Source organism: Rhodobacter sp. CZR27 (assembly GCF_002407205.1).
GTDB lineage: Bacteria > Pseudomonadota > Alphaproteobacteria > Rhodobacterales > Rhodobacteraceae > Cereibacter_A.
In genome coordinates this window covers 2,787,227-2,899,311 of sequence record NZ_CP023548.1, presented here as the reverse complement: position 1 = coordinate 2,899,311, position 112,085 = coordinate 2,787,227, and the positions used below count along the sequence as shown (strand labels likewise).

Annotated in this window: 106 protein-coding genes and 1 tRNA gene (1 of these 107 cut by a window edge); 49 read left to right on the top strand and 58 right to left on the bottom strand. The window is 69.1% G+C overall.

Annotated features, from left to right (window positions below):
- Window positions 1–1,358: the 3' portion of a DUF5928 domain-containing protein gene (locus CK951_RS14105; RefSeq protein ID WP_096786753.1), read on the top strand. Its footprint begins 220 nt before the window's first position; the window shows 1,358 of its 1,578 coding nt (coding positions 221–1,578); the start codon falls outside the window, past its left edge; its stop codon occupies window positions 1,356–1,358.
- A 4-nt stretch (window positions 1,359–1,362) separates the two neighbouring features.
- Entirely contained in the window at window positions 1,363–1,746 is a 384-nt protein-coding gene (locus CK951_RS14100; RefSeq protein WP_096786752.1) for an HIT domain-containing protein, read from the top strand.
- Between the two features lie 69 nt (window positions 1,747–1,815).
- Here CK951_RS14100 and polA read toward each other — a convergent pair whose 3' ends face one another.
- The 4 genes from polA to CK951_RS14080 form a co-directional block, all read right to left on the bottom strand.
- A complete protein-coding gene (gene polA / locus CK951_RS14095) occupies window positions 1,816–4,629 on the bottom strand; it encodes a DNA polymerase I (protein ID WP_096786751.1) in 2,814 nt (937 codons plus the stop codon).
- 46 nt (window positions 4,630–4,675) lie between these two features.
- On the bottom strand, window positions 4,676–4,858 hold the full coding sequence (locus tag CK951_RS14090; RefSeq protein WP_096786750.1) for a zinc-finger domain-containing protein: 183 nt from the start codon (window positions 4,856–4,858) through the stop codon (window positions 4,676–4,678).
- Between the two features lie 74 nt (window positions 4,859–4,932).
- On the bottom strand, window positions 4,933–5,157 hold the full coding sequence (locus tag CK951_RS14085; RefSeq protein WP_096786749.1) for a DUF2798 domain-containing protein: 225 nt from the start codon (window positions 5,155–5,157) through the stop codon (window positions 4,933–4,935).
- A complete protein-coding gene (locus CK951_RS14080; protein WP_096786748.1) occupies window positions 5,154–5,717 on the bottom strand; it encodes a DUF1285 domain-containing protein in 564 nt (187 codons plus the stop codon). The genes CK951_RS14085 and CK951_RS14080 overlap by 4 nt, the downstream gene beginning before the upstream one ends.
- A gap of 82 nt (window positions 5,718–5,799) precedes the next feature.
- Between CK951_RS14080 and CK951_RS14075 the strand changes: the two genes are divergently transcribed.
- Genes CK951_RS14075 through CK951_RS14060 form a run of 4 tightly spaced genes read left to right on the top strand, consistent with a single transcriptional unit; the run spans window position 5,800 to window position 12,501 of the window.
- Window positions 5,800–6,816, top strand: coding sequence for a MoxR family ATPase (locus tag CK951_RS14075; RefSeq protein WP_096786747.1), 1,017 nt, complete (start codon window positions 5,800–5,802; stop codon window positions 6,814–6,816).
- Window positions 6,813–7,685 (top strand): DUF58 domain-containing protein, encoded by an 873-nt coding sequence (locus tag CK951_RS14070; protein WP_096786746.1) that lies wholly within the window; start codon window positions 6,813–6,815, stop codon window positions 7,683–7,685. The genes CK951_RS14075 and CK951_RS14070 overlap by 4 nt, the downstream gene beginning before the upstream one ends.
- Window positions 7,685–10,438 (top strand): DUF4159 domain-containing protein, encoded by a 2,754-nt coding sequence (locus CK951_RS14065; protein ID WP_096786745.1) that lies wholly within the window; start codon window positions 7,685–7,687, stop codon window positions 10,436–10,438. Before CK951_RS14070 ends, CK951_RS14065 begins: the two co-directional genes overlap by 1 nt.
- Window positions 10,435–12,501 (top strand): hypothetical protein, encoded by a 2,067-nt coding sequence (locus tag CK951_RS14060; protein WP_096786744.1) that lies wholly within the window; start codon window positions 10,435–10,437, stop codon window positions 12,499–12,501. The genes CK951_RS14065 and CK951_RS14060 overlap by 4 nt, the downstream gene beginning before the upstream one ends.
- Here CK951_RS14060 and CK951_RS14055 read toward each other — a convergent pair.
- On the bottom strand, window positions 12,498–13,193 hold the full coding sequence (locus tag CK951_RS14055; RefSeq protein WP_096786743.1) for a DUF599 domain-containing protein: 696 nt from the start codon (window positions 13,191–13,193) through the stop codon (window positions 12,498–12,500). The genes CK951_RS14060 and CK951_RS14055 overlap by 4 nt on opposite strands.
- Window positions 13,194–13,274: 81 nt before the next feature.
- Here CK951_RS14055 and CK951_RS14050 point away from each other — a divergent pair, with 81 nt between their 5' ends.
- The 5 genes from CK951_RS14050 (at window position 13,275) to CK951_RS14030 (ending at window position 18,677) form a co-directional block, all read left to right on the top strand.
- On the top strand, window positions 13,275–14,708 hold the full coding sequence (locus CK951_RS14050; protein WP_096786742.1) for an FAD-linked oxidase C-terminal domain-containing protein: 1,434 nt from the start codon (window positions 13,275–13,277) through the stop codon (window positions 14,706–14,708).
- A 102-nt stretch (window positions 14,709–14,810) separates the two neighbouring features.
- Window positions 14,811–15,896, top strand: coding sequence for an FAD-binding protein (locus CK951_RS14045; protein ID WP_096787273.1), 1,086 nt, complete (start codon window positions 14,811–14,813; stop codon window positions 15,894–15,896).
- Window positions 15,897–15,908: 12 nt separating this feature from the next.
- Window positions 15,909–17,210, top strand: coding sequence for a glycolate oxidase subunit GlcF (gene glcF, locus CK951_RS14040; protein WP_096786741.1), 1,302 nt, complete (start codon window positions 15,909–15,911; stop codon window positions 17,208–17,210).
- Between the two features lie 51 nt (window positions 17,211–17,261).
- Window positions 17,262–18,074, top strand: coding sequence for a serine protease (locus CK951_RS14035; RefSeq protein ID WP_096786740.1), 813 nt, complete (start codon window positions 17,262–17,264; stop codon window positions 18,072–18,074).
- Window positions 18,075–18,200: 126 nt separating this feature from the next.
- Complete coding sequence (locus tag CK951_RS14030; RefSeq protein WP_096786739.1) at window positions 18,201–18,677, top strand: Hsp20 family protein; 477 nt, start codon at window positions 18,201–18,203, stop codon at window positions 18,675–18,677.
- Window positions 18,678–18,752: 75 nt separating this feature from the next.
- On the opposite strand, the gene CK951_RS14025 is transcribed toward CK951_RS14030, so the two are convergent.
- From CK951_RS14025 to CK951_RS14010, 4 genes are all read right to left on the bottom strand, one after another.
- Window positions 18,753–20,660, bottom strand: coding sequence for a VWA domain-containing protein (locus CK951_RS14025; protein WP_096786738.1), 1,908 nt, complete (start codon window positions 20,658–20,660; stop codon window positions 18,753–18,755).
- The gene (locus tag CK951_RS14020) at window positions 20,657–21,196 is read right to left on the bottom strand and encodes an RNA polymerase sigma factor (RefSeq protein ID WP_096786737.1); all 540 of its coding nucleotides are present in this window, start codon (window positions 21,194–21,196) and stop codon (window positions 20,657–20,659) included. Before CK951_RS14020 ends, CK951_RS14025 begins: the two co-directional genes overlap by 4 nt.
- A gap of 47 nt (window positions 21,197–21,243) precedes the next feature.
- Window positions 21,244–22,518 carry a hemolysin family protein gene (locus CK951_RS14015; protein ID WP_096787272.1) on the bottom strand — a complete coding sequence of 425 codons (1,275 nt, stop codon included), beginning with the start codon at window positions 22,516–22,518 and terminating at the stop codon, window positions 21,244–21,246.
- Window positions 22,519–22,585: 67 nt separating this feature from the next.
- Window positions 22,586–24,064 (bottom strand): NAD-dependent succinate-semialdehyde dehydrogenase, encoded by a 1,479-nt coding sequence (locus CK951_RS14010; protein WP_096786736.1) that lies wholly within the window; start codon window positions 24,062–24,064, stop codon window positions 22,586–22,588.
- Between the two features lie 85 nt (window positions 24,065–24,149).
- Between CK951_RS14010 and CK951_RS14005 the strand changes: the two genes are divergently transcribed.
- A complete protein-coding gene (locus CK951_RS14005) occupies window positions 24,150–24,971 on the top strand; it encodes an alpha/beta hydrolase (RefSeq protein WP_096786735.1) in 822 nt (273 codons plus the stop codon).
- Window positions 24,972–25,072: 101 nt separating this feature from the next.
- Here the strand turns inward: CK951_RS14005 and CK951_RS14000 are convergent, their stop codons facing one another.
- The 3 genes from CK951_RS14000 to ubiA form a co-directional block, all read right to left on the bottom strand.
- The gene (locus CK951_RS14000; RefSeq protein WP_096786734.1) at window positions 25,073–25,396 is read right to left on the bottom strand and encodes a hypothetical protein; all 324 of its coding nucleotides are present in this window, start codon (window positions 25,394–25,396) and stop codon (window positions 25,073–25,075) included.
- A 7-nt stretch (window positions 25,397–25,403) separates the two neighbouring features.
- Complete coding sequence (locus CK951_RS13995; protein ID WP_096787271.1) at window positions 25,404–27,335, bottom strand: OmpA family protein; 1,932 nt, start codon at window positions 27,333–27,335, stop codon at window positions 25,404–25,406.
- A 65-nt stretch (window positions 27,336–27,400) separates the two neighbouring features.
- Window positions 27,401–28,378: a 4-hydroxybenzoate octaprenyltransferase gene (gene ubiA / locus CK951_RS13990; protein WP_096786733.1), complete on the bottom strand. Its 978-nt coding sequence runs from the start codon at window positions 28,376–28,378 to the stop codon at window positions 27,401–27,403.
- 11 nt (window positions 28,379–28,389) lie between these two features.
- On the opposite strand from ubiA, the gene CK951_RS13985 reads away from it, so the two are divergent.
- The 4 genes from CK951_RS13985 (at window position 28,390) to CK951_RS13970 (ending at window position 31,457) form a co-directional block, all read left to right on the top strand.
- Window positions 28,390–29,163: a 16S rRNA (uracil(1498)-N(3))-methyltransferase gene (locus tag CK951_RS13985; protein ID WP_096786732.1), complete on the top strand. Its 774-nt coding sequence runs from the start codon at window positions 28,390–28,392 to the stop codon at window positions 29,161–29,163.
- Window positions 29,160–29,717, top strand: coding sequence for a hypothetical protein (locus tag CK951_RS13980; protein ID WP_096786731.1), 558 nt, complete (start codon window positions 29,160–29,162; stop codon window positions 29,715–29,717). Before CK951_RS13985 ends, CK951_RS13980 begins: the two co-directional genes overlap by 4 nt.
- A 61-nt stretch (window positions 29,718–29,778) precedes the next feature.
- Window positions 29,779–31,143: a glutamate--cysteine ligase gene (locus CK951_RS13975; protein ID WP_096786730.1), complete on the top strand. Its 1,365-nt coding sequence runs from the start codon at window positions 29,779–29,781 to the stop codon at window positions 31,141–31,143.
- Window positions 31,144–31,217: 74 nt separating this feature from the next.
- Window positions 31,218–31,457 (top strand): hypothetical protein, encoded by a 240-nt coding sequence (locus tag CK951_RS13970; RefSeq protein WP_096786729.1) that lies wholly within the window; start codon window positions 31,218–31,220, stop codon window positions 31,455–31,457.
- A gap of 2 nt (window positions 31,458–31,459) precedes the next feature.
- Here CK951_RS13970 and plsY read toward each other — a convergent pair whose 3' ends face one another.
- Genes plsY through CK951_RS13955 form a run of 3 tightly spaced genes read right to left on the bottom strand, consistent with a single transcriptional unit; the run spans window position 31,460 to window position 34,315 of the window.
- Window positions 31,460–32,077 carry a glycerol-3-phosphate 1-O-acyltransferase PlsY gene (gene plsY / locus CK951_RS13965; protein ID WP_096786728.1) on the bottom strand — a complete coding sequence of 206 codons (618 nt, stop codon included), beginning with the start codon at window positions 32,075–32,077 and terminating at the stop codon, window positions 31,460–31,462.
- Window position 32,078: 1 nt separating this feature from the next.
- On the bottom strand, window positions 32,079–33,356 hold the full coding sequence (gene pyrC, locus CK951_RS13960) for a dihydroorotase (protein WP_096786727.1): 1,278 nt from the start codon (window positions 33,354–33,356) through the stop codon (window positions 32,079–32,081).
- On the bottom strand, window positions 33,353–34,315 hold the full coding sequence (locus tag CK951_RS13955) for an aspartate carbamoyltransferase catalytic subunit (RefSeq protein ID WP_096786726.1): 963 nt from the start codon (window positions 34,313–34,315) through the stop codon (window positions 33,353–33,355). Before CK951_RS13955 ends, pyrC begins: the two co-directional genes overlap by 4 nt.
- A gap of 112 nt (window positions 34,316–34,427) precedes the next feature.
- Between CK951_RS13955 and CK951_RS13950 the strand changes: the two genes are divergently transcribed.
- Complete coding sequence (locus CK951_RS13950) at window positions 34,428–35,216, top strand: uracil-DNA glycosylase family protein (RefSeq protein WP_096786725.1); 789 nt, start codon at window positions 34,428–34,430, stop codon at window positions 35,214–35,216.
- 100 nt (window positions 35,217–35,316) lie between these two features.
- Here CK951_RS13950 and CK951_RS13945 read toward each other — a convergent pair whose 3' ends face one another.
- Window positions 35,317–36,114, bottom strand: coding sequence for a protein-disulfide reductase DsbD domain-containing protein (locus CK951_RS13945; protein WP_096786724.1), 798 nt, complete (start codon window positions 36,112–36,114; stop codon window positions 35,317–35,319).
- Window positions 36,115–36,253: 139 nt separating this feature from the next.
- Here CK951_RS13945 and CK951_RS13940 point away from each other — a divergent pair, with 139 nt between their 5' ends.
- Window positions 36,254–36,808 carry a YqgE/AlgH family protein gene (locus CK951_RS13940; protein ID WP_096786723.1) on the top strand — a complete coding sequence of 185 codons (555 nt, stop codon included), beginning with the start codon at window positions 36,254–36,256 and terminating at the stop codon, window positions 36,806–36,808.
- 9 nt (window positions 36,809–36,817) lie between these two features.
- Here CK951_RS13940 and CK951_RS13935 read toward each other — a convergent pair whose 3' ends face one another.
- The 10 genes from CK951_RS13935 to CK951_RS13890 form a co-directional block, all read right to left on the bottom strand.
- Window positions 36,818–39,148 (bottom strand): aldehyde dehydrogenase family protein, encoded by a 2,331-nt coding sequence (locus tag CK951_RS13935; RefSeq protein WP_096786722.1) that lies wholly within the window; start codon window positions 39,146–39,148, stop codon window positions 36,818–36,820.
- Between the two features lie 4 nt (window positions 39,149–39,152).
- Window positions 39,153–40,145: a deoxyribose-phosphate aldolase gene (deoC, locus tag CK951_RS13930; RefSeq protein ID WP_198402357.1), complete on the bottom strand. Its 993-nt coding sequence runs from the start codon at window positions 40,143–40,145 to the stop codon at window positions 39,153–39,155.
- A gap of 79 nt (window positions 40,146–40,224) precedes the next feature.
- Complete coding sequence (nhaD, locus tag CK951_RS13925) at window positions 40,225–41,523, bottom strand: sodium:proton antiporter NhaD (protein WP_096787269.1); 1,299 nt, start codon at window positions 41,521–41,523, stop codon at window positions 40,225–40,227.
- 193 nt (window positions 41,524–41,716) lie between these two features.
- Window positions 41,717–42,094 carry a Na+/H+ antiporter subunit G gene (locus tag CK951_RS13920; protein ID WP_096786721.1) on the bottom strand — a complete coding sequence of 126 codons (378 nt, stop codon included), beginning with the start codon at window positions 42,092–42,094 and terminating at the stop codon, window positions 41,717–41,719.
- 5 nt (window positions 42,095–42,099) lie between these two features.
- Window positions 42,100–42,369 (bottom strand): K+/H+ antiporter subunit F, encoded by a 270-nt coding sequence (locus tag CK951_RS13915; protein WP_096786720.1) that lies wholly within the window; start codon window positions 42,367–42,369, stop codon window positions 42,100–42,102.
- Complete coding sequence (locus tag CK951_RS13910) at window positions 42,366–42,857, bottom strand: Na+/H+ antiporter subunit E (protein ID WP_096786719.1); 492 nt, start codon at window positions 42,855–42,857, stop codon at window positions 42,366–42,368. The genes CK951_RS13915 and CK951_RS13910 overlap by 4 nt, the downstream gene beginning before the upstream one ends.
- Window positions 42,854–44,365, bottom strand: coding sequence for a monovalent cation/H+ antiporter subunit D (locus tag CK951_RS13905; RefSeq protein WP_096786718.1), 1,512 nt, complete (start codon window positions 44,363–44,365; stop codon window positions 42,854–42,856). Before CK951_RS13905 ends, CK951_RS13910 begins: the two co-directional genes overlap by 4 nt.
- 52 nt (window positions 44,366–44,417) lie before the next feature.
- A complete protein-coding gene (locus tag CK951_RS13900) occupies window positions 44,418–44,753 on the bottom strand; it encodes a Na+/H+ antiporter subunit C (protein ID WP_096786717.1) in 336 nt (111 codons plus the stop codon).
- Window positions 44,753–47,602: a monovalent cation/H+ antiporter subunit A gene (locus tag CK951_RS13895; protein ID WP_096786716.1), complete on the bottom strand. Its 2,850-nt coding sequence runs from the start codon at window positions 47,600–47,602 to the stop codon at window positions 44,753–44,755. The genes CK951_RS13900 and CK951_RS13895 overlap by 1 nt, the downstream gene beginning before the upstream one ends.
- Window positions 47,603–47,728: 126 nt before the next feature.
- Complete coding sequence (locus CK951_RS13890) at window positions 47,729–48,952, bottom strand: ROK family transcriptional regulator (protein WP_096787268.1); 1,224 nt, start codon at window positions 48,950–48,952, stop codon at window positions 47,729–47,731.
- Between the two features lie 197 nt (window positions 48,953–49,149).
- On the opposite strand from CK951_RS13890, the gene CK951_RS13885 reads away from it, so the two are divergent.
- The 4 genes from CK951_RS13885 to CK951_RS13870 all read left to right on the top strand — a co-directional run bounded on the left by CK951_RS13885 (window position 49,150) and on the right by CK951_RS13870 (window position 52,758).
- On the top strand, window positions 49,150–50,172 hold the full coding sequence (locus CK951_RS13885; RefSeq protein ID WP_096786715.1) for a sugar ABC transporter substrate-binding protein: 1,023 nt from the start codon (window positions 49,150–49,152) through the stop codon (window positions 50,170–50,172).
- A gap of 113 nt (window positions 50,173–50,285) precedes the next feature.
- Window positions 50,286–51,377: an ABC transporter permease gene (locus CK951_RS13880; protein ID WP_096786714.1), complete on the top strand. Its 1,092-nt coding sequence runs from the start codon at window positions 50,286–50,288 to the stop codon at window positions 51,375–51,377.
- Window positions 51,377–52,153, top strand: coding sequence for an ATP-binding cassette domain-containing protein (locus CK951_RS13875; RefSeq protein ID WP_096786713.1), 777 nt, complete (start codon window positions 51,377–51,379; stop codon window positions 52,151–52,153). The genes CK951_RS13880 and CK951_RS13875 overlap by 1 nt, the downstream gene beginning before the upstream one ends.
- Window positions 52,150–52,758, top strand: coding sequence for a nucleoside/nucleotide kinase family protein (locus tag CK951_RS13870; protein ID WP_096786712.1), 609 nt, complete (start codon window positions 52,150–52,152; stop codon window positions 52,756–52,758). The genes CK951_RS13875 and CK951_RS13870 overlap by 4 nt, the downstream gene beginning before the upstream one ends.
- Here the strand turns inward: CK951_RS13870 and CK951_RS13865 are convergent, their stop codons facing one another.
- A complete protein-coding gene (locus tag CK951_RS13865) occupies window positions 52,759–53,679 on the bottom strand; it encodes a DMT family transporter (protein WP_096786711.1) in 921 nt (306 codons plus the stop codon).
- 135 nt (window positions 53,680–53,814) lie between these two features.
- Between CK951_RS13865 and ade the strand changes: the two genes are divergently transcribed.
- On the top strand, window positions 53,815–55,512 hold the full coding sequence (gene ade / locus CK951_RS13860) for an adenine deaminase (protein ID WP_096786710.1): 1,698 nt from the start codon (window positions 53,815–53,817) through the stop codon (window positions 55,510–55,512).
- Window positions 55,513–55,563: 51 nt separating this feature from the next.
- Here the strand turns inward: ade and CK951_RS13855 are convergent, their stop codons facing one another.
- The 3 genes from CK951_RS13855 to CK951_RS13845 form a co-directional block, all read right to left on the bottom strand.
- Window positions 55,564–55,818 carry a glycine zipper 2TM domain-containing protein gene (locus CK951_RS13855; protein WP_096786709.1) on the bottom strand — a complete coding sequence of 85 codons (255 nt, stop codon included), beginning with the start codon at window positions 55,816–55,818 and terminating at the stop codon, window positions 55,564–55,566.
- A 451-nt stretch (window positions 55,819–56,269) separates the two neighbouring features.
- A tRNA-Ala gene (locus CK951_RS13850) sits at window positions 56,270–56,345 on the bottom strand.
- A gap of 120 nt (window positions 56,346–56,465) precedes the next feature.
- Window positions 56,466–56,801, bottom strand: a complete 336-nt coding sequence (locus tag CK951_RS13845; RefSeq protein WP_096786708.1) for a TIGR02300 family protein — start codon at window positions 56,799–56,801, stop codon at window positions 56,466–56,468.
- Window positions 56,802–56,958: 157 nt separating this feature from the next.
- Between CK951_RS13845 and CK951_RS13840 the strand changes: the two genes are divergently transcribed.
- The 3 genes from CK951_RS13840 (at window position 56,959) to CK951_RS13830 (ending at window position 58,785) form a co-directional block, all read left to right on the top strand.
- Window positions 56,959–57,645, top strand: coding sequence for a M48 family metallopeptidase (locus CK951_RS13840; RefSeq protein WP_096786707.1), 687 nt, complete (start codon window positions 56,959–56,961; stop codon window positions 57,643–57,645).
- Between the two features lie 32 nt (window positions 57,646–57,677).
- Window positions 57,678–58,328 (top strand): GntR family transcriptional regulator, encoded by a 651-nt coding sequence (locus tag CK951_RS13835; protein ID WP_096786706.1) that lies wholly within the window; start codon window positions 57,678–57,680, stop codon window positions 58,326–58,328.
- Between the two features lie 94 nt (window positions 58,329–58,422).
- Window positions 58,423–58,785 (top strand): DUF6455 family protein, encoded by a 363-nt coding sequence (locus CK951_RS13830; RefSeq protein WP_096786705.1) that lies wholly within the window; start codon window positions 58,423–58,425, stop codon window positions 58,783–58,785.
- A gap of 93 nt (window positions 58,786–58,878) precedes the next feature.
- On the opposite strand, the gene CK951_RS13825 is transcribed toward CK951_RS13830, so the two are convergent.
- The 11 genes from CK951_RS13825 to CK951_RS13775 all read right to left on the bottom strand — a co-directional run bounded on the left by CK951_RS13825 (window position 58,879) and on the right by CK951_RS13775 (window position 66,549).
- Window positions 58,879–59,658, bottom strand: coding sequence for a succinate dehydrogenase iron-sulfur subunit (locus CK951_RS13825; protein ID WP_096786704.1), 780 nt, complete (start codon window positions 59,656–59,658; stop codon window positions 58,879–58,881).
- Window positions 59,659–59,661: 3 nt separating this feature from the next.
- Window positions 59,662–59,949, bottom strand: a complete 288-nt coding sequence (locus tag CK951_RS13820) for a hypothetical protein (protein ID WP_096786703.1) — start codon at window positions 59,947–59,949, stop codon at window positions 59,662–59,664.
- Between the two features lie 3 nt (window positions 59,950–59,952).
- A complete protein-coding gene (locus CK951_RS13815) occupies window positions 59,953–60,273 on the bottom strand; it encodes a hypothetical protein (protein WP_096786702.1) in 321 nt (106 codons plus the stop codon).
- Window positions 60,273–62,075 (bottom strand): succinate dehydrogenase flavoprotein subunit, encoded by a 1,803-nt coding sequence (sdhA, locus tag CK951_RS13810; protein ID WP_096786701.1) that lies wholly within the window; start codon window positions 62,073–62,075, stop codon window positions 60,273–60,275. The genes CK951_RS13815 and sdhA overlap by 1 nt, the downstream gene beginning before the upstream one ends.
- Window positions 62,076–62,087: 12 nt before the next feature.
- Window positions 62,088–62,459: a succinate dehydrogenase, hydrophobic membrane anchor protein gene (gene sdhD, locus CK951_RS13805; RefSeq protein ID WP_096786700.1), complete on the bottom strand. Its 372-nt coding sequence runs from the start codon at window positions 62,457–62,459 to the stop codon at window positions 62,088–62,090.
- An 11-nt stretch (window positions 62,460–62,470) separates the two neighbouring features.
- Entirely contained in the window at window positions 62,471–62,854 is a 384-nt protein-coding gene (gene sdhC / locus CK951_RS13800; RefSeq protein ID WP_096786699.1) for a succinate dehydrogenase, cytochrome b556 subunit, read from the bottom strand.
- A gap of 214 nt (window positions 62,855–63,068) precedes the next feature.
- Window positions 63,069–64,100: a MaoC family dehydratase gene (locus CK951_RS13795; protein ID WP_096786698.1), complete on the bottom strand. Its 1,032-nt coding sequence runs from the start codon at window positions 64,098–64,100 to the stop codon at window positions 63,069–63,071.
- A 1-nt stretch (window position 64,101) separates the two neighbouring features.
- Window positions 64,102–64,305, bottom strand: a complete 204-nt coding sequence (locus tag CK951_RS13790) for a DUF1737 domain-containing protein (protein ID WP_096786697.1) — start codon at window positions 64,303–64,305, stop codon at window positions 64,102–64,104.
- The gene (locus CK951_RS13785; RefSeq protein WP_096786696.1) at window positions 64,302–64,856 is read right to left on the bottom strand and encodes an NnrU family protein; all 555 of its coding nucleotides are present in this window, start codon (window positions 64,854–64,856) and stop codon (window positions 64,302–64,304) included. Before CK951_RS13785 ends, CK951_RS13790 begins: the two co-directional genes overlap by 4 nt.
- An 8-nt stretch (window positions 64,857–64,864) precedes the next feature.
- Window positions 64,865–65,722, bottom strand: coding sequence for a (3S)-malyl-CoA thioesterase (locus CK951_RS13780; protein ID WP_096786695.1), 858 nt, complete (start codon window positions 65,720–65,722; stop codon window positions 64,865–64,867).
- Between the two features lie 89 nt (window positions 65,723–65,811).
- Window positions 65,812–66,549, bottom strand: a complete 738-nt coding sequence (locus CK951_RS13775; protein ID WP_096786694.1) for a sulfite exporter TauE/SafE family protein — start codon at window positions 66,547–66,549, stop codon at window positions 65,812–65,814.
- Between the two features lie 207 nt (window positions 66,550–66,756).
- Between CK951_RS13775 and mdh the strand changes: the two genes are divergently transcribed.
- The 8 genes from mdh to lpdA all read left to right on the top strand — a co-directional run bounded on the left by mdh (window position 66,757) and on the right by lpdA (window position 77,535).
- Entirely contained in the window at window positions 66,757–67,719 is a 963-nt protein-coding gene (gene mdh, locus CK951_RS13770; RefSeq protein WP_096786693.1) for a malate dehydrogenase, read from the top strand.
- Window positions 67,720–67,948: 229 nt separating this feature from the next.
- Window positions 67,949–69,142, top strand: coding sequence for an ADP-forming succinate--CoA ligase subunit beta (gene sucC, locus CK951_RS13765; RefSeq protein ID WP_096786692.1), 1,194 nt, complete (start codon window positions 67,949–67,951; stop codon window positions 69,140–69,142).
- A gap of 34 nt (window positions 69,143–69,176) precedes the next feature.
- Complete coding sequence (locus tag CK951_RS13760; RefSeq protein WP_096786691.1) at window positions 69,177–70,205, top strand: hypothetical protein; 1,029 nt, start codon at window positions 69,177–69,179, stop codon at window positions 70,203–70,205.
- Window positions 70,206–70,227: 22 nt separating this feature from the next.
- A complete protein-coding gene (gene sucD / locus CK951_RS13755) occupies window positions 70,228–71,112 on the top strand; it encodes a succinate--CoA ligase subunit alpha (RefSeq protein ID WP_096786690.1) in 885 nt (294 codons plus the stop codon).
- 54 nt (window positions 71,113–71,166) lie between these two features.
- Entirely contained in the window at window positions 71,167–74,133 is a 2,967-nt protein-coding gene (locus CK951_RS13750) for a 2-oxoglutarate dehydrogenase E1 component (RefSeq protein ID WP_198402355.1), read from the top strand.
- Window positions 74,134–74,137: 4 nt separating this feature from the next.
- Window positions 74,138–75,649 (top strand): 2-oxoglutarate dehydrogenase complex dihydrolipoyllysine-residue succinyltransferase, encoded by a 1,512-nt coding sequence (odhB, locus tag CK951_RS13745; RefSeq protein ID WP_096786689.1) that lies wholly within the window; start codon window positions 74,138–74,140, stop codon window positions 75,647–75,649.
- Between the two features lie 52 nt (window positions 75,650–75,701).
- The gene (locus tag CK951_RS13740; RefSeq protein ID WP_096786688.1) at window positions 75,702–76,097 is read left to right on the top strand and encodes an MAPEG family protein; all 396 of its coding nucleotides are present in this window, start codon (window positions 75,702–75,704) and stop codon (window positions 76,095–76,097) included.
- Between the two features lie 52 nt (window positions 76,098–76,149).
- The gene (lpdA, locus tag CK951_RS13735; RefSeq protein WP_096786687.1) at window positions 76,150–77,535 is read left to right on the top strand and encodes a dihydrolipoyl dehydrogenase; all 1,386 of its coding nucleotides are present in this window, start codon (window positions 76,150–76,152) and stop codon (window positions 77,533–77,535) included.
- A gap of 150 nt (window positions 77,536–77,685) precedes the next feature.
- Here the strand turns inward: lpdA and CK951_RS13730 are convergent, their stop codons facing one another.
- Entirely contained in the window at window positions 77,686–79,644 is a 1,959-nt protein-coding gene (locus tag CK951_RS13730; protein ID WP_096786686.1) for a protein meaA, read from the bottom strand.
- Window positions 79,645–79,841: 197 nt separating this feature from the next.
- Between CK951_RS13730 and CK951_RS13725 the strand changes: the two genes are divergently transcribed.
- From CK951_RS13725 to CK951_RS13705, 5 genes are all read left to right on the top strand, one after another.
- Complete coding sequence (locus CK951_RS13725) at window positions 79,842–80,171, top strand: hypothetical protein (RefSeq protein ID WP_096786685.1); 330 nt, start codon at window positions 79,842–79,844, stop codon at window positions 80,169–80,171.
- Between the two features lie 159 nt (window positions 80,172–80,330).
- Entirely contained in the window at window positions 80,331–81,623 is a 1,293-nt protein-coding gene (gene ccrA, locus CK951_RS13720) for a crotonyl-CoA carboxylase/reductase (RefSeq protein WP_096786684.1), read from the top strand.
- 159 nt (window positions 81,624–81,782) lie between these two features.
- On the top strand, window positions 81,783–81,962 hold the full coding sequence (locus CK951_RS13715) for a hypothetical protein (protein WP_096786683.1): 180 nt from the start codon (window positions 81,783–81,785) through the stop codon (window positions 81,960–81,962).
- Between the two features lie 45 nt (window positions 81,963–82,007).
- A complete protein-coding gene (locus tag CK951_RS13710; RefSeq protein ID WP_096786682.1) occupies window positions 82,008–83,525 on the top strand; it encodes an ATP-dependent RecD-like DNA helicase in 1,518 nt (505 codons plus the stop codon).
- Window positions 83,526–83,577: 52 nt separating this feature from the next.
- Entirely contained in the window at window positions 83,578–83,814 is a 237-nt protein-coding gene (locus tag CK951_RS13705; protein ID WP_096786681.1) for an Lrp/AsnC ligand binding domain-containing protein, read from the top strand.
- Window positions 83,815–83,848: 34 nt separating this feature from the next.
- On the opposite strand, the gene CK951_RS13700 is transcribed toward CK951_RS13705, so the two are convergent.
- Together CK951_RS13700 and CK951_RS13695 are read right to left on the bottom strand one after the other, a co-directional pair.
- Entirely contained in the window at window positions 83,849–84,910 is a 1,062-nt protein-coding gene (locus CK951_RS13700; RefSeq protein ID WP_096786680.1) for a quinone-dependent dihydroorotate dehydrogenase, read from the bottom strand.
- Window positions 84,907–85,245, bottom strand: a complete 339-nt coding sequence (locus CK951_RS13695) for a DUF952 domain-containing protein (protein ID WP_096786679.1) — start codon at window positions 85,243–85,245, stop codon at window positions 84,907–84,909. Before CK951_RS13695 ends, CK951_RS13700 begins: the two co-directional genes overlap by 4 nt.
- A 151-nt stretch (window positions 85,246–85,396) precedes the next feature.
- Between CK951_RS13695 and CK951_RS13690 the strand changes: the two genes are divergently transcribed.
- The 5 genes from CK951_RS13690 (at window position 85,397) to CK951_RS13670 (ending at window position 94,841) form a co-directional block, all read left to right on the top strand.
- Complete coding sequence (locus CK951_RS13690) at window positions 85,397–86,968, top strand: bifunctional UDP-sugar hydrolase/5'-nucleotidase (protein WP_096786678.1); 1,572 nt, start codon at window positions 85,397–85,399, stop codon at window positions 86,966–86,968.
- Window positions 86,969–87,223: 255 nt separating this feature from the next.
- Window positions 87,224–88,141, top strand: a complete 918-nt coding sequence (locus CK951_RS13685; protein WP_096786677.1) for a response regulator — start codon at window positions 87,224–87,226, stop codon at window positions 88,139–88,141.
- A gap of 132 nt (window positions 88,142–88,273) precedes the next feature.
- Window positions 88,274–91,582: a DUF2126 domain-containing protein gene (locus tag CK951_RS13680; protein WP_096786676.1), complete on the top strand. Its 3,309-nt coding sequence runs from the start codon at window positions 88,274–88,276 to the stop codon at window positions 91,580–91,582.
- Complete coding sequence (locus CK951_RS13675) at window positions 91,582–93,966, top strand: circularly permuted type 2 ATP-grasp protein (RefSeq protein WP_096786675.1); 2,385 nt, start codon at window positions 91,582–91,584, stop codon at window positions 93,964–93,966. Before CK951_RS13680 ends, CK951_RS13675 begins: the two co-directional genes overlap by 1 nt.
- Window positions 93,966–94,841: a transglutaminase family protein gene (locus CK951_RS13670; protein WP_096786674.1), complete on the top strand. Its 876-nt coding sequence runs from the start codon at window positions 93,966–93,968 to the stop codon at window positions 94,839–94,841. Before CK951_RS13675 ends, CK951_RS13670 begins: the two co-directional genes overlap by 1 nt.
- Before the next feature lie 64 nt (window positions 94,842–94,905).
- Here the strand turns inward: CK951_RS13670 and CK951_RS13665 are convergent, their stop codons facing one another.
- The 10 genes from CK951_RS13665 to hemP form a co-directional block, all read right to left on the bottom strand.
- Window positions 94,906–95,955 (bottom strand): lipocalin-like domain-containing protein, encoded by a 1,050-nt coding sequence (locus CK951_RS13665; RefSeq protein WP_096786673.1) that lies wholly within the window; start codon window positions 95,953–95,955, stop codon window positions 94,906–94,908.
- Window positions 95,945–98,341: an FtsX-like permease family protein gene (locus tag CK951_RS13660; RefSeq protein WP_096787266.1), complete on the bottom strand. Its 2,397-nt coding sequence runs from the start codon at window positions 98,339–98,341 to the stop codon at window positions 95,945–95,947. Before CK951_RS13660 ends, CK951_RS13665 begins: the two co-directional genes overlap by 11 nt.
- Window positions 98,341–99,015 carry an ABC transporter ATP-binding protein gene (locus tag CK951_RS13655; protein WP_096786672.1) on the bottom strand — a complete coding sequence of 225 codons (675 nt, stop codon included), beginning with the start codon at window positions 99,013–99,015 and terminating at the stop codon, window positions 98,341–98,343. The genes CK951_RS13660 and CK951_RS13655 overlap by 1 nt, the downstream gene beginning before the upstream one ends.
- 94 nt (window positions 99,016–99,109) lie before the next feature.
- Window positions 99,110–100,168: a DUF1513 domain-containing protein gene (locus tag CK951_RS13650; protein WP_096786671.1), complete on the bottom strand. Its 1,059-nt coding sequence runs from the start codon at window positions 100,166–100,168 to the stop codon at window positions 99,110–99,112.
- Window position 100,169: 1 nt separating this feature from the next.
- Complete coding sequence (locus CK951_RS13645) at window positions 100,170–101,141, bottom strand: imelysin family protein (protein WP_096786670.1); 972 nt, start codon at window positions 101,139–101,141, stop codon at window positions 100,170–100,172.
- Window positions 101,141–102,649, bottom strand: coding sequence for a di-heme oxidoredictase family protein (locus CK951_RS13640; RefSeq protein WP_096786669.1), 1,509 nt, complete (start codon window positions 102,647–102,649; stop codon window positions 101,141–101,143). The genes CK951_RS13645 and CK951_RS13640 overlap by 1 nt, the downstream gene beginning before the upstream one ends.
- 94 nt (window positions 102,650–102,743) lie before the next feature.
- Window positions 102,744–103,229, bottom strand: a complete 486-nt coding sequence (gene bfr / locus CK951_RS13635; RefSeq protein ID WP_096786668.1) for a bacterioferritin — start codon at window positions 103,227–103,229, stop codon at window positions 102,744–102,746.
- Window positions 103,219–103,473, bottom strand: a complete 255-nt coding sequence (locus CK951_RS13630) for a bacterioferritin-associated ferredoxin (RefSeq protein ID WP_096786667.1) — start codon at window positions 103,471–103,473, stop codon at window positions 103,219–103,221. Before CK951_RS13630 ends, bfr begins: the two co-directional genes overlap by 11 nt.
- A 79-nt stretch (window positions 103,474–103,552) precedes the next feature.
- On the bottom strand, window positions 103,553–104,824 hold the full coding sequence (locus CK951_RS13625) for an imelysin family protein (RefSeq protein ID WP_096786666.1): 1,272 nt from the start codon (window positions 104,822–104,824) through the stop codon (window positions 103,553–103,555).
- Between the two features lie 52 nt (window positions 104,825–104,876).
- The gene (hemP, locus tag CK951_RS13620; protein WP_096786665.1) at window positions 104,877–105,038 is read right to left on the bottom strand and encodes a hemin uptake protein HemP; all 162 of its coding nucleotides are present in this window, start codon (window positions 105,036–105,038) and stop codon (window positions 104,877–104,879) included.
- Between the two features lie 417 nt (window positions 105,039–105,455).
- Here hemP and CK951_RS13610 point away from each other — a divergent pair, with 417 nt between their 5' ends.
- Window positions 105,456–106,001 carry a DUF533 domain-containing protein gene (locus CK951_RS13610; RefSeq protein WP_232520631.1) on the top strand — a complete coding sequence of 182 codons (546 nt, stop codon included), beginning with the start codon at window positions 105,456–105,458 and terminating at the stop codon, window positions 105,999–106,001.
- Between the two features lie 36 nt (window positions 106,002–106,037).
- On the opposite strand, the gene bhcR is transcribed toward CK951_RS13610, so the two are convergent.
- Window positions 106,038–106,868: an HTH-type transcriptional regulator BhcR gene (gene bhcR / locus CK951_RS13605; protein ID WP_096786662.1), complete on the bottom strand. Its 831-nt coding sequence runs from the start codon at window positions 106,866–106,868 to the stop codon at window positions 106,038–106,040.
- A gap of 351 nt (window positions 106,869–107,219) precedes the next feature.
- On the opposite strand from bhcR, the gene CK951_RS13600 reads away from it, so the two are divergent.
- The gene (locus CK951_RS13600; RefSeq protein ID WP_096786661.1) at window positions 107,220–107,621 is read left to right on the top strand and encodes a VOC family protein; all 402 of its coding nucleotides are present in this window, start codon (window positions 107,220–107,222) and stop codon (window positions 107,619–107,621) included.
- Here CK951_RS13600 and CK951_RS13595 read toward each other — a convergent pair whose 3' ends face one another.
- The 3 genes from CK951_RS13595 to puuE are packed head-to-tail and all read right to left on the bottom strand — an operon-like array spanning window position 107,622 to window position 110,408.
- Window positions 107,622–108,101 (bottom strand): ureidoglycolate lyase, encoded by a 480-nt coding sequence (locus tag CK951_RS13595; protein WP_096786660.1) that lies wholly within the window; start codon window positions 108,099–108,101, stop codon window positions 107,622–107,624.
- 52 nt (window positions 108,102–108,153) lie between these two features.
- Complete coding sequence (locus CK951_RS13590) at window positions 108,154–108,996, bottom strand: bifunctional allantoicase/(S)-ureidoglycine aminohydrolase (protein WP_096786659.1); 843 nt, start codon at window positions 108,994–108,996, stop codon at window positions 108,154–108,156.
- Complete coding sequence (gene puuE, locus CK951_RS13585) at window positions 108,993–110,408, bottom strand: allantoinase PuuE (RefSeq protein ID WP_096786658.1); 1,416 nt, start codon at window positions 110,406–110,408, stop codon at window positions 108,993–108,995. The genes CK951_RS13590 and puuE overlap by 4 nt, the downstream gene beginning before the upstream one ends.
- A 129-nt stretch (window positions 110,409–110,537) precedes the next feature.
- Here puuE and uraH point away from each other — a divergent pair, with 129 nt between their 5' ends.
- The 3 genes from uraH to CK951_RS13570 all read left to right on the top strand — a co-directional run bounded on the left by uraH (window position 110,538) and on the right by CK951_RS13570 (window position 112,059).
- Complete coding sequence (gene uraH / locus CK951_RS13580) at window positions 110,538–110,876, top strand: hydroxyisourate hydrolase (RefSeq protein WP_096786657.1); 339 nt, start codon at window positions 110,538–110,540, stop codon at window positions 110,874–110,876.
- 225 nt (window positions 110,877–111,101) lie between these two features.
- Window positions 111,102–111,257, top strand: coding sequence for a light-harvesting protein (locus CK951_RS13575; protein ID WP_096786656.1), 156 nt, complete (start codon window positions 111,102–111,104; stop codon window positions 111,255–111,257).
- Between the two features lie 13 nt (window positions 111,258–111,270).
- Window positions 111,271–112,059: a light-harvesting protein gene (locus tag CK951_RS13570; RefSeq protein WP_096786655.1), complete on the top strand. Its 789-nt coding sequence runs from the start codon at window positions 111,271–111,273 to the stop codon at window positions 112,057–112,059.
- The last annotated feature ends 26 nt before the right edge of the window (window positions 112,060–112,085 follow it).

Genomic DNA, 112,085 nt, shown 5'->3' with positions numbered 1-112,085 from the left:
TGGCGGCGACGCTGGAGGCCGTCCGCGCCGCCGTGACGGCCTTTCCGCGCGCCACGCATTTCTACATGCTGTCGGGCGACTGCATGCCGATCAAGTCGGCGGACTACATCCACGACTTCCTCGATCGCGAGGATGCCGACCATATCGAGAGCTTCGACTTCTTCCGCTCGGACTGGATCAAGACGGGGATCCGGGAAGAGCGCCTGATCTACCGCCATTTCGTGAACGAGCGCAGCCGCAGGCGGCTGTTCTATGTGCTGCTCGACCTGCAGAAGCGGCTCGGCCTTGCGCGGCGCATCCCGGCCGAGCTGCAGATCCAGATCGGCAGCCAGTGGTGGTGCCTGCGCCGCCGGACCGTCGAGGTGCTGCTGGATTTCTGCGAGCGCCGGCCGGACGTGCTGCGGTTCTTCCGCACCACCTGGATCCCGGACGAGACCTTCTTCCAGACCCTCGTCCGCCACCTTGTCCCGGGAAACGAGATCCGCTCGCGCACCCTGACCTTCCTGATGTTCACCGACTACGGCATGCCGGTGACCTTCTACAATGACCACTACGACCTGCTGGTGGGGCAGGACTACCTGTTCGCCCGCAAGATCTCGCCCGAGGCGGCGGCCCTGAAGCAGCGGCTGGGCCAGCTATATTCGGCGCGCGGGGGGCGGTTCCCGGTCTCGAACGAGGGGCGGAAGCTGCATGCCTTCCTCGCCGGACGGGGCCGGATCGGCCGCCGCTTCGCGCCGCGCTTCTGGGAGACCGAGTCGAGCCTCGGGCGCGACCGCACGCTGATGATGGTGACCTGCAAGAAATGGCATGTGGCCAAGCGGCTGGTCGAGCGGGTGCGGCAGGTGACCGGGACGCCGGCGGTGGATTACCTGTTCAACGAGGTGGACACGCCGCTGCCGGACCTCGGCGGCATACAGACCACGCTGGAAAAGCGCACGCGCCACCGGCGCGCACTGCTCCGGATGCTGTTCGAAAGCTGGCAGAGCGACCGGCTGGTGATCTGCATCGACCCTGCCAACCTGGACCTCATGCAGGATTTCAACGCCGACCGGGCGCAGACCCGGCTGCTCGAGGTGCAATGCGAGTTCACCGACGACTACCTCATCGGCCATGCGCGCCGCATCGGCCTGGCCGCGGAACACACGCCGGCCGAGGTCATCGACCGGCTGCTGCCGACCATCCGCTACGACATCCGCTTCGAGAGCGACCGGATCCGCGACGCGGAGTTCCGGCGGATCTACCGCATCCGCGAGGCGGCGAGCGTGGCCGAGAACACGCGCCCCCTTGCGGAGTTCCTCGGGATTTCCGAGGCTCAGGCGCACGAGATCGCCGCCACCGACTACCTATTCGTGGATTGACGCAATGGCCTATGACTACGACCCGCAGAACATCTTCGCCCGCATCCTGCGCGGCGAGATCCCCAACGCGACCGTTCTGGAAACCGAACACACGCTCGCTTTCCGGGACATCCGGCCGCAGACCCCGGCGCATGTGCTGGTGATCCCCAAGGGGGCCTATGTCTGCTTCGATCATTTCGCGGCCGAAGCCTCGGCCGACGAGATCGTGGACTTCCATCGCACCGCCGCGAAGGTCTGCGCCATGCTGGGCATCTGCCCGGGCGAGGACGGGGCCGGCTACCGCACCGTCTCGAATGCGGGCGTGGATGCGGTGCAGGAGGTGCCACATTACCACATGCACATCCTTGCCGGGCGTCCGCTGGGGCCGATGCTCTCGCGGCGCGACTGAGGGTCGAAGGCAGGCGGCGGGGCGACCGCCGCCGCTGTAGGTCGCGGTTCCGCTTGAAGGCAAGCGCGGCTAGTGCGCCTCGGCCCAGTTGGCGCCGCGGCCCGCGTCCACGGTGAGGGGCACCGACAGCTTCACCGCCGGCTCCGCGGCGCCTTCCATGACCTCGCGGACGCGCTCGATGACGGGATCGACCGCATCCTCGTTCACCTCGAACAGCAGTTCGTCGTGGACCTGCAGCAGCATCCTCGCGGGCATGCCCTCGATGGCCTTCGGCATGCGGATCATGGCGCGGCGGATCACGTCCGCCGCCGTGCCCTGGATCGGCGCGTTGATTGCGGCGCGGCGGGCGAAGCCGGCGCCGGGGCCTTTGGCGTTGATCTCGGGTGTGTTGATCCTGCGGCCGAACAGGGTTTCCACATGGCCGTTTGCCTTCGCGAAGGCGATGGTCTCGTCCATGTAGCCACGGATGCCCGGGAACCGTTCAAAGTAACGGTCGATGAAGCCCTGGGCGTCGGCACGCGGGATGCGCAGGTTCCGCGCGAGGCCGAAGCCCGAGATGCCGTAGATCACGCCGAAGTTGATCGCCTTGGCCTGGCGGCGCACCATCGGGTCCATGCCTTCCAGCGGCACGTTGAACATCTCCGACGCCGTCATGGCGTGGATGTCATGCCCCTCGCGGAACGCCTGCTTCAGCGCGGGGATGTCGGCGATGTGCGCGAGGATGCGCAGCTCGATCTGGGAATAGTCGAGGCTGACCAGCAGCTTGCCGGGCGGGGCCACGAAGGCCTCGCGGATGCGGCGGCCTTCCTCGCTGCGGACGGGGATGTTCTGCAGGTTCGGATCGGTCGAGGCAAGGCGGCCCGTGTTCGCCCCGGCGATGGAATAGCAGGTGTGGACGCGCCCCGTCTCCCGGTTGATGTGGTCCTGCAAAGCGTCGGTATAGGTCGATTTCAGCTTGGAGAGCTGACGCCAGTCGAGCACCCGCGCCGGCAGGTCGTGCCCCTCGGCGGCCAGGTCTTCCAGCACATCCGCGCCGGTGCCCCAGGCACCGTTCTTGCCCTTCACCCCGCCGGGAAGGCTCATCTTCTCGAACAGGATTTCGCCCAGCTGCTTCGGGCTGCCCACGTTGAACGGCCCGCCGGCAAGCTCGTGGATCTCGGCCTCGAGCCCCGCCATCTTCTGCGCGAAGGCGTTGGACATGCGCGAGAGCGTGTCGCGGTCGACCTGCACCCCCGCCATCTCCATCTCGGCCAGCACCGGGATCAGCGGACGCTCCAGCGTCTCGTAGACGGTGGTGACACGGGCACGGTGCAGTTGCGGCTTGAAGAGCTTCCAGAGCCGGAGCGTCACGTCGGCATCCTCGGCGGCGTAGCAGACCGCCTGATCCACCGGCACGCGGTCGAAGGTGACCTGCGCCTTGCCCGAGCCGAGCAGCGTCTTGATCGCGATGGGCTTGTGACCGAGGTAGGTGTCGCAAAGCTCGTCCATGCCGTGGCCGTGCTTGCCGGCGTGCATGGCGTAGGACATCAGCATGGTGTCGTCGATGGGCGCCACCCGGATGCCGTGCCGCGCGAAGATCTTGGCGTCATACTTGATGTTCTGCCCGATCTTGAGGATCGCCTCATCCTCTAGCACCGACTTCAGCATCGAGAGCGCAAGGTCGAGGGGGATCTGGTCTGCCACCAGATCGACGCTGCCGAACAGGTCTCCGCCGCCCTGCCGGTGCCCCACAGGGATGTAGCAGGCGGTCCCGGCCTCCACGCAGAGCGAAATGCCGACCAGTTCCGCCTGCATCTCGTCAAGGCTGGTGGTTTCAGTATCCACCGCCACATGACCCACCTCGCGGATGCGGGCGATCCAGGCGGCCAGCGCCTCGGCATCGCGGACGCACTGGTAGCTTGCAGTGTCGAAGGGCAGCGAAGCGTCGATCTGCTCGACGATCTCGTGCACGCTCTCGTGCTGCACCACATAGGCGGTGGGGGCGGGCGGCGGCTCGACCTTCAGGCTCTCCGCCACCCGCTTCGTCAGGGTGCGGAACTCCATCCGGTTCAGGAAGGCGAGCAGGTCGTCCGCCACCGGCAGCCGGATCTCGAGATCATCCAGCGTGAAGTCGAGCGGCGTGTTGCAGTCGAGCTCCACCAGCCGCTTGGAGATGCGGATCTGCTCGGCATTGTCCTCGATGGCGGCGCGGCGCTTCGGCTGCCTGATCTCGCCCGCGCGCGCCAACAGCGTCTCCAGATCGCCGTATTCCTGGATCAGCAGCGCGGCGGTCTTGATGCCGATGCCCGGCGCGCCCGGCACGTTGTCGATGGAATCGCCCGCCAGCGCCTGCACGTCCACCACGCGCTCGGGCGGCACGCCGAACTTCTCGATCACCTCGTCGCGGCCGATGCGCTTGTTCTTCATCGGGTCGAGCATGTCGACCCCGTCGCCCACCAGCTGCATCAGGTCCTTGTCGGACGAGACGATGGTGACCGATCCGCCCGCCTCGCGCGCCCGGCAGGCCAGTGCCGCGATGATGTCGTCAGCCTCGAAGCCTTCCTTTTCGATGCAGGGGATGTTGAAGGCCCGCGTCGCCTCGCGCGTCAGGGGGAACTGCGGGCGCAGCTCCTCGGGCGGCTCGGGACGCTGCGCCTTGTAGAGCGGATAGATCTCGTTGCGGAAGGTCTTTGCGGAATGATCGAAGATCACCGCGATATGGGTCGGCGCCTCCTGCGCCCGCTGGGTGTTCAGCTCGCTCCACAGCATGTTGCAGAAGCCCGCGACCGCGCCGACCGGCAGGCCGTCGGACTTGCGGGTCAGCGGCGGCAGTGCGTGATAGGCGCGGAAGATGAAGGCCGACCCGTCGATCAGGTGCAGATGGTGGCCCTTGCCGAAACCCATGGTCCCTCCCCGGATGGATGCGGTCGCCCCGAGAGGGGGTGCGGCCTTACTTCACCTGCCCGGCGTAGCTTTCGTGCACGAAGCGCCGGTCGCAGTAGCCGCATTCGACCATGCCGGTCTCGTGCGGGATCGAGAGCCAGACGCGCGGATGGCCGAGCGCGCCCTCGCCTCCGTCGCAGGCGACCTTCCAGGTCGTGACGACAACGGTTTCCGGGGCGTCGATGGTCATGCAGGCTGTCTCCCGATGCGGCTTTGCGGCTGGCGGCGCATGATAGCGGGCGGCACCGCAGGGGCAAGGGGCCTTCAGTGCCGGACGAGGCGCTCCACCAGCCGCCGCGCGATGGGGGCAACGACCAGCACCGCGGGGAAGGCGATGCTCCACGAGGTGAGCCAGGCCGACAGCCATTGCAGCGGGAAGCCCGGCGGCAGGCCGATGGCCTTCAGCGTGGCCACACCCGAGACGATGGCCGACATCAGCCCCGACAGGATCAGCCCGAACAGATAGGGCGCGAAGCGGGCCGGGATCATGCGGGCAGCTCGTCCGAGGGGATGATGGGGAAGAAGACGCCGCCCGACCAGAGGCCGAACCAGCCGTCGTGATGCTCGCCGATCTCCACGAGGCGGTAGAACGACTTGCGGTCGATCAGCGCCTCCATCCCGGCGCGGACCATGACGTAGGGAGAAGGCTCGCCATCCTCGGCGCGGATCACCCGGATCGGGTGGTCGGGGCCGGCCGTCACCTCATCGCCAACCTGCGTGGTGAAGGTCACGCTGCGCTCGCGCCCCTCGCCGTGGCTTTCGAAGTCCACTGCCACGAAGGGCGCATCGTCCACCCGGATGCCCACCTTCTCGACCGGCGTCACGAGGAAGTAGCGCTCGCCCTCGCGCTTCAGGATCGAGGAGAACAGCCGCACCATCTCGGGCCGGCCGATAGGGGTGCCGAGGTAGTACCACGTCCCGTTCCGCGCGATGCGGATATCGAGGTCGCCGCAGAACGGCGGGTTCCACAGATGAACGGGAGGAGGCCCCTTCTTCGCGGCCGCTGCGGCCTGGGCCATCACGCCTTCAGCCGAAGGTTTCACGATCATTTGTGCCTCCCGGCTTTTTGCCATTTGTGCCGCACGGCATAGTTTGGTCTGATGCTCATATAACGCCTCGGGGAGAGTTGTCATGGCCGAAGCCGCTGCACTGGTTGCCGAGATCGAAGCTCTCGAGGAGAAGCTGGCGGAGGCCAAGGCGAGCATTTCCCGCCGCTTCATCGGCCAGGAGCGGGTGGTGGAACTGGTGCTGGGCGCGATGCTCTGTGGCGGGCACGCGCTGCTGGTGGGCCTGCCGGGGCTGGGCAAGACGCGGCTGGTGGACACGCTGTCCACGGTGATGGGGCTGAAGGGCAACCGCATCCAGTTCACGCCCGACCTGATGCCCGCGGACATCCTCGGCTCCGAGGTGCTGGACATGGGCGCGGACGGCGCCCGCGCCTTCCGCTTCATCGAGGGGCCGATCTTCTGCCAGCTGCTCTTGGCCGATGAGATCAACCGCGCCAGCCCCCGCACCCAGTCGGCGCTCTTGCAGGCGATGCAGGAGCGCGAGGTGACGATCGCCGGCAAGCACCGCCCGCTGGGCCGGCCCTTCCACGTTCTCGCGACGCAGAACCCGATCGAGCAGGAGGGCACCTATCCCTTGCCCGAGGCGCAGCTTGACCGCTTCCTCGTGCAGGTCGATGTGGACTACCCCGACCGCACGACCGAGCGCGAGATCCTGATCGCCACCACCGGCGCCGAGGATGCGCAAGTTCATCAGGTCTTCACTGGCGAGGAACTGATTGCGGCACAAGGCCTCCTGCGGCGGATGCCGGTGGGCGATGCGGTGGTCGAGGCGATCCTCGATCTGGTCCGCGCCTGCCGGCCCGGCGAGCCCGAGGGCACCGGGCTCGCCGACGTTCTCTCCTGGGGTCCGGGTCCGCGGGCCGCACAGGCGCTGATGCTGACGGTGCGCGCGCGGGCCCTTCTGTCGGGGCGGCTCGCACCCTCGGTCGAGGATGTTGCGGCCCTGGCCCGCCCGGTCCTCACGCACCGCATGGCGCTGAACTTCGCCGCCCGGGCGCGCGGGGACTCGCTGGCCGGCGTGATCGACCGCGTCGTCACCCGGCAGTTGGGCACCGACTCGTCCGACTGGGCCGCCCAGTGAGTGACATCCTCGCCCTGCGTCCGCGGGCCGAGGCGCTCGGGCAGGCATTGCCGCCGCTGATGGCCTCGGCCGAGCATCTGGCAGCCACGGTGATCCTCGGCGAGCATGGCCGTCGCCGCGCCGGCATGGGCGACGAGTTCTGGCAGTATCGCCCGGCGCATGAGGGTGACACGGCCCGCATGATCGACTGGCGCCGCTCGGCCCGGTCGGATGCGCATTTCGTACGCGAACGCGAGTGGCAGGCGGCGCAGACCGTGGTGCTCTGGGTCGATGCCTCGCGCTCGATGTCCTTCACCGGTGACCGCTCGCGCGAGACGAAGGCCGACCGCGCCCGGCTGGTGGCGCTGGCCGTCGCGGTGCTTCTGTTGCGCGCGGGCGAGCGGGTGGGCCTGTCGGGCGAAGCCGCGCCGCCGCGCTCGGGTCGGCAGCAGATCCTTCGGCTGGCCGATGCGTTGGCCGACGAGGCCGCGGCCGACTACGGACGGCCCGAGACCACGGGCCTCGTGGCGCATGGCCGGATGGTCTTCCTGTCGGATTTCCTGGGCGACATGGCCGGGATCGAGGCCGCCATGGCCCGCGCGGCGGAACGCGGCGTGCGCGGCGCGCTCTTGCAGGTGCTGGACCCGGCCGAGGAAGCCTTTCCCTTCGATGGCCGGACGATCTTCGAATCCATGGGCGGCAGCATCCGGCACGAGACGCTGCGCGCGGGCGACCTGCGCGCGCGCTATCTCGAGCGGCTGGCGCAGCGGAAGGACCACCTCGCGACGCTCGCGCGCGCTTCGGGCTGGCACTACCACTGCCACCACACCGGGCAGGCGGCGCTGCCGGCGCTGCTCTGGCTTTACCGCGCGCTGGAGCGCGTCGGCTGATGTGGATGCTCGGACCCGTCGGCTTCACCGCGCCATGGCTGCTTCTCGGCCTCGTCCTGCTGCCGGTGCTGTGGATCCTGCTGCGCGCTGTGCCGCCCGCGCCGATCCGCCGGCGGTTTCCCGGCGTCGCGCTGCTCCTCGGCCTGACCGACGAGCAGACCGAGACCGACAAGACGCCATGGTGGCTTCTGCTTCTGCGGATGCTGGCGGTGGCCGCGGCCATCATTGCCTTCGCCGGGCCGGTGTTGAACCCGCAGGTGCGCGAGCCGGGGACGGGGCCGCTGCTGATCCTGCTCGACGGCGGCTGGGCCGACGCTCGCGACTGGCCGCGCCGGCTCGACCGTGCCGAGGCGCTGGCCGAGGAAGCGGCGCGCGAGGGGCGCCCCGTGGCCGTTGTGCGCCTGACCGACCGTCCCGAGCCGCCCGCCTTCCAGAGCGCGGCCGACTGGCAGGGGCGCCTCTCGGCCCTCGTGCCGCATCCCTGGCTGCCGGACCTCGCCCCCTGGGCCGCCGCGCTGCCCGAGGGTCGGTTCGACAGCTTCTGGCTCTCGGACGGCCTGAGCCAGGCTGGCCGGGAGGACCTTCTATCGGCGCTCGAGGCGCGCGGGGCGGTCACGGTCTTCGAAAGCCCAAGGCCCGTGCTGGCCCTGCGCCCCGCGGGCTTCGCCGACGGAGCCGTTCAGCTCTCGGTGCTGCGCCAGCCTGCGGCGGATGCGGTTTCGGTCGATGTCTCGGCGCGCGGTCTCGATCCGGCCGGGATCGAGCGTGAACTGGCCCGCGTTCCGATCGAATTCGGCCTTGGCGCCGACGAGGCGAAGGCGGCGCTGTCGCTGCCGCCCGAGTTGCGCAACCGCATCTCGCGCTTCGAGATTGCGGGCGTGCGCTCGGCCGGTGCGGTCAGCCTGACCGACGACAGCCTGAAGCGCCGCAAGGTGGCGCTGATCTCGGGGCGCGCGGGGCGCGAGCAGCTTCAGCTTCTGTCGCCCACCCATTACCTGCGGCAGGCCCTGGAGCCGGTGGCCGACCTGATCGACGGCTCGCTTGAGGACGTTCTGCTGGCCAGTCCCGACGTGATCGTGCTGGCCGACGTGGCGCGGCTGACGCAGGCCGAGCAGGACGGCATCCTCGACTGGCTGGACGAGGGCGGCCTGCTTCTCCGCTTTGCCGGACCGCAACTGGCTACCTCGGACGTGAGCCGGATGTCCGAGGACCCGCTGATGCCGGTTCGGCTGCGGGAAGGCGGCCGCACGGTGGGCGGTGCGATGAGCTGGGGCGAGCCGAAGACCTTGGCGCCCTTCGCCGAAGGCTCGCCGTTCCACGGCCTGCCGGTCCCGCCGGAAGTGTCCGTGACCGCGCAGGTCCTGGCGCAGCCCGATCCAGAGCTGGCCGGCCGCACCATCGCGGCGCTGGCGGACGGCACTCCGCTGGTGACGCGCAAGCCGGTGGGGCAGGGGCAGGTGGTGCTGGTCCATGTGACCGCAAATGCCGAGTGGTCGAACCTGCCGCTCTCGGGCCTCTTCGTGCAGATGCTGGAGCGGCTGGCGGTCTCGACCCGGCCCGCCGCGCCCGAGGCCGCCAATCTCGCCGGGCAGGTCTGGGTGCCTGAGGTGGTGCTGGACGGCTTCGGCGCCCCGCTCGACGCGGGCGAGGTCGCGGGCGTGCCGGGCGAGGTTCTGGCCGAGGGCGTGCCGGGACCGACGCTGCTGCCCGGCCTCTATGCCGGGGCCGACCGTCGCGTCGCGCTGAACGCCGTGCAGGCGGATACCGCGCTTTCGCCCGCCGTCTGGCCGGACCGGATCGCGGTCGAAGGGTTGGAGACCGAGGAGGAGCAGGCGCTGAAGGGCGCCTTCCTCGCGGGGGCGCTCGCGCTACTCCTGCTCGACGTGCTGGCGGCGCTGGCGGTCTCTGGCCGGCTCGGCACCCGCGTCGGCGCGGTGCGGGGGGCGGCGGTGCTGGTCCTTGTGCTGGGCGCCGCGCCGCAGGCCCGCGCGCAGGAGGATACCTTTGCCGTCGAGGCCACCGCCGCCGTCCATCTGGCCTATGTCGAGACGGACGACGCGCAGGTGAACCGGCTGGCCGAGGCGGGGCTGCGTGGCCTTGGCTACCGCCTGCGCGAGCGGACCTCGGTCGAGCCGGGCGAGCCGATGGGTCTCGACATCGAGACGGACGAACTCGCCTTCTTTCCCTTCATCTACTGGCCGGTGACCGCCACGCAGCCCATGCCCTCGGCCGCGGCCTACAGCCGGCTCAACGATTACCTGCGCACCGGCGGCATGATCCTGTTCGACACGCGCGACGCCGACATGGCCGGCGCGGGCGGCTCGACGCCCGAGGCGCGCCGCTTGCAGGCGCTCGCAGCGCCGCTGGACATTCCGCCGCTCGAGGTGATCCCTCAGGACCATGTGCTGACCCGCACCTTCTACCTGTTGCAGGATTTCCCGGGCCGCTACGCCAACGCACCCGTCTGGGTCGAGGCCGCGCCCCCCGATGCCGAGCAGGCCGAAGGCATGCCCTTCCGCAACCTGAATGACGGCGTGACGCCGGTGGTGATCGGCGGGAATGACTGGGCCTCGGCCTGGGCGGTGGACGAGCGCGGGATGGAGCTTCTGCCCGTCGGCCGCGGCTATACCGGCGAGCGGCAGCGCGAGATCTCGTGGCGCTTCGGGATCAACCTCGTCATGCATGTGCTCACCGGCAACTACAAGTCGGACCAGGTTCACGTGCCGGCGCTGCTGGAAAGGCTGGGCCAGTGAACGGAACCGTGGTCTTCGATCCTATCCTGCCCTGGCCGGTGATCTGGGCACTGGGCGGCGTGGCGCTCCTGCTGGTGGCGCTGGCGCTCTGGCGCGGGCTTTCGGGCTGGTGGCTCCGCGCGCTGGCGCTGGGCGTGCTGCTCGCTGCCCTCGCCAACCCCGCCCTGCAGGAGGAGGACCGCGCGCCCCTTTCCGACATCGTGATCGCGGTGGTGGATGAAAGCGCCAGCCAGCGCATCGGCGACCGCGCGGAGCAAGGCGCCGACGCTCTCGCCGCGGTCGAGGCCGAGGTGGCGGCCCTGCCGAACACCGAACTGCGCGTGGTGCGCGTGGGCGACGGCGAGGGCGACGAGGGCACCCAGCTGATGACCGCGCTCTCCGAGGCGCTGGCCGAGGAGCCGCGCTCGCGCGTGGCGGGCGCCATCCTCATCACCGACGGGCAGGCGCATGACCTGCAACTCGCGCCGCAGATGCCCGCGCCGCTGCACGTGCTGCTGACCGGGCGAGAGCGGGACTGGGACCGGCGGCTGGTGGTGAAGAACGCCCCCGCCTTCGCGATCCTCGGCGAGCCGATGACGCTGACGCTGCGGATCGAGGATCAGGGCCGCGCGCCGGCCTCGGCGGGGGAGAGCGCGGATCTCACCATCTCGATCGACGGTGACGAGCCGCAAAGCTTCCGCGTGCCGGTCGGCGAGGATCTGGAGCTGCCGGTGACCCTGCCGCATGGCGGCATGAACGTGCTGCAATTCCAGGTCGCGGCGTCCGAGGGCGAGTTGACAGACCGCAACAACGCCGCCGTGGTGCAGATCAACGGCGTGCGGGACCGGCTGCGGGTGCTGCTCGTCTCGGGCGAGCCGCATGCCGGCGAGCGGGTCTGGCGCAACCTGCTGAAGTCGGATGCCTCGGTCGATCTGGTCCATTTCACCATCCTGCGCCCGCCGGAAAAGCAGGACGGCATCCCGGTGTCGGAACTGTCGCTGATCGCCTTTCCGACGCGCGAACTGTTCGTCGAGAAGATCGAGGAGTTCGACCTGATCATCTTCGACCGCTACCGCCTGCGGGGCATCCTGCCGACCTCCTATCTGGAAAACGTGCGCGACTATGTCCGCGGCGGCGGCACCGTGCTGGTGGCGGCGGGGCCGGAGTTCGGCTCGGCCGACAGCCTCTGGCGCTCGCCCTTGGCCGACGTGCTGCCGGTGCAGGCCACCAGCCGGGTGATCGAGGGCGGGTTCCGCCCGGCTTTGACCGATGTCGGCCGCAAGCATCCGGTCACTCAAGGTCTGGAAAAGCTGGCACCCGAGGGCGGCTGGGGCCGCTGGTTCCGCCAGATCGAGCTGACCGCCTCCTCGGGGCAGGTGGTGATGAACGGCGCGGGCGAGCGGCCGCTGCTGGTCCTCGACCGGGTCGGCGAGGGGCGGATCGCGGTGCTCGCGTCGGACCACATGTGGCTCTGGGGGCGCGGCTACGAGGGTGGCGGGCCGCAACTGGAACTGCTCCGCCGGCTGGCGCACTGGATGATGAAGGAGCCCGACCTCGAGGAGGAGGCCCTGATCGCCAATGCCGAGGGCGCAACGGTCACCATCACCCGCCGCACCATCGGCGAGGCGCCGGGCGAGGTTACGATCACCGGACCCGACGGCAGTGAGACCGCCCTGACCATGGAGGAAACCGCGCCGGGCCGCTGGAGCACGACCTGGGACGCGCCCGAGATGGGCGTCTATCGCCTCGCGCAGGGCGAGCAGAAGGCGGTGATCGCGGTCGGCCCCTCGGCCCCGCGCGAGTTCGAGGAGACCATCGCCAGCGGCGAGAAGCTCGCTCCGATCATCGGGCCGACGAACGGCGGCACGATCCGGCTGGAGGATGGCGAGCCCGACATCCGCGCGGTGCGCGAAGGCCGCGTCGCCGCCGGCCGCGGCTGGGTCGGCATCACGCCGCGCGGCGCCCATGTCACGCAGGACATCCGGGTTGCGGCGCTGCTGCCCGGTTGGCTCTACCTGCTGCTGGCCGCGGGCCTCGCGCTGGGCGCCTGGCTGCGCGAGGGGCGCTTCGGCCGCCGCGTCTAGTCCTGCCGCGTCTGGTCGAGGATCGCCGCACGGGTGCCCGAGGCGAATTCGGCCCGCAGGATCACGAAGGACGTGGCCAGGGTCGTCGCGATCAGCGCCAGCGGCCCGAGCAGCCAGCCAAGCGCCGCCAGCGCGAAGAACACCGCGCGCAGCCCGCTGTTGAAGTTGCGCGCCGCGTTGATGTTGATCTCGGCAGCCTGCGCGGCCAGCGGCTGCGCCCGGGGGTCCGAGGCCTCGTTCGGCACCGCCGCCATCAGGATCGCGCAATAGCCGAAAACGCGGTGCGACCAGACGAACTTCAGGAAGGCATTGGCGACGATGAACATGACAAGGATCACCCGCAACTCGAGCCGCACCGTGTCGGCGGGCAGCGTCAGGTCCCGGACCAGCGTCGCCAGCCGGTCGGGATCGCCGATCAGCGCCATGCCGCCGCCGACGGCGATCATCGAGCCCGAGGCAAAGAAGGCCGTCCCGCGCCGCAGGCTGTCGATCACGCTGGCGTCGAAGATGCGCGGCGAGCGTTCCACCATCTCGCGCATCCACGCCCGGCGATAGTGCTTCATCAGCAGCGAGACCGAGGGCCGAGAGGCCGGCGGATGCTCGCACAGCCATCCCGTCCCCAGCCATGCGACAAGCAGAAGGGTCACGGCGACAAGGTCGAGCGGTGCAAGGGCGGCGGGCATGCTGATCATGCCGGCACCATAGCCAACTTGCCCCCTGTTGCCATGCTGCAAAATTGGTTATAAAAGATGACCACACAGGGGAGGACCGCCATGGACATGCCGACACCGGACGCGGGCGTCCTGGCCCGCAAGTCCCGCATCGTCGAGCGGCTGCGCGCCGTGCTGCCCTCGGACGCCGTGGTGCATGACGAGGCCGAGACGCGGGCCTATGAATGCGACGCGCTCACGGCCTATCGCTGCCCGCCACTGGTGGCCGTGCTGCCGCGCACGACCGAGGAAGTCTCAGCCGTCCTGCGCCTGTGTCACGAGGAGGGCGTGCCGGTGGTGCCTCGCGGCTCGGGCACCTCGCTGGCCGGTGGGGCGCTGCCCACGGCGGACTGCGTGATCCTCGGCATCGCGCGGATGAACCGGGTGATCGAGACCGACTACGACAACCGCTTCATCCGCGTGCAGGCGGGGCGGACCAACCTCTCGGTCACCGGCGCGGTCGAGGCCGACGGCTTCTTCTACGCGCCCGATCCCTCCAGCCAACTGGCCTGCGCCATCGCCGGGAACATCGGCATGAACTCGGGCGGGGCGCATTGCCTGAAGTACGGCGTGACCACGAACAACCTGCTGGGCGTGACCATGGTGCTGATGGACGGTACCGTGGTCGAGATCGGCGGCGCGCATCTCGACGCGCCGGGGCTGGACCTGCTGGGCGTGATCTGCGGCTCCGAGGGCCAGCTGGGCGTCGTGACCGAGGCGACGCTGCGCATCCTGCCCAAGCCCGAGGGGGCGCGGCCGGTGCTGATGGGCTTCGCCTCGAACGAGGTGGCGGGGGCCTGCGTGTCGGACATCATCCGCGCGGGAATCCTGCCCGTCGCGATCGAATTCATGGACCGCCCCTGCATCCGCGCCACGGAAGCCTTCGCCCACGCGGGCTATCCCGATTGCGAGGCGCTGCTGATCGTCGAGGTCGAGGGCTCGCCCGCCGAGATCGACGACCAGCTTGCCCGCATCGTCGAGATCGCGAAACGCCACCACCCGGTGGAGCTGCGCGAAAGCCGGTCGGAGGAGGAGAGCCGGCGGATCTGGCTGGGACGCAAGTCGGCTTTCGGCGCGATGGGGCAGATCAACGACTACATGTGCCTCGACGGGACGATCCCGGTGACGGAACTGCCGCTTGTCCTGCGCCGGATCGGCGAGATGGCTGCCGAGGCGGGGCTCGAGGTCGCCAACGTCTTCCACGCCGGCGACGGCAACATGCACCCGCTGATCCTGTTCAACGCGAACAAGCCCGGCGATCTGGAACGGTGCGAGGCGCTGGGCGCCCGCATCCTGAAGCTCTGCGTCGAGGTCGGCGGCTGCCTGACCGGAGAGCATGGCGTGGGCGTGGAAAAGCGCGACCTGATGACGGTGCAGTTCTCGCCGGCCGATCTCGAGGCGCAGATGCGGGTCAAGGACGTGTTCGACCCGCGCTGGCTGCTGAATCCGGCCAAGGTGTTCCCGCTCGATGCAACGGCCGCGCGCCGTGCGGGTTGAAGGGCGCGGGGTGCGCGCCGGGACGTCCGGTCACGGGCTTCGACAGGATCTTCGGGACAGGGGGAACGTCCGATGACGGTGGACTCGGTTGAAGGCGTCAGGATGCAGCCTGCGACGGAAGAGGAGCTGGCCGAACTCGTGCGCGAAGCGCGTGGCCCGCTCAGGATCGTCGGAGGCGGCACGCGCGCCATCGGCTACACGGCGGGCGAGCGGCTCGATACCGGCGGACTCTCCGGCATCCGGCTCTACGAACCCGGCGCGCTGACGCTGGTCGCCGGTGCCGGAACTGCGCTTGCGGAGGTGGAGGACGTTCTCGGCCGCGAGGGCCAGCGCCTGCCGTTCGAAGTGCCGGACCTGCGCGGGCTCCTGGGGCGCGAGGGCCGCTCGACGCTGGGCGGCGTGGTGGCGGCAAATGCCTCCGGCCCACGCCGCATTCAGGCCGGCGCCTGCCGCGACAGCCTGATCGGCGTGCGCTTCGTGGACGGCACGGGCACGGTGATCCGCAACGGCGGCCGGGTGATGAAGAACGTCACCGGCTACGACCTCGTGAAGCTGATGGCGGGCAGCCACGGCACGCTCGGGATACTGACCGAGGTCGCCTTCAAGCTGCTGCCGGTGCCGGAGGCAGAGGCGACGCTTGCGCTTTCCGGTCTCTCGGCGGCGCAGGCGGTGGCGGCGATGGCGGTGGCGCTGGGCTCGCCCTTCGACGTCTCGGGCGCGGCACACTGGCCGGGGCGGGGGACCTTCCTGCGGATCGAGGGCTTCGCGGCCTCGGTCGAGTACCGCGCGGAACGCCTCGCCGCGCTTCTCGCCGAGTTCGGCGCGGTCGGGCGCGTGGAGAGTCCGTGGCCGGCGATCCGCGACGTGGCCCCCTTCCACGGCAGCGAGGGCGACGTCTGGCGCCTTTCGGTCAAGCCCTCCGACGCCCCGGGCATCGCCGCCCGAGCCGGTGGCGAAGTCCTTTTCGACTGGGGCGGCGGCCTGATCTGGGCGCTTGTGGAGCCGGGCACCGACCTCCGCGCCCGAATCGCGCCCTTCGCCGGCCATGCCACGCGGGTCCGGGGCGGCGCCTCCCTCCCGCAGATCCCGACCTTCCAGCCCGAGCTGCTGCCTCTGGCCGGCATCGCCGCGGGCCTGCGCGCGAAGTTCGACCCGCGCGGACTGTTCAATCCGGGCCTGATGGCCTGAGCGGAGATCCTCTTGCAGACCAACTTCACCGAAGAGCAGCTGAAGGACCCCGGCGTCGCGCGCGCCAACGAGATCCTGCGCGCCTGCGTCCATTGTGGCTTCTGCACGGCGACCTGCCCGACCTATCAGGTGTTGGGCGACGAACTCGACAGCCCGCGCGGCCGGATCTACCTGATCAAGGACATGCTGGAGGCCGGGCGCCCCGCCGACGAGAAGACGGTGAAGCACATCGACCGCTGCCTCGGCTGCCTGGCCTGCATGACGACCTGCCCCTCGGGCGTGCATTACATGCACCTTGTCGATCACGCGCGCGACCACATCGAGAAGACCTACCGCCGCCCGCCGCTGGAGCGGCTGATGCGCTGGGCCGTGGCGCAGCTTCTGCCCTATCCGGGGCGGTTCCGGCTGGCGCTGCGGCTGGCGCAACTCGGCCGGCCCTTTGCCCGCCTGATGCCGGACGCGCGGCTGAAGGCGATGCTCGCGCTCGCGCCACACCACATCCCGAAGGCCAGCCCGAACGACCGGCCGCAGGTGTTCGAGGCGACGGCTCCGCGCCGGATGCGGGTGGCGCTGCTGACGGGCTGCGCGCAGCGGGCGCTCGATACCGACATCAACGACGCCACGATCCGCCTCTTGCGGCGGATGGGGTGCGAGGTGGTGATCCCGAAGGGCATGGGCTGCTGCGGGGCGCTGACCCATCACATGGGCCGCGCGGAGCAGAGCCACGGCCTCGCCGCGAAGAACATCCGGGCCTGGATCGCCGAGAAGCGGGCGCGCGGCCTCGACGCGGTGGTGATCAACACCAGCGGCTGCGGCACCACGATCAAGGACTACGGCCACATCTTCCGCAACGACCCGCTGGCGGCGGAGGCGGCCGAGGTCTCGGCCCTCGCGCTCGACGTGACGGAGCTGCTGGAGCGTCTCGGTCTGCCCGAAGGTGCGCCGAAGGGGCTGCGCGTCGCCTATCACTCGGCCTGCTCGCTGCAGCACGGCCAGCGCATCCGGCAGGCGCCGAAGGATCTGCTGAAGCGCGCCGGTTTTGAGGTGACCGAGCCGGCGGACCCGCATCTCTGCTGTGGCTCGGCCGGGACCTACAACCTGCTGCACCCCGAGATCTCGGCGGAACTTCAGGCCCGCAAGGTCGCGACGCTCGAGGCGCGCCGGCCTGACGTGATCTCGGCCGGCAACATCGGCTGCATCATGCAGATCGGCTCGGGCACCGGCATCCCGGTCGTTCACACCGTCGAACTGCTCGACTGGGCCACCGGCGGGCCGAAACCGCGACGTCTGGATCTTGGCAACGATCCGCCTTGAAATGGCCATTTCCGCGGCCTAGCCCGAAGCGATCTGGGCCCCGGAGCGGACATGCGCCTGATTGCGATCCTGATGCTGGCCGCCACGCTGGCACTTCCCGCGACAGCCGAGGATGCCGGTCTGCGCAGCCTCGAGACCGGGGACGACAGTCGGGGATGGAACGCGGTCGGCAAGCTCAGGCTGGGCGATCTCGGCTTCTGCACCGGCGCGCTGATCCGCCCGGATCTGGTCCTGACCGCGGCACATTGCCTGTTCGAGAAGGACAGCGGCGCGCGGATCGATGCCTCCACCGTCGAGTTCCTCGCCGGCTGGCGCAACGGCAGGGCCGCGGCCTATCGCCATGTCCGCCGGGCGATCGTCCACCCCGACTACGTCTATTCTGGCGAGAAGCCGGTGGATCGCGTGGGCTTCGATCTTGCGGTGCTGGAGCTTGACCAGCCGATCCGTCTGCCCTCGGTCGTGCCCTTCGCCGTCGACCGCCCGCCCTTGAGCGGGGATCAGGTCGGCGTCGTCTCCTATGCCCAGGGCCGGGCCGAGGTGCCTTCGCTGCAGGAGATCTGCAGCGTGCTCGGCCAGATGCCGGGGGCCCTGGTGCTATCCTGCTCGGTCGATTTCGGCTCGTCCGGCGCGCCGGTCTTCACGATGCGCGACGGCGAGCCGCGGGTGGTCTCGGTCGTGTCGGCCAAGGCCGAGATCAACGGCACGCCGGTGGCGCTCGGGATCGACATCGAGGAGCCGCTTCAGGACGTGCTGGACGATCTCGACAGCGGCGACGGTCTGATCCGGCGGGTTCAACCCCAGGTGCGGACGATCTCGGGCGGCCACGCCGGCGGGGCGAAATTCCTGCGGCCGGAGCAGCGCTGACCCCTCTTGAAAGGCCGCGGGGCGCCTCCCAGATTCCCGTTGCCGGGCGCCATGACGGGCCCGGAGAGACGCAAGGCCCGTCCCATCCGGGAGGGCCGGAACGACATCGCTTCGTGGAGGATGACCATGCGCACCTACGATTTCTCGCCGCTCTATCGCGCCACCGTCGGGTTCGACCGCATCGCCGACCTGATGGACCGCGTGCTGACCAACGAGGTCGCCCAGCCGACCTATCCGCCCTACAACATCGAGAAGACTGCCGAGAATTCCTATCGCATCTCGATCGCCGTCGCGGGCTTCACGCCCGAGGAACTGGCCGTCGAGGTGAAGGAAGGCACGCTGCATGTCGGCGCCCGCAAGGCGGCCGATGACAGCGGGCGGACCTACCTGCACCGTGGCATCGCCACCCGTGCCTTCGAGCGCCGCTTCGCCCTTGCGGACCATGTCCGCGTGACGGGCGCGAGCCAGGAACACGGGATGCTGCACATCGACCTCGTCCGCGAGACGCCCGAGGCGCTGAAGCCGCGCCGGATCGAGATCGCGCGCGGCGGCGATGTGGCGGCGAAGGCGATCGAGGCTGCGAAGGAGCCGGTCGAGGCCTGACGCGATCCTTCGATCGCACCGTGGGCGCGCCGCAAGGCGCGCCTTTTCCGTTGCAGGCACAGTGCGGGACTGGCGTCACTCCGCCCGTGACAGGCTTTCGGCAAGGCGCATCAGGTTCACCGCCTCGATCCGGTAGCCGAAGGGATCGACCCCGCGAGCCCCCTCGGCAAGCGCGATGGCCTCGGGCCAGCCCCAGTCCCCCAGCCGGTCCGGGCCGCGCAGAAGCTGGCCGAAGCCCGCGATGGCGGCGGCGAAGCGCACGTCGTCGGACGGTTCGGACAGCGTGGCGGGGATCGGCGTCTCGATCAGGGCCGAGTCCGTCTCTCCCGGTGCCTTGTAGCGCAGTTTCAGGAAGCCGAGTTCGCCGGCCCAGCGGTCGGCCGGGGCGGCCTCCTCGCCATAGCGCAGCGGGTCGGTCAGCCGGGCCGGGCTGTCGGCGGGCGTGATCTCGTAGAGCGCGGTGACCGAGTGGCCGGCGCCGATCTCTCCCGCGTCGACACGGTCATCGGCGAAGTCCTCGCGGGCGAGCGCCCGCGTCTCGTAGCCGATCAGACGGTATTCCGCCACCGTGGCCGGGTTCCATTCCACCTGCAGCTTCACGTCGTTGGCGATCGGGAACAGCGCGCCGCCCAGCTGGTCGACCAGCACCTTCTGCGCCTCGCCCAGCCGGTCGATATAGGCCGCCTGGCCGTTGCCGTTCTGCGCCAGCGCCTGCATCGTCGCGTCGTCAAGGTTGCCGCGGCCGAAGCCCAGCACCGAAAGATAGATGCCGCTGTCGCGCTCCTCCGCGATCAGGGTCTTCAGGTCCTCGGGATCGGCGATGCCGACGTTGAAGTCGCCGTCGGTGGCCAGGATCACGCGCGATATCTCGCCCGCGCCGGACATGCCGGCGGCGGTGCGGTAGGCGAGACGCAGCCCTTCCTCGCCCGCCGTGGACCCGCCGGCGTCGAGCCGGTCAAGCGCATCGAGGATCGTCTGCCGCTGATCGGCCGGCGTCGGCGCCAGCACCTCGCCGGCCGATCCGGCATAGGTGACGATGGCCACCTGATCCGCGGGACTCAGCCGGCCCAGCATCAGCCCGAAGGACTGCTTCAGCAGGGGCAGCTTGGCCGGGTGCTGCATCGACCCCGAGGTGTCGATCAGGAACACCAGGTTCAGCGGCGGCCGCGCCCCGGCCTCGGGCTGGCGGCCCTGCAGCCCGATATGGACGAGCCGCGTGCCCGGGTTCCAGGGCGTGGGCGTCACCGTGACGGTGGTGCGGAACGGCGGCGCTCCCGGTTCCGGAGCGGGGTAGGCGTAGGGGAAGTAGTTGATCATCTCCTCGATCCGCACCGCATCCGGCGGCGGAAGCCGGCCCGCCTCGAGGCTGGAGCGGACGATGGCATAGCTTGCCGTGTCGACGTCGATCGAGAAGGTGGAGACCGGCTCTTCCGCCGTCACGTGCAGCCGGCCCTGCGGCGCGTTCGCGAAGGCTTCGGTCGAGGGCGGCGGCGCAATCGCGTGGGTCACCGCCTCGTCGACGGCGGCATCCGCCATCGGCACCGGTTGCGGCGCGGGGGCAGCATCGCCGGCCCGATCCACCGCCTTGCCGGGCACGGCTTCCATCCGGGGGGCGACCGCTTCGGGGGCCGCCGCATCCGGGACAGTCTTTAACGTGGGGGCCACGGCGGGCCGCGGAAGGCCCGGCGCCTCGTCACGGGCCGAGGGAAGCACCACCACCAGCGCGACGCAAAGCGCCGCCAGCGATCCCGTCGTCGCCAGCAGGAACCGGGAGGAAATCAGACTCGACATGCCACGCACTCCGTTCAGGGCACCCGCCCGTCGCGGGCGGTCCTTCCCCTGACGCGTCCGGCCCGCCCGTCCTTGGGAGCGGTCGAAATTTTCCATCGCCAGCGCGAGCGCCCGCGCCTTCGCCGCGGCATCCGGCTCGGGGACCGCATCCCCGGCCAGCGCCCGGCGCAGCCGTTCGAGTTCGTCGCTCATGTGCGGGCCTCCTTCCGGGCCACGGCCTTCAGCCGCTTCCTCACCTCGGACATGCGCCATGCGACGGTGCCCTCGGCCAGACCGAGCACGGCCGCCGCCTCGGCCTGTGTCATCTCCTCGCCCAGCACAAGCGCCACCGTGTCCCGCAACTCGACCGGCAGCGCGGTCATGGCGGCGACCAGCCATTCCTGTGCGGCGCGGGCCTCCTGAACCTCGTCCTGCCGCGCCAGTTCCCAGTCGCCCCAGCCGAGGGCGGCCCGGTTCCGCACGGACTGCCGGCGGCGCAGGTCGTGCGCCGCGTTCACCACCACGCGGTAGAGCCAGGTCGTGAACAGGGCATCGCCCCGCCAGCCGCGCAGCTTCGCCGGCAGCGCCGCGCAGATGTCCTGCGCCAGATCCTCGGCTTCGGTCCGGCTGCCGGTCATGCGCCAAGCCAGCCGGAAGATGCGGTCATAGTGCCGCTCGATCAGGGCGGCGAAAGCGTCCCGGTCGCCCGCCGCCGCCCCCCGCGCAAGGGAGTCGTCGGATGTGTCCATCGCAGAAGGATAGGCGCCTGCCCCCGCTTCTCGCAAGCCGCCGCCGGTCACAGCCGGCTGACCAGCACCTTGTCGATGCGGCGGCTGTCCATGTCGACCACCTCGATCCGCCAGCCGGCGGCCGTCACGTGGTCGCCCAGTTGCGGCAGGGCGCGCAGTTGGTTCAGCACGAGGCCCGCCACCGTCTCGTAATCGCCCGCCAGCGCGCGCGGGATCGACAGCCGCTCGCAGAACTCGTCCACCGGCATCCAGCCCGCGACAAGCAGCGATCCGTCGGCGCGCTCGGCCACGGCGGGCTCGTCCTCGACGCTCTCGCGGAAGGTGCCGGCCACCGCCTCGAGGATGTCGCCGCGGCTGATGATGCCCTCGAAATGGCCGTATTCGTCATAGACCAGAACGAGGTGGTTCTGCGGGGCGCGCAGCATCTCGACCACGTCGAGCGCGTTCGCCATGTCCGAGACCACCGGCACCTCGCGCACGAGGCTTTTCAGGTCGACCGGCTCGCCCCGCGCCACCGCCGCGAAGGCGTCGGTCAGGTAGAGCACGCCCAGCACCTCGTCGGTGGCCCGCCGGCGCACCGGGATCCGCGCGCGCGACACCCGGCAGATCGCCGCCAGCATCTCGGACGGCTCGGTCTCGATGTCCAGCATCTCGACGTCGCGCCGCGGGGTCATCAGGGCGCGTGCCGTGCGGTCGGCAAGCCGCATGACGCCCGAGAGCATCGCGCGCTCTTCCGCCTCGATCACGCCTTCCTGATGCGCCTCGGTCAGCAGGGTGCGCACCTCCTCGTCGGTGACGCGGGACTTGCTTTCCCCGGACTGGCCCAGCAGCGCCAGCAGAAGCTTGCCCGAGCGGTCGAGGAACCAGACGACCGGCGCCGCGACGATCGACAGCAGCCGCATCGAGGGCGCCATGCCCGCCGCGATGCCCTCGGCATTGCGCAGGGCAAGCTGCTTGGGCACCAGTTCTCCCACGATCAGCGAGAGGTAGGTCAGCACCACCACCACGCTGCCCACGCCGAGCGTGTTGGCCAGCCCGGGCTCCAGCCCCTGCCGGCTGAGGAAGTCGGCGAGCCGGGCGCCCAGCGTCGCGCCCGAGAAGGCGCCCGACAGGACGCCGACGAGGGTGATGCCGATCTGCACCGTGGACAGGAAGCGGCCCGGATCCTCGGCCAGCTTCAGCGCGATGGCGGCGCCCTTGCGCCCGGCCTCGGCCATCGGTTTGAGCCGCGCCGGACGCGCCGAGACGATGGCCAGTTCCGACATCGCCAGCACCCCGTTCAGGGCGATCAGGGCGAGGACGATGAGAATCTCGAAAAGCATGAACACTCGGCGATTTGAAACGAAACCGCCCGGAGAGCCTCCGGGCGGGCAGGGGGCGGCGGCTGCCTCAGATCGAGAGGCAGACGTATTTCATCTCGAGGTAATCCTCGATCCCGTGGTGGCTGCCCTCGCGGCCGAGGCCGGATTGCTTCACCCCGCCGAAGGGCGCCACCTCGGTCGAGATGATCCCGGTGTTCACGCCCACGATGCCGTATTCCAGCGCCTCCTGCACGCGGGTGATGCGGCCGATGTCGCGGGCATAGAAGTAGGAGGCAAGGCCGAAGATCGTGTCGTTGGCATGGCCGATGACTTCCTCCTCGGTGTCGAAGCGGAAGAGGGGGGCGAGTGGGCCGAAGGTTTCCTCGGTCGAGACCTTCATGTCCTGCCGGACGCCGGTGACCACCGTCGGCTCGAAGAACGTTCCGCCCAGTGCGTGGCGCTTGCCCCCGGTGACGACCTGCCCGCCGCCGTCGAGCACGTCGCGGATATGCTCCTCGACCTTCTCCACGGCCTTCTCGTTGATCAGCGGGCCGGCATCGGTTCCGGCGACGAGGCCGTCGCCGACCTTGAGCCTGGCCACCGCCGCGGCGAGCTTTTCGGCGAAGGCGGCATAGACGCCCGACTGCACATAGATCCGGTTGGCGCAGACGCAGGTCTGGCCGTTGTTGCGGAACTTCGACGCCATGGCGCCCTGCACGGCGGCATCGAGATCGGCATCGTCGAAGACGATGAACGGCGCGTTGCCGCCCAGTTCCATCGAGCATTTCATCACCTGATCGGCCGCCTGCCGCATCAGGATGCGCCCGACTTCCGTGCTGCCGGTGAAGGTCAGCTTGCGGACAGCCGGATTCTCGCAGAACTCCTTGCCGATGTCGGAGGACTTCGTGGAGGTCACGACCGACAGGATGCCCTTCGGCAGCCCCGCCCGTTCGCCAAGCACGGCAAGCGCCAGCGCCGACAGCGGCGTCTCGGCCGCCGGGCGGGCGACGAACCCGCAGCCTGCGGCGAGCGCCGGGCCGCATTTCCGGGTGATCATCGCGTTCGGGAAGTTCCACGGCGTGATCGAGCCCACGACGCCGATCGGCTGCTTGAGCACCGTGATGCGCTTGTCGCGCATGTGGCCGGGGATCGTCTCGCCGTAGATCCGCTTCGCCTCCTCGCCGAACCATTCGATGAACGATGCGCCATAGGCGATCTCGCCCTTCGCCTCGGCGAGCGGCTTGCCCATCTCGGCCGTCAGAATCGCGGCCAGGTCGTCCTGGTTCGCCATCATCAGGTCGAACCAGCGGCGCATCACCTGCGCACGCTCCTTGGCGGTGCGGGCGGCCCAGTCCTTCATCGCCTCGGCGGCGGCGGCGATGGCGCGCGCCACCTCGGCCCGGCCAAGGTCCGGCACGGTGCAGATCACGTCGCCGCGGGCGGGGTTCGTCACCTCGAAGGTCGCGCCGTCGTCGGCCTGCACCCACTCGCCCGCCACGAAGGCGCGGGTCTCCAGAAGCGAGGGGTCCTTCAGAAGCGAGCGCAGGTCGGTGACGGAGTCGAGCATGGCGGGTCCTCCCGGATAATGGATTTGCAGCCGCCCGGAGGGCCGGGCAGAGTGCACCGATCATGCAAAGCACGGGGCGCGGATCATGTCCAGTAACGGCGTGGCGATGGAGGAGGGCGACCTGAGCCTCGCCTATGCCAACAGCGCCTTCATTCCGGAAGGCGAGGATTATCCCGCGCGCTGGCAGGCCGCGGCCGCGGCCTTCCGGGCTTCCCTCGGGCCAAGGGCGCGCCCCGGCCTGCGCTACGGCCCGCAGGAGCGCAACCTGCTGGACCTGTTCCTGCCCGAAGCCGAGCCGAAGGGCCTCGTCCTCTTCCTGCATGGCGGCTACTGGATGGGGTCGGGGCGCGAGGACTGGTCGCATCTCGCGGCCGGGCCGCTGGCGCGGGGCTGGGCGGTGGCGCTGCCGTCCTATACGCTGGCGCCGGCGCTGCGCATCGCCGGCATCACGCGGGAGGCCGCCGCCGCGCTCGAGGCGGCCGCGGCGCTGGTCGCGGGGCCGATCGTCGTCACGGGGCATTCCGCCGGAGGGCATCTTGCGGCCCGTCTCGCCTGCGAGGACGTGGCACTGGCGCCCGAAACGGCCGCGCGCCTTGTCCGGTCGGTGCCGATCTCGCCGCTGGCCGATCTGGGGCCGCTGCTTCGCACCTCGATGAACGCGACGCTGCGTCTCGACGCGGCCGAGGCTGCCTGCGAAAGCCCCGCGCGCCGGTCGCGCCGCGGCTCGACCGCCGTCACCGTCCATGTCGGCGGGCACGAGCGGCCGTCCTTCCTGTGGCAGGCGCGGCTGCTGTCCGAGGTCTGGGCCTGCCCGTGGCATGTCGAACCCGGCCGGCACCATTTCGACGTGATCAATGCGCTGGCCGATCCCGGCTCGCGGCTCGTCGCCGACCTGCTGGCGGGCTGATCGCCCCCGGACAAGGGTCGGAACCCGGAAATGCGTATGGTCGGCGCGCCGGGGGCCGATGACCGGAGCACCGGCGACGGCCTGCCGGCCGCGGCCGCGGCTCACCCCGCGTTGATGCGCTCGATATAGGCGCGCATTTCCTCGGATTCCGCCCGGGCCTCGCGCAGGCCCTCCATCGCGGCGCGCAATTCGGCCTCGGCCTGCGCCAGCCGGGCGCCCAAGTCAGCCTCGCGGCTTTCAAGGTAGAGCACCGCCTGATCGCGTTGCTCCTCGGCCTCGTGCAGATGTTGCGCCAGCCGGTCCACCTCGGACATGTCGCCCGTCACCCGCGAGAAGCGGCTGACCAGCCAGTGCGCGAACCACCCCATGAGGAAGGCGACGAAAAGGATGACGGCGGTGGCGATGATGAATTCTGTGCGGTTCATGGCCTTCTCAGTCGGTCTCGGGGCGACGCTTCGGCCGCCGCGTCTTTTCGGTGGGCGCGAACGAGGGCTCGCCCGTCGCGGCAGCCGCCGCGACATCGGCCTCAGGCGCGGGGGCCGGGATCGGCTTGCCATCCTCGGCCAGCCGGGTGAACTCGATCCGCCGGTTCGCCTCGCGGCCCGCCTCGTCCCGGTTGTCGGCGATGGGACGCTCCTCGCCGTAGCCCACCGCCTTCATCCGGCTGACATCGACGCGCCGGCCCTGCAGCGCCATCAGCACCGCCTCGGCGCGGGCCTGGCTGATCGCCTTGTTGCCCCCGGCGCTGCCCTGGCTGTCAGTGTGGCCCGAGATCTCGATGGGCAGTCCCTTGCAGAGCTTGAGCACCTCGGCCAGCCCGTCGAGCGTGCCGCGTGCGCTCTGGTCGATCTCGGTCGAGCCGGGCTCGAAGGTGATCTTCTGGCCGGCAAGGACGCGCTGGATGCGGGTCATGCATTCCTCCGGCGTCGGCAGGGCGGCGTCGGGGTCGAACTTCTCGTCGTAGCGCACGGAGACCCGGAAGCTGCGGCCCTGGCCCAGCTTGTCCGACAGCACCTGCGAGATCCGGGCGCTGGCCTGCTTCGACCCGGTGACGCCGGTGACCTCGACCGTGTCGGCCCGCACCAGCAGCTGGCCGGATTGCAGCTGCGCGAGGGACTCGAGCCCGGCCAGCACGCGGCCGGGCCAGCCTTCGGGCAGTTCGGCATCAAGACGCGTCGCCATGCGCACCTTGGCTGCACCGAACTGGGCGCGGGCGAAGCTGTCCACTGCCTTGCGCGTCAGTTCGTCCGTCACGCGGCCGCTCAGCTCCACCCGGCCTTCCGGCGACAGCGTGGCGGTGAACTCGGCCGGTCCCTCGGCCACCGCCTCGGGCTTCGGCGGCAGCGTCGCGTCGAGCGAGAAGACCGGCGGCAGCGCCGCCTCAAGCTCGCCCACCGCGCGGTCGAAGGCGGCGCGAGGGGTGCCGGGCGTGCCTTCCAGCGTCACGTCCGCGTCCGAGAAGGTGACGGCGCCCGAACCCAGCGCGGCCACCGCCCCCACCGCCGCCTCGGCCGCCTCGGCCCAGCGGGGCGAGGGCACGCCGAGGCCGATGGCGCAGGGCGTCTCGCCCTTCACGCCCGCGGCGGCGCCCGCGGCAAGGATCCGGTCGCGCGCCCGCGGCGTGTCGGCCGAGCAGGCATCGAAGCGGGCGCCTTCCGCGTCGATCACGAAGCGCAGGGTGAACGGGGTCAGCACCGGCCGCGGGGCCGAGATGTTCATCACCAGCTCCAGCCCCTCGGGCGCCAGCCGCAGGATCTGCCCCTGCAGCTTGCGCTTGGCCTCCTCGCTTTCCGAGATCGCGGTGATGGACACCCGGTCGGCGGCCACGGAAATCTTCGAGCGCGGCAACAGGCGAAGCGCCGCCAGCCCGAAATCGAGCGCCTCTGCCCAGCCTTCGGGGGCGGGGAAATCGGCCGTCTCGAGCATGTCGGCCACATCCATCCCCTCGGCCATGCCACGGGCGGCGGCGGCGAGGTCTTCCGTCGCGCTGCCATCCGGCAGCAGCCCGATCAGCGAGACGCCATCGTCGTTGCGCAACATCTCGACCGAGAAGCGGGGCGCCTCGATCTCGCGCACCGGCGTGACCTCCAGCGCGTCGCGCACCCGTGCCGCATCGACCACGCTGCCGGCCGCATTGACCGCGCGGAACCGCGCGGCCTCGTTCGGGGCGGTACCGGTCAGCCAGACCTGCAGGCCGTCGGCCCGGACCTCGACGAAGTCGAGTCCCGCCTTCAGCAGTTGCGAGCGCACCGCCTGCGCGGACCGGCTCTCGATCGTCGTCGCGGCCCATGTTGCGCCCACCACCGCAAGGGCGGCGGCTCCGGCGAAGCAGAACGGGGCGAGGATCCTGGGGGAGATGCGCATGGCGAAGATTCTCCGGGCGGAGGGCAGATGCACCCGTCCTTAGGGCCTCAACCCCCCGCGGGCAATCAGAGGAGTGCAGCCGTGGCGAGAAACAGCGCAGGGATCAGTCCCGCATCGCGGTTGGAGCGGAACAGTCGCAGGCAGCGCACGGTATCCTCGGTATCAAGCTGCGCCAGCTGCCAGGTCATGTGCGCGCCGAAGCCCCAGACGCCGGCCAGCGCGATCAGAAGCTGCAGGATCGATCCCTGCGGCAGCACCGCCAGCAGCACGGCAAGCGTCATCAAGAGCGTCGCGATCACCATGAAGACCATCAGCCACTTCCCGGTGTTCCGCCCGAACAGCCGCGCGGTGGACCGCACGCCGATCAGCGCATCGTCCTCCTTGTCCTGATGGGCGTAGATCGTGTCGTAGAACAGCGTCCAGGCGATCCCCGCGCCATAAAGCGCGACCGGCGCCCAGGAGAGGCTGCCGGTATGCGCGGCCCAGGCGAGCAGCGCCCCCCAATTGAAGGCAAGGCCGAGGAAAGCCTGCGGCCACCAGGTGAAGCGCTTTGCGAAGGGATAGACGCAGACCAGCGCCAGCGAGGCGATGCCGAGAAGGATGGCGGTCAGGTTGAAGCTGAACAGGATCAGCGAGGCGAGAAGCGCCTGCACCACCATCCAGACCGCTGCGCCCTTCGCGGTGACCTGCCCCGACGGGATCGGGCGCGAGCGCGTCCGCGCCACCGCCGCGTCGAAGTCGCGGTCGGTGATGTCGTTCCAGGTGCATCCCGCGCCGCGCATCAGGAAGGCGCCGATGGAACAGCCAAGCACGATCCAGAGATCGAGCGGCCGGTAGCCCTCGGGGTCGGCCAGCGCCGCCAACGCCACGGCCCAGAAGCAGGGGATCAGCAGCAGCCATGTCCCGATCGGCCGGTCGGCGCGCGACAGTCGCAGGTACGGCCGCGTGAAGGCCGGCGCAAGCGTGTCCACCCAGTTGCCGGGCGGGGCATCGGCGACGGTGCCCGCGGCGGGAGCCTCTGGCGCTTGGCTCGGCTGCTGCATAAGGTGCCCCCATGTCGGATGCGAAGATCAGGCTTTATGTAGATCAGCCCCTTGGACAGGGGCAACCCGTTCCTCTGACGCAGGATCAGGCGCATTACCTGTTCGGGGTGATGCGGCTCGGGCCGGGCGCGGGCGTGCTGGTGTTCAACGGCCGCGGTGGCGAATGGCGCGCGGATGTGGCCGAGGTCGGCAAGCGCGGCGGCACCCTCGTCTGCGCGGCGCAGACCGCGCCGCTGCGGCTGCCGCCCGACCTGTGGCTCATGTTCGCGCCGATCAAGAAGGCCCGCACCGACTTCATCGTAGAGAAGGCGGCCGAGATGGGCGCCGCGCGCATCCTGCCGGTGCAGACCCGCTTCACCAATTCCGAGCGCATCCGGCAGGATCGGCTGCAGGCCCACGCCGTCGAGGCCGCCGAGCAATGCGGCGGAACCTTCGTGCCCGAGGTGGCCGACCTCGTGCCGCTCGACCGGCTGCTCGACCGCTGGCCCGCGGACCGCCGCATCATGTGGTGCGACGAGACCCTGCTCGGCGCCCGGGCCGGGCTGCTGGAGGGCGCGGGGCAGGGCCCGGCACGCGGCTTCGAGGAGGAGCCGAAGCGGCCCTCGCCCGGTCCCTGGGCCATCCTGATCGGGCCGGAGGGCGGCTTTTCGGAGGCCGAGCAGGAGCGGCTGCGCCGGATGCCACAGGTCGTGCCGGTCAGCCTCGGCCCGCGCATCCTGCGCGCCGACACGGCGGCGGTCGCGGCGCTGGCGCTGTGGCAGTCGGTGCTCGGGGACTGGGTGTGAGCTTTCTGCGGCCCGCTGCGGTCGCGGCGCTGAGGCGCTGGCGCGAGCCGGCGGCCGCGGCGCTGGCGGTGGCGGCCGGGCTCTGGCTGGCCTCGCTCGGTGGCTGGCTGATGGTGCCCGTGGGTGGGGTCGTGACGCTGGCGGCCGCCGGTTGGGCACTGACCGCGCTGCGCCGGATGCGCTTCGTCCGCGCGGGCGAGGCCCCCGGCGTCGTGGAGGTGGACGAGGGGCAGGTCGGCTATCTCGGGCCGACCTTCGGCGGCTTCGTCGCGCTCGACGACATGCAGGAGCTGCGCCTCGTCGCGCTGAACGGCCAGCGGCTCTGGCGGCTCCGGCAGGTGGACGGGCAGGTCCTGATGATCCCGACCGGCGCGCGCGGGGCCGAGCGGCTGTTCGACGCCTTCGCGACCCTCCCCGGACTGGACATGAAGGCGCTGGTTGCGGCGCTCGATGCCCCTGCTCCGGCCGGGGTGGGCGTCATCAGCCTTTCGTCGGAAGCTGCCACCATCGGCCCGGTGATCTGGCGGCGGCCGGCCCGCGCGGTCTTGACTTGACTGCGACGACGCGACACGTCTTGCCTCCCGAACCTCTACCCGCAACCGATCGGAGCCAGTGATGTCCATTCCCCAGTCCGGCGGCGGTCCGATCGAGAGTTTCGAGCAGCTTGCGGCCTACATGGAGGCCGGCTGCAAACCCGCATCCGACTGGCGCATCGGCACCGAGCACGAGAAGTTCGGCTATGTCGCGGCCACGCTGGAGCCGTTGCCCTACGAGGGGGCCTGCTCGGTCCGCGCGATTCTCGAAGGGCTGCGCGACGGCTACGGCTGGACGCCGGTGCTGGAGAAGGACGCGATCATCGGCCTGACGCGGGACGGGGCCAATGTCTCGCTGGAACCCGGCGGGCAGCTGGAACTGTCGGGCGCCCCGGTCGAGACCGTGCATGACACCAAGGCCGAACTGGAAAGCCATCTGCGCGAGGTCGCCGAGGTGGCGGACGGGATGGGCGCAAAGTTCCTCGGCGTCGGTGCCGCTCCGGTCTGGACGCACGAGCAGATGCCGGTGATGCCGAAGGGCCGCTATCGCCTGATGACCGATTACATGGGGCAGGTCGGCACGCACGGCACGCAGATGATGTATCGCACCTGCACCGTGCAGGTGAATCTCGATTACGCGTCGGAAGCCGACATGGTGCAGAAGCTGCGCGTGGCGCTGGCGCTGCAGCCGGTGGCCACCGCGCTTTTCGCCTCGTCGCCGTTCTTCGAGGGGCGCGTGAATGGCCACAAGAGCTGGCGCTCGCGCATCTGGCGCAGCCTCGACGCGGCGCGGACGGGGATGCTGCCCTTCGTCTTCGAGGACGGCATGGGCTTCCAGCGCTATGTGGACTGGGTGCTCGATGTGCCGATGTATTTCGTCTATCGCGATGGCAGCTACATCAACGCGCTGGGCCAGTCGTTCCGCGACTTCCTGAAGGGCGAGCTTCCGGCCCTGCCGGGCGAGAAGCCCACGCTGTCGGACTGGGCCGACCACATGACCACGGTCTTCCCGGAAGCCCGGGTCAAGAAATACATCGAGATGCGCGGGGCGGATGCCGGGCCGCTGCCCCATCTGGTGGCGCTGCCGGCGCTGTGGGTCGGGCTGACCTATGACGGCACGGCGCTGGACGCCGCTTGGGATCTGGCCAAGGGCTGGAGCGCCGAGACGCGCGAGGCGCTGCGCGTGGCGGCCTCGGTCGACGGGCTGCAGGCCGAGGTGGACGGGCTGCGGATGGCCGATCTCGCGCGCGAGGTGGTGGCCATCGCGCAAGCCGGGCTGCGTGCCCGCGGGCGGGCGGGCGCCGGCATGTCGGACGAGGCGGGGCATCTGGACGTGCTCGCCGAAAGCGGGGCCTCGGGCCGGGGCATCGCCGACGATCTGCTCGACCGCTTCCACGGGCCGTGGGAAGGCGACCTGCGCCGGATCTACCCCGAGATGAGCTACTGACCTGCGACATCGCGTCAGGCGGTGGCGCCTGACCGCCGTGTCACCATGCCTCCGATAACGAGGGAGCCTGTTGCATGCGTGATTTCCTGATTTCGACCTATGACAAGCTGGTGATGACGCTCGTCATCCTGATCGCGGTGGGCGCCGTCATCGGCGCGATCGGCATGATGAGCGAGGCCGGTGTCTTCGCCGGGCTGCTGTTCCTGCTGTCTGGCCTGCTTTCGGCGGTGATCTTCGGCGGGTCGATGTTCCTGCTGATCGGGATCTACGAGAACAGCAAGCGCATCGCGGCGCTTCTTGAAGCCCGCCGCTGAGGTCAGGAGGCCTTCTTGCCGGCGCCGATCCTTGGCTCGGTGCCGGCCATGAGGCGGCTGATGTTGGCCGAGTGGCGGTAGAAGATCATTGCCGTCAGGAGCAGCCCGAGCAGCGCCATCTGCCCCTGCCCGAGCAGGAACATCCACAGGACCGAACTCGCCGCCGCGACCAGCGCCGAAAGCGACGAGATCCGGCTGACGGCGGCGGTGGCAAGCCATGTCAGGCAGCAGGCGATGCCCACCGGCCACGCGAGCGCGAGAAGCGTCCCAAGGAAGGTTGCCACGCCCTTGCCGCCCCGGAAGCCCAGCCAGACCGGGAACAGGTGCCCGAGGAACGAGGTCAGCGCCGCCAGCTGCGCCGCATCCTCTCCCACCGCGAAGCGCGCGATCAGCACGGCGATGGCGCCCTTGCCTGAATCAAGGAGCAGTGTCGCCAGTGCCGCGGGCTTGTTCCCGGTGCGCAGCACGTTCGTCGCGCCGATGTTGCCCGAGCCGATCTGGCGCAGGTCGCCGAGGCCGAAGGCCCGGGTGATGACGATGCCGAAGGGGATGGAGCCCAGCAGGTAGCCCAGCACCCCCGTCAGGATCAGCGCCAGAGGGCCGCTTTCGATCACCGGCATCTTACTCTCCCACCGCATAAACCTGTTCGCCGCCAACGAAGGTGGCCAGAACCCGGCCCTCCATCCGCTGCCCGTCGAAGGGCGTGTTCTTCGATTTCGACCGCAGCGTGAAGCGGTCGAGCACGAAGGGCGCCTCGGCGTCGAAGAGCACGAGGTCCGCCGGTGCGCCCTCGGCCAGCCGGCCCTGCGGCAGCCCGAGCCGCTTTGCCGGGTTGAGCGACATGGCGCGGAACAGCTGCGGCAGGGTCAGCAGCCCCGCATGGTAGAGGCGCAGCGCGGCGGGCAGGAAGGTTTCCAGCGCGACGGCGCCCCAGGCGGCTTCCTCGAAGGGCAGGCGCTTCGATTCCTCGTCCTGCGGCGTGTGCATCGACGAGATGATGTCGATCAGCCCAGACCCCACCGCCTCGACCATCGCGAGCCGGTCGTCCTCGGACCGGAGCGGCGGTTTCAGCTTGAAGAAGGTGCGGTAGTCGCCCACGTCGAATTCGTTGAGCGTCAGGTGATGGATGCCCACCCCCGCCGTCACGTCGAGGCCTGCGGCCTTCGCCCGCTCCAGCGCAGGCAGGCTGCCCGCGGTGGTGATCTGGTCGGCGTGGTAGCGGACGCCCGACATCTCGACCAGTGCGAGGTCGCGGTCGAGGCCCATGCGCTCGGCCATCGGATTGACGCCCGGAAGGCCGCGGAGGCTGGCAAACTTGCCGTTGGTCGCAACGGCACCGGCCGAAAGTCCCGGCTCCTGCGGGTGGCCGATGATCAGCGCGCCGAGGCTGCGGGCGTAGGTCATGCAGCGCGCGGCGACCTTGGTGTTCTCGATCACGTGGTCGCAGTCGGTGAAGGCGACCGCGCCGGTGTCGAGCAGGAAGCCCACCTCGACCATCTCGCGCCCCTCGCGGCCCTTGGTCAGGGCCGCCATGTGGCGGATGCGGACGGGACTTGCCCCGGCGGCGCGGCGGGTGACGAACTCGAGCGTCTCGGGCGTGTCGATGGCGGGGAGGGTGTCGGGCCGGGTGACCATGGTCGTGACGCCACCCGCCGCGGCGGCAAGGCCCGCCGAGCGGAAGCTTTCCTTGTGGCGCTCGCCCGGCTCGCCCACCTTCACGCCGATGTCCACGATGCCGGGGGCAAGCCATTTGCCCTGACAGTCGATCACGCGGGCGTCCGCCGGAACCTCCAGCGCGCCGAGTGCTGCGATCAGGCCGCCCTCGATCAGCAGGTCGCCCTCGGTCTCGGTGCCGGCCTCGGGGTCGATCAGGCGGGCGTTCTGGAGAAGGATCGTCATACCATCACCCCCACGGCGGCGCGGCCACGTTCGGCACGCAGGTTCCGCGCCAGAAGGTCCATGCAGGCCATGCGCACCGCGACGCCCATCTCGACCTGGTGCTGGATGACCGAGCGGTTGATGTCGTCGGCCAGCGTGCCGTCGATCTCCACGCCGCGGTTCATCGGGCCGGGGTGCATCACGATGGCGTCGTCCTTCGCATAGGCCAGCTTCTCGGCGTCGAGGCCGTAGCGGTGGTAATATTCGCGTTCCGAAGGGATGAAGGCGCCGTCCATCCGTTCCTTCTGAAGGCGCAGCATCATCACCACGTCGGCGCCCTCGAGGCCCTGCTTCATGTCGTCGTAAAGCTCGCAGCCGAATTCGGCGACGCCCGGCGGCATCAGCGTCGGCGGGCCGATCAGGCGCACGCGGTTCTCCATCTTGCCGAGCAGGATCAGGTTGGAGCGCGCGACGCGGCTGTGGGCGATGTCGCCGCAGATCGCGACGGTGAGGCGCTGGATGCGGCCCTTGGCGCGGCGGATGGTGAGGGCATCGAGCAGCGCCTGCGTGGGATGCTCGTGCCGCCCGTCGCCCGCGTTCAGGACGGCGCAGTTCACCTTCGAGGCCAGCAGGTTGACCGCGCCCGAGGACGGATGCCGCACCACCAGAAGGTCGGGCTGCATCGCGTTCAGCGTCATCGCGGTGTCGATCAGCGTCTCGCCCTTCTTCACCGAGGACTGCGCGACCGACATGTTCATCACATCCGCCCCGAGCCGCTTGCCGGCCAGCTCGAAGCTCGACTGCGTGCGGGTCGAGGCCTCGAAGAACATGTTGATCTGGGTCATCCCCGCCAGCGCGTCCGACTGCTTCATCGTGCGGCGGTTCAGGTCCACATAGCTGTCGGCGAGGTCGAGGACGGAGCGGATCTCGTCGGGCGCCAGGTGCTCGATGCCGAGAAGGTGGCGGGCGCGGAAGGTCATGGGCGTCTCCGTCGAGGGATTGCGGCCTTATAGGAAGCGCCTCGGCGCGGGACAAGGCGGTTGTCCGGCCCGGGACCGCGGCCTACGGTCTCCCTCTGAGTCGGGGAAAGCGATGGACGGGTTGCACGGGGACGCGGCGGACTGGGATCTGGCGCTGGCGCTGCTGGAATGGCAGGTGGACCTTGGCGTCACCGAGGCCATCCTGGACGCGCCGGTCGATCGCTATGCTCTGGCGGAGGCCGCGGTCCGGCCGGCCGTCGGCGCGGCGGAACAGACCGCCGTCCCGGTCGCGCGCGCAGCCGATCCGGTGGACGAGGCGCGGCGTGCGGCGGAAGCGGCCGGAAGCCTCGAGGCGCTGCGCGAGGCGGTGGCAGCCTATGAGCATTGCGACCTGAAGCGCGGGGCGCGCAACACGGTGTTCTGCGACGGGAACCCTCTTGCGCGGCTGATGCTGATCGGCGAGGCGCCGGGCCGCGAGGAGGATGCCGCGGGCCGGCCCTTCGTGGGGCGGGCCGGGCAACTGCTCGACCGGATGCTGGCGGCCATCGGCATCTCGCGCACCAGCCCCGATCCGGAGGCCGCGATCTACATCACCAACGTCATGCCGTGGCGGCCGCCGCAGAACCGCGACCCGTCGGCGGCGGAAGTGGCGATGATGAAGCCGTTCCTTGCGCGGCATGTCGAGCTGGTGGCGCCGGAGGTGATCGTGCTGATGGGCAACACCGCCTGCGCGGCCGTGCTGGGGCGGACCGGGATCACCCGGCTGCGCGGCCGCTGGGCCGAGGCCTATGGCCGTCCGGTGCTGCCGATGTGTCATCCGGCCTATCTGCTGCGCCAGCCCGAGGCCAAGCGCGAGAGTTGGGCGGATCTTCTGGACCTGAAGGCGCGGCTGGGCCGGTAGGCGTCGGCCGGGGGAAGGACCTGGTGCCCGCAGCGCGAGGGGCGCGGCATCGGGGGCATCGAGCCCCCGCTGCCGCGGCCGCAGTCGCGGCGGTGGCGCCTCAGGGCGCCGGGCAGCCCCGGATTTCCACCGCGCGGCGGTCGCCCAGCACCGTGACCGTCAGGGCCGCGCGGTCGAGCGCGAAGGGCGCGCCCCCCGGCCCCACCATGTCGGACACCGCGGTCAGGCGCGCCCCGCTGCGCGAGGCCACTGCCTCGGAGGCCCAGATCGACGGCGAGCCGGATTCGACGACCACCACCTCGTCGCTGCCGGTTGCGGGCAGGTCAAGCTCGGCCGTCAGCCGCAGGCCGTCGGAGATCGGCTCCACCCGGCAGGAGATCCGTCCGAGGCCGGCCTCGCGACCGGATTCCGGCCGCGAGTCCAACGCCGCCGCGATCGCCGCGTCGCGTGTTCCCTCTGCCGGCAGGTCCGCCGCGAATTCCAGCGCCGCCGGCACGCAGATGTCGCGGCAGACGCCCAGATCGACGCGTGCCTGCAGGCGGATGGGGCGCGCGGGATCGAGCGGCTCGATCTCGAACGGCAGCACCACCACGCCGCGGTAGCCGATGGTCCGCATCCCGTTCAGCGTGAAGACATGCGGCGCCGGCCAGTGCAGCCGGACCGAGCCGAGGTTCTCGGACCCGCTCCAGTCGAACTCGGGCGGGATGCCCACCTCTCCGGGGCTGCGCCAGTAGGTCTTCCACTCGGGCGCGAGCTGGAGGCGCAGCGCGGCGAAGTGGCGGCCGCCGTCGCGCCAGCCGGGCAGGACATCGGCGCGGACGATGTCGTCCTGCGTGGTGGCCGCGGCGGGCAGCGCAGCGACGGCGAGGGATGAGGCGAGGAGAAGGCGGGTCAGCATGGCCGCACCTTGAGGCGAGGCGCGGACGATGGGAAGTCACATTCCGGCGACGGGCCGCCGGCCTCGCGCAACTGTGGCCGCGCGACCCTCTTGAGCCGAAGCCCGGCGCGCTCCATACTCGGGGAAAGGGACACGCGTCATGGATCTGTCGGGAAGCCTTCTCATCGCCATGCCGGGCATGGCCGATCCGCGGTTCGAGCGCAGCCTCGTGCTGATCTGCGCGCATTCGCCCGAGGGCGCCATGGGTCTCGTGATCAACAAGCCGGTGAACGACCTGAGCTTTTCCGGCATGCTCGAACAGCTCAACATCCCGAAGGCGCCGAACGGTCGCGACATCCGCGTGCATGTCGGCGGGCCGATGGAGCGCGGGCGGGGATTCGTGCTGCACTCGCCCGATTACATGAGCGTCGGCGCCACGATGCTGGTCTCGGGCAAGTTCGGCATGACGGCGACGGTGGACATCCTCGAGGCGCTGGCGCGCGGGCAGGGGCCGACCTCCGCGCTGATGGCGCTGGGCTACTCGGGGTGGGGCCCGGGCCAGCTCGAGGCCGAGGTGCAGCGCAACGACTGGCTGACCGCCGAGGCGCCGGCGGAACTGGTGTTCTCGGACGACGACCCCGGCAAGTGGAGCGGCATGCTGCGCCACATGGGGATCGACCCGCTGAGCCTGTCCTCCGCCGCCGGGCGGGCGTGAGGCGCGGGTTCACTCCCCCGCGGGCAGCCACACCGTCTTCGTCTCGATCGCGGCGCGCAGGTGGTCGCGGCAATCCTCGGACATCCAGTCGCGCGCGAGGCCGTGGCTGACCCAGGTCCGCTTGAGGTTCGATGCCGCTTCCCGCTCCACGGTGCCGGAGAGATCCTCGCCCGAGAAGCACCAGACCGCATCCAGGTCCATGTGACCGGCCAGCGGAGCGGCAAGCTCGGCGTGCCGCCCGGTGACCACGTTCACCACACCGGCCGGCAGGTCCGAGGTCTCCAGCACCTGACAGAAGTCGGTGGCGGCGAGCGGAAAGGGCTCGGACGGCACCACGACGCAGGTGTTGCCCATCGCGATGGCGGGCGCGACCAGCCCGACCAGCCCCAGCAGCGGCGCCTCGTCCGGGCAGAGGATGCCGATCACGCCGACGGGTTCGTTCAGCTTGAGCACGATCCCGTCGAGCGGCACCGGCTTCACGGCGCCCTCGACCTTGTCCGCCCACGCGGCGCAGGTGAAGAGGCGGCGGATGGCTGCCTCGACCTCGGCCTCGCCCGGTTCTCCGGTCAGGTCGCGGAGCCGGCGCGCGAACTCTTCGGCGCGGGCCGAGAGGTTCTCGGCGATGTAGTAGAGCACCTGCGCGCGGTTATGGGCGCTGGTTGCGGGCCAGCCCTTGGCCGTGCGGGCGGCCTCGACCGCGTTGCGGATGTCCTTGCGGTTGCCCAGCGGCGCGTGGCCGATGAGTTGCCCCTTGGCCGTCCAGACCGCACGGCTGCCGCCTCCGTCGGGACGGGCCTGCTTGCCGCCGATGAAGAGCTTGGCCGTGCGGTCGATGCCGGTGGTCTCGGGCCGCTTCGGTTCGGGCATGGGCGCGAGGCGGCGGGCCGGCTTCGGGCGGGTTACGGGCTTCAGCCAGTCGAGGAAGCCCTCGCGGCCGCCCTCGCGTCCGAAACCGCTCTCGCGGACGCCGCCGAAACCCGCGGCGGCGTCGAAGAGGTTGGTGGCGTTGATCCAGACCACGCCCGCCTTCAGCTTCGGCGCGATCCCCAGCGCGAGGTTCACGTTCTCGGTCCAGATGGTCGCGGCAAGGCCGAATCGGGTGTTGTTCGCAAGCTCCACCGCCTCGGCCGGGGTGCGGAAGGTGGTCGAGACGAGGACCGGGCCGAAGATCTCCTCCTGCATCAGGGGCGAGGCGGGTGCGAGGCCGGTGATCAGGGTGGGCCCGCAGTAGCAGCCCTCGGGCGGCTCGGCTGCGCGGAAGACCTCGCCTTCGGCCGCATCCACCATGCGGGTGATCCGGTCAAGTTGCCCGCGATCCACGATGGCGCCGACATCGGTGCACTTGTCGAGCGGATCGCCGACGCGCAGCCGCTCCATCCGGCGCTTCAGCTTGGCGTGGAAGCGATCGGCCACGTCCTCCTGCACCAGAAGGCGCGAACCGGCGCAGCAGACCTGCCCCTGGTTGAAGAAGATCCCGTCGACCAGCCCCTCGACCGCCGAGTCGAGGTCGGCATCGTTGAAGACGATGAACGGAGACTTGCCGCCCAGTTCCAGCGTCAGCCCCTTGCCGCTGCCGGCTGTGGCCTCCCGGATCTGGCGGCCCACCTCGGTCGAGCCGGTGAAGGCCACCTTGGCGACGCCCGGATGCGCGACGAGAAGGGCGCCGGTCGCGCCGTCCCCGGTCACCACGTTCAGCACGCCCGGCGGCAGGCCGGCTTCGCGCGAGAGTTCGGCGAAGAGGAGGGCGGTCAGCGGCGTCTGCTCGGCCGGCTTCAGCACCACCGCATTGCCTGCGGCCAGCGCGGGCGCGACCTTCCACGCCAGCATCAGCAGCGGGAAGTTCCACGGGATCACGGCGGCACCGACGCCTGCCGGCTCCATCCCCGGATATTCGGCCTCGCAAAGCTGCGCGAGGCCCGCGTGATAGAGGAAGTGCCGCGCCACCAGCGGCACGTCGATGTCCCGGCTCTCGCGGATCGGCTTGCCGTTGTCCAGCGTCTCGAGCACCGACAGAAGCCGCGCACGCTTCTGCACCAGCCGCGCCAGCGCATAGAGGACACGGGCGCGCTCGTGGCCTGACCGCTTCGCCCAGTCGGCCTGCGCCTTGCGCGCGGAGCGGACTGCCGCATCGACATCCGCCTCGGAGCCTTGGCTGACGCGGGCGAGCAAGGCGCCGGTCGCGGGGTTCTCCGTCGCGAAGATCTGGCCGGGCTTCGTGAAGGCGCCGTCGATCCAGTGGCCGAAGGTGGCGCCGTGGCGCTCGATCCAGGCCAGCGCCTCGGCTGGGCTTTCGGGAGAGGGGCCGTAGCTCATACTCTCGAAGATGTCGCGGACGGACATGGCATCACCCCATCGGATGGCGGTTGGCGGCGCTGTAGCAGCCGGTCACGTGGTGTTCGAGCTGCCGCTCGATGTCGCCCAGCAGCGACGAGGCGCCGAAGCGGAAGAGGTCGGGCTGAAGCCAGGGATGGCCCAGCTCCTCCTTCATCATGGTGAGGTAGACCAGCGCGTCCTTCGCCTTGGAGATCCCCCCGGCAGGCTTGTAGCCGATGCGGAAGCCGGTGCGTTCCTCGTAGTCGCGGATGGCGCGGATCATGGTGAGCGAGACGGGAAGCGTGGCGTTCACCGCCTCCTTTCCGGTCGAGGTCTTGATGAAGTCGGCGCCGCCCATCATGCAGACGAGGCTCGCGCGCGCGACGTTCCTGAGGGTTCCCAATTCGCCCGTGGCGAGGATCGCCTTCATGTGGGCGGGGCCGGCGGCCTGCCGCATCTCGCGGATCTCGTCGTAGAGGGCCGCCCAGTCGCCGGTCAGCACATGGCGGCGCGAGATCACGATGTCGATCTCGGAGGCGCCGGCCGCCACGCTCTCGCCGATCTCGGCGATGCGCAGGCGGTAGGGCGAGAGCCCGGCCGGAAAGCCGGTCGAGACGGCGGCGACCGGGATGCCGGAGCCCTCCAGCGCCCGCACGGCCGTTTCCACCATCTCGTGATAGACGCAGATCGCGCCGGTGGTCAGCCCCTCCATCCCCAGCGCGTGCAGGATGTCCGGCCGCACCGGCTGCCGCGCCTTGGCGCAGAGGCGGCGGACCCGGCCGGGCGTGTCGTCGCCGGCGAGCGTCGTCAGGTCGATCAGGCTGATCGCCTTGCAGAGCCAGGCCGCCTGATGCTCCTTCTTCAGGCTGCGCCGCGCCGGAAGGCTTGCCGCGCGCCGGGTGATCGCCGGCGTGTTGGCCTGCACCGCGGCCACCCAGTCGAGATCGAGCGCCATGCCGGGATTGCGCGGATGGGCCAGTTGCGGCAACTGCGCCACCGCGCCCGGTGTCAGGTTCGTCTGCAAGGGGTCCTCCCTCCCGGTTGGGCCGCAGGGTGGCACGGAGGCCGCCCGCGGCGCAAGGGAGGCGGGACCTGACGCGCCGTCAGAAGTGGTGGGCGTTCAGGACCAGATGCACCGCGATCGAGGCGAGGTATCCGAGCGCGATGGCCCATGTCCATTTCAGGTGGGCGAAGAAGGTGTAGGCGCCCTTCGCCTGACCCATCAGCGCGACGCCAGCGGCCGAGCCGATCGACAGCATCGAGCCGCCCACCCCGCAGGTCAGCGTGATGAGCAGCCACTGGCCATGCGACATCTGCGGGTCCATCGTCAGCACCGCGAACATCAGCGGGATGTTGTCGACGATGGCCGAGAGCGCGCCGATGATGACATTGGCCGAGGTCGGCCCGAGGTCGGTGTAAAGGAGTTGCGAGGCCAGCGTCAGGTAGCCCAGCACGCCAAGGCCGCCCACGGCGAAGATGATGCCGAAGAAGAACAGCAGCGTGTCCCATTCGACGCGCTGGATCTGGTGGAAGCTTTCCAGCACCATGTCGTCGTCGCCGCGGCGCGTGCCCTTCTGCTTCAGCAGGTAGGACCAGATCTGCAGGTAGCCGAGGCCCAGCATCATCCCGAGCGCCGGCGGCAGGTGCAGGAAGTTCTTGAAGCTGACGGCGGTGGCGATGGTCAGGCCGAAGAGGATCGCCACCCCCAGCGCGCCGGGTTTCGCGCGCACCCGTTCCTCGTGGGGGACCGGCGTGCCGTGGGGGACGGCAAAGTAGAGGATCGCCGCCGGAACCAGCCAGTTGACCAGCGACGGGAAGAAGATCGAGAAGAACTCGAAGAACTCGAGCTTGCCCTTCTGCCAGACCATCAGCGTGGTGATGTCGCCGAAGGGCGTGAAGGCGCCGCCCGCATTGGCCGCGACCACGATCGAGATGCAGCCCAGCGTGACGAAGCGCGGCGAGTGCGAGCCGAGCGCCATCACCACCGTGCCCATCACCAGCGCCGTCGTCAGGTTGTCGAGGATGCCCGACAGCAGGAAGGCGATGCCCCCCGTCAGCAGGAACAGGCCGCGGTAGCTGAGCCCGAGGCCCACGAGCTTCGCGCGCAGCACCTCGAAGCCGCGCCTCTCCTCGAGGGTGTTGACGTAGGTGATCGCCACCAGCAGGAACAGGAAAAGCTCGCCGTATTCCTCGATGATGTGGGCCGAAAGCTCGTAGGTCTCCTCGCTCCGCCCGGCGAGGGCATAGGCGATGCCGATCAGCATCCAGATCAGTCCGGCCGCCAGCATGACGGGCTTGGACTTCCGCATGTGGGTGGTTTCCTCGAGCACGACGAGGACATAGGCGGCGGCAAAGATGACAAGGGAGAGGATCCCGGCCCAGTGCGAGGTGAGATCGAGCATGGTGAGGGCCTTTCGCGACAGGAACGCGCCGCTCCAGAACCATGCGGCGGCGCGCCGGTCAAGCGCAGCTGTGGCCGGCCGCGACATCGGGGCCGGGGCGGGGATGTTCGGGACCGGGTCCCTTATGCGGGAATGGAAGGTCGCCCGGTCCTGGGCCGTGCCGGTGAAGCTCAGCCGTGGCCGGGGCGGGGGGCTAGATGTCCGGATCCGCGTCCTTGATCCGGGCATCGAAGGTCGCCCAGTCCTGTGCCGTGCCGGTGGGGGGCAGCGCCTTGCGCGGGATCGACCGGTGCATGTGGATGCGGGCGAGGAACAGAGCGGTGATCGGCGCGGTGATGAACAGGAAGGCCGCGACCAGAAGCTCCTGCCACGTCAACGCCGCGCGGTAGTGGTAGAGGTCGATCACCGAGGCGACCAGTGCCGCCCCCACGCCGATCGTGGTGGCCTTGGTCGGGGCATGCAGGCGCTGCATCGCATCGCGCAGCCGCACGAGGCCGAAGCTGCCGATCAGGCCGAAGGTGCCGGCCACGACCAGCAGAAGCGCGACGAGGATCTCGAAGGCGGTTTCCATGGCGCTCACTCGATGATGTTGCCGCGCAGGACGAACTTGGCCAGCGCCACGGTCGACACGAAGCCGGTCATCGCGAACAGCAGCGCCGCCTCGAAGGTCAGCGGCCCGCCCTCTCGGATGCCGTAGAGCACGATCAGCGCGATCATGTTGATCACCATCGTGTCGAGCGCGAGGATGCGGTCGGCCACGGTCGGGCCGCGCATCAGCCGCCAGAGGTTGCACAGGAGCGCCACGCCGAAACAGCCGAGCGCATAGGTCAGCGCGATCGCGATCATTCGAAGATCCTCCTCAGGCGGGCCTCGTAGCGGGTCTTGATCTCGTCGCGCACCGCATCGGGGTCCGGCGCGTGCAGGCAATGGACAAGAAGCACCCGGCCGCAGGACGACAGGTCCGCCACCAGCGTCCCGGGCGTGAGCGTGATCGTGCCCGAGAGCATGGCGACCGCCTCGGGCGTGGTCAGCTCGATCGGCACCGTGATCCAGGCGGAGCGTATCGACTCGCTGCGGTAGAACAGCACGATCTTGGCGACCGCGATATTGGCCTTCAGGATGTCCCAGATCACCAGCAGCACATAGGCCACCAGCCGCGCCGGGCTGCGCAGCCTCGTCCGGCCCGGCCAGTAGGGCGCCACGTAGAGCGGGATTGCGACGCCAAGGATCGTTGCGAAGACGAGGCTTCCCAGCGCCACCTTGTTCACCAGGAGCATCCAGGTGACGATAAGCGTCAGCGAGAGCCAGGGATGGGGAAGCAGGCGCCGGATCATGGCTGACGCTCCGGCAGCGCATTGGCCTCGATATAGGGCGTGCGCGCGTGCAACTCGTCCGCGATCGAGGCGAACTGCCCGCTCAGCGGCCCCGCCGCCAGCGTCAGCGCGACAAGCCCCGCCAGCAGCCCCCCGACCGCGACGAAGCCCAGGGACTCCGGCCGGTGCGGCTCGCTCTCGGACAGCGTTTCGTGCGACTTCCAGAACAGCAGGCTGCCGGCGCGGGCGAAGCCCACGATCATCACCAGCGAGGTGCCAAGGATCGTGGCCCAGACGACCGCCATTCCCCGACCCCGCATCGCGTCAAGGATCTGCAGCTTGCCAAGGAAGCCCGACAGCGGCGGCATCCCGGCCATGGCGATGCACCCGGCGAAGAACAGCGCGGCGATCAGCCCCTCCTGCGCGATGGGCGGGCGCGGGCGGGACAGGGCGTCGTCATGCCTCCGGTCGGTCACGAGGTCCGCGACGAGGAACAGCACCGCCGTCGCAAGCGTCGAGTGGACGAGGTAGAACAGCGCGGCCGCCGTCGTCTCGGGCCGGAAGCCGGAGATCGCGGTGAACAGCGTGCCCATCGAGGCGATGGCGCCGAAGGCCGCGAGCCGCCCGAGGCTTGCCGCCCCCAGCACGCCTACCGCGCCGAGCGCCAGCGTCACCAGCGCCGCCGGCAGCAGCAGATCCGCGAAAAGGCCCGCCGTCGCTGCGGTCCCCGACGGGAAGATCAGGCTGAAGACCCGGATCACCGCATAGGCGCCGACCTTGGTCATCACGGCGAACAGCGCGGCGACCGGCCCCGGCGCCAAGGCATAGGTGCCCGGCAGCCAGAACTGGAACGGCACCAGCGCGCCCTTGATCGCGAAGACCATCAGCAGAAGCACCCCGGCCACCCGGACCAGCGCCGCATCGCCCTCGGGGAGGGCTGCGACCTTCACCGCCAGATCGGCCATGTTCAGCGTGCCGGTCACCGAATAGATCGTGGCCAGCGCGAACAGGAAGAGGGTCGAGCCGAGAAGGTTGTAGGCCACGTATTGCACGCCCGAGCGCAGCCTGACCCTTCCGCCGCCGTGGATCATCAGGCCATAGCTCGCGATCAGCAGCACCTCGAAGAACACGAACAGATTGAAGGCGTCGCCGGTGAGGAACGCGCCGCAGATCCCCATCAGCTGGAACTGGAACAGCGCGTGGAAATGCTGCCCCCGCGTGTCCCAGTCGGTGCCGATGACGTAAAGCTGCACCATCAGCGCAAGGAAGGCGGTCAGCGCCACCATCAGCGCGGCCAGCCGGTCGAGCACCAGCACGATCCCGAACGGCGCGGGCCAGTTGCCGAGGAAATAGGCCTCGGGCGGGGCGGAACCGGCGGTGACGAGCAGGACGGCGGCCACCCCGCAGAGCGCCCCGGTGCCGGCAAGCGAGAACACCCGTTGCAGCACGAGATCGTGCCGCATGAACAGCACGATGAGCGGCGCGAGGATCGCCGGCAGGACGACGGGGGCGATGATCCAGTGGTTCATGCCGCGCCCCCGTGGCCGGGCGCAGGGTCGGCTTGAAGGATCGCAAGCACGGTCATGCCTCGCCCTCGTCGTCGGTGTCGATCCGGTCGGATCCGCTTTCGAGGAAGGCGCCGAGCGCGAGCATCACGATCACGGCCGTCATGCCGAACGAGATCACGATGGCCGTCAGCACCAGCGCCTGCGTCAGCGGATCGGTATAGCCCTGCGCCGCCTTGGACAGCACTGGCGGCAGGCCGACCGCGAGCCGCCCGCTCGCGAAGATGAAGACGTTGACGGCATAGCTGAGCAGCGCGAGCCCGACGATGACCGGGAAGGTCCTGAGCCGGAGGATCAGGTAGATGCCGGCGGCCGTCAGGATGCCCACGGCGGAAGCGACGAGGACCTCCATCAGCGCTCTCCGAAGCCGTCGCGGGGCAGGTCGATGTCATAGGGCGCCGAGGCGACCTCTTCCCCGGCCCGCACCGCGATGCGCGAGATCGAGGCCAGCGCCAGCATCACCGCGCCCAGCACCGCAAGGAACACCCCCGTGTCGAAGATCATGGCCGTGGCCAGTTCGAACTCCTCCAGCGGCGGCAGGTGGACATAGCCGTAGGCCGAGGTAAGGAACGGCCGCCCGGCGAACCAGGACCCCACGCCTGCCCCCGCCGCGACAAGCACTCCGCAGGCGATCAGCGCATGGTATTCGACGCGCTTGCGCGCCGCTGACCAGCCGAAGCCCGAGGCCATGTATTGCATCAGCGCGGCGATGGCGACCACGAGGCCGGCGATGAAGCCGCCCCCCGGCAGGTTGTGGCCGCGCAGGAAGATGAAGATCCCGACCATCAGCGCCACCGGCAGCATCATGCGCGTGGCCACCACCAGCAGCAGCGGGTGACGGTCGCCGCCCTTCCGGTGGCCCTTCGCCCAGGCGAGCAGGCGGTCGTTCGCCGGACCGGCGCGCAGGATGGTCTCGGTGATCGCGAAGATCACCAGCGCCGCGATGCCAAGCACCGTGATCTCGCCGAAGGTGTCATAGCCGCGGAAATCGACCAGGATCACGTTGACCACGTTTGTCCCGCCGCCGCCCGTCTTGGCATTGGCAAGGTGGTATCCCGCGATGCTGGAAAAGGCCGCGTCGCGCGTCATCAGGGCGTAGATCAGCCCACCTGCACCCAGGCCGCCCGCGACCGAGATCGCCACATCGCGGAGGCGGCGGCCCCTGCGGCTTTCCGCCGGGCTGTGGCCGGGCAGGAAGTTCAGGGCGAGCAGCAGCAGCATCACCGTGGCGACCTCGACCAGGATCTGCGTCAGGGCGAGGTCGGGGGCCGAGAGATAGGCAAAGCCCATCGAGACGACGAGGCCGACCACGCCCACGAGGATCAGGGCGAGCAGCCGGTCGTGATGGCGCAGCACCAGCGCCACCGTCGCCACGACCAGCAGAACCCAGCCCACCGCCGGCACCACATCCACCGGCGTCAGGGCGCGGAGGCCGGGCAGATGGCTGCCGGACAGGAAGGCGGCGCCTCCGCCCGCCACGATCGCGGTGACGGCAATGGCGAAATAGCGGGTCAGCGCGCCGTCGTGCAGCCGGGCGCTGGCCACCGCCGCCACCGAGGCGAGCGGCTCGATCAGGCCGTCGAAGATCCGCTTCGCCTCGGGCCGCGGCGTGGCGAGCCAGGCGCGCATCAGCGGCCCGTGCAGCCCGAGCAGCACGAGACCGCCGCCCACCGCCGCCACCGACATCCAGAGCGCGGGCGTCAGCCCGTGCCAGTGCGCGATATGGGCGTGCACGGCCTCGCCCGTGGTGGCGCCGGCGGCCGCATCGACCAGCCAGCCCGCCGCGGCCATCGGAGCGAGGCCGATCGCCAGCACGAGCAGCACCAGAACGGCAGGCGCCGCCCACATGCCGAAGCCCGGGTCGTGCGGGCGGTGGGGATAGTCGTCGCGCACCGGCCCGAGGAAGGCGTGGGCGAGGAAGCGGAAGGAATAGGCCACCGAGAACAGCGCCCCCAGCGTCGCGAAGACCGGCATCAGCCACGCCTCGCCGGCCCACAAGGTGTGCGAGGCTTCCTCGAGCATCATTTCCTTCGACAGGAAGCCGTTCAGCGGCGGGATGCCGGCCATCGACAGGGTGGCCACGGTCGCGATGGCGAATGTCACCGGCATCAGTTTCCGAAGCCCGCCGAGCCGCTTCAGGTCTCGGGTGTGCGCCTCGTGATCGACGATGCCGGCCACCATGAACAGCGCCGCCTTGAAGGTCGCGTGGTTGATGATGTGGAAGATCGCCGCCGTCGCGGCCGCGGTCGTGCCGAAGCCCAGCAGCATGGTGACAAGGCCCAGATGCGACACGGTGGAAAAGGCCAGCAGCGCCTTCAGGTCGTCCTTGAACAGCGCGATCTTCGCCGCCATCACCATGGTCACGAGGCCGGTCGTGGCGACGAGGTAGAACCATTCGGGCGTGCCGGCCAGCGCGGGCCACATCCGCGCCATCAGGAACAGCCCCGCCTTCACCATCGTGGCCGAATGCAGATAGGCCGACACCGGCGTCGGTGCGGCCATCGCGTGCGGCAGCCAGAAATGGAACGGGAACTGCGCCGACTTGGTGAAGCAGCCGATCAGGATCAGCACGAGCGCGGGCAGATACCACTCGGACGCCTGGATCGCATCGCGCGACTGAAGGATCACCGTCAGGTCGTAGCTGCCGGCGATTCCGCCCAGGATCAGCATGCCCGCGATCATCGAGAGCCCGCCCATGCCGGTGACGGTCAGCGCCATCCGCGCGCCCTGCCGGCCCGCGGGCAAGTGCTTCCAGTAGCCGATGAGCAGGAAGGACGAGAGCGACGTCAGTTCCCAGAACACCAGCAGGAGCAGGATGTTGTCCGAAAGCACGATCCCCAGCATCGCGCCCTGGAACAGCAGCAGATAGCTGTAGAACTGCCCCATCGGGTCGCGCGGGCTGAGGTAGAAGCACGCGTAGAGGATGATGAGAAGCCCGATCCCCAGGATCAGCCCGGCAAAGAGAAGCCCCAGCCCGTCAAGGAAGAAGTTGGCATTCAGCCCCAGCGCCGGCATCCAGTCGATGCGCGTCGTGACCACCTCTCCCGACAGGACGGCGGGTGCATGAAGGGCCAGCATCAGCAGGGCGAGGGCGGTGACCGCACCGGCCGACAGGGCGCTGGCATCGCGGCCCGACCGGATCATGAGGGCAGGCAGAGCGGCGCCAAGGAAGGGAAGGGCTGCAATCAGGGCCAGGGACATGCCGCCGGCCTCTCCCTTCCAGCTGCGGTGCGACGCTGGTTCATGAAAATCTTTCACGTTCGGACGGGTTTGGGCCAAGTTGGTGCTCTGGCCTTCACAAGTCAACCCGAACGGGGCCGGATTGCATCAGCTTTCGACCGTCGCGCCCCAGGCTTCGACCAGATAGCGCTGCGAGAGCGGGATGGCGGCCGCCCCCAGCGCCCGCGCCTGGGCGCCGACGGTGCCGGCGCGGATCAGCGGCGGCTCGATGCCCGACAGGTCCAGCCTGTGCAGCGCGGCGGTCGTGCGCCGGACGATCTCGGCGCGGATTCCGGTGGGCATCCAGCCGTCGATCATCACCGTGTCCATCTCGACCAGCGCCGAGGCGCTCAGCGTGGCCGAGGCCAGCCCCGCCGCCGCATCGTCCAGCCAGTCGGACAGCACGCGCTCGCTGACGTCCCAGTGGTCCGGGTTCACCCACAGGGTCGAGGGATCCTCGCCGGCGCGTTCCATGGCCTGAGCGAGGACCGACATCGAGGCCACGTTCAGCAGCCGCCGCATCTGCCCGTCGCGCCCGGGCACGGGCATCGGCCCGACCCCTGCCGCGTTGCCGGTGCGCCCGGTGAAGAGATGGCCGTTCAGCACCAGCCCGCCCCCGATGAAATAGGCGAAGTAGAAATACAGGAAGTCCTTCGGCCGCTCGCCGGTGCCGAAGACCAGCTCGGCCCCGCAGGCCGCCGTCGCGTCGTTCTGGACATGGACCGGCATCCCGGCCAGTGTCGACAGTTCGGACTGGATGTCGCGGTTGCGCCATGCATCCATCTCGGCTTGCGGCGCGCCGACATACTGCACCCAGTTCCAGAGCTGGAACGGCATCGCGATTCCCATGCCGCCGACGCGCTGGCGCCGGTCGGGCGGCAGCTCGCGCAGCACCGCCGGCAGGGCCTCGGCGGTGAAGGCCACCACCGCATCGGGGGTCGGATAGGCATAGATCCGGCGCCGCGAGGCAACCGGCTGGCCAAGGAAGTCGATCAGCGTCAGTTCCAGCGAGCGGCGGCCGATCTTCAGCCCGAGGAAATAGGCGCCGTCCGGCGCCAGCGACATCGGCACCGAGGGCTGGCCGATCCGGCCGCGGATCGGCTCTCCGCGCCGCAGCAGACCATCGGCCTCGAGCGCTCGCATGATCACCGAGACGGTCTGCGCGGAAAGCCCGGTCATCCGCGCGATGTCGGACTTCGCCAACGCCCCCTCGCGCCGCACGAGGGACAGCACGAGGCGTTCGTTGTGGGCGCGCATGCCGCTCTGGTTCGAGCCGCGCAGACGCGGCTTGGACGTCACGGGATGATCCACCGTCTCCTGTCCCTGTCTCACCTTGCTCTCCTCGCCCGCTGGAAGGGCTTCGTGGGCCATTGGGCTCCTCCCGTGCTGTCCTGTCAATATTAAATAAGAGTGAATTATTTATTGACGGACGCCCGGGAATCGGCTTCCATGAAGGCGTCGCGGCGGGAGGAACGCTTGCGCATTGCGAAACGGCGGGCGGAACGGCCCGGGTTCTGGGAGGAGACATCGTGACCCAATTCAAGACCACCCTTCTCGGGGGTGCGGCGGCGCTTGCCCTGTCCGCGGTTCCGGCGCTGGCGCAGGAGGTCAGCGCCTGCCTGATCACCAAGACCGACACCAACCCCTTCTTCGTGAAGATGAAGGAAGGCGCCACCGCCAAGGCGCAGGAACTGGGCATCACGCTCAAGTCCTATGCCGGGCGGATCGACGGCGACAGTGAAAGCCAGGTGGCCGCGATCGAGACCTGCATCGCCGACGGCGCGAAGGGGATCATGATCACCGCCTCGGACACCAAGGGCATCGTGCCGGCGGTGCAGAAGGCACGGGACGCGGGGCTTCTGGTGATCGCGCTCGACACGCCGCTTGACCCGATCGACGCGGCCGACGGCACCTTCGCCACCGACAACTTCCTGGCGGGTGAGCTGATCGGCAAGTGGGCCAAGGCCAAGATGGGCGCCGAAGCCGAGAACGCGAAGATCGCGCTGCTGAACCTCGACGTGTCGCAGCCCTCGGTGGACGTTCTGCGCTCGCAGGGCTTCCTGCAGGGCTTTGGCGTGGACCTTGGCGACCCGAACCGCTGGGGCGACGAGACCGACCCGCGCGTGGTGGGCCACGAGGTCACGCAGGGCAACGAGGAGGGCGGCCGCCGCGCGATGGAGAGCCTGCTGGCGCAGGACCCGACCATCAACCTCGTCCATACCATCAACGAACCGGCCGCGGCCGGCGCCTACGAGGCGCTGAAGTCGATCGGCCGCGAGGCCGACGTGCTGATCGTCTCGGTCGATGGCGGCTGCCCGGGCGTGCAGAACGTCAAGGATGGCGTGATCGGCGCCACCTCGCAGCAGTATCCGCTGCAGATGGCGGCGCTGGGCGTCGAGGCCATCGCGGCCTTTGCCAAGGATGGCACGAAGCCTGCGCCGACCGAGGGCAAGACCTTCACCGACACGGGCGTGGCGCTGGTCACCGACCAGCCGGTCGAGGGGGTCGAGTCGATCGACAGCACCAAGGGCGCGGAGCTCTGCTGGGGATGAATGGATCGGACCCGGGCACCGGGTCCGGGTCGTGACGGGCGGGGGCGGCTTCGCGGCGCCTCCGTTTCCACAGGGCGCGCTGCGGGGCGCGGTCTAACCGGGAGGTCAGAACTATGGCAACGGAAACCCATGGGCCCCAAGGCTTCGAGACCGCGCTGAACCGCGCGCCCGATGCCGTGGCCGAATTCAAGCAGCGGAAGTCCGCGGTGCAGCGCGCCCGGCACCTGCTGCACCAGACGCCGTCGTTGGTGCCGCTTATCGTGCTGGTGGTTTCGATTTCGATCTTCGGGGCGCTCCTCGGGCAGAAGTTCTTCTCGGCCTTCACGCTGACGCTGATCCTGCAGCAGGTGGCGATCGTCGGCATCGTGGGCGCGGCGCAGACCCTCGTCGTGCTGACCGCGGGCATCGACCTGTCGGTCGGGGCGATCATGGTGCTTTCCTCGGTGATCATGGGCCAGTTCACCTTCCGCTACGGCATTCCGGCGCCGATCTCGGTGCTCTGCGGCCTCGCCGTGGGCGCGGGCATCGGCTTCATCAACGGCACGCTGGTGTCGCGCATGAAGCTGCCGCCGTTCATCGTGACGCTCGGCATGTGGCAGATCGTGCTGGCAGCGAACTTCCTCTATTCGGCGAACGAGACCATCCGCTCGCAGGACATCTCGCAGAACGCGCCGATCCTGCAGTTCTTCGGGAACACCTTCCGCATCGGCGCCGACGAGGCCGGCCGGGGTGGCGCGGTCTTCACCTATGGCGCGGTACTGCTGATCCTGCTCGTGCTGCTGATCGCCTATGTCCTGCGCCAGACCGCCTGGGGCCGCCATGTCTATGCCGTGGGCGACGATCCGGAGGCGGCGGAACTGGCCGGCGTGCAGACGAAGAAGATCCTGCTGACGGTCTACACCCTCTCGGGCCTGATCTGCGCCATGGCGGGCTGGGTGATGATCGGGCGGCTGGGGTCGGTCTCTCCCACGGCGGGGCAGTTCGCCAACATCGAATCGATCACGGCCGTGGTGATCGGCGGGATCAGCCTCTTCGGCGGGCGCGGCTCGGTGCTCGGGATGCTCTTCGGGGCGCTGATCGTGGGCGTGTTCTCGCTCGGACTGAAGCTGATGGGCACGGATCCGCAATGGACCTACCTGCTCATCGGCGTGCTCATCATCGCGGCTGTGGCCGTGGACCAGTGGATCAGAAAGGCGGCTGCGTGATGGAACCGATCCTGAAGGCGAGGGGACTCGTCAAGCGCTACGGCAAGGTGACGGCGCTCGATCACTGCGACTTCGATCTCTATCCCGGAGAGATCCTGGCGGTGATCGGCGACAACGGGGCGGGCAAGTCCTCGCTGATCAAGGCGCTCTCGGGCGCGATCAAGGTGGACGAGGGGACGATCGAGCTGGACGGCAAGCCGATGCACTTCACCTCGCCGCTCGACGCACGCGAGGCGGGGATCGAGACGGTCTACCAGAACCTCGCGCTGTCGCCCGCCCTGTCCATCGCCGACAACATGTTCCTCGGCCGCGAGATCCGGAAGCCCGGCATCATGGGCAAGTGGTTCCGCGCCCTCGACCGGGGCGCGATGGAGGCACGGGCCCGCGAGAAGCTGACCGAACTCGGGCTGATGACGATCCAGAACATCAGCCAGGCGGTCGAGACGCTTTCGGGCGGGCAGCGGCAGGGCGTGGCGGTGGCGCGTGCGGCGGCCTTCGGCTCCAAGGTGGTGATCATGGACGAGCCGACGGCGGCGCTGGGCGTCAAGGAAAGCCGCCGCGTGCTGGAACTGATCCTCGACGTGAAGCGGCGCGGCCTGCCCATCGTGCTGATCAGTCACAACATGCCGCATGTCTTCGAGGTGGCGGATCGCGTCCACGTCCACCGGCTGGGGCGCAGGCTCTGCGTGATCGACCCGAAGCGGCACTCGATGTCGGATGCGGTGGCGCTGATGACCGGCGCGATGAAGCCCGAATCGCTCAACGAGTTCGCATGACACCCGCAGACCTCGCGCAGCGGATACGGAAGGAAGCCGAAGGCAGGGGGCGGTTCATCACCGCCCTCGCAGGCCCTCCCGGAGCCGGCAAGTCCACGCTTGCCGCCGCCGTGGTGGCAGCCCTGGGAGAGGGCGCCCGCGTCGTGCCGATGGATGGCTTCCACTATGACGACCGGGTGCTCGCGCAGCGCGGGCTGACGAAGCGCAAGGGCGCGCCGGAGACCTTCGACGTGCTGGGCTTCCTTCACCTGATGCACCGGCTGCGCGAGGGTGGCGAGGTCGCGATTCCCGTCTTCGACCGGCAGATGGAACTGTCGCGTGCCGCCGCCGATGTCGTCACCGACGAGGACCGCTTCCTCGTGGTGGAAGGCAACTACCTGCTGCTCGAGAAAGATCCCTGGCGCAGGTTGCGCGGGTTCTTCGACCTGACGGTCTTCCTCGACGTGCCGTTCCCCGAACTGGAGCGGCGGCTGGTCCAGCGGGGGATGCAGGCGGGGCGCACGCCCGAGGCGGCCGCGGACTGGGCGAATTCCAACGACCTTCCCAATGCGCGGCGGGTGCTGGATCGCTCCTGTCCCGCCGATGCCGTGATCCGCTGGCAGTAATCAGCCCTGCGGCGTCACCACCCGGCGCTGCCGGGCGCGCTCCAGACCCAGCCGGCGCTCGCGCCAGATGATGAGGATGCCGGCGGCGACCACGAGGCTCGCCCCGCCGAGCATGACCAGCGTCGGCGTCTCGCCGAACACCGCATAGCCGATGGCCAGCGCGAACAGCATCGAGGCGTATTCGAAGGGCGCCACCAGCGAGGCATCGGCGTGGCGGTAGCTCGACGTAAGCAGGATCTGGGCGATACCGCCGAGAACGCCCGCGCCGATCAGCAGCGCCGCCTCGGTCGGGGTGGGGCGGACCCAGCCGAAGGGCAGGGTGACGAAGGACAGCAGCGTCGCCGTCAGCGAAAAGTAGAAGACGATGGCCGCCGTCGCCTCGGTGGTCACGAGCTTGCGGATGAAGACCTGCGCGAGCCCGGCAAAGACGGCGCCGCCCAGCACCAGCATCGCGCCGAAGGCCTCGCGGTGGCCGATGCCGCCCGACAGCACCGTCAGCCGGGGCGAGAGCACGATCAGCACGCCCGCAAGTCCCAGCGCCACGGCCGAGATGCGGAAGGCCCGGACCTCCTCGCCAAGGAACATCGCCGCGAAGATCACCGTCAGCAGCGGCGCGGCATAGCCGAGCGCGGTCACCTCGGGCAGCGGCAGGTAGGCCAGCCCCGCGAAACCGAGGCCCATGGCCAGCGTTCCCACCAGCCCGCGCCAGACATGGCCCATCGGGTTCACGGGCCGCAGGCCCACGCGCAACTCGCGCCGCCAGACCAGCCAGACAAGGATCACCGGCATGGCGAAGAACGAGCGGAAGAACACCGCCTCGCCCGCCGGCACACGGTCGGCCGTCGCCTTGATCAGCGACGACATGACGATGAAGATCAGGACGGAGGCGACCTTGAGGCCGATGCCGCGAAGCGGATGCATGGAAATCTCTCGGGATGGGAAACCAGATGGACCATCTTGCGGCGCGGCGTGCAAGGGCGAAGGATGCGCTGGACGCCGCCATGCGCCTCGGCTTCTCTGAAGCTGCGGCCTTCGCCGCCAGCACAGGAGGAACCCATGCGCCGCAGCCTGTCCGACCTCATCGACCAGGGCCGGGGCCTGGTGCCGTCCGAGATCGTGCTGAAGAACGGCCGGGTCTTCGACCTGATCACGGGCGAGCTGGTGCAGACCGACGTGGCGATCTGCGGCGACACCATCGTGGGCACCTTCGGCAGCTATGACGGCCTGCGAGAGATCGACTGCACCGGCCGCATCCTCGTGCCCGGCTTCATCGACACCCACCTGCACATCGAAAGCTCGCTGGTCACGCCGTTCGAATTCGACCGCTGCGTCTGCCCGCGCGGCATCACCACGGCGATCTGCGACCCGCACGAGATCGCCAATGTCTGCGGCCTCGACGGCATCCGCTATTTCCTTGAGGCGTCGGCGCGGACGGTGATGGACATCCGCGTGCAGCTGTCGTCCTGCGTGCCCTCGACGCACATGGAGACCTCGGGCGCGGCGCTGGAGGCCGCCGACCTCGCGCCGCTGATGGATCATCCGCGGGTGATCGGGCTGGCCGAGTTCATGAACTTTCCGGGCGTGCTGATGAAGGACGCAGGCTGCCTTGCCAAGCTCGAGGCGTTCCGTGGCCGGCACATCGACGGCCATGCGCCCCTGCTGCGCGGGAAGGACCTGAACGGCTACATCGCCGCCGGCATCCGCACCGAACACGAGGCCACGACCGCCGAGGAGGCGCTGGAGAAGCTGCGCAAGGGGATGCGGGTGCTGATCCGCGAAGGCTCGGTTTCGAAGGACCTGCACGCGCTGGTCCCGCTTCTGACCGAGCGGCACTCGCCCTACCTCTGCCTCTGCACCGACGACCGCAACCCGCTCGACATCGCCGAGCATGGCCATATCGACCACATGATCCGGACCGCGATCCGTCTGGGCGCGCCGCCGCTTGCCGTCTATCGCGCGGCGAGCCTTTCGGCGGCCGAGGCCTTCGGCCTGAAGGACCGCGGTCTGATCGCGCCGGGCAAGCGCGCCGACATCGTGGGTCTCGACTCGCTCGAGGACTGCCGCGCGGCTTTCGTGCTGGCCGGCGGCGTGGTGGCCGACGACGCGGCCTTTGCGGCACGGCGGACGGTGCCACCGGTGGCCCGGCGTTCGGTCGTGCTGGCCGAGGTCCGGGCCGAGCAGTTCCGCTGCCCCGGCAACCGGGCCGAGACCCCGGTGATCGGCATCCTTCCCGGCAAGATCATCACCGAGCGGCTCACCGAGGAGATCGTCCCGCAGGATGGCGACAAGCGACCCGACCCGGCGCGCGATCTGGCAAGGATCGCCGTGATCGAGCGCCACGGCAAGGGCGGCGGCCGCGCCACCGGCTTCGTGCGCGGCTTCGGCATGCAGCGCGGGGCCATCGCCTCGACGGTCTGCCACGATCACCACAATCTCGCCGTGGTGGGGATCGACTACGAGGACATGGCGCTGGCCGCCAACCGCCTGCGCGAGATCGAGGGCGGTTTCGCCGTGGCGGCCGGGGGGCGGATCCTTGCCGAACTGGCGCTGCCATTGGCCGGGCTGATGAGCCTTCGCCCCTTCGAGGAGGTGCGGGATGCGTTGACGGCGCTGCGGGCCGCGGCGCGCGGGCTGGGTGTCACGCTGGAGGAGCCGTTCCTGCAACTGGCCTTCCTTGCGCTGCCGGTGATCCCGCACCTCAAGATCACCGACCGGGGCATGGTGGACGTGGACCGGTTCGAGATCCTGTCCTGAGCCTCTGCCGCCCGGCCGAGGGTCCGTTCGGCCGGGCGGAGCGGCTTGGCCTCAGCAGGGGCCGTTGAAGCGCTCGCCGCGGGCGTTGCGATAGACGCAGGTGCCGGTGCCGGTCGGCCCGATCAGCGTGCCCGCGACGGCGCCCGCCGCGGCGCCAAGGGCCGCGCCCTGCACGCGGTCGTTGCTGCCCGACACCGCGGCGCCAAGGGCCGCACCGGTAAGTGCGCTGGCGGCCGTGGTCTGGTTCGCGGTCTCGCAACCGGCCGCGAAAGCCATGACCGGAATGAGAAGGAAGAATTTCTTCATGATGCCCCTCCGGGGAAGTGAATGGTGAATCGACAACAACGGCCGGATGGGGCGGTTCCTGCCACCACACCCGCGGGGTGAGCATACTCGCGCCGGAGCAGGCGGCAACAAGCTGCGCCGGCCCGTGGGCGGAGGTCGTCCGATGCAAGGCTTGCCCGAGGGGATGTGGATGCTGGCCGAGCCGGCGGGTCACGTGCGCGAAGCGGCTGCGGGTCGGATGACGGCAGGCCCGGCACCGCTTCCGATGAGCCGTGCTCGTCCGGACCGAGGACTGCAGGCCGTGCGATGCCGTTCGCAGGTCTGCGGGCGCCCCGATGCTGTCGTGGCATCCTTGGAACAGGGAGCGGCCTACAGGCCGACGCGCCATCGCACGACGCTGACGGCGCACGAAGCCTGTCCGACCGAACCGCTACGGATCCGACGCTTGCTGCTTCTGTCTGTCAGGTTATTTTGGTGGAGCCAGGCGGGATCGAACCGCCGACCTCTTGAATGCCATTCAAGCGCTCTCCCAACTGAGCTATGACCCCACCGGAGGTGCAAGGCCGTTGCCGGCCTGCTTGGGTTTTGCGAACCGTTTCCGCTTCGCCCGGGCTATCTAGAAGGTTGCGATGAGGGGCGCAAGAGGAATTTTTCGCCCCTCGCCCGCATCAGCCTTCCTCGTCGTCACCGGCCACGTCGGCGAGGTCGTCGAGCGAGACGTTGTCGTCGGCATCGTCCTCGAGCAGGTCGTCATCGACATCCGTATCCTCAGGCGCCTCGGCGTCGAGCAGGTCGTCATCGGTCTCGAGATCGTCGACCAGCAGTTCGTCGTCCTTCTCGGGCGCCACGCGCGAGATGACGGCCGCCACCGCCTTGCGGCGCGCGCTTTCGATATCCACGACTTCGCCGGTGTAGGGGCTGACGACGGGACTACGGTTGAGGTCGTAGAAGCGCTTCCCGGTGGTCGGGCAAATGCGCTTCGTGCCCCATTCTTCCTTGGGCATGGTGATCCCCTTGCAAGGCTGTCTGCTGCAGAATTGGGGAGCCATGCCACAAGGCCCTTCCCCTGTCAAAGGCTTTCCGCTCCGCTCGATCCCCTGCATTTTCAGGGCTTTCCTCTGCCGGCGGGCCGGCTAATCTGCCGCCCCGAAGGAGCCCGCGATGCCCGTCCTGCCCGGTCCGCCGCCTGTCGAGATCACGCTGCGCCGCTCGGCGCAGGCCCGCCGCTTTTCGCTGCGCGTCTCGCGGCTTGACGGGCGGGTGACGCTGACCGTGCCCCTCCGCGCGCGCGAGGCGGAAGCACTGGCCTTCGCCCGGGACCAGGAGGGCTGGATCCGCAACGCGCTTCTCGAGGTGCCCGAGACCGCCCCGGTCGGCTTTGGCACGCTGCTGCCGGTCGAGGGGCGGCGACTGGTGGTCCGGCCCGGAGCGGGACGGTCGGTGAGGATCGAGGATGATTCGCTGCTGGTGCCGGGCGAGCCGGAGGCGGTTGCAGCCCGGCTCGCGGCCTTCCTGCGCACCCGCGCGCGGGACAGCCTCGCCGCGGCCTGCGACCGGCACGCAGCGATGCTCGGCCGGCGCTACCTTCGGCTCACCCTGCGCGACACGCGGTCGCGCTGGGGCTCGTGCACGGCGGACGGCAGCCTGATGTTCTCGTGGCGGCTGATTCTCGCGCCGCCGGAGGTGCTGGACTACGTGGCCGCGCATGAGGTCGCCCATCTGGCCGAGATGAACCACTCGCCCGCGTTCTGGGAGGTGGTGCGCCGGCTGATGCCCGCCTACGCGCCGCACCGGGCCTGGCTCCGGCGGCATGGGCAGGCGCTGCACGGCTTCCGTTTCGGGGATTGACCCCCGGGCCGCGGCGGTGCTTGGCTTCAGGCATGCTGACCCAGACCCGCCCGTCCGACCTCACCGCCGCCGCGCATGAACGGCTTTACCGCAGCCTGCGTGGCCAGGTGATGCATGGCGAGATCGCGCCGGGGCAGGCGCTGACGCTGCGGGGCCTCGCGCGGAGCTTCGGCGTGTCGATGACACCGGCGCGAGAGGCGGTGCGGCGGCTGGTCGCCGAGGGGGCGCTGTCGCTGTCCTCCTCGGGCCGGGTCGCGACGCCGGAACTCAGCCCCGAGCGGATCGAGGAACTGGCCGCCATCCGTGCCTTGCTGGAGCCGGAACTGGCCGCCCGTGCGCTGCCGCGGGCGCATTTCGCGCTGCTCGACCGGCTGACGGCGATCAACGCCGCCAATGCCGAGGCGGTCGCGAAGGGCGATGCGGTGGCTTACATCCGCACCAACCTCGAGTTCCATCGCACGCTCTACCTGCGGGCGCAGGCCCCGGCGATGCTGGCCATCGCCGAGACGGTCTGGCTGCAACTGGGTCCCACGATGCGGGCGCTCTATGGCCGCCTGCGCCGGAACGAGCCGCCCCAGCACCACCGCAGCATCCTCGCGGCGTTGCGGGCGGGCGACGAGCCGGGGCTGCGGCTGGCGGTCCGGACCGATGTGACCCAGGGGCTGCGACATCTGATCGGGTGAATTGGTCATATTATTTGACCAGGATCATGTTTTGCCGAGGGGCAAAAGGATACTCCAAGGGCAACGAATAGGATCAGACCCAAGGGGAATCATCATGCTGGAACGAGTTCGCGCCTTCTTCGACCAGTGGCACCGGATGCAGGAAGTCCATGCCCTGTCCGACCGTGATCTGGAGGATCTGGGCATCACGCGCTGGCAGATCGAGCAGTTCGCCCGGATGCCCGAGAACGTGGGCGAGCGTCTGCTGCAGATGGCGCAGGTGTTCGGCCTCGACCCGGTCGAACTTCAGCATGCCTATGCCGATTATCTGGAACTGCTCGACGTCTGCCGGCACTGCGGCAACGTGAAGGCCTGCAAATGCGCCCTGGCCCATGCCGAGACGCTCGATCCCGAGGATTGCGGCTTCTGCCCGAACGCGCAGACCTACGCGCAGATGGCGCATCATCCGCTGCACTGACGCGCCGGGAATTGCCGGGAGGCGCCCGCCGCCCCGGGGCGGAAGGGCAGGGTGAAGGGCGCGCCCGCAGGGCGCGCCTTCGCATGTGGAGGGTCAGATGACCCGTTCCACCATCATCTTCTTGATCTCCGCGATCGCCTTCGCCGGGTTCAGCCCCTTCGGGCAGGTCTTGGCGCAGTTCATGATGGTGTGGCAGCGGTAGAGCTTGAAGGGGTCTTCCAGCATGTCGAGCCGCTCGGGCGTCGCCTCGTCGCGGCTGTCCACGATCCAGCGGTAGGCGTGCAGCAGCGCCGCCGGCCCGAGGTAGCGGTCGCCGTTCCACCAGTAGCTCGGGCAGGAGGTCGAGCAGCAGGCGCACATCACACATTCATAGAGGCCGTCGAGCTTCGCGCGGTCCTCCACCGACTGGCGCCACTCCTTCGCGGGCTCCACGGTCTTGGTCTCGAGCCAGGGCATGATCGAGGCGTGCTGGGCGTAGAACAGCGACAGGTCGGGGATCAGGTCCTTGATCACCGGCATGTGCGGCAGCGGATAGATCCTCACGTCGCCCTTGATCTCGTCGAGGCCATAGATGCAGGCCAGCGTGTTGATCCCGTCGATGTTCATCGCGCAGGAGCCGCAGATCCCCTCGCGGCAGGAGCGGCGGAAGGTCAGCGTCGGGTCGACCTCGTTCTTGATCTTGATGAGCGCGTCCAGGACCATCGGGCCGCACTTGTCCATGTCGAGGAAATAGGTGTCCACCCGCGGGTTCTCGCCCGTGTCGGGGTCCCAGCGGTAGATCATGAACTTGCGGACGTTCTTCGCGTTTGCGGGCTTCGGCCAGGTCTTGCCGGTCCGGACCTTGGAGTTCTTGGGGAGCGTGAGCTGGACCATGGTTCATCCCTTCCGGTCTTGGCGGAAATAGAGCGGCCGCGTCGGAGGCTGGCCGGTTTTCTTGCGGACGCAGTCGTCATAGACCACCTGCGGGTCGCGCCCCATCAGGTAGTCCGAGGTGACATTCAGTTCGAGTTCGCCGTAGACGCCGCCACTGCCGGCACCCATGCCCAGCGTGCCGCCCGGCGCCTGTGCCAGCCGGGCGCGCTCGGCGCAGATCTCCTCGGCCTCCTCCACCGTCAGGGGGGCGCAGGCAAGAAGCAGGAGGGGCAGGGCGAGGGCGGGGCGCATCGGTCAGATAGCCGGCAGAAGGGGCAGGCCGCTCGTCTGCAGGCACTGGATGGTCGAAGGCCGGGTGGCGATGGTCATCACGTTCTGCACCGTCGTCGTGCCGGCGCGGACGCCGACATCGCGCGCCAGCGCGTTGATCTCCTGCGCCGAGGCATTGTCGATGATGCAGGTGGTGACGCCCTGCGCGGCGGGGCCGGGCATGTATTGCTCGACCACCGGCAGCACGACGGTGCGGGCGGTCCGCCGGGCCACGCTGTCGGCCACCGACTGCGGACTGCAGGCGGCAAGCGCGAGGAGGCCGGAGAGGAGGACCGCGCCGCGCATCAGTAGACCCGCGCCTTGGGGGCGATCTTCTTCAGGTCGATCCCGCCCTCGGCCTGCTTCGTCAGCGGCTCGAGGTGCACCGGACGGCTCGCCAGCGTCACCTGGTTGCCCTCGACCGTGGCGAGGCTGTGGACGCGCCAGTTCTCGTCGTCGCGGTTCGGATAGTCTTCGTGCGCGTGCGCCCCGCGGCTTTCCTTCCGCGCCTCGGCCGCGACGATGGTCGCGAGCGCGTTCGGCATCAGGTTGGTCAGCTCCAGCGTTTCCATCAGGTCCGAGTTCCAGATGAGGCTCCGGTCGGTGACCTTCAGGTCGCCCATCTTCGCCGCGATGCCCTTCATCTTCTCGACGCCCTCGGCGAGCGTCTTGTCGGTGCGGAACACGGCGGCATCGGCCTGCATGGTGCGCTGCATCTCGAGCCGCAGGTCGGCAGTCGGGATTGCGCCCTTGGCGTGGCGCAGGTCGTCGAACCGGCCCATGATGCGGTCGATCTGCTCTTTCGGCACATCGGGGTGGAACTCGTGCGGCCGCACGATCTGGCCGGCGCGGATAGCCGCGGCGCGGCCGAAGACCACGAGGTCGATCAGCGAGTTCGAGCCGAGGCGGTTCGCCCCGTGCACCGAGGCGCAGCCGGCCTCGCCCACCGCCATCAGGCCCGGGAAGACGCGGTCGGGATCGTCGGCGGTGGGGTTCAGCACCTCGCCCCAGTAGTTCGTGGGAATGCCGCCCATGTTGTAGTGCACGGTCGGCAGCACCGGGATCGGTTCCTTGTGCACGTCCACGCCGGCAAAGATCTTCGCCGATTCCGAGATGCCGGGCAGACGCAGCGCCAGCGTCTCGGGGGGCAGGTGGTTCAGGTGCAGGTGGATGTGGTCGCCATGCTCGCCCACACCGCGGCCTTCGCGGATCTCCAGCGTCATGCAGCGCGAGACCACGTCGCGGCTGGCCAGGTCCTTGTAGGTCGGAGCGTAACGCTCCATGAACCGCTCGCCGTTCGAGTTGGTGAGGTAGCCGCCCTCGCCGCGCGCGCCTTCGGTGATCAGGCAGCCCGAGCCGTAGATGCCGGTCGGGTGGAACTGCACGAACTCCATGTCCTGCAGCGGCAGGCCGGCCCGCGCCACCATCCCGCCGCCGTCGCCAGTGCAGGTATGGGCCGAGGTGGCCGAGAAATAGGCGCGGCCGTAGCCGCCCGTGGCAAGGACCGTCAGCTTGGCGTTGAAGACGTGGATCGTGCCGTCTTCCAGACGCCAGGCCACGACGCCGGTGCAGCGGCCGTCCTGGATGATCAGGTCGAGCGCGAAATATTCGATGAAGAACTCGGCGTTGTTCTTCACGCTCTGGCCGTAGAGCGTGTGCAGGATCGCGTGGCCGGTCCGGTCCGCTGCGGCGCAGGTGCGCTGCACCGGCGGGCCTTCGCCAAACTGCGTGGTGTGGCCGCCGAACGGGCGCTGGTAGATCTTGCCTTCCTCGGTGCGCGAGAAGGGCACGCCATAGTGCTCCAGCTCGTAGACCGCCTTGGGGGCCTCGCGCGCGAGGTATTCCATCGCGTCGGTGTCGCCCAGCCAGTCCGACCCCTTCACGGTGTCGTACATGTGCCACTGCCAGTTGTCCGGCCCCATGTTCGCCAGCGAGGCGGCGATGCCGCCCTGCGCCGCAACCGTATGGCTGCGGGTGGGGAAGACCTTGGTGACGCAGGCCGTGCGCAGGCCCTGCTCGGCCATGCCCAGCGTCGCGCGGAGGCCGGCACCGCCAGCGCCCACCACCACGACGTCGTAGTCATGCGTCTCGTAAGTGTAAGCAGCCATGAACTCAGGTCCTCAGAGGGCGATCTTGGCGAGGGCGAACAGCCCGATCGCCGCCACGCCATAGGCGAAGGATTGGGCGCAGATCACCAGCAGGCGGCGCGGCACGCCCTGCCAGTAGTCCTCGATCATCATGGTCGAGCCTTCGGCGAAGTGGCGCATGCCGAAGAACAGCACAAGGCCGGACAGGATCGCATTGAACGGGTGCGAGAAGATCTCGACGACACGCTCGTGGCTTTCGCCGATGGCGTTGCCGACGATGTAGACGAAGATCGGGATCAGCACGGCAAGGCCGACCGCGCTGACGATCATGTACCAGTGCCGGTCGGTGCCGTGATGGGCGGCGCCCATGCCCTCGGCGCGTTTGCGGGCGGTGATGTAACGCATGGGGCGCCCCTTCAGATGACGATGACGGTCAGGATGGTCAGGATCAGCGAGCCGCCGATGCAGGCCCAGCCGAGCTTCTGGGCAATCTCGATCTCGAGCCCGTTGCCGGTGTCCCAGTAGAGGTGACGCAGCCCGGCAAGGTAGTGATACCAGAGCGCCCAGACCGACAGGAGCAGCACGAGATCGCCGAACCACGAGGTCAGCACCCAGTCGGCGATGGCGAACTGCTCGGGCCCGAGCGCCGCGGCCAGCAGCCACCATGTCACCAGCATCGTGCCCACGATCAGCCCGTTTCCGGTGATCCGGGTGAAGATCGAGGTCATGGAGGTCAGCTGCACCCGGTAGATCTGGAGATGGGGGGAAAGGGGCCGCTCGACCCGCTTCTGTTCAGCCATGTCGTTGCCTTTCGCTGGCCGGCCCCGCCGGGTGGGGCGGCTGTCTCGCTGGTGTCACTCAATAGAGGTTTTTTTGCCCGAGTCACGGGGGCCTTGCCCCGCGCGAGCTTCAAAATCAGGCTTGGGCGGAAAAAAAACGCGCAAGTGATCACATTGTCGAAGCGTGTGATCACATGTTTGCGCAATCATCCGTGGCCTTTGTTCAGGGCACGAGTCACCGCGGCACCAGCGCCCAGTAGTCGAGGTCGAGCAGCACACCGGGGTGGTATTTGCCGTCCTCGGCCTTCAGCGCGAAGGCTTCGGTGCCGTGCTTGACCGCGACCAGCCGCAGCCGCAGCGCACCGACGCCGGGGGCCGAAGTCTCGGCCTTGTCGAGCACTTCGGACCACGCCCGGACGGTATCGCCGGCGAAGCAGGGGTTGGCATGGGCACCGGCGTTCAGCGCCACGATCATCTGCGCATTTGCCAGCCCGTTGAACGACAGCGCCCGCGCCATCGAAATCACGTGGCCGCCATAGATCAGGCGCTTGCCGTCGGGCCGGTTGGTCGCGTCGAAATGCACCTTGGCGGTGTTCTGCCAGAGGCGGGTTGCGAGCATGTGCTCGCTCTCCTCGATGGTCACGCCGTCGACGTGGTCGATCCGCTCGCCGATCTCGTAATCGTCCCAGCGGTGCGGCTCGCCGGCAAGGGTGAAGTCATAGCCCGAGAAGTCGAGGCCTTCCGGGATCACCAGGTCCGAGGCGGGCACCGACTTCGCCAGTGCCGGCACTGTGGCTTCGGGCGCGGGCGCAGCCTCGTCGCGCTTCCGGACCATCACCCAGCGGACGTATTCCAGCACCGCCTCGCCGCGTTGGTTCAGGCCACGGGTGCGGACATACACCACGCCCGACTTGCCGTTCGAGTTCTCCTTCAGCCCGATGACGGTGCTTTCCGAGCGCAAGGTGTCGCCCGGAAAGACCGGCTTCAGCCAGCGCCCCTCGGCATAGCCGAGGTTCGCGACCGCGTTCAGGCTGATGTCCGGCACGGTCTTGCCGAACACCAGATGGAAGGCCACGAGGTCATCGACCGGAGCGGCCGGAAGGCCGCTCGCGCGGGCGAATTCGTCCGAGGAATAGAGCGCATGACGCGCCGGGTAGAGCGCGTGATACATCGCCCGCTCGCCGCCCGAGACGGTGCGCGGCACGGCGTGGACGATGGTCTCGCCCAGCCGGTAATCCTCGAAGAAACGGCCCGCGTTGGTCTTCAACTCAGTAATCTCCCAGCTTGGTCTCGGGCGTGTAGGTGCCCGGAACGTCCTTCACCACCGCCTGACCGCAGCGCATCACGCCCTTCGCCGCATCGAAGGCATAGGTGGGCTCGCCATGCAGGTGCCAGCCCTTGTTCAGCGCGGCGGTCACCTTGTGGCAGAAGGCCGAGGTGTCGTCTTCGGTCAGGAAGCGGTAGAGTTTCATGCGTAGGTTCCGGCAAAGGGGGTGTGGCCCGTCCAGATGTGGACGAGGGCGATCAGCCCATACATCACCAGAACCACTCCGATAAGGGCGAGGTCGCGCTTCGGCCCGCCGGACACGGGGCGCACCCACTCTGTCTGCCTGTTGATCAGCACGATCTCGGCCACCGCCCAGGCGCCAAGGCCGCCGAACAGGATCAGCGAGGCCACGTCGCCATTCACCAGCAGGTGCGCAAAGGCCCAGATCACGAAGCCGTAGAGCATCGGGTGGCGGATCTTCGTCCAGAGCCAGCCTTTCGACATGCCGGCGCCAAAGACGATCAGCGCGATCAGCATGATGAGGTTGTTCGCGTGGCCGATCCCCGGCGGCGGGGTGTAGACCGAGATGAAGTCGGCCGCGCGATAGCCCATAACCATCAGCACGAGCGAGGTCACCAGCAGAAGCGCGGCTACGCCCTTGCCGGCATCGCCCAGCGGCGCCCGCAGGCCGGGCGCCACGCGCTTGAACAGATGGGCCGCGGACCACAGCGCGACCCCCAGGATCAACAGAAGCATATCGTTCCTCAACTTGCCCCGAACGCGGCAATCGCCTCGGCCTTGGCCAGAGTCTGCCGCGCGGTCACGATATGCAGGTTCTCGACGATCTTACCATCCACCACGGCGACGCCGAGGCCCTGCCGCTCGGCCGCCTCGAAAGCCTCGATCTGGCGGTTGGCCAGCGTGATTTCGGCCTCGGAGGGCGAGAAGACCTCGTTGGCGATGTCGAGCTGCGCCGGATGGATCAGCGTCTTGCCGTCGAAGCCCATGTCGCGGCCCTGCGTGCATTCGGCGCGCAGGCCGTCCTCGTCCTTGAAGGCGTTGTAGACGCCGTCGACGATGGTGAGGCCGTAAGCGCGGGCGGCGAGCAGGCAGAGGCCGAGGCCCGTCTGCAGCGCAAGGCGGTCTGGGCGGAAGCGGCTGCCGAGTTCCTTGGACAGATCGTTCGTGCCCATCACCATGCCGGTCAGGCGCGGATGGGCGGCGATCTCGGCCGCGTTCAGCATGCCGAGTGCCGTCTCCATCATCGCCCAGAGCGGCACGTCGGGGATGAGGTCGGCCACCGCCTGCACGTCCGCCGCCGAGGAGACCTTGGGGATCAGGATCACGTCTGCCTTCGAGCCCACGAAGGCCGCCACGTCGTCGCGGCCCCACTCCGTGTCCATCCCGTTCACCCGCACGATGCGGATGCGACGACCGTAGTCGGCCGTCTCCAGCGTGCGCTTCAGCAGGTCGCGGGCGTGCAGCTTCTCGTCATGGGCGACCGCATCCTCGAGGTCGAAGATGATCGCGTCGGCTGCCAGCCCCTGCGCCTTTTCCAGTGCGCGTTCCTTCGAGCCGGGGATGTAGAGCACCGAACGGAACGGATGAGCCTGATGCGCCATGACGATTCTCCCCTGCCAGCAACAATCTTGCGCTTGGGAACACATTTCCGGCATATTCGGCAAGCCCTGATTTGCTGCGGCGCGGCAAATCAGGCGACAGCCTGCCAGATCAGCCTCAGTGAAACCAGCAGCAGCGCCCAGGTGACCAGCCTGAAGAACAGCTCCTGCGGCAGTACCCGCACCAGCCTGTAGCCCGCAAGAACGGCCAGCGCCGCGGGCAGCATCAGCCAGGCTGCCACCTTCAGGTTCTCGGGCGAAAGCTGGCCGAGGGCTGCATAGGGGATCAGCTTGACCGCGTTGATCCAGGCGAAGAGGATCGTCGACGTGCCGGCGAACACTGTCTTCGGCATCTTCAGCGGCAGGACGTAGACCTGATAGGGCGGCGCTCCGGCGTGGCTGACGAAGCTGGTGAAACCGGTGGCCACGCCCCAGAACATGCCGGGTGTCACTTTCGCGACCCGTGCCGGCGGATCGCTCCGGCGCAGCAGCAGGTTGGCGGCAAAAGCCGCGCCGATCAGCCCCACCAGACCGCCCACCACCGCCTCCGACACCATGCTCGCGGTCATCCAGCCCAGCAGGACGCCGATCGCGCTGGCCGGGATCAGGATCTTCAGCACCCGCGCGTCGAACTCGCGCCGGTAGGCATAGAGGCCGAACAGGTCCGAGACGACATAGATCGGCAGGAGCAGTCCAGCCGCCGTCACGGGCGAGATCACCAGCGACAGGAGCGGCACGCTCATCATGCCCACGACCGGCAGGCCGCCCTTGCTCATCCCCACGAGCACGGAAGCCGTTACCGCCAGCGCCCAGAAGCCGAAGCCGTCCATCCCTTACTCCGAATCAGGGGCTCTCGCGCGGTATGCAATCGGATACCGCGACCCCTGTCGCCGGGCATCCGGGCGCAGCCTTTAGCGCAAACACAAGGGGACAAACAGGGACCACGCGGCCCGGCGGGCCGCACGAGGCTTGCGCGGGCGCTGGTGACGGTCTACCCATCGCCGCGAATTCCTCACCCCATTGTCCGGGAGACACTCATGGCCAGACCCAAGATTGCGCTGATCGGTGCGGGGCAGATCGGCGGCACGCTCGCCCATCTCGCCGCGATCAAGGAACTGGGCGACATCGTCCTGTTCGACATCGCCGAAGGCACCCCCCAGGGCAAGGCGCTGGACATCGCGCAGTCGGGCCCGTCGGAAGGCTTCGACGCGGTCATGAAGGGCGCGAACAGCTACGAGGACATCGCGGGCGCCGACGTCTGCATCGTCACCGCGGGCGTGCCGCGCAAGCCCGGCATGAGCCGCGACGACCTGATCGGCATCAACCTCAAGGTGATGAAGTCGGTCGGCGAGGGCATCAAGGCGCATGCCCCGAACGCCTTCGTGATCTGCATCACCAACCCGCTCGACGCGATGGTCTGGGCGCTGCAGCAGTTCTCGGGCCTGCCGCCGGAGAAGGTGGTCGGTATGGCCGGCGTGCTCGACTCGGCGCGCTTCCGTCACTTCCTGTCGGTCGAGTTCAACGTCTCGATGCGCGACGTGACCGCCTTCGTGCTCGGCGGCCACGGCGACACGATGGTGCCGCTCGTCCGTTACTCGACCGTCGCCGGCATCCCGCTGCCCGACCTGGTGCAGATGGGCTGGACCACGCAGGAGAAACTCGACCAGATCGTGCAGCGCACCCGTGACGGCGGCGCCGAGATCGTGGGCCTCCTGAAGACCGGCTCGGCCTACTACGCCCCGGCCACCTCGGCCATCGAGATGGCGGAAGCCTATCTCAAGGACCAGAAGCGCCTGCTGCCCTGCGCGGCTTGGGTGGATGGCGCCTTCGGCCTTGATGGGATGTATGTCGGCGTGCCGACCATCATCGGCGCCGGTGGGATCGAGAAGGTCGTGGACATCAAGCTGAACGCCGACGAACAGGCGATGTTCGACAAGTCGGTCGATGCGGTGAAGGGCCTCGTGGCCGCCTGCAAGAGCATCGAGCCGAGCCTCGCCTGAGTCGCTTCGGATCTTCGGGAAAGGGCGCGCCGGTCTGCCGGCGCGCCCTTTTTCCTGTCCGGACGGATGCCGCGCGGCAGCATGGCCAAGCGTTGTGATCACGCATTTCCGGCCTGTGATCACAAACCTTCCTTTTTGCGGCCAAATCCTGATGGTAGCGCAAAACCCGTTTTGAACCCGCCCGTTTCTGTGGCATCACGCCGCAAATCATTAGCGATGGGACAGTTCAATGAACATCCACGAATACCAGGCGAAGGCGCTCCTGCGCAGCTACGGTGCGCCGGTGTCCGACGGCCGGGTCGTTCTGAAAGCCGACGAAGCCAAGTCCGCGGCGGGCGAGCTGGGCGGCCCGCTCTGGGTCGTCAAGGCGCAGATCCACGCCGGCGGCCGCGGCAAGGGCAAGTTCAAGGAGCCGGAAGCCGGCGAGAAAGGCGGCGTCCGCCTCGCGAAGTCGGTGGGCGAAGCCGCCGAACTCGCCAAGCAGATGCTCGGCCGCACGCTGGTGACGCACCAGACCGGCCCGGCCGGCAAGCAGGTCAACCGCATCTACATCGAGGAAGGCTCGGACATCGCGCGCGAACTGTACCTCGCGCTGCTGGTGGACCGCGGCTCGTCGCGCGTCTCCTTCGTCTGCTCGACCGAAGGCGGGATGGACATCGAGGAAGTCGCCGCCCACACGCCCGAGAAGATCGTGTCGTTCTCGGTCGATCCGGCCTCGGGCCTGTCGGACTTCCACGGCCGCCGCGTCGCCTTCGCGCTGGGTCTCGAGGGCGCGCAGGTCAAGCAGTGCGTGCAGCTGGTCAAGCAACTCTACAAGGCCTTCGTCGAGAAGGACATGGAGATGCTCGAGATCAACCCGCTGATCGTGATGACCGACGGCCACTTGAAGGTGCTCGACGCCAAGGTGGGCTTCGACAACAACGCGCTCTACCGCCAGCCCGACATCATGGCGCTGCGTGACGAGACGGAAGAGGACCCGAAGGAACTCGCTGCCTCGAAGTTCGACCTGAACTACATCGCGCTCGACGGCGAGATCGGCTGCATGGTGAACGGCGCGGGCCTTGCGATGGCCACGATGGACATCATCAAGCTCTACGGCGCGGAGCCGGCGAACTTCCTCGACGTGGGCGGTGGCGCCACCAAGGAGAAGGTGACGGAAGCCTTCAAGATCATCACCTCGGACCCGAACGTGAAGGGCATCCTCGTCAACATCTTCGGCGGGATCATGCGTTGCGACATCATCGCCGAGGGCATCCTCGCCGCCGTGAAGGAAGTGGGCCTGCAGGTGCCGCTGGTCGTGCGCCTGGAAGGCACGAACGTGGAGATGGGCAAGGAGATCATCGCGAACTCCGGCCTCAATGTCATCGCGGGCGACAACCTGTCGGACGCCGCTCAGAAGATCGTCAAAGCGGTGAAGGGGTGACCCTCGGCGTCGGCGAGGGTGCGAGGGGAACCAGATGGACTTTCTGACCTTCGAGGATCGCGAACAGGATCTGCCGGCGCTAATGCTGCTGGCAGTGAGCCTGCATCGCACCTGCCCCAAAGCCCGCCTGCACCTGCCGGCCCGCGACTTGGGCACGCGGGCGCAGGACTGGCTAGGACGTCAGCCGAACGTCGTCCTGCACCGCGACCTCTGGGCCGAGGACACGTTCTGGAACATAAAGCCCTACCTGATCGAGCAACTGCTCGCACGGGGGATCAAGCGCATCACTTGGCTGGATGCCGACCTGATCCTGACCGCCGATCCGTCGATCTACTTCCGCGACCTAACGGAGGACACGATCCTCATCGCTCAAGAGGGCTTTCGCAGCCGCTTCACCGGGACCGGGGGCCGCACTATCGCCATCGGTCGAGCGATAGCGCGCGAACTCGGCTACACCGTCAACTCCTGCGTCGTTGGCGTCACCGCCCGCCACCTGCCGCTCCTCGATCGCTGGAAGTCGCTCTTGCGGTCAAACGTCTACCAAGTCGCGGACAGGCAGTTCATCGTCGGCGACCAGGACATCCTGGGGGGTCTCCTCGGCTCGGCCGAGTTCGGGCAGGTGCCGGTCAAGGCGCTTCGCACTGGCCGCGACATCGCGCATGACATGCTGCCGGGCGACTTCGGCTTCTTCCAGCGCATCGCCACGCTCCGCCACGGCGAGCCGCGCTTCGTCCATGCGCAGGGCCGTAAGACTTGGCGCTATGCGCGCAACTCGGTCGAAGCGCGTTCGCTCTACAGCCAACTCAGCCTGCACCGGCAATGGGCCAAGTGCCACCGTGCTGACCTGCCCGCCGACCACACCGCTTGGATCATCGAGGACGGTGCGCTGGCCCGCGCCATGCTGCGCCTCCTGCCGCGCAACCCGAGCCTGCGCGGCCTGCCGATCGGCTTGATCGGTAGCGCGCTGAACCTTGCCTACATCCTGCGCAACAAGTTGCGGCGGAACCCGACCTTCCACGTCGGGCAGATGCCGGACGGCGACCGGTCCGCTTCCCTCACCTGAAGACTATTTCAAGGAATTCTCCATGTCCGTCCTCGTCAACAAAGACACCAAAGTCATCTGCCAGGGCATCACCGGCAGCCAGGGCACCTTCCACACCGAGCAGGCGATTGCTTACGGCACGCAGATGGTCGGCGGCGTGACGCCGGGCAAGGGCGGCACCGAGCATCTCGGCCTGCCGGTCTTCAACTCGGTTTACGAGGCCCGCGAAGTCACCGGCGCCAACGCCAGCGTGATCTATGTGCCGCCGCCGTTCGCGGCCGACTCGATCCTCGAGGCGATCGACGCCGAGATCCCGCTGATCGTCTGCATCACGGAAGGCATCCCGGTGCTCGACATGATGAAGGTGAAGCGGGCGCTGCAGGGCTCGTCCTCGCGGCTCATCGGGCCGAACTGCCCGGGCATCATGACGCCCGACGAGTGCAAGATCGGCATCATGCCGGGCTCGATCTTCAAGCGCGGCTCGGTGGGTGTGGTGTCGCGTTCGGGCACGCTGACCTATGAGGCGGTGAAGCAGACCTCGGACGTGGGCCTCGGCCAGTCCTCGGCGGTCGGCATCGGCGGCGATCCGATCAAGGGCATGGAACATATCGACGTGCTCGAGATGTTCCTTGCGGACCCGGAAACGGAGTCCATCATCATGATCGGCGAGATCGGCGGTTCGGCCGAAGAGGAAGCGGCGCAGTTCCTCGCCGACGAGAAAAAACGCGGCCGTTGGAAGCCCACCGCGGGCTTCATCGCCGGCCGCACCGCGCCTCCGGGCCGCCGCATGGGCCATGCCGGCGCCATCGTCTCGGGCGGCAAGGGCGATGCGGAATCGAAGATCGAAGCGATGAAGAGCGCGGGCATCATCGTCGCCGACAGCCCGGCCCACCTGGGCGAAGCCGTGATGAAGGCCCTCGGCAAGTAAGACCTTCAGGCCCGCGCCGTGTTGGCGCGGGCCTTCCAGATGTCAGGTGAAACCATGACGGAACATTCTCCCAACGCGCAGTTCCACGCCTCGAGCTTCCTTCAGGGCCAGAACGCCGAGTACATTGACCAGTTGCAGGCACGTTATGCCGAAGATCCCGCGTCGGTGGACGCAGGCTGGGCGGAGTTGTTCCGTTCGCTGGGCGACAGCGAGATCGACGCCAAGCGTCAGGCGCATGGGCCGTCCTGGGCGCGCGCCGACTGGCCGCCGACGCCCACCGATGACCTGACCGCGGCGCTGACCGGCCAATGGCCTGTGGCGCCCGCGCCGAAAGAGGCCAAGGGCGCCGCCGAGAAGATCCAGGCAAAGGCCGCCGAAAAGGGTGTGAGCCTTTCGGACGCGCAGGTGCAGCGCGCGGTTCTCGATTCCATCCGGGCGCTGATGCTCATCCGCGCCTACCGGATCCGCGGCCATCTTGCCGCCGATCTCGATCCGCTCGGGATGCGCAACACCACGAACCACCCCGAGCTTGATCCCAAGTCCTACGGCTTCACGGACGCCGACATGGACCGGCCGATCTTCATCGACAACGTGCTCGGTCTTCAGGTCGCTTCCATGCGGCAGATCGTGGACATCGTCAAGCGCACGTACTGCGGCACATTCGCTCTGCAATACATGCATATTTCCGACCCCGAGCAGGCGGCCTGGCTGAAGGAGCGCATCGAGGGCTACGGCAAGGAGATCCACTTCACCCGCGAGGGTCGTCGCGCGATCCTGAACAAGCTGGTCGAGGCCGAGGGCTTCGAGAAGTTCCTCCATGTGAAATACATGGGCACCAAGCGCTTCGGCCTCGACGGCGGCGAAAGCCTGATCCCGGCGATGGAGCAGATCATCAAGCGCGGCGGCGCGCTGGGCGTGCAGGAGATCGTGATCGGCATGCCGCACCGCGGGCGCCTCTCGGTGCTCGCCAACGTGATGGCCAAGCCCTATCGCGCGATCTTCAACGAGTTCCAGGGCGGCAGCTTCAAGCCCGACGAGGTCGACGGCTCGGGCGACGTGAAGTACCACCTCGGCGCTTCCTCGGACCGCGAGTTCGATGGCAACACCGTGCACCTGTCGCTGACCGCGAACCCCTCGCACCTTGAAGCCGTGAACCCGGTCGTGCTGGGCAAGGTCCGCGCCAAGCAGGAGCAGATGGGCGACAAGGCCCGCAGCCAGGTGCTGCCGATCCTGTTGCACGGCGATGCGGCCTTCGCGGGGCAGGGGGTCGTGGCGGAATGCTTCGGCCTGTCAGGCCTTGTCGGCCACCGCACGGGCGGCACGATCCACATCGTCGTGAACAACCAGATCGGCTTCACCACCGCGCCGTCGTTCAGCCGGTCCTCGCCCTATCCGACGGACATCGCGCTGATGGTGGAAGCGCCGATCTTCCACGTGAACGGCGACGACCCCGAGGCCGTGGTGCATGCCGCCAAGGTGGCGACCGAGTTCCGGCAGAAGTTCCACAAGGACGTCGTGATCGACATCTTCTGCTACCGCCGCTTCGGTCACAACGAGGGCGACGAGCCCATGTTCACCAACCCGGCGATGTATACTTCGATCAAGAAGCACAAGACCACGCTTCAGCTTTACACCGAGCGTCTGGTGCGGGACGGCCTGATCCCCGAAGGCGAGATCGAGGACATGAAGGCCGCCTTCCAGGCCCAGCTGAACGAGGAGTTCGAGGCCGGCAAGGACTTCAAGCCGAACAAGGCCGACTGGCTGGACGGCCGCTGGAAGCACATCGACCGCCACGGCGCGGAGTATGAGCCGGGCCGCACCTCGATCTCGGCCGAGACGCTGGAGGAGATCGGCCAGGCGCTGGTCCGCGTGCCGGAAGGGTTCGACCTGCACAAGACGGTGGCGCGGCAGCTCGAGGCCAAGAGGCAGATGTTCGAGACCGGCAAGGGCTTCGACTGGGCGACCGGCGAGGCTCTGGCCTTCGGCTCGTTCGTGACCGAGGGCTACCCGGTGCGGCTTTCCGGGCAGGACTGCACCCGCGGCACGTTCAGCCAACGCCATTCGGCCTTCATCGACCAGTCGACCGAGGAACGCCACTATCCGCTGAACCACATCCGCAGCGGGCAGGCGCGGTACGAGGTCATCGACTCGATGCTGTCGGAATATGCCGTGCTCGGCTTCGAGTATGGCTATTCGCTGGCGGAACCCAACGCGCTGGTGATGTGGGAGGCCCAGTTCGGCGACTTCGCCAACGGCGCGCAGATCATGTTCGACCAGTTCATCAACTCGGGCGAGTCGAAGTGGCTGCGCATGTCGGGCCTCGTGGTTCTGCTGCCGCACGGGATGGAGGGGCAGGGGCCCGAACACTCCTCGGGCCGACCGGAGCGCTTCCTGCAGATGTCGGCCAACGACAACTGGATCGTGGCGAACTGCTCGACGCCCGCGAACTACTTCCACATCCTGCGTCGGCAGATCCACCGCAACTTCCGCAAGCCGCTGATCCTGATGACGCCGAAGTCGCTGCTGCGCCATCCGATGTGCGTCTCGAAGGCGGAGGATTTCACCACCGGCTCGGGCTTCCACCGGGTGCTGTGGGACGACGCGCAGGAGGGCAATTCGGAAACGGTGCTGAAGCCGGATGCCGAGATCCGGCGCGTGGTGATCTGCTCGGGCAAGGTCTACTATGACCTGTTGGCCGAGCGCGACAAGCGCGGGATCGACGACATCTACCTGCTGCGGCTCGAGCAGTTCTATCCCTTCCCGGCGCTGAGCCTCGTGAAGGAACTGGGCCGCTTCAAGCAGGCCGATATCGTCTGGTGCCAGGAGGAGCCCAAGAACCAGGGCGGCTGGACCTTCGTCGAGCCGAACCTCGAATGGGTGCTGACCCGGATCGGCGCCAGCCACCACCGCGCCCATTACGTGGGGCGTGCGGCATCGGCGGCTCCGGCGACGGGCCTTGCCAGCCGTCACAAGGCGGAACAGGAGGCGCTGGTGAACGACGCGCTGACCATCGGGAGCTGACGGAATGGGAACGGAAGTACGGGTTCCGACGCTGGGTGAAAGCGTCACCGAGGCGACGGTCGCCACCTGGTTCAAGAAGCCGGGCGACCGCGTCGCGGTCGACGAGATGCTCTGCGAACTGGAAACCGACAAGGTGACGGTCGAGGTGCATGCTCCTGTTGCGGGCCGTCTGACAGAGATCGTGGCGCCGGAGGGGACGACCGTGGGTGTCGCGGCCCTTCTTGCCCAGATCGGCGCGGCGGAGGCCGGCGACGAGCCGGCGCGGGACAAGACTCAGAAAGGCGCCAGGGCCGAGGCCGGCGCGGGAGAGAGCAAGATGATCGACGTGATGGTGCCGGCGCTGGGTGAATCGGTGTCCGAGGCGACTGTTTCCACCTGGTTCAAGAAGCCCGGCGACACGGTGGCGCAGGACGAGATGCTGTGCGAACTCGAAACGGACAAGGTTTCGGTCGAGGTTCCGGCCCCGGCCAGCGGCGTGCTGGCCGAGATCCTGGTGACGGAAGGGACCACGGTCGCCGCCGGATCGAAGCTCGCGCTGATCTCGACCGATGGCGCGGCCGCCGCGGCGGTGCCCAAGGCCGCGGCCCCGGCGCCGGCTCCCGCCGCGAAGAAGGATGTGGAGGATGCGCCGGCCGCCAAGAAGGCGATGGCCGAAGCCGGTCTTGACCGTGATGCCGTGCAGGGCTCGGGCCGCGACGGTCGCGTGATGAAGGAGGACGTGGCGCGTGCCGTCGCCGCGGCCACGGCACCGATCGCGCAGGCCCCGGCCGCGCCGCAGCCTGCGCTGCCGCGCCAGCCGGTTCCGGCCGATGATGCGGCGCGCGAGGAGCGGGTGAAGATGACCCGCCTGCGCCAGACCATCGCCCGCCGCCTGAAGGAGGCGCAGAACACCGCCGCGATGCTGACCACCTACAACGAGGTGGACATGTCGGGCGTGATGGCGCTGCGCAACGAGTACAAGGACGCCTTCGAGAAGAAGCACGGCGTGAAGATGGGCTTCATGTCCTTCTTCGTGAAGGCCTGCTGCCACGCGCTGAAGGAAGTGCCCGAGGTCAATGCCGAGATCGACGGCACGGACATCGTCTACAAGAACTACGTCCACATGGGCGTGGCGGTGGGCACGCCCTCGGGCCTCGTGGTGCCGGTGGTGCGTGACGCCGACCAGATGGGCTTTGCCCAGATCGAGAAGAAGATCGCCGAACTCGGCGCCCGTGCGCGTGACGGGAAACTGTCGATGGCCGAGATGCAGGGCGGCAGCTTCACCATCTCGAACGGCGGGGTCTATGGCTCGCTGATGTCCTCGCCGATCCTGAACCCGCCGCAGTCGGGGATCCTCGGGATGCACAAGATCCAGGACCGGCCGGTGGTCGAGAAGGGGCAGATCGTGATCCGCCCGATGATGTACCTCGCGCTCAGCTACGATCACCGCATCGTCGACGGCAAGGGCGCGGTGACCTTCCTCGTCCGCGTGAAGGAGGCGCTGGAAGACCCGCGCCGCCTGCTGCTCGACCTGTGAAACCAGCACGGCCCCGGGGAAGTCCCGGGGCCGTCCGCGTCCGGGGACCCTGATGACTGCCGAACTGACTGCCCTCTGCCTTGCCGGCCTCTTGCAGGCCGCGACCTTCCTGCCCTTCTCGGTGTTCGCGAACATGGAGCTGGGTGCCAACTACACCATGAGCCCGCGCGACCGGGCGCCGGACCTGCAGCTGTCCACGCTGACGGCGCGGCTTCAGCGGGCGATGAACAACCACTTCGAGGGGCTGATCCTCTTCACCCTCGCCGTTGTCGTCGTGACGCTGGGCAACGAATCGACCGGCTTCACCGCAACGATGGCCTGGGTCTATCTGCTGGCCCGCGTGCTTTACGTCCCCGCCTATGCGCTGGGCTGGGTGCCGTGGCGCTCGGCCATCTGGGCCGTGGGCTTCCTTGCAACGGTGGCGATGCTTCTCGCCGCGCTGATCTGATCCTGCGGCGCCCCCGCCGCGCGCGGCGGGACGCCCTGAACCGGAGGCCGACATGGCTACTTTTGACGTCATCATCATCGGCGCGGGCCCGGGCGGCTATGTTTGCGCCATCCGCTGCGCGCAGCTCGGGCTGAAGACCGCCGTGGTCGAGGGCCGCGACAGCCTCGGCGGCACCTGCCTCAACGTGGGCTGCATCCCGTCGAAGGCGCTCCTGCACGCGACGCATCAACTGCATGAGGTGCACGAGAACTTCGAGAAGATGGGCCTGATGGGCGGGCACCCGACCGTCGACTGGGCGAAGATGCAGGCCTACAAGGAGGACGTCGTCAGCGGCAACACCAAGGGCATCGAGTTCCTGTTCAAGAAGAACAAGGTGACCTGGCTCAAGGGCTGGGGCTCGATCCCCGAGCCGGGCAAGGTGAAGGTCGGCGACGAGGTTCACGAGGCGAAGTCCATCGTGATCGCCACCGGATCGGAGGCCGCGAGCCTGCCGGGCGTCGAGGTGGACGAGAAGGTGATCGTGACCTCGACCGGCGCGCTCGCCATGGAGAAGATCCCCGAGAGCCTGGTGGTGATCGGCGCGGGCGTGATCGGGCTGGAACTGGGCTCGGTCTATGCCCGGCTGGGCACGAAGGTGACCGTCGTCGAATACATGGACAAGATCATCCCCGGCGCGGACGGCGAGGTGATCAAGACCTTCCAGCGCATCCTCGCCAAGCAGGGGATGGAGTTCGTGCTGGGCGCCGCCGTGAAGGGTGCGGTGGTGCAGGACGGCAAGGCCTCCGTGACCTGGGCGGCGAAGAAGGACGGCAAGGAGGCGAGCGTCACCACTGACGCGGTGCTGGTGGCGACCGGGCGGAAGCCTTACACCGCTGGCCTCGGGCTCGAGGCACTGGGCGTCGAGATGCTGAAGGGCATGGTGAAGATCGACGGTCACTTCCGTACCAGCGTGCCGGGCATCTACGCCATCGGCGACGCCGTGCCGGGGCCGATGCTCGCGCACAAGGCCGAGGACGAGGGCATGGCGGTGGCCGAGGTCCTCGCCGGGAAGCACGGCCATGTGAACTATGGCGTGATCCCGGGCGTGATCTATACGACGCCGGAGGTCGCGAGCGTCGGCCAGACCGAGGAGATGCTGAAGGAGCAGGGCCGTGCCTACAAGGTCGGCAAGTTCCCCTTCATGGGCAATGCGCGCGCCAAGGCGGTGTTCCAGGCCGAGGGCTTCGTGAAGATCATCGCCGACAAGGAGACCGACCGCATCCTCGGCTGCCACATCATCGGCCCGGCGGCGGGCGACCTGATCCACGAGGTCTGCGTGGCGATGGAGTTCGGTGCCTCGGCGCAGGATCTGGCGCTGACCTGTCACGCCCATCCCACCTGGTCCGAGGCGGTGCGCGAGGCGGCGCTGGCCTGCGGCGACGGGGCGATCCACGCCTGACGGGGGCGGGCAGCGCTTCCGTTCGAACCAGACTGAGACGCCCGGCCCCGAAGGGCCGGGCGTCACGCCCTTTGCCTCGCCTGCCGCTTTTGGCGGCACGCTCAGGTGGTCCCGGCCAGTCGGCCAAGAGAGCCGGGACGCGAGGGATTCCTATTCCGCGGCCAGCGCCGTCCGGTCCACGAGCCCGACGATATCCATCATGATCCGGTTCAGCTCGAAGTCCTTGGGCGTGTAGACCGCCGCCACGCCCAGGGCGCGGAGCTGGTCGGCATCCTCGTCCGGGATGATGCCGCCGACGACCAGCGGCACGTCGAGCTGCGCGGCGCGCATCCGCTCCAGCACCTCGATGATCAGCGGCATGTGCGAGCCGGAGAGGATCGAGAGGCCGATGACATGGGCCTGCTCCTCGACCGCCTTGGCGACGATTTCAGAGGGCGTCAGGCGGATGCCGTCATAGGTGATGTCCATGCCGCAGTCGCGGGCGCGGGCCGCGATCTGTTCGGCTCCGTTCGAATGGCCGTCGAGGCCCGGCTTGCCGACGAGGAACTTCAGCGGACGGCCGAGGCGTGCGGACACGGCCTGAACGGCCTCGCGGATCGGCTCCAGCCCCTCGGTCCGGTTGGACGGCGCGCGTGAAACGCCGGTCGGGCCACGATACTCGCCGAAGGCGGCGCGGAGTTCGGCGGCCCATTCGCCGGTGGTGGCACCCGCCTTGGCGGCGGCGACCGAGGCCGGCATCACGTTCTCGCCCGCGGCGGCGGCACGGCGCAGCGCGGCCAGCGCGGCCTGGACCGCGGCCTCGTCCCGCGCGGCGCGCCAGGCTTGCAGGCGCTCGATCTGGTCACGCTCTGCTTCCGGATCGGCGACCATGATCGCGCCGTCGCCGGTGGTAAGCGGCGAAGGCGCGGCCTCGGTCCAGCGGTTCACGCCGACGACGACCGTGTCGCCCGATTCGATTTTTGCGATGCGCTCGGCATTGGCCTCGACGAGGCGGGCCTTCATGTAGTCGATCGCCTGGATCGCCCCGCCCATCGCGTCGATATGCGCCAGTTCCTCGCGCGCGCCGGCCTTCAGCGCCTCGACCTTGCGGTCGATGGCGGGGTTGCCGTCGAAGAGGTCGTCGTATTCCAGCAGGTCGGATTCATAGGCCAGGATCTGCTGCATCCGGAGCGACCACTGCTGGTCCCACGGGCGCGGCAGGCCGAGCGCCTCGTTCCAGGCCGGGAGTTGCACCGCACGGGCACGGGCCTTCTTCGACAGCGTGACGGCCAGCATCTCGATCAGGATGCGGTAGACGTTGTTCTCCGGCTGCTGCTCGGTCAGGCCCAGCGAGTTGACCTGCACGCCGTAGCGGAAGCGGCGGTATTTCTCCTCGGCGATGCCGTAGCGGTCGCGGCAGATCTCGTCCCAGAGATCGACGAAGGCGCGCATCTTGCACATCTCGGTCACGAAGCGGATGCCGGCGTTCACGAAGAACGAGATCCGTCCCACCATCGCCGGGAACTGCGCCTCCGGCACCTTGCCCTTGAGGTCGTCGAGTACCGCCACGGCGGTGGCCAGCGCGAAGGCGAGCTCCTGCTCCGGTGTCGCCCCCGCTTCCTGCAGGTGGTAGGAGCAGACGTTCATCGGGTTCCACTTCGGCAGGTGCTGCTGCGTGTAGGCCGCGACGTCGGTGATCATCCGGAGCGAGGGCTTCGGCGGGCAGATGTAGGTGCCGCGGCTCAGATACTCCTTCATCAGGTCGTTCTGCACCGTGCCCTGCAGCTTCGAGACGTCCGCGCCCTGTTCCTCGGCCACCGCGATGTAGAGCGCGAGCAGCCAGGGGGCGGTCGCGTTGATCGTCATCGAGGTGTTCATCTGCTCGAGCGGGATCTGGTCGAACAGCGCCCGCATGTCGCCCAGGTTGCAGACCGGAACGCCCACCTTGCCGACCTCGCCGCGCGCCAGTTCATGGTCGCTGTCGTAGCCCGTCTGAGTCGGCAGGTCGAAGGCCACCGAGAGGCCCGTCTGCCCCTTCGCGAGGTTGGTCCGATAGAGGGCATTCGACGCCTTCGCCGTGGAATGGCCGGCATAGGTCCGGAACAGCCAGGGGCTTTCCTTCTGGGTCATGGCAGAACTCCTCTGGTCGAGCGGGCAAGGAAGTTGCGGTTGGGTGTGGATACGCGAAAGATAATGTCTCTGTCAATTCGCTGCGTTGCGGCGCGATTCCGAGGATCCTCGGCATCTTCTTCTTGTTCCCGCGCTCGCCTCACGGGATCGTGAGCATGGCGCGACTCCCGCGCCGGGTCCAGTTCCGGAGAGTTCCGATGCACCGCCTTCCGTCCCTCTGCCTTCTTGTGGTCGCGCTGCTCGCGACCGGCCTTCAACCGGCCTCCGCGCTCGATCGAAGGGTCCGCATCGTCAACGAGACCGGATACACCATCGTGCGGTTCTACGGCTCCAACTCCGGTACCGACAACTGGGAAGAGGATATTCTCGGGGACAGCGTGCTGCCTTCGGGCCAGTCGGTCATCATCAACTTCGACGACGCGTCGGGCTACTGCAAGTTCGACTTCCGTGCCATCTTCGAGGATGATGACGAGGTGGTCGAACCGGGCGTGAACATCTGCGAGGTCGCGACCTTCACCTTCCACTGAGCATGCCGCCGCGGCCGCGGCTTACGCTGCGTCGCGGCGGACATAATATTACAAAATCGCCGCTGCATCTATTGCATTCTTGCGGCTCCGGCCGTATCTGATCGTATCCCGCCCGGCGATTCTGCGCTGCGGCACCCAGTTCGGACCAAGGAGGCAAGCATGGCCCTCGACGTGCAAAGCGACATCGTCGCCTATGACGCTCCCAAGAAGGACCTCTACGAGATCGGGGAAATGCCTCCGATGGGCCACGTGCCGAAGCAGATGTATGCCTGGGCCATCCGGCGCGAGCGTCACGGCGAGCCGGACAAGGCGATGCAGGTCGAGGTGGTCGAGACGCCTTCCATCGACAGCCACGAGGTGCTGGTCCTCGTGATGGCGGCGGGCGTGAACTACAACGGCATCTGGGCCGGCCTCGGCGTGCCGATCTCGCCCTTCGACGTGCACAAGGCGCCCTTCCACATCGCGGGCTCGGACGCCTCGGGCATCGTCTGGGCAGTGGGCGACAAGGTGAAGCGCTGGAAGGTCGGCGACGAGGTCGTCATCCATTGCAACCAGGACGACGGCGACGACGAGGAATGCAACGGCGGCGACCCGATGTATTCGCCGAGCCAGCGGATCTGGGGCTACGAGACGCCCGACGGCAGCTTCGCGCAGTTCACCCGCGTGCAGGCGCAGCAGCTGATGAAGCGTCCGAAGCACCTGACCTGGGAAGAAAGCGCCTGCTACACGCTGACGCTGGCCACCGCCTACCGGATGCTGTTCGGCCACAAGCCGCACGACCTGAAGCCGGGGCAGAACGTGCTGGTCTGGGGCGCCTCGGGCGGCCTCGGCTCCTATGCCATCCAACTGATCAACACCGCGGGCGCGAATGCCATCGGCGTGATCTCGGAAGAGGACAAGCGCGATTTCGTCATGGGGCTGGGCGCCAAGGGCGTGATCAACCGCAAGGACTTCAAGTGCTGGGGGCAACTGCCCAAGGTCAACTCGCCGGAATACAACGAGTGGCTGAAGGAGGCGCGCAAGTTCGGCAAGGCGATCTGGGACATCACCGGCAAGGGCGTCAACGTCGACATGGTGTTCGAGCATCCGGGCGAGGCGACCTTCCCGGTCTCGTCGCTGGTGGTGAAGAAGGGCGGCATGGTGGTGATCTGCGCGGGCACCACCGGCTTCAACTGCACCTTCGACGTGCGCTACATGTGGATGCACCAGAAGCGCCTGCAGGGCAGCCACTTCGCCAACCTCAAGCAGGCGTCGGCGGCGAACCAGCTGATGATCGAGCGCCGGCTTGACCCCTGCATGTCCGAGGTCTTTCCCTGGGCGGATATCCCCTCGGCCCACATGAAGATGTACCGCAACCAGCACAAGCCCGGGAACATGGCCGTTCTTGTGCAGGCCATGCGGACCGGCCTGCGCACCTTCGCCGACGTTCTGGACGCCTCGCGCAAGGACTGAGGCGGCACCAACCCCGGCTTTTCGGCCGCCGCATCGGTATCGGTGCGGCGGTTTATGTCAAATCAGGCGCAAAAGCCCGGTTGACAGCGCCGCAGCTCCCGAGTTCGCCTTGCGGTAGAAAGACTTGCTCCGAAAGGCGATTCCGGCGCCTATGCCGCAATGACACATGACTGGATTCTCGACGTGCTGAGCGACCTCCGCAGCTACGCCGAGCGGAACGCGCTGCCCACGCTGGCAGCCGGCCTGGACGAGACGATCCGGCTTGCCCAAGCCGAGATCGCGCCGTCCGCGCCGCAGCCTGCGGAGGACGAGAAGGACCCGCCCTCGCGGCGCAACTGAGCGCCGGCGCTGGCCTTGCGGGACGGCTGCGGCTATGGTCGCGCCATGCAAGCCCTTGCCTTCTCCGAAGATCAGGCCGAAGCCTATGACCGCGTGGCCGACCAGCTGCGCGGCATGGGGGTCGATCTGGTCGGCGGGGCGCTCGGCTCCGCGGTCGAGGGCAAGTCCACGGTGCTCGCGGTGGTGGGCAAGGCGGGCTCCGGCAAGACGATGCTGCTTGCCGCACTGACGAAGGCGCTGGTCGAGGCCGGGCTCGAAATCGTGTCAGGCGACTGGGAGGGGCGCAAGCGCAAGGAGCGGCGGACACTGGCGATCCTTGCGCCGACCAACAAGGCCGCCAGCGTGCTGCGCCTGCGCGGCGTGCCGGCGACGACGATCCACCGCATCCTCTACACGCCGGTCTATGATCCGCAATACGAACGCATTGCCGAATGGCTGGCCGGAAACGGCAAGCGCCCCGAGGTCGAGGGCCTGTCCGAGACGGCGCTCGACCGGGCCAAGGCGTTCTACGATCAGGTGGCGTCGATCCCCGGTGCGCTTGCGGCGGCGGGGCTCCGGGGGTCGGACTTCATCAAGGGGTGGAAGCGGCGCGAGGAGCCGCTGGACGTGGGCTTCGTCGATGAAGCCTCGATGCTGGACGAACGCCAGCTTGACGACCTGCGCGAGATCTTTCCGACGCTGGTGCTGTTCGGCGATCCGGCGCAGCTGGCGCCGGTCGGCCAATCCGGCAAGATGGTGTTCGACATGCTGGGCGAGACGCGGAAGCTGACGCTGAGCCGCATCCACCGCCAGGCCGAGGACAACCCGATTCTCGATCTTGCCCATGCGCTCGCCGATCCGGACCTGAGCTTCGAGAGCTTCGAGGACATGGTCGAGGCGGCGGCCCGACGCGACGAGCGGGTGCAGGTCGCGCAGCGGGTCGATGCCGACCTCATGGCGCGCTCGCCGGTTCTGGTCTGGCGCAACCAGACCCGAATCCGGCTGATCGCCGCCTTCCGCGCCGCGCAGGGCGCGCCCGAGACCGAGCTTCTGCCGGGCGAGCCGCTGATCTGCGACGGGATCGAGCTGCCGCTGAAGCACCGCAAGAAGCGGATCGACCTCGAGGCGCGCGGGCTGATCAAGGGCGCTCAGGTGATCTATCTCGGCCCCGGCAACCGCGAGGGGTTTGCAAAGCTGCACGTGATCGGTGCCGAGGACCCGCAGGTCTCGGCCGCCTCGATCATCAAGATCGAGAAGCCGGGCGAGGAAGAGCCGTTCATCCCCTCGGCGGCCCGGATGGGCGCGGCCTTCCTGCACGGGGCGGCGGTAACGATCCACAAGGCGCAGGGCTCGCAATGGGAGGTGGTGCAGGTCTTCGCCCCCGACCTCTGGGCTGCGGCGCAGGCGGGGCGCAGCGAGGCCGGGATGCCGCTCTGGAAGCGGCTGGCCTATGTGGCGATCACCCGGGCCGAGAAGCGGCTGCTCTGGGTCGTGCGCAACCGTCTGGCGCTGCCGCAGCAGCCGCTGTCGGTCGAGGACCTGCCGCGCGTGGCGCCCCGGCTGAAGCTGCAGCCTGAGGCGTGACTTCGCCGGAAGGCGCGGCTAAAGTCCGGCAAAAGTTCAAGGGAGCAAGCACATGCGCTGCGTCTTCGTCCAGTTCCGCTGCATGCCCGGCAAGACCTACGAGGTGGCCGATGCGATCTATGACCGCGAGGTGGTGTCCGAGCTTTACTCGACATCCGGCGACTTCGACCTGATGGCCAAGGTCTATGTTCCGGCCGATCAGGATGTGGGCCGCTTCCTGTCGGAAAAGCTTTTCGACATTCCCGGCATCCAGCGCACGCTGACGACGATGACCTTCAAGGCCTTCTGACACGGCCGCGCGGAAAAGATTTTCTTCCGCGCGATCAGAGCCAGTCGCCGCGCCCCGTTCCGGTGGCATCGCTGACGCTGGCACGGCCGTCCCGCGCCAGAAGGGCGTCAAGGTCCGTTGCGATGCGGGCGGCAAGGCCGATCCCCTCGTAGACCATGGCGGTGTAGAGCTGCACCGCCGTCGCCCCGGCCCGGATCTTGGCATAGGCCTGTTCGGCCGTGGCGATGCCGCCCACGCCGATCAGCGGCAGCCGTCCCTCGGTCAGCTGCGACAGCCGCGCAAGCACGCGGGTGGAGCGTTCGAACAACGGGGCGCCGGACAGCCCCCCGGTTTCCGAGGCATGCGCGCTTTTCAGCCCTTCGCGCGAAAGGGTGGTGTTGGTGGCCACGATCCCGGCAATGCCGGAGGCAAGCGCCACCTCGGCGATCTCGGCCAGATCCTCGTCCACCAGATCGGGCGCGATCTTGAGAAACACCGGGACAGGCGTGGCCAGATCCGCCTGCACCGCCATCACCCCCGACAGCAGCGCCGAAAGCGCCTGCCGGCCCTGAAGATCGCGCAGCCGCTCGGTGTTGGGGGACGAGACGTTCACGGTGACAAAGTCGACATGCGGGCCGCAGGCGGCGAAGACAGCGCAGAAGTCCGCCGCGCGGTCCGTGCTGTCCTTGTTCGCGCCAAGGTTCAGCCCCACCGGCACCGGGCCCCGCGGCCGCATCGCCAGCCGGGCGCAGATGGTGGCGGCACCATCGTTGTTGAACCCGAAGCGGTTGATCGCCGCGCGGTCCTCGGCCAGCCGGAACAGTCGCGGCTGCGGGTTGCCCGGCTGCGGGCGGGGCGTGGCCGCCCCGACCTCGATGAAGCCGAAGCCGGCCCGCATCAGGGGCGCGAGTGCCACCGCGTTCTTGTCGTAGCCCGCGGCCAGACCGACAGGATTGGGCAGCACCAGACCCGCCAGCCGGGTCTGAAGCCGCGGCGATGTCACCGGGCCGTGCAGCGGCACGACGCCCGCGCGCAGGGCGGCCAGCGAAAGCGCATGCGCCCGCTCCGGTTCGATCTGGTGCAGGGCCCTGAGTGCGGCGCGTTCGAGAATGTTCACCAGAGCCCCTCGGGGAAGATGTGGCCGGTAGCGCCGAGCGGAAGCGACTTGTCCCACACGACGTCGTCAATCCGCATCGGACGGTAGAGATGCGGGAAGAGCTGCCCCCCGCGCGAGGGTTCCCACTTCAGCGCGGGACCGAGCGCGTCGGGATTGACCGCGACAAGCACCAGATCGCTTTCGGTCGCGAAATGCCTTGCCGCCGTCTCCGCCACCTGCACCGAGGTCGAGAGATGGATGTAGCCGTCGGCCAGATCGACCGGCGCTCCCGCGGTTTCGCCGGCGCGGCGGAAGTCGTCCCATTCGGAGCGGCGGAAAATCTTGAAGATCAGCATGCAAGCCTCATGCACCCTGCCCGGGTCCCGGTCAATATGGCCGATGGCGGAAGCAGGGGGCGGCTGCCCCTGCGTCAGCCCGGCCCTTCGGCTTTGACAGGCCGCGCCCCGCGGCCCACTCTGACCGCATCGGCAAGAACGGAGCATTGTCATGAAATCCATCCTTCTCGCGTCGGCTGCGATCATGGCGCTGGCGACGGGCGCGGCGCGGGCCGAATTCGCGCTGACGATCCTGCACACCAACGATTTTCACGACCGGTTCGAGCCGATCTCGAAATCCGATTCGACCTGCGCGCCCGAGGACAATGCGGCGGGCGAGTGCTTCGGGGGCATCGCGCGGCTGACCACGGCCCTGTCCGAGGCGCGCGGGCAGGGGGGAACGCGGCTTCTGCTGGATGCCGGCGACCAGTTCCAGGGCTCGCTGTTCTACACCCGCTACAAGGGCGAGGCCGCGGCCGAATTCCTCAATGCCCTGTCCTATGACGCGATGACGGTGGGCAACCACGAGTTCGACGACGGGCCGGCCGTGCTGACCGACTTCGCAAGGAAGCTGTCCGCGCCGCTTCTGATGGCCAATGCCGACCTGACCGGAGAGCCGGACCTGCGCGAGCAGGTGAAGAAGTCGGTCGTGGTCGAGAAGGCGGGCGAGAAGATCGGGATCGTCGGCCTGACGCCGCTCGATACGGCGGAACTGGCAAGCCCCGGCCCGAACGTGATCTTCACCGAGCCGGTTCAGGCGGCGCAGGCGGAGGTGGACCGGCTGACCGACGAGGGCGTGACCAAGATCGTGCTGCTGTCGCATCTGGGCTATGAGGCCGACAAGCGGATCGCCTCGACGCTCAGGGGGGTGGACGTGATCGTGGGCGGGCATTCGCACACCCTGCTCGGAAACGGGATCGAGGGCGCGGCCGGTCCCTATCCCACCATGGTCGGCAAGGTCGCCATCGTCACCGCCTATGCCTATGGCAAGTATCTGGGCGAGCTGAACGTGACCTTCGATGACGCGGGAGAGCTGATCTCGGCGGAAGGCGCGCCGCGCCTGCTGGACGCTTCCGTCGCCGAGGATGCGGCGGCCCTCGCCCGGGTGAAGGAGCTTGCCGCCCCGCTGGAGGAGATCCGCAACCGCGAGGTCGCCACCGCCGCCGAGGAGATCGACGGCACCCGCGAAAGTTGCCGCAGCGGCGAGTGCGAGATGGGCAACCTGGTGGCCGAGGCGATGCTGGACCGGGTCAGGGAGCAGGGAATCCAGATCGCCATCGCGAATGGCGGCGGGCTGCGCGCCTCGATCGATGCGGGCACGGTGACGATGGGCGAGGTGCTGACCGTCCTGCCGTTCCAGAACACGCTGTCCACCTTCCAGGTGACCGGCGCTACCGTGGTCGAGGCGCTGGAAAACGGTGTCAGCCAGATCGAGGAGGTTGCTGGCCGCTTTCCGCAGGTTGCCGGTCTGAAATACACTTTCGATCCTGCCGCACCGTCCGGTTCGCGGGTGTCGGAGGTCATGGTGATGGAGGGTGGCAACTGGCAGCCCATCGATCCGGCCCGGACCTATGGGGTCGTGTCGAACAACTATGTCCGGCAGGGCGGCGATGGCTATGCGATGTTCGTCGATGCGGCCAATGCCTATGACTACGGGCCCGATCTTGCCGAGGTGACGGCCGAGTATCTGGCGGCCCGGGCGCCCTATGCGCCGGCGATCGACGGGCGCATCACGCGGCGCTGATCCCAGGGCGATCGACCGCGCCGGACGACCCGCCGTTAGGTCCGGCGCGGATCCTTGTCGCGCGCGGCTCAATGAGAAGTATCTTGCCCGGCCGTCCGCTTTATCTTGAATTGCATGGATACAACCAAAGAGGTATTGAGCGGATTTTCGCCAAGCCTCCGATAATTATCACAAAAATACGGCGAAATTGTGCCGGAAATCCGCATTCCGCGCTAGGCTTCCCCAAGGGCAGTGAACAGGCGGACAGCTGGCAATATGGAAGGCATGCGGCTTCTCGTCATCGACGATGATCCGGCATTCGTGCTGGTTCTTCGCGAGATGCTGGATCGGATCGGCCTGTCCGAGCCCGATTGCGCCGCGACGGCCCGCGAGGCGCTGCGCCTTCTGGGCCGTGGCGCAAGATTTGACTGCATTCTCATGGATCTGGGTCTTCCGGGCGGAGCGATTGAACTCTGCCGCAGGTTGCGTCTTCTCCCGGAGCACGCGTGCACTCCGATCATCATGATTTCCGGCCCCGCCGAATCCGGGGAATTGGCTGGAGCATTGGCGAGCGGTGCCTCCGATTACGTGTCGCGCCAGATCGATCCGGTGGAACTTCGGGCCCGGTTGGGAATGGCGGCGCGACTGACCGACGAGCGGCGCCGCAGTGGGGCGCTGGCGTTGCGGCTGCGCGGGCTGGCGGCGGCGGGCTTCGACGATCCCCTGCCTGTCTCGGGAGTTCCCGGCGTCGTGGATCTTCCGACGTTCCAGGACCAGATGCGCAACGGTCGCGGCAGGCAGACGGCCGTCGCCTTCCGCATCGGCAATGCAGGTGCAATCGCCGCCGAGGCGACGCCGGTCCAGTATAAGGACATGCTGTATCACGTCGCGGCGGTCATCATGGACCGGCTGGGGGGATACGGTCTGGTGCTTGCCCACTCCGGCCACGGCGAATTCGTGGGCCTTCTGCCCGAGGATCTTCCCGAGCGGGCGCATGTGCTGGCCGGTGAACTGGCGATCCGTCTGGCGGACCGTGCGCCGATCTACGACCGTCTGGGCGTGCCGCGCCCGGTCCTGCAGGTGGGCAAGCCGATGAGGCCGGGGCTGTTCTTCCGCTCCACGCCCGAGCGTCTGCTGCGGCGGGCGCGCGACACGCTGCGCCGTCCCGACCTCATGCCCGCCGTCATGGTTTGAAGGGCCGTGCCCAAGATTTGGGCGCTCCCTCGCCTCGCGCCATTTATTTCGTCGGCGCCGGCCGATAGCCATTGGCACCGGCCGCCTGTCCGTGAAACCGTCTGACCGACGGAAGAGCGGACGAAAGCGGACATGTCGATCAAGGCCAGCATCCACCACCTGACCCATTACCGTTATGATCGTCCGGTGACGCTGGGACCGCAGGTGATCCGTCTGCGGCCCGCGCCGCATTCCCGGACGCGGGTGATCTCGCATTCGCTGAAGGTCTCGCCCGGCGGGCATTTCGAGAACCACCAGCAGGACCCCTATGGCAACTGGCTGGCCCGCCTCGTCTTTCCCGAACCGGTGACCGAGTTGAAGATCGAGGTGGATCTGGTCGCCGACATGACGGTCTACAACCCGTTCGACTTCTTCGTCGAGGAGACGGCCGAACAGTGGCCCTTCGACTACCCCGAGGATCTGGTGGAGGATCTCTCGATCTACCGCCGGCCCGAGCCCGCCGGGCCGCTTCTGCAGAGGTTCCTCGACACCATCCCGCGCGAGCGGGTGCGCACCGTGGACATGGTGGTGAACCTGAACAGCCGGCTCTCGCACGAGATCGCCTATGTGATCCGGATGGAGCCCGGCGTCTATTCGCCCGAGGAGACACTTTCGCACGGCCGCGGCTCGTGCCGGGACAGCGCATGGCTTCAGGTGCAGGTGCTGCGCCATCTCGGCCTCGCGGCGCGATTCGTCTCGGGCTACCTGATCCAGTTGAAGCCCGACCTGAAGTCGCTCGACGGCCCCTCCGGAACCGACCACGACTTCACCGACCTGCACGCCTGGGCCGAGGTCTATCTGCCGGGCGCCGGCTGGATCGGGCTCGATGCGACCTCGGGGCTGCTGACCGGCGAAAGCCACATCCCGCTGGCCGCAACGCCGCACTACCGCAACGCCGCACCGATCTCGGGCGTGGCGAGCTATGCCGAGGTGGACTTCGCCTTCGACATGAAGGTGGCGCGGGTGGCCGAGCATCCGCGGATCACGAAACCATTTTCCGATGAGGCGTGGGGCCGGCTCGACGCTCTCGGCCGCAAGGTCGATGCGGCACTCGAGGCGGGCGACGTGCGGCTGACGATGGGCGGCGAGCCGACCTTCGTCTCGATCGACGATTTCGAGTCCGGCGAATGGAACACCGACGCCGTCGGCCCGACGAAGCGGGTGCTGGCGGACCGGCTGATCCGCCGCCTGCGCGACCGTTTCGCGCCGGGGGGCTTCCTGCACTACGGGCAGGGCAAGTGGTATCCCGGCGAGACGCTGCCGCGCTGGACCTTCTCGCTCTACTGGCGCGAGGACGGCGCACCTATCTGGCGCGACCACGGGCTCGTCGCCGGCGAGGAGTCCGCGATGGAGGTCGGCAAGGCCGAGGCCGAGCGGTTGATGTGCAACATCGCCGAGGCGCTGGGTCTGGAAGGGGATCTCGTGGTTCCGGCCTACGAGGATCCGGGCGAGTGGCTGCTCAAGGAAGGCAACCTGCCCGAGAACGTCACGCCCGAGAACTCGCAGCTGAAGGACCCGGAAGAGCGCTACCGGATGGCGCGGGTGTTCGAGCGCGGCCTGACCGAGCCCTCGGGCTACGTGCTGCCGGTGCAGCGCTGGCAGTCGCAGGCGGCGGACCGGCCGCGCTGGCGGTCCGAGCGCTGGAAGCTGCGGCGCTCGCATCTGTTCCTGGTGCCCGGGGACAGCCCGGTCGGCTACCGGCTTCCGCTGGGGGCGCTGCCGCATGTGCCGCCCTCGCGCTATCCCTACATCAACCCGACCGATCCCACGGTGGAGCGGGGGCCCCTGCCAACCATTCCACTGCAGAATCCCGATCAGGCGGTCGCAAGCTTCACTGCCGCCACCCCGGGGCAGCAGGTGGTCGAGCAGATCCTCGGCGACGAAGGCGCGGTGCGGACGGCACTGGCGGCCGAGGCGCGGGACGGCCGGCTCTGCGTCTTCATGCCTCCGGTCGAGGCGCTGGAGGATTACCTCGAACTCATCGCCGCGGCCGAGGCGGCGGCGCGGAAGCTGGGCCTGCCGATCCACATCGAGGGCTATGCCCCGCCGCACGACCCTCGCCTCAACGTGATCCGGGTCGCGCCCGATCCGGGGGTGATCGAGGTCAACGTCCATCCGTCACGCAACTGGCAGGACTGCGTCGACATCACCAGCGCGGTCTATGAGGAGGCCCGCCAGAGCCGCCTCGGCGCCGACAAGTTCATGATCGACGGCAAGCACAGCGGCACGGGCGGCGGCAACCATGTGGTCGTGGGGGGGCGCACGCCGCAGGATTCGCCGTTCCTGCGCCGGCCGGACCTGTTGCGCAGCCTGATCCTGCACTGGAACCGGCATCCGTCGCTGTCCTATCTCTTCTCGGGCCTGTTCATCGGCCCGACGAGCCAGGCGCCGCGGATCGACGAGGCGCGGCACGACAGCCTTTACGAGCTGGAGATCGCGCTGGCGCAGATCCCGGGCAAGGACGATCCGCGCCCCTTCCTCTGGCTGCCCGACCGGCTGCTCCGCAACATCCTGACCGATGTGACCGGCAACACCCACCGGGCCGAGATCTGCATCGACAAGATGTATTCGCCCGACGGCCCGACCGGGCGGCTTGGCCTGGTCGAGTTCCGCGGCTTCGAGATGCCGCCGGACGCCCGGATGAGCCTTGCGCAGCAGCTGCTGATCCGGGCTCTGGTCGCGCGGATGTGGCAGAGCCCGATCACCGGGAACCTCACCCGCTGGGGCACCGCGCTGCACGACCGCTTCATGCTGCAGCACCACGTCTGGCAGGATTTCCTCGACGTGCTCGCCGACCTGCGGGCGCATGGCTTCGACCTCGATCCCGAATGGTTCGAGGCGCAGGCCGAGTTCCGCTTCCCCTTCTGCGGCGAGGTGGACTACGAGGGTGCCCGGCTCGAGATCCGGCAGGCGCTGGAGCCGTGGCACGTGCTGGGCGAAACCGGCGCCATCGGCGGCACCGTGCGCTACACCGACAGCTCGACCGAGCGGGTGCAGGTGAAGCTGAGCGGTGCCGATCCGGCGCGCTACACGGTGGCCTGCAACGGCCGGCCGGTGCCGCTGCAGCCGGTTGGCAATGGCATCGCGGTCGCGGGCGCGCGCTACAAGGCGTGGCAACCCTCCGCGGCCCTGCACCCCACCCTGCGGGTGGATGCGCCGCTGACCTTCGACATCTACGACACGTGGTCGGGCAGGGCGCTGGGCGGCTGCGTCTATCACGTCTCCCATCCTGGCGGGCGGAACTACGAGACCTTCCCGGTGAATGCCAACGAGGCCGAGGCCCGCCGCCTCGCCCGCTTCCAGCCCCGTGGCCACAGCGCGGGGCACTGGCCGCTGCGTCCCGAGGTGCCGCATCCCGAGTTTCCGATGACGCTGGACCTGCGCCGGCCCGCGGGGCTCTGATGGACCGCCGTCACCGTCCCGCGCCGGGCCTGCCCGGCCTGATCGAAGGCTATGTCCCGCAGCGCGGCGTGCCCGACGAGCTGCTGGATGCCGAGGGCGAGATCCGCCCGGTGTGGCGCAACTTCATCCGCCATGTCGCGGGCCTTGCACCGGACGAGCTTCACCGCCGCTTCGCCCGCGGCGACCAGTATCTGCGCGATGCGGGCGTGTTCTTCCGCCAGTATTCCGCCGAGGGCTCGGACGAGCGCGCCTGGCCACTGAGCCACATCCCGGTGCTGCTGGAGGAGGCCGAGTGGCGCACGCTGGGCGAGGGCCTGATCCAGCGGGCCGAGCTGATGGAGGCGCTGATGGCGGACCTCTACGGCCCGAACCGTCTGGTGGCCGAGGGCGTGCTGCCGCCCGCGCTGGTGGCCGGGAACCCGGAGTGGCTGCGCCCGATGGTGGGCGTTGCGCCACGCGGCGGGCACCATCTGCATTTTCTGGCCTTCGAGGTCGGCCGCGGGCCGGACGGCGACTGGTGGGTACTCGGCGACCGGGCGCAGGCACCCTCGGGCGCGGGGTTCGCGCTGGAGAACCGCGTGGCGACCTCGCGGGTGTTCTCGGATTTCTACGCCGAGGCGCATGTGCATCGCTTGGCCGGCTTCTTCCGCACCTTCCGCAACGCGCTGCAGGAGTTGCAGGCCGATCCCAAGGGCCGCGTCGGCATCCTGACGCCCGGGCCGCTGAACGAGACCTATTACGAGCACGCCTGGATCGCGCGCTATCTCGGCTTCATGCTGCTGCAGGGCGAGGATCTGACGGTGGACGCGGGCCGGCTGATGGTCCGCACCGTGGCCGGGCCGCAGCCGGTCAGCGTGCTCTGGCGCAGGCTCGACAGCCTTTACGCCGATCCGCTGGAGTTGGCCGGATCGTCGCGCCTCGGCACGCCGGGCCTCGTCTCGGCGCTGCGGCACGGCTCCACGACGCTGGTGAACAACCTCGGCTCCGGCGTGCTGGAAACGCGCGCCTTCCTGGCCTTCATGCCGCGCATCGCCCGCGCCCTGCTGGGCGAGGAACTGCGCCTGCCCAACATCGCGACCTGGTGGTGCGGTCAGGCTGCCGAGCGTGCCCATGTCGCAGCCCATGCCGAGCGCATGGTCATCTCGCCCGCGCTCTCGACCCGGCAACCGATCGAGGACGAGCTGTCCGCGCTGGCCGACAGCCAGTTGCCGCCGAAGGACCTCGCGGGCTGGCTGGAGCGGGAGGGTGCAGGGCTGGTCGGGCAGGAGTCGGTCGGGTTGTCGACCACGCCCGCCCTCATCGACGGCCAGCTTGTTCCGCGGCCGATGAGCCTGCGGGTCTTCCTCGCCCGGACGCCTTCGGGCTGGCAGGTGATGCCGGGCGGCTTCGCCCGGATCGGCCGCACGCCCGATGCCAAGGCCATCGCGCTGCAGCGCGGCGGCGCGGCGGCGGATGTCTGGATCGTCAGCCCCGCTCCGGTCGATGCGGCCAGCCTGATCCCGACCCGCGGACGCGAGTTGCAGGCGCGCGAGGGCGCGCTGCCCTCGCGCGCGGCCGACAACCTGTTCTGGCTCGGCCGCTATGTCGAGCGGACCGAAGGCACCATGCGCCTGCTGCGCGCCCACAACGTTCGGCTGGCCGAGACGGGCGACCCACGCGCGCCGCTGCTGGCGACGCTTGCGCCGCTGTTCCGCGGGCAGGGCATCGACCCCGAGGAGGGCATCCCGCAGGGCCTGATCCGGACGCTGCGCTCGGCCGTCGCCAGCGCGGGGCAGGTGCGCGACCGCTTCTCGCCCGACGGCTGGTCGGCGCTGGCCGACCTCGACAAGACCATGCGGCGGATGGCCGAGCGGGTATCGCCCGGCGACGATGCGGCGCGCGCGCTGTCGGCGCTGCTGCGCAAGGTCACGGGCTTCTCGGGCCTCGTGCACGAGAACATGTATCGCGTCACCGGCTGGCGCTTCCTTGAACTCGGCCGCCACATCGAGCGCGCCGCCGGAATGGCCGCCACGCTGGCCACGCTCGCGGACCCTTGGGCACCGGAGGGTGGCCTCGACCTGGCTGTCGAGGCGGGGGATTCCGTGATGACCCACCGGCGGCGCTTCGCCGTGACGACCTCGCGCGAGACGGTGGTGGACCTGCTGGCACTGGATGCGATGAACCCGCGCTCGATCCTGTTCCAGCTGGACGGGATCGAGGAGCAGGTGCGCTTCCTGCCCGGCGCGACGGCCAGCCCGATGCCCGACCTCATGCGCCTCGTGCTGCGCACCCGAACCAATCTCTGCACCGAAAGGGCCGAGTTTCTCGACACCGACGCTCTCTGGCGGCTCCGCAGCGCCGTCTGGGAGATCTCCGACCTCATCACCGAAACCTACCTGCGCTGATGCAGTATCACGTCCGCCTCTCCATCACCTATCACTACGCCCGGCCGACCTCGGGCGGGCGCCACCTGCTGCGCCTGTTGCCCCAGCATATCCCCGGCGTGCAGGAGGTCTCGAACGAGCTGATCGCGATCAGCCCGCGCCCGGCCGAGCGCGCCGAGTTCACCGATTTCTTCGGCAACCGCACGGTCGAGGTCGCGCTGGGCTGCGACCATTCCGAGATCGTCTTCACCGCCACCTGCAAGGTCGACCGACTGTTCGAGGGGCCGGCCGAGGACCGCTCGCCGCCGCCCGCCGCCCTGCGGGACCAGATCGCGGCCCATCGGGATCTGGGTCCCGCGGCGCCGCACCATTTCCTTGCTCCATCCCCGCGCATCCATCCGGTGGCCGTCATCACGGACTATGTCCGGCAGCAGATGGCCGGTGCCGCGACCGTCCGCGGTGCCGTGGAGGCGCTTGGCCTCGCACTGCACCGCGACATGCGCTTCGACGGCAGCGCGACGACCGTGGATACCCCGCCCGAGGAGGCTTTCACGCACCGGCACGGCGTCTGCCAGGACTTCGCCCAGATCATGATCGCCGGGCTGCGCGGCGTGGGTGTGCCTGCAGCCTATGTCTCGGGCTACCTGCGCACCGTGCCGCCGCCGGGCCGTCCGCGGCTCGAGGGTTCCGATGCCATGCACGCCTGGGTCCGCGCCTGGTGCGGCAGCGAGGACGGCTGGATCGACTACGACCCGACGAACGCCTGCTTCGCCGGCCTCAACCACATGTCGGCGGCGGTCGGGCGCGACTACGGCGACGTGGCACCGGTTTCTGGCATCCTGCGGACCTCTGGCGACCAGAAGACCAGCCACGCGGTGGACGTGATCCCGCTCTGATCGGCGGCCCGGCCGATGGCCTGCTGCAGGCGACGTCGGCACGGGGCCACAGCCGCCGAAGCGCCTAGTAGCCCGTCATCTCGAGGTAGCCGCGCCCCGCATGGCTTCCGGAAATCGAGATCGGCCCCTCCCAGTAGGGGACCGAGGTTGCCATCCATGCCTGCTCGTTCAGCGCCGCCACCGTCACGTCGAGCCCGCGGCCCGGCAGTTCCACCCGCCATTCCACGGGCAGGTCCCGCCCTGCCACCTCGGCCTGCCTGAGCGGCGTCACACGCAGCGCGCCGGGGGGCATCGGCTCGGGCCGACCGTCCGCCGCGATCCATGTCGCGCTGGTGTAGCCCTCGCCGGCATCCCGCAGCCGGAAACCCATCAGCCGTGCGCCGTCGTCGAACATCAGCGAGAACCAGTCCCACCCGGTCTGATCGGCGGCCAGCGGCTGCGAGGACCATTCCCGGTCCAGCCAGGCCTGCCCGCTGACCGCCACAGGACGGCCTTCGATCTCAAGCTCGCCCTCCACCCGGTAGAACGGCTGGGAATAATACCAGCTCGCCTGACCCGCGGCGGATTTCACGGAATAGCCCTGCTCGCCCTGCGGAACCAGCGGACCATCGGCGTCAAGGCGCAACCGGTAGCCAAAGCCGTCGCCCTGGGCCCGCAGGTCGAGGCGCGACATCGCGTCGGCGCCCGCGGCCGGGCGGCCCTCCATGCTCCAGTCGTCGATCCACGCGGCGAAAGGGGCCGCCGTCACGCCGGCCTGACCGATGCCGCCGCGCGCCAGCTTCTCGGCCACGAAGTGCCGATCGGGCGTGGTCAGGGCCGCATGGGCCAGCCAGAGCTGCGGGCTCTGCCAGCCCGGCCGCTCCTCGGGGGCAAGGGCCGAGCGGAACAGGGTCCACTGGATGCCGTAGTCGCGGCCGTCCTCGCCCTGCAGCACCGAGGTCACATACCACCATTCGATGCGGTAGTCGGGGTGCGGGCCGTGGTCGCGCGGAAACTCCAGCGCCTCGCCGCGCTGGGGGATGGCGAAGCCCTCGACCTGCTGGCCGAGGCCGGCGAAGCCTTGGGCGAAGGCGGGCGTGGCCAGCAGGCACAGGGCGATGATCCTAGCGTTCATTGGCAAATACCCTCAGCAGATCGGCGGGCCGCAGCCGCGCCAGCCGGCGCACCGGCACGGCGGCGGCCAGCGCGGCCGCCAGCAGCGCCAGCACCCCCAGCCGCAGCAAGTCGCCCGGGAAGACATGCATCGGCAGCCGCCAGCCGAAGGCCTGCACGTTCACCACCGCCAGCAGGACCCAGGCCAGCGCAAGTCCGAGCGGAAGCGCGGCAAGCATCGTCGCCGCGGCCAGCATGAGCGTCCGCAGGAAGTCGAGCCGTGCCAGCCGCGCCTTGGTCAGGCCGATCGCCCAGACCGGCGCCAACTGCGGCAGCCGCATGCCCGACAGCGTCATCAGGCTTGCGAACATCGCAAGCCCCGCGATGCCCAGCGTCAGCACGTTCAGCGCGGCCGTCACCGCGAAGGTCCGCTCGAACACCTGCAGAGAGAAGCCCTTGAGGCTCGCCTGGTCGATCAGCGCATCCGCGGGCAGGTCGAACGTGGCCCGCAGGTCCTCGGCCAGCGCCGCGGCGCGGTCGGGCGCCACGCGGATGCCGAAACGGCGCTGCTCGACCTCGGGGTGCAGCGCCAGAAGCGTGCGGGTTTCCACGATGACCTGCGCCGCCGGGTTGCCGTAGTCGCTATAGATGGCGGCAATCCTGCCCTCCCATCCCGGAAGGCGCAGCGGATCACCGGGCGAGAGGCCCTCGCGCCGGGCGAGCTGCTCGTTCACCAGCGCCCAGCCGCCACCCTCCATCCGGTCCCAGACATCCGGGACCGCGGCCAGCAGGGGCCAGTTGTCGCGATAGGTGCGGTGCACCGTCATGCCGTAAAGCTGGGCGGGACGGTCCAGCACCTCGGTATCGGCGCGCAGGATCGGCAGCACGGCCTCGGTCCGCGGCTCCAGCCAGTCCGTCACGCGGGCGGCGGTCGCCTCGTCGGGCGCGCTGAGGTAAAGCTCGAAGGCCAGCCGCTGGTCGAGCCAGCCGGTGAAGGTCAGGCGGAAGCTCGATACCATGGTGCCGACGCCGATGTTGGCCGCCAGCGCCAGCAGCAGCGCCATCAGGGCCAGCGACAGGCCCGGAAGCTGCTGCCGCGTGTCGGCCCAGAACCATTGCGCAACCGGGCCGCGCGATAGCCGCTCCGCCGCCCTCAGGGCCAGCGACAGCAGCACCGGCAGCAGCAGCGCAGCCCCCAGCAGCAGGGCTGCGAGAAGCGCGAAGGCCGCCACGACCCCTTGGCCCCAGAGCAGGAGGCCCGCCGCCGCCAGCAGGAGGCCCGCGCCCAGCGCAGCCTGACGCCGCAGCGCCCGTTCCGACGCGATGGCCCAGGCCCGCGGCTGGGCGGGTGCCATAAGCGGCAGGCGGGCCACGCGCCAGAGGCTCTGGCTGGCCGATATGAGCGTGCCCAGAACCGCGATGCCAAGGCCCGCCGCGGCCCAACCGGGCCGGAACGCGAGCGAGCCCGGAACCTCGGCGCCATACAGCCCCCTGAGCGTCGCCGCCACATCCGGCAGCAGCACCGCCGCGACGAGATAGCCGAGGACAAGGCCCAGCATCCCCGCCACCAGCGCCAGCAGCAGCAACTCGGCCAGCAGCAGCCCCATCAGCGTCCCGGCCGGCAGGCCGAGCGCCCGGAGCGTGCGGAACACCGGCCGCCGCTGCTCGAACGCAAGTCCGATGGCCGAATGGACGATGAACAGCCCCACTGCGAAGGACAGCAGGCCGAAGGCGGTCAGGTTCAAGTGGAAACTGTCGGTCAGCCGCGCCACCTCGCTGCCGCTGTCGGGAGGGCTGATCCGAAGCCCGGGCGCCACGTCCTGAAGCGGCGCCGCGGGCACGGCCGCGGGATCGATCAGCAGATGGCTGATCCGCCCCTCGATGCGCAGCAGGCGCTGGGCCTGTCCGATGTCGGCAATCGCGGTGCCCGGCGGCACGCCCTCGGCCAGTCGCAGCGGCGGCAGGTCGGCGCCCTGCAGCCTCGCGAAGGTTTCCGCATCGACGAAGAGCAGGCCCGGCGGGCTGAGGAAGGGCAGCAGCGCGTCGCCCTCGCCGAACTCGACCTGCCGTGCCGGGGCGGGCAGGGTCAGCGGGTCGATGCCGATCAGGTGCAGGCTGCGGCGTTCGTCGATCCGCAGCCGGCCCTCGACGACCGGCGACACCGGCCAGCCGGCGCGGCGCAGCGCGATGTAGGTTTCCTGCGCGATGGGGCTCTCGGCCTCGATGCGGGCGAGCTGGTCCTGACCCAGCGCGGCGGCGGCCTCGGCATAGCTGGCGCGGGCCTCGGCATTGATCGCCTGCACCCCCGACCAGAGCGCCGTCGCCAGCGCGAGGCCCAGCAGAAGCATCGCCAGCTGCAGGGGGCTGCGCCGCCAGTGCGACAGAAGCGCGAAAAGTGCTGCGCGGATCATGCGACGCGGCCCGCCGACAGGTGCAGCCGGCCGTCCAGCCGTCCCGCCAGCCGCATCGAATGGGTGACCATCAGGAGGCTCGCCCCGGTGCGCTCGACCAGCCCCAGCAGCAGGGCCATCACCGCATCGCCCGTCGCCTCGTCGAGGTTGCCCGTCGGCTCGTCCGCCAGCACGAGGCGCGGGCGGGCCGCCAGCGTCCGGCCGATGGCCACGCGCTGCTGCTGGCCCCCCGACAGCTGCTCGGGGTAGCGGTGGAGGCAGCCGGCCAGACCCAGCGCCTCGGTCAGCTCGCGCTGCCAGTCCGGGTCGAGACGGCCCGCCAGCCGCGCCTGGAAGGCGAGGTTCGCCGCGACATCCAGCGAGGGGATCAGGTTGAACTGCTGGAACACGAGGCCCACGACACCGCGTCGCAGGCGCGCCCGCTCGGCATCCGGGGCGCGCGAGATGTCCTGCCCGGCCAACACGACGCGGCCCGCGTCCGGCGCATCCAGCCCCGCCGCAAGATGCAGGAGCGTGCTCTTGCCGCTGCCGGACTCGCCGGTCAGGGCAAGGCTCCGGCCGGCCGGCAGCACGAGATCCACGCCCCCAAGCACCTCGAGCGGCCCTTCGCCGGTGGGGTAGGTCTTACGCACGCCCTCGAGTTGCAGAAGAATTTCCGAATGAGTGTTCACAGATACCGATCCACGCGTCAGAGGGCCCGGCCCGTCGCCGGTCGCTCAGCGCGACAAGAGCTAGCACGTCCCGGCGAAGGGGCCAGAGCCCCGGTCAGATCCTGACGAGATGGTTGTCCCAGGCCAGCGCGGTGCGGGCCAACGGCCGGAAGCCCTCAGCCGTCAGCCCTGTCACCGTTCCGCCGCCGTCGGTGACGACGAAGCCGCCCCCGGTCGCCGCCACGCCGCAGGCATCCGGCCGGGCGTGGGTGGCGAGCGGCCTGCCGTCCGCGGCGTGAAGCTGCACGACCCCTCCGCGCGGCGAGGTCAGCGCGATCAGCCCGGCCGAGCGCGCGATCGAGCCGGCGTAGCCCTTCATGGCAAGCAGGTCCTCGTCCTTCGGCGGGCAGAGCCGCACCGCCTCGCCGCGGCGGTGCAGGCCGAGCAGCGGAACCGGCTCCGCCGGATCGCCCTCCCACTGCATCGCGAAGGCGACCGTTTCCCCCTCGGCCAGCGCCAGATGGCGGATCGAGGCCTGGTGCATCTCGGGCGCCAGTTCGACCTGATCGAGCAGGGCGCCCTCGGGCGAAAGATAGGACAGGTTCGGCCGCATCGTGTCGATGTTCAGCTTCGTGCGGTCCTGCGGGTCGGTGCGGATGCCGCCGTTCGCCACCACCAGCACCTCCGTGCCGGGCAGGCGGCGCACCTCGTGCGGGCCGATCCCCTGCGAGGCGAAGGTGGTCAGCCGGTGCCAGCCTGCCGTGTCCCAGAGCCCGATCCGCCCCTCGGAGGTCTCGGCCGACACTTCAGAGGTGTAGAGCACCGAGCCATCCGCCGAATAGGCGCCGTGGCCGTTGAACTGGTGACCCTCGGGCGGCGAAAGGCGGGCGCGCGAGCGGCCGGTCGCGCAGTCGATCACCAGCGCATAGGTGCCGGGGCGGCGGGCGAAGGCCACGGCCTCGGCGCGGTGCGGGTGGGCCGCGGCGGCATGGCCGCGCGCGGGCAGCGGGATGGCGAAAAGCGACCCTCCCGCCTCGGTCAGCCCGTGCAGCGCGAAGCGGCCCTCGGCGTCGCGCGCGGCGGCGAGGAAGGCGGGGCTTCCTGCATCGGCCCAGGACAGGCGAGGCAGGGTGCTGGCAAGCAACCCGGCAAGGACGTGGCGTCGCGTGGCCATCTCAGTCCCCGTCGGCAGCGTTGAAGCCGATGCCGACCCCCAGCGCCGCGCCCATCTCGGCCTGCATCGTGTCGCGCAGCGCGTGCAGCCGCTGCTGCAGGATCTCGACCTTCAGCCGCCGTGCAGGGTCGCGCACGCCCTCGAGCCGCGGATCGTCGAGCCGCGCCGCCTGCTGACGTGCCTGCGCGAAGCCGGCGAGCGTCCGGTCGCTCTCGGGGGCCAGTGCGCGGGCCAGCCGCTCCAGCGCGGCCAGCGACAGCTCGACATTCCGCTGGCTGCGGCCCGAAAGCCGCGCCTCGGCCCGTTCGGGACGTGGGCGGTCGAAGGTGCCGAGCGGACGGCCGAGGCGCTGTTCAGCGGTGAATTCGAGACCGGTCATCGCCTGGGTGAACAGCGCCTGCCGGGCCTCGGCCTCGGTCAGGAAGCGGGTGTTGCCCGGCGCCCCGGCTGACAGGATCAGCGGCGCGAAGCTCTCGCGCCACTCCGCCTCGAGGTCCGCGGCCATCCGGGCCAGGTCCGATGCCGTGGCGCGCGCCAGCGTGCAGGCGTAGTCGCCCGAAAAGGCCGGATCATACAGCAGCCGCTCCAGCGCGAACAGGCCGCGCGCGGCCACCGAAACCTCGGCGAAGGTCGCCGGATCGGCAAGTGCCGGATCGGCCGCCTGCATCATCCGCGCCATGACCTTGGCGCCCGTGCCCTTCGGATCGGGCCAGAAGGCGATGGCCAGCGCGCGCCCCTCGGTCTCGGCCGGCCCGAGGCGCAGGTGCGACACGCCCATCCAGGCATCGAAGGCCGCATTCCACGGCGCGCGCAGGCGCTCGGGCGTGCAGTCGGCGGCCGCTGCCTCGGCGAGCGTCCGGGTGGCCGTGGCGAATGCGGCATGAGCCGGAAGGATCTCCTGCGTCACGGCCTCGGGCACCCCGGCCAGCGCCGGGGAGCCGAGCAGGGCAAGGCAAAGGGCGAGAGGACGCATCACAGGCTCTCCAGAAAGGTGATCAGCGCGTCGCGGTCCGGGGCGGGCAGCGAGATCACGCGCGACCGTGCGGCCTCGGCCTCGCCACCATGCCAGAGCACGGCTTCCAGCAGGCTGCGCGCGCGACCGTCGTGCAGGAAGGACTGATGGCCGCTGACGAGTTCCGTCAGGCCGATCCCCCACAGCGGCGGTGTCCGCCACTCGCGCCCCGTGGCGCGGCCCTCGGGGCGGTTGTCGGCCAGCCCCTCGCCCATGTCGTGCAGCAGCAGGTCGGTATGGGGCCAGATCAGCTGGAAGCTCTGCTCGGGCTGGTCGTTCAGGCGATGAGTGACGAACTTGGGGACGTGGCAGGCGGGGCAGCCGGCCTCGTGGAACATCTGCTTGCCGCGCAGGACCTGGCTGTCGTCGACCCGGCGCCGCTCGGGCACGGCAAGGTTGCGGGCGTAGAAGGCGGTCAGGTCAAGCCCCTTGCGGTCGATCTCCAGCCCGTCGCGCTTGCCCGGCTCGATGCCATGCGCCGCGGTGCGACAGGCCGACTGGGCCGCGGTGCATTCGCCCCACGGCTCGGGGAACAGCGCGTTCGCGATGCCCATGTCGCCGGCGAAGGCGGCGGCCGACTGTTGCAGCACGGTGGGTGCGCCGGCCTTCAGGCCGAAGCGGCCGAGCATCGGCGCCTGCGCCTCCTCGGACCAGACGATGTTCGGCCGCCCCGAGATCCCGTCGCCGTCCCGGTCGTCGGGGTCGGCGTGGGCCAGGATGTCGGCCGCCGGGATCGCCTCGAGCAGCCCCAGCCCGATCATCTGCGGCGTGACGCGCGGCGAGAGCATCACGTCCGCCGCCATCGGGCCATAGCCGAGGTCGGTGATCGAATAGGCGGGCCTGCGCAGCGAGACCACCGTGCCGTCGGCCAGCGTCACCGGCACCTCCTGCCAGTCGATCCGCATCCGGCCCTCGGGCGCGTGGCCGGCAGCGGCGAAGTCCTGCAACTGGCCGCCATAGGTCGGCTCGGCCTGCGTCGCGATCCAGTCCTCGATGCCTTCAGGCGCGGGGCCACCGGGCACCGAGAGGCGCAGGAACATCGACACAGCCTCGTCTTCGGGGCCTTCGGGCACGTGGCCGCGGCCGTCCTTCAGGTGGCAGTTCTGGCAGCCCCGCGCGTTGTAGAGCGGCCCCAGCCCGTCCGAGGCCTGCGTGGACGAGGGCGAGGCCACCCACAGCTTGCGGAACAGCCCGTTACCCAGCTTGAAGTCCATCTCGCGGTCGAAGGGCATGTTGGCCGAGGACTGCGAGAAGGCGTCGGCCGTGTCGCGCGCCCGCACGCTGGCCGCGCCGCCCGGCATCGCCTCGAAGGGCTCGGGCTTGCGGAAGTCCGCGGGAGGGGCAAGCACCCCGGCCACGCGGCCCGCCTCGGCCGGGGTCCGTGGGACGATCGACAGGTTCGGCGGATCGAGTGTCTGGGCCGCGGCGGGCAGGGCGACGAGACCGAGAAGCGCAAGCAAACGGGACATGGCAGGGCATCCTTTTGCCCCTGTCTTGCCGTATTTCCCGAGTCTTTCAATCGGAAAATCGCGCCGGAGGACGATCTTCCTCCGCCGCGTGGTGTCACTCCGCCTTGTCGGCGGGCCTGGCGTTCAGCAGGCCATAGTTCTGCTCGCCGATCGTGCCCATCAGGTCGATCTGCGTCTCGAGGAAATCGATATGGCCTTCCTCGTCGGCGATCAGTTCCTCGAACAGGTTCTTCGACACGTAGTCTCCGACCTGCTCGCAGTGGTTGCGCGCCTCGATGTAGAGGGTGCGGGCATCATGTTCGGCCGCAAGGTCGGCCTCGAGCGTCTCGCGCAGGTTCTGGCCGATGCGCAGAGGATCGAGGCGCTGCAAATTCGGGTGTCCCTGCAGGAAGATGATCCGCTCGATCAGCTTGTCGGCGTGGTGCATCTCCTCGATGCTTTCCTCGCGCGATTTCGCGGCGATGTTGCCGAAGCCCCAATCCTGCTGCAGCCGGTAGTGCAGCCAGTACTGGCTGACGGCGGTCAGCTCCGACCGAAGCGCTGCGTTGAGGTAGTCGATGACCTTCGGATCACCCTGCATGTCCGTTTCTTCCCGCGGCTGGTGCGCGGGCAAGGCCGCGCAGGTTCACTGGAACCTCAAAACTGTCGCAGCGTCGCATGGTGTCAAGAAAAAGCGGCATGCAGCCGCCGCAGTCCGCACGCTTGCCAAGCGCGCGGTAGATCTTGCCGGGGGTGACGATGGTCTCCTCGTCCGCGGCGCGCATCCAGTCGATGGCGGCACGGATGTCCTTGTCGGTGATTCCCATGCAGTGGCAGACGATCATCGGTCGTTCCTCCGGCAGCCTTTCGCCGCCTGTTCTAGCCGGGGCGCGTGACGATCACGTTGCGCCCCGGCAAACGGGTCTACTGAAAGACGGCGTTCGGATTGTCGAGGCTGTCCGACCCCTCGAACTCGATCCCGCCGATCCCGAGCGCGGTCGTCGCCCGCTCGATCGAGGCGGTCTGCGTCACCAGCGCATCGACCGCCGCCATGATCAGCGCCTCGCCCTCTTTGTTGCCGGGGGCGAGCATCTGGTCATAGGCCATGCCGCCCGACACGGCGGATCGGATCGCGTCGAGCCTTGCTACGCTGCCATCAAGCTCGGCCTTCAGCCGCGTGTCGAGGGCGGCATCGGCGCCGGCCACCAGATCCGACAGCGACGGGCCTTCCACCAGACTGCCGTCCACGCGGCGATACTCGCCCAGATAGACGTTCCGCACGCCCAGACCGTCGTAGTAGTGGCTGTTGTGGGTGTTGTCCGAGAAGCAGTCGTGCTCTTCCTCGGGGTCGTTCAGCATCAGGCCCAGCTTCATCCTCTCGCCGGCCTGCTCGCCATAGGACAGGCTGCCCATGCCGGTCAGCATCGCCTGCAGCCCCTTCTGCGGATCGGCAGTCACGGCCGCGCGGGCGGCACCGCCCTCGGCCCATTGCGCCACCATATGGTCCAGATCGCTGACCAGAAGGTCCGTCGCGGCCGTCAGATAGGCGGCACGGCGATCACAGTTGCCGCCGGTGCAGCCCTCGCCCTGCAGGTAATCGGTGTGGGGCCGGTTACCGGCGCCGGCTTCGGTGCCGTTCAGGTCCTGACCCCAGAGCAGGAACTCGATCGCGTGATAGCCCGAGGCCACGTTCGCCTCGATCCCGTCCGCCTCGTGCAGCGTTCCCGATAACAGCGCCGGGGTGATCTCGGTCGCATCGACCTCGGTGCCCGACAGGGTGAACTTCGGCGTCGCCACCACGTTCAGCACGGCATAGTCGTTCTCTTCCGAGCCGTTGCCATAGGTCGGATCGACGTAGTCGATCAGGCCCTCGTCCAGCGGCCACGCGTTCACGCGGCCCTCCCAGTCGTCGACGATGGCATTGCCGAAGCGGAAGGCCTCGGACTGCTGATAGGGCACGCGCGCCGCAATCCAGGCCTCGCGCGCCGCCCGAAGCGTCGCCTCGGACGGGGCGGCGATCAGTGCGCCGACGGCCGCCCGAAGCTCCTGCGCCGTGGCAAGGCTGTCGGCATAGGTGGCCGCGGCAATGTCGGCATAGGCTTCGACCACCTCGCCCGGCTCCACCGCAAGGGCGGGCAGGGGGAGCAGCGCGCAGGGCGCGGCGGTGGCTGCAAGGGCAAGGAGGCGTGCTTTCATCGGGTGTCTCTTGCTGGAGGGGGCCGGGAGGCAAGCCCTCCCGCGCCCGAACTCATTTCGTCAGGATCAGCTTGCCCGCGCGGGTGATGCGGAGGCAGTAGATCTGCCCGTCGAGCAGGATGCGGGCCTGCGTGCCGCCATCGGTCAGCAGGCGGGCATCATGAACCGGAATGCCGGCCTCGATCAGGTCCGTGGGATCGGCCATCGCGTTCATGCCAGCCGCTCCATCCGGTCCAGAAGGGCAGAGAGGCCGGAGCCGGCCGGAAGCAGGCCCTCCAGTGCCTGGCGAAGCAGTTCGGTAAATCCCGGTTCGGGCAGCGGTCGCATCATGGAACCTCCGTCGTTGGGTGAAGACTCCGGGCTGACCCTGCTGGGTTGGCTTGGATAGGCCTGAAAGCTGACTGAATTAGTCGGTCTTGTAAAGGCTGATTCTTTCGGTCGGATTAAAACGCGAGCAACGGTCGCAGTCCTTACGGATTGCACGGTCCCGAGGCGTTACCCATATCGCTGGGGCTGGCAGATGGTGGGAGCGGACATGAAGAACGCCGGGTTTCTGCTCGAAGGACAGACGGCAAGGGCCGTCGTGCAGGGTCATCTCCAGGATGCGGGTCCGTGTTGTGGCAAGGGCGGCATGGCCGACCTGATCGCGGGTTTCCTGATCGGCGATCGTGACAGGTGCCGACTCGCCGGCCACGCCGCGCGCCGCGGCATCGTGACATTGTCCTGGGTGGTCGCCGGTCGCGCCTGGGCGGACTGGCAGGGGGCGGAATGCCGGGACGGAAGCCCATGTGGGCTGCTCGCCGAGCCCGAGGCGGGGCCAAGCGCCGACGGGCTGTGCGAGCGGCTGCTGCAGGCGATGGTGGCGGCCGCCAAGGCCGACGGCCGCGTCACGCGCGAGGAGCGCCGGCAGATCCACCGCAGACTGCGAGAACTCGACCTCGAATGCGAGGCGCAGGCACTGATCGCGGCCGAACTCGAGGCGCCGCTCGATCCCGGGCGGATCGCGCGCCTTGCGCGGACGCCGGAAGAGGCCGCCGGCATCTATGCGGCCTCGCTTCTGGCGGCCGGTCGCGGCGGGCCGGCCGAATGCGGCTATCTTCCGGCACTGGCCCTGCGGCTGGCGCTCGACAACGGGCTGGTGGCCCGGCTTCACGCCTGCGCCTCGGCGCTGGAGTGAGGAGGGGCTCCCCGCCCGGGCTATCCGGCAGTGGGATCAGCCCGGCGTGCCGCCCGTCGCGGCGGTGACCTCGCCGGCGGCATCCCGGACGAGGGCGCCAAAGCGGCTGGTGTCCGACAGGCTGACCCGGAAGGCCGGGCCGGCCAGAGCGATGGCCGCCACCGGAGCGCCGAAGGCGTCGAAGACCGGCGCCGCCACGGCGCGCATCCCCTCGGCCCCTTCCTGGTCATCCAGGGCAAACCCGCGGTCGCGCGTGCGCGACAGGTCGCGCATCAGCGTCGAGACCGAGGTGATGGTGAGCGAGGTGAACTTCTCCAGTCCCTCGCGTTCGAGGATCGCCTCGATCCGCTCCTCGGGATACCAGGCCAGCAGCGCCTTGCCGATTGCCGAGGCATGCATCGGCCCGGCCGACCCTTCCGGGAAATAGGCGCGGATCGCCTCGCGCGTCTCGACCTGCGCGAGATGCAGCACCCGCCCGTCGCCCTCGATCCCCAGCGCCGTCGTCTCGCCCGTTGCCCGCATCAGCCGGTCCATCGGCAGCCGGGCGCGCTCCACGAACTTCGCCCTCCGCAGGAAGGCCGACCCGATGCGGAAGGCGCCGCCGCCGATGTGCCAGACCTGACCCTGCTCCTCCATCTCGATCATGCCATGCGCCTGCAGCGTCACCAGCGCCCGGTAGACGGTGGCCGCCGCCTCGCCACTTTCGGCTGCCAGTTCGGACAGCGTCATGCCTTCCGAGCGGCTGAGCAACTTCAGCATGGCCAGCGCCCGGTCGAGCGACTGGACGGTGTTCTGTTCGGTCTTGTCCTCGACCGCCTTGGGACGTCCGCGCGTGCGGCGGGTGGTGGCGGGGCTCGTCTGGACCATGGCGGGCGGCCTCCGGGCTGGGGTTGAGGGGAAAAAGCGTTCCGGCTCATGAAAAATGCTGCGGCTGCACTTGGCAAGCGCGAAAGTGGCTGCGGGCGGTTCCGCGGCCAATAGATGCCCAAGGGGCGGCGCCTGCGCATCCGGATCGGGCGCCGTGTGCGCAGGCTGCGCGGGTTCCGCCTGTCGGTCGAAGTGCCCGGCACAGGGCAGAGGCGCCCGCATCACCACCTTGCCCCGCGGAAGTCGCCGCAGGATGCGCGTCAGGTGCTACAATTTTTGCGCGACTCGGTGGAACCTGAACCTGATCTTCAAGTTGTAGATCCGGAATCATCGCATCTGGGGGGAGGCAAGATGATTGATCACTGTTCCTTGCATGTGACCGACCTTGAGCGGTCGAGGTCGTTCTACGACGCCGCGCTGGGGCGGCTGGGGATCCCGACGGGGCGGGCTGCCCGCAGCACCGTGCAATGGGGTGGCGAGGGGATGGAGGCGTTCTCGATCAACGAGATCCGCTCTGGCCGCAACACGGCGCAGCCGCGCGAGGCGCACTTTGCCTTCGTGGCCCGGTCGCGTCCCGCCGTGGATGCGTTCCATGCCGCGGCGCTCCGGGCCGGCGGGCGGAACGACCGCGAGCCCGGCCTGCGGCCGGAATACCACCCGGACTATTACGCGGCCCTCGTGCTCGACCCCGACGGCCACCGGATCGAGGCCGTCTGCCATACGCCGATCAGCGGCGAATCCGCCGACGGCTGATCAGGGGGTGACGAGAAGCGCCTCGGGGAACCAGTGTTCCTCGAGGTTCATGCCGGGTCCGATCCGGTCCACGACGGCGAAGAGGCCGGGCGTGTGCAGGGGCGTGAGAACGCCATGCCATGTGCCGCGATGCAGGTTGACGCCCTCTCCCGGCGCCGTGAGGAAGGCGCGGGGGCGGCCCGGTCGCCCGCCCTCGTCCGGCGCGACGATCACCAGAAAGGGATTCTCCGTCATCGGCAGGAAGGCCTGCGAGCCGTCCGGGTGACGTTCGACCATCTCCAGCCGGTAGGGCAGGCTGCGCGCCTCGGCCCGGAAGATCGAGATCCCGGCCCGTCCGTCGCTGCCGAAGTCGAGCCGTGCCCGATCGTGCCAGCGGCCGCAGAGGCCCTGGTTGATCAGCCGGTCCGGCTCTCCCTCCGCCGCAAGGACATCGCCGAACGGAGCGAAGGCGGCGGGCGTCAGGGGTTCGGTGCGGATCATCCTGCCTCCCGGGATGTGCGGCCGGGCATTGCTTCCCGATGTGGCGCCGCGATCAGCGGACGGGTCCGAAGGCGCCGGGGCCGCGCAGCCGCGCGTGGCGGTTCACGTCCTTGTAAAGCAGGTAGCGGAACGGCCCCGGCCCTGCGGCATAGCAGGCCTGCGGACAGTAGGCGCGCAGCCACATGAAGTCGCCCGCCTCGACCTCGACCCAGTCGCGGTTCAGCTTGTAGACCGCCTTGCCCTCGAGCACGTAGAGCCCGTGCTCCATCGCGTGCGTCTCCTCGAAGGGGATGAGGCCGCCGGGCTGGAAGGTGACGATGTTGACATGCATGTCATGCGCCACGTCCGCCGGATCGACGAAGCGCGTGGTGGCCCAGCGGCCCTGCGTGTCCGGCATCGGGATCGGGGCGATCTCGCGCTCGTTGGTGACGAAGGCGGCGGGCGGGTCGATGCCCGGCGCCGGCTCGTAGAGCTTGCGGATCCAGTGGAAGCGCGCCGGCTCGTGCGTGCCGTTCTTCAGGTGCCAGCGGCAGCCCGCGGGGATATAGGCATAGCCGCCGGCGCCCAGTTCATGCTCCTGCCCGTCGAGCCACAGCCAGACCTCGCCATGGGTGACGAACAGCACCGACTCCGCCCCGGGCTCGGGATCGGGCGACTCCGAGCCGCCGCCGGGCATGACCTCCATCACGTATTGCGAAAAGGTCTCGGAAAAGCCCGACATCGGCCGGGCGATCAGCCAGAGGCGGGTGTGACTCCAGCCGGGCAAGGCGCTCGTCACGATGTCCGAGAAGACCCCCTTGGGAATGACGGCATAGGCCTCGGTGAAGACGGCGCGGCCGGTCATCAGCTGCGTCTGCGGCGGGAGCCCACCAAGGGGAGCGTAGTAGTCGGTCATTTCAGCATGTCCTGAAGCCGGAGTTCGGCGATGCGTTCCACCTGCCGGCAGGCGGTGGCGAATTCGGTGTCGCGGTTGTTGGCAAGCCGGACGCGGAAGGCCTGCAGGATGCCCGCCTTGTCGTGATCGCGCACCGCGATGATGAAGGGAAAGCCGTGGCGGGCGGTGTAGTCGTCGTTCAGCGTGGCGAAGAGGGCACGTTCCTCGTCGGTCAGCGCGCCAAGCCCGGCGCCCGCCTGCTCGGCGCTGGAGGCTGCCGTCAGCCGCCGCGCCTGCGCGAGCTTGCCGGCGAGGTCGGGATGGGCCTTGAGAACCGCCAGCCGCTCGGCCGGGGTGGCAGAGCGGAATGCGCGGGCGAGGGCGCTGGCGAGACCGGCCGCGCTGTCATGCGCCGGGCCGAGTTCCAGATCGAACGCCCGCTCGGCCACCCATGGCGAGTGCTCGTAGATGCCGCCGAAGCGGGCGACGAAGGTCTCGCGGTCCATCCGCGACGGGCGCGGGCGGCGGCGATGCGGATGGGTCGCCCGCCAGTGCGCGGCGATGTCGGCGCGCCGGGAGAACCAGACGCCCTCGTGCCCCTGTGCATAGTCGAGGAAGCGCTTCAGCCCTGCCACCTTGCCCGGCCGCCCGATCAGCCGGCAATGCAGCCCGATCGAGAACATCTTCGCCCGACCCTCCAGCCCCTCGGCGTAGAGCGTGTCGAAACTGTCGCGCAGGTAGGTGAAGAACTGCTCGCCCTCGATGTAGCCCGGCGCCACGGCGAAGCGCATGTCGTTGGCTTCCAGCGTGTAGGGGATCACCAGCTGGTCACGCTCTCCGACTTCCAGCCACCAGGGCAGGTCGTCGTCATAGGTGTCCGAGATCCAGTCGAAGCCGCCCTCTTCCGCCGTCAGCCGCACCGTGTTCATCGAGCAGCGCCCGGTATACCAGCCGCGCGGACGCTCTCCCACAACCGCGGTGTGCAGGCGGATGGCTTCGGCGATCTGGCGGCGCTCCTCCTCCTCGGGCATGTCGCGGTGCTCGACCCATTTCAGCCCGTGCGAGGCGATCTCCCAGCCCGCGGCCTTCATCGCCGCCACCTGCTCGGGCGAGCGGGCAAGCGCCGTCGCCACGCCATAGACCGTCACCGGGATCTGCATCGCGGTGAACAGCCGGTGCAGCCGCCAGAAGCCAGCCCGCGCGCCATAGTCGTAGATCGATTCCATGTTCCAGTGCCGCTGGCCCGGCCAGGGCTGGGCGCCGGCAATGTCGGACAGGAAGGCCTCGGACTGCGCGTCGCCATGGAGCAGGCAGTTCTCGCCACCCTCCTCGTAGTTCAGCACGATCGAGATGGCGATCTTCGCGCCGCCGGGCCAGGCCGCATCCGGCGGGTTCGGTCCGTGGCCGCGCATGTCGCGGGGGTATCGGTTCATTCGGCGCGCTCCTTGCTGGCTGCAGGAAATATCCGAATGAGGACGCCTGCAAGTCCCCGCCTGCACGTCGCTGTCGCATCCGCCCGCGAAAGGCCGCAATCTGGACCCGCCAATGGAACGGAGGACCGGATGGGACGGCTGACGACGCATGTGCTGGATACCGCGCGGGGCAGGCCTGCGGAGGGGATCGGGATCACCCTCACGCGCGAGGGGAGGCGGCTTGCAGAGGCCGTGACGAATGCCGATGGACGGACCGACGCGCCGCTGCTCTCGGGAGTGCTGGAGCCGGGCAGCTACGAGTTGCTCTTCTCGGCGGGTGCCTATCTGCGCGCGAGCGGGCAGGTGCCGGACGGGGTGCCCTTCCTCGACGAGATCCCGATCCGCTTCGGCATCGCCGAGCCGGACGCACATTATCACGTGCCGCTTCTGCTCTCGCCGTTCGGCTATTCGACCTACCGGGGAAGCTGAGGCTTCGGGGCAAGCGTCGGCAATAAGTCGCACCCGATCAGGGGGGTGTCTGCTCAGGTTGACATTGCGAATGTCAGGGAATCGTTACAGGGTCGTGGTGTTGAGAATTCGGTAAGGGCACCGGGCGGCAAGTGGCGAACACCCAAAGCCAGCGGGATCTGCCGTTTTCGAAAGCCAGCGTGCAGGCCCTACACGCATCGAGGAAGCACATTCGGGAGAGTACAAGTGACCGATGATCCGAAAAAAGTCTGGCCGAGCGGCCTGACGATCGCCGAGGCGGAAGAGGTGCAGAAGCAGCTCATCCTGGGCACGCGCGTGTTCGGCGGCATGGCGCTGATCGCGCATTTCCTGGCGGCGGCGGCGACGCCGTGGCTCGGCTGAGGGAGAGGTAAAGATGAACAACGCTAAGATGTGGCTGACGGTCAACCCGAACGTCGGCATTCCGCTGCTGCTGGGCACCGTCGCGGTCAGCTCGTTCGCCGTGCACGCGGCCGTCCTGAACACGACCCCGTGGCTGGGCGACTACTACCAGGGTTCGGCTCCGAAGCCGGTCGTGGCCGCTCCGGCGGAAGAAGTCGTCGCCCCGGCTGCTGAAGCTGCTCCGGCTGCTGAAGCTGCTCCGGCTGCTGAAGCTGCTCCGGCTGCTGAAGCTGCTCCGGCCGCTGAAGCTGCTCCGGCTGCTGAAGCTGCTCCGGCCGCTGAAGCTGCTCCGGCTGCTGAAGCTGCTCCGGCTGCTGAAGCCGCGCCGGCTGCTGAAGCCGCGCCGGCTGCTGAAGCTGCTCCGGCTGCTGAAGCTGCTCCGGCTGCTGAAGCTGCTCCGGCTGCTGAAGCTGCTCCGGCCGCTGAAGCCGCTCCGGCCGCTGAAGCTGCTCCGGCCGCTGAAGCCGCTCCGGCTGCTGAAGCTGCCCCGGCTGCTGAAGCCGCGCCGGCCGCTGAAGCTGCTCCGGCCGCTGAAGTCGCTGCCGCTCCGGCTGCGGAAGCTCCGGCTGCTGAAGTCGCTGCCGCCCCGGCCGCCATGTCGCTGGTCGACATCGCTGCCAAGCTGAACGCGCTCGGCTACTCGGTGCAGTCGGTGTCGAAGACCGAAACCGGCTATGTCGTGAACATGACCGACGCGAACGGCATGCCGGTCGCGGCGACGCTGGACCCGGTCACCGGCCTGCCGGTCGTGGCCGCGCAATAAGCGCAGTCCCCTCGATCACAGGAAAG

Coding starts and splice junctions, on each gene's coding strand:
- CK951_RS14035 (WP_096786740.1), top strand. CDS start 17,262: ATGCGCCTGATTGCGATCCTGATGCTGGCCGCCACGCTGGCACTTCCC.
- CK951_RS14000 (WP_096786734.1), bottom strand. CDS start 25,396: ATGAACCGCACAGAATTCATCATCGCCACCGCCGTCATCCTTTTCGTC.
- CK951_RS13750 (WP_198402355.1), top strand. CDS start 71,167: ATGACGGAACATTCTCCCAACGCGCAGTTCCACGCCTCGAGCTTCCTT.
- CK951_RS13975 (WP_096786730.1), top strand. CDS start 29,779: ATGTCCATTCCCCAGTCCGGCGGCGGTCCGATCGAGAGTTTCGAGCAG.
- CK951_RS13705 (WP_096786681.1), top strand. CDS start 83,578: ATGCGCTGCGTCTTCGTCCAGTTCCGCTGCATGCCCGGCAAGACCTAC.
- CK951_RS13825 (WP_096786704.1), bottom strand. CDS start 59,658: ATGGTCCAGCTCACGCTCCCCAAGAACTCCAAGGTCCGGACCGGCAAG.
- CK951_RS13725 (WP_096786685.1), top strand. CDS start 79,842: ATGCACCGCCTTCCGTCCCTCTGCCTTCTTGTGGTCGCGCTGCTCGCG.
- CK951_RS13830 (WP_096786705.1), top strand. CDS start 58,423: ATGCTGGAACGAGTTCGCGCCTTCTTCGACCAGTGGCACCGGATGCAG.
- CK951_RS13920 (WP_096786721.1), bottom strand. CDS start 42,094: ATGGAAACCGCCTTCGAGATCCTCGTCGCGCTTCTGCTGGTCGTGGCC.
- CK951_RS13625 (WP_096786666.1), bottom strand. CDS start 104,824: ATGAAAGCACGCCTCCTTGCCCTTGCAGCCACCGCCGCGCCCTGCGCG.
- CK951_RS13640 (WP_096786669.1), bottom strand. CDS start 102,649: ATGTCCCGTTTGCTTGCGCTTCTCGGTCTCGTCGCCCTGCCCGCCGCG.
- CK951_RS13790 (WP_096786697.1), bottom strand. CDS start 64,305: ATGAAACTCTACCGCTTCCTGACCGAAGACGACACCTCGGCCTTCTGC.
- CK951_RS13950 (WP_096786725.1), top strand. CDS start 34,428: ATGGACGGGTTGCACGGGGACGCGGCGGACTGGGATCTGGCGCTGGCG.
- CK951_RS13670 (WP_096786674.1), top strand. CDS start 93,966: ATGCAGTATCACGTCCGCCTCTCCATCACCTATCACTACGCCCGGCCG.
- CK951_RS13955 (WP_096786726.1), bottom strand. CDS start 34,315: ATGACCTTCCGCGCCCGCCACCTTCTCGGCATCGAGCACCTGGCGCCC.
- CK951_RS13630 (WP_096786667.1), bottom strand. CDS start 103,473: ATGATCGTCTGCCACTGCATGGGAATCACCGACAAGGACATCCGTGCC.
- CK951_RS13600 (WP_096786661.1), top strand. CDS start 107,220: ATGATTGATCACTGTTCCTTGCATGTGACCGACCTTGAGCGGTCGAGG.
- sucD (WP_096786690.1), top strand. CDS start 70,228: ATGTCCGTCCTCGTCAACAAAGACACCAAAGTCATCTGCCAGGGCATC.
- CK951_RS14025 (WP_096786738.1), bottom strand. CDS start 20,660: ATGAGCGACGAACTCGAACGGCTGCGCCGGGCGCTGGCCGGGGATGCG.
- CK951_RS14085 (WP_096786749.1), bottom strand. CDS start 5,157: ATGATCCCGGCCCGCTTCGCGCCCTATCTGTTCGGGCTGATCCTGTCG.
- CK951_RS13595 (WP_096786660.1), bottom strand. CDS start 108,101: ATGATCCGCACCGAACCCCTGACGCCCGCCGCCTTCGCTCCGTTCGGC.
- CK951_RS13985 (WP_096786732.1), top strand. CDS start 28,390: ATGTCGGATGCGAAGATCAGGCTTTATGTAGATCAGCCCCTTGGACAG.
- CK951_RS13645 (WP_096786670.1), bottom strand. CDS start 101,141: ATGCGTCCTCTCGCCCTTTGCCTTGCCCTGCTCGGCTCCCCGGCGCTG.
- CK951_RS14015 (WP_096787272.1), bottom strand. CDS start 22,518: ATGCTTTTCGAGATTCTCATCGTCCTCGCCCTGATCGCCCTGAACGGG.
- CK951_RS13665 (WP_096786673.1), bottom strand. CDS start 95,955: ATGAACGCTAGGATCATCGCCCTGTGCCTGCTGGCCACGCCCGCCTTC.
- CK951_RS14050 (WP_096786742.1), top strand. CDS start 13,275: ATGGACATGCCGACACCGGACGCGGGCGTCCTGGCCCGCAAGTCCCGC.
- CK951_RS13995 (WP_096787271.1), bottom strand. CDS start 27,335: ATGCGCATCTCCCCCAGGATCCTCGCCCCGTTCTGCTTCGCCGGAGCC.
- CK951_RS13780 (WP_096786695.1), bottom strand. CDS start 65,722: ATGGCGCATCAGGCTCATCCGTTCCGTTCGGTGCTCTACATCCCCGGC.
- odhB (WP_096786689.1), top strand. CDS start 74,138: ATGGGAACGGAAGTACGGGTTCCGACGCTGGGTGAAAGCGTCACCGAG.
- CK951_RS13895 (WP_096786716.1), bottom strand. CDS start 47,602: ATGTCCCTGGCCCTGATTGCAGCCCTTCCCTTCCTTGGCGCCGCTCTG.
- polA (WP_096786751.1), bottom strand. CDS start 4,629: ATGGGTTTCGGCAAGGGCCACCATCTGCACCTGATCGACGGGTCGGCC.
- CK951_RS13835 (WP_096786706.1), top strand. CDS start 57,678: ATGCTGACCCAGACCCGCCCGTCCGACCTCACCGCCGCCGCGCATGAA.
- CK951_RS13785 (WP_096786696.1), bottom strand. CDS start 64,856: ATGCTTCTGTTGATCCTGGGGGTCGCGCTGTGGTCCGCGGCCCATCTG.
- CK951_RS13820 (WP_096786703.1), bottom strand. CDS start 59,949: ATGCGCCCCGCCCTCGCCCTGCCCCTCCTGCTTCTTGCCTGCGCCCCC.
- CK951_RS14055 (WP_096786743.1), bottom strand. CDS start 13,193: ATGATCAGCATGCCCGCCGCCCTTGCACCGCTCGACCTTGTCGCCGTG.
- CK951_RS13970 (WP_096786729.1), top strand. CDS start 31,218: ATGCGTGATTTCCTGATTTCGACCTATGACAAGCTGGTGATGACGCTC.
- CK951_RS13815 (WP_096786702.1), bottom strand. CDS start 60,273: ATGCGCGGCGCGGTCCTCCTCTCCGGCCTCCTCGCGCTTGCCGCCTGC.
- CK951_RS13915 (WP_096786720.1), bottom strand. CDS start 42,369: ATGATCGCGATCGCGCTGACCTATGCGCTCGGCTGTTTCGGCGTGGCG.
- CK951_RS14080 (WP_096786748.1), bottom strand. CDS start 5,717: ATGATCGTGAAACCTTCGGCTGAAGGCGTGATGGCCCAGGCCGCAGCG.
- CK951_RS13760 (WP_096786691.1), top strand. CDS start 69,177: ATGGACTTTCTGACCTTCGAGGATCGCGAACAGGATCTGCCGGCGCTA.
- CK951_RS13910 (WP_096786719.1), bottom strand. CDS start 42,857: ATGATCCGGCGCCTGCTTCCCCATCCCTGGCTCTCGCTGACGCTTATC.
- plsY (WP_096786728.1), bottom strand. CDS start 32,077: ATGCCGGTGATCGAAAGCGGCCCTCTGGCGCTGATCCTGACGGGGGTG.
- CK951_RS14065 (WP_096786745.1), top strand. CDS start 7,685: ATGTGGATGCTCGGACCCGTCGGCTTCACCGCGCCATGGCTGCTTCTC.
- mdh (WP_096786693.1), top strand. CDS start 66,757: ATGGCCAGACCCAAGATTGCGCTGATCGGTGCGGGGCAGATCGGCGGC.
- CK951_RS14090 (WP_096786750.1), bottom strand. CDS start 4,858: ATGACCATCGACGCCCCGGAAACCGTTGTCGTCACGACCTGGAAGGTC.
- CK951_RS13730 (WP_096786686.1), bottom strand. CDS start 79,644: ATGACCCAGAAGGAAAGCCCCTGGCTGTTCCGGACCTATGCCGGCCAT.
- CK951_RS14045 (WP_096787273.1), top strand. CDS start 14,811: ATGCAGCCTGCGACGGAAGAGGAGCTGGCCGAACTCGTGCGCGAAGCG.
- CK951_RS13945 (WP_096786724.1), bottom strand. CDS start 36,114: ATGCTGACCCGCCTTCTCCTCGCCTCATCCCTCGCCGTCGCTGCGCTG.
- CK951_RS14020 (WP_096786737.1), bottom strand. CDS start 21,196: ATGGACACATCCGACGACTCCCTTGCGCGGGGGGCGGCGGCGGGCGAC.
- CK951_RS13710 (WP_096786682.1), top strand. CDS start 82,008: ATGCAAGCCCTTGCCTTCTCCGAAGATCAGGCCGAAGCCTATGACCGC.
- CK951_RS14075 (WP_096786747.1), top strand. CDS start 5,800: ATGGCCGAAGCCGCTGCACTGGTTGCCGAGATCGAAGCTCTCGAGGAG.
- bfr (WP_096786668.1), bottom strand. CDS start 103,229: ATGCAGGGTGATCCGAAGGTCATCGACTACCTCAACGCAGCGCTTCGG.
- CK951_RS13570 (WP_096786655.1), top strand. CDS start 111,271: ATGAACAACGCTAAGATGTGGCTGACGGTCAACCCGAACGTCGGCATT.
- CK951_RS13650 (WP_096786671.1), bottom strand. CDS start 100,168: ATGGCCACGCGACGCCACGTCCTTGCCGGGTTGCTTGCCAGCACCCTG.
- CK951_RS13870 (WP_096786712.1), top strand. CDS start 52,150: ATGACACCCGCAGACCTCGCGCAGCGGATACGGAAGGAAGCCGAAGGC.
- sdhA (WP_096786701.1), bottom strand. CDS start 62,075: ATGGCTGCTTACACTTACGAGACGCATGACTACGACGTCGTGGTGGTG.
- hemP (WP_096786665.1), bottom strand. CDS start 105,038: ATGAACGCGATGGCCGATCCCACGGACCTGATCGAGGCCGGCATTCCG.
- CK951_RS13940 (WP_096786723.1), top strand. CDS start 36,254: ATGGATCTGTCGGGAAGCCTTCTCATCGCCATGCCGGGCATGGCCGAT.
- bhcR (WP_096786662.1), bottom strand. CDS start 106,868: ATGGTCCAGACGAGCCCCGCCACCACCCGCCGCACGCGCGGACGTCCC.
- pyrC (WP_096786727.1), bottom strand. CDS start 33,356: ATGACGATCCTTCTCCAGAACGCCCGCCTGATCGACCCCGAGGCCGGC.
- CK951_RS14030 (WP_096786739.1), top strand. CDS start 18,201: ATGCGCACCTACGATTTCTCGCCGCTCTATCGCGCCACCGTCGGGTTC.
- CK951_RS13690 (WP_096786678.1), top strand. CDS start 85,397: ATGAAATCCATCCTTCTCGCGTCGGCTGCGATCATGGCGCTGGCGACG.
- sdhD (WP_096786700.1), bottom strand. CDS start 62,459: ATGCGTTACATCACCGCCCGCAAACGCGCCGAGGGCATGGGCGCCGCC.
- ccrA (WP_096786684.1), top strand. CDS start 80,331: ATGGCCCTCGACGTGCAAAGCGACATCGTCGCCTATGACGCTCCCAAG.
- CK951_RS13865 (WP_096786711.1), bottom strand. CDS start 53,679: ATGCATCCGCTTCGCGGCATCGGCCTCAAGGTCGCCTCCGTCCTGATC.
- CK951_RS13740 (WP_096786688.1), top strand. CDS start 75,702: ATGACTGCCGAACTGACTGCCCTCTGCCTTGCCGGCCTCTTGCAGGCC.
- CK951_RS13715 (WP_096786683.1), top strand. CDS start 81,783: ATGACACATGACTGGATTCTCGACGTGCTGAGCGACCTCCGCAGCTAC.
- CK951_RS13880 (WP_096786714.1), top strand. CDS start 50,286: ATGGCAACGGAAACCCATGGGCCCCAAGGCTTCGAGACCGCGCTGAAC.
- puuE (WP_096786658.1), bottom strand. CDS start 110,408: ATGAACCGATACCCCCGCGACATGCGCGGCCACGGACCGAACCCGCCG.
- CK951_RS13840 (WP_096786707.1), top strand. CDS start 56,959: ATGCCCGTCCTGCCCGGTCCGCCGCCTGTCGAGATCACGCTGCGCCGC.
- CK951_RS13905 (WP_096786718.1), bottom strand. CDS start 44,365: ATGAACCACTGGATCATCGCCCCCGTCGTCCTGCCGGCGATCCTCGCG.
- CK951_RS13675 (WP_096786675.1), top strand. CDS start 91,582: ATGGACCGCCGTCACCGTCCCGCGCCGGGCCTGCCCGGCCTGATCGAA.
- CK951_RS13845 (WP_096786708.1), bottom strand. CDS start 56,801: ATGCCCAAGGAAGAATGGGGCACGAAGCGCATTTGCCCGACCACCGGG.
- CK951_RS13935 (WP_096786722.1), bottom strand. CDS start 39,148: ATGTCCGTCCGCGACATCTTCGAGAGTATGAGCTACGGCCCCTCTCCC.
- CK951_RS13855 (WP_096786709.1), bottom strand. CDS start 55,818: ATGAAGAAATTCTTCCTTCTCATTCCGGTCATGGCTTTCGCGGCCGGT.
- lpdA (WP_096786687.1), top strand. CDS start 76,150: ATGGCTACTTTTGACGTCATCATCATCGGCGCGGGCCCGGGCGGCTAT.
- sdhC (WP_096786699.1), bottom strand. CDS start 62,854: ATGGCTGAACAGAAGCGGGTCGAGCGGCCCCTTTCCCCCCATCTCCAG.
- CK951_RS13680 (WP_096786676.1), top strand. CDS start 88,274: ATGTCGATCAAGGCCAGCATCCACCACCTGACCCATTACCGTTATGAT.
- CK951_RS13590 (WP_096786659.1), bottom strand. CDS start 108,996: ATGACCGACTACTACGCTCCCCTTGGTGGGCTCCCGCCGCAGACGCAG.
- CK951_RS13685 (WP_096786677.1), top strand. CDS start 87,224: ATGGAAGGCATGCGGCTTCTCGTCATCGACGATGATCCGGCATTCGTG.
- CK951_RS13775 (WP_096786694.1), bottom strand. CDS start 66,549: ATGGACGGCTTCGGCTTCTGGGCGCTGGCGGTAACGGCTTCCGTGCTC.
- sucC (WP_096786692.1), top strand. CDS start 67,949: ATGAACATCCACGAATACCAGGCGAAGGCGCTCCTGCGCAGCTACGGT.
- CK951_RS14100 (WP_096786752.1), top strand. CDS start 1,363: ATGGCCTATGACTACGACCCGCAGAACATCTTCGCCCGCATCCTGCGC.
- ubiA (WP_096786733.1), bottom strand. CDS start 28,378: ATGCAGCAGCCGAGCCAAGCGCCAGAGGCTCCCGCCGCGGGCACCGTC.
- uraH (WP_096786657.1), top strand. CDS start 110,538: ATGGGACGGCTGACGACGCATGTGCTGGATACCGCGCGGGGCAGGCCT.
- CK951_RS13875 (WP_096786713.1), top strand. CDS start 51,377: ATGGAACCGATCCTGAAGGCGAGGGGACTCGTCAAGCGCTACGGCAAG.
- CK951_RS14005 (WP_096786735.1), top strand. CDS start 24,150: ATGTCCAGTAACGGCGTGGCGATGGAGGAGGGCGACCTGAGCCTCGCC.
- ade (WP_096786710.1), top strand. CDS start 53,815: ATGCGCCGCAGCCTGTCCGACCTCATCGACCAGGGCCGGGGCCTGGTG.
- CK951_RS13900 (WP_096786717.1), bottom strand. CDS start 44,753: ATGGAGGTCCTCGTCGCTTCCGCCGTGGGCATCCTGACGGCCGCCGGC.
- nhaD (WP_096787269.1), bottom strand. CDS start 41,523: ATGCTCGATCTCACCTCGCACTGGGCCGGGATCCTCTCCCTTGTCATC.
- CK951_RS14010 (WP_096786736.1), bottom strand. CDS start 24,064: ATGCTCGACTCCGTCACCGACCTGCGCTCGCTTCTGAAGGACCCCTCG.
- CK951_RS13695 (WP_096786679.1), bottom strand. CDS start 85,245: ATGCTGATCTTCAAGATTTTCCGCCGCTCCGAATGGGACGACTTCCGC.
- CK951_RS13610 (WP_232520631.1), top strand. CDS start 105,456: ATGGCCGACCTGATCGCGGGTTTCCTGATCGGCGATCGTGACAGGTGC.